This window comes from Plantactinospora sp. WMMB782 (assembly GCF_049179135.1).
Taxonomy (GTDB): domain Bacteria; phylum Actinomycetota; class Actinomycetes; order Mycobacteriales; family Micromonosporaceae; genus Plantactinospora.
Genome location: NZ_JBMHMC010000007.1, coordinates 797,397 through 909,527, shown reverse-complemented (window position 1 = coordinate 909,527; position 112,131 = coordinate 797,397). Strand labels below are relative to the sequence as shown.

The 112,131-nt window shown below is 71.5% G+C and carries 109 protein-coding genes, 1 tRNA gene, 2 pseudogenes and 1 riboswitch; of the genes and pseudogenes, 55 read left to right on the top strand and 57 right to left on the bottom strand.

All coding sequences use genetic code 11. From position 1 onward, the window contains the following. Positions 1-13: 13 nt before the first annotated feature. From ACN28A_RS06050 to ACN28A_RS06040, 3 genes are all read left to right on the top strand, one after another. Entirely contained in the window at positions 14-442 is a 429-nt protein-coding gene (locus ACN28A_RS06050; RefSeq protein WP_421404182.1) for an acyl-CoA thioesterase, read from the top strand. A gap of 11 nt (positions 443-453) precedes the next feature. Then, a complete protein-coding gene (locus ACN28A_RS06045) occupies positions 454-1,353 on the top strand; it encodes a hypothetical protein (RefSeq protein ID WP_421393202.1) in 900 nt (299 codons plus the stop codon). A 131-nt stretch (positions 1,354-1,484) separates the two neighbouring features. Next, entirely contained in the window at positions 1,485-2,108 is a 624-nt protein-coding gene (locus tag ACN28A_RS06040) for a YbjN domain-containing protein (RefSeq protein WP_421393200.1), read from the top strand. Between the two features lie 93 nt (positions 2,109-2,201). Here the strand turns inward: ACN28A_RS06040 and ACN28A_RS06035 are convergent, their stop codons facing one another. The 3 genes from ACN28A_RS06035 to ACN28A_RS06025 form a co-directional block, all read right to left on the bottom strand. Then, positions 2,202-2,633, bottom strand: a complete 432-nt coding sequence (locus ACN28A_RS06035; protein ID WP_421393199.1) for a globin — start codon at positions 2,631-2,633, stop codon at positions 2,202-2,204. Between the two features lie 114 nt (positions 2,634-2,747). After that, positions 2,748-4,124 carry an MFS transporter gene (locus tag ACN28A_RS06030; RefSeq protein WP_421393197.1) on the bottom strand — a complete coding sequence of 459 codons (1,377 nt, stop codon included), beginning with the start codon at positions 4,122-4,124 and terminating at the stop codon, positions 2,748-2,750. Positions 4,125-4,515: 391 nt separating this feature from the next. Continuing rightward, positions 4,516-5,550, bottom strand: a complete 1,035-nt coding sequence (locus ACN28A_RS06025) for a mechanosensitive ion channel family protein (RefSeq protein WP_421404180.1) — start codon at positions 5,548-5,550, stop codon at positions 4,516-4,518. Positions 5,551-5,924: 374 nt separating this feature from the next. Between ACN28A_RS06025 and ACN28A_RS06020 the strand changes: the two genes are divergently transcribed. Continuing rightward, positions 5,925-6,458: an HNH endonuclease gene (locus ACN28A_RS06020; RefSeq protein WP_278063766.1), complete on the top strand. Its 534-nt coding sequence runs from the start codon at positions 5,925-5,927 to the stop codon at positions 6,456-6,458. Between the two features lie 20 nt (positions 6,459-6,478). Here the strand turns inward: ACN28A_RS06020 and ACN28A_RS06015 are convergent, their stop codons facing one another. The 3 genes from ACN28A_RS06015 to ACN28A_RS06005 all read right to left on the bottom strand — a co-directional run bounded on the left by ACN28A_RS06015 (position 6,479) and on the right by ACN28A_RS06005 (position 8,448). Then, complete coding sequence (locus tag ACN28A_RS06015) at positions 6,479-7,312, bottom strand: class F sortase (protein ID WP_421393196.1); 834 nt, start codon at positions 7,310-7,312, stop codon at positions 6,479-6,481. Positions 7,313-7,326: 14 nt separating this feature from the next. Further along, complete coding sequence (locus ACN28A_RS06010; RefSeq protein WP_421393194.1) at positions 7,327-7,848, bottom strand: hypothetical protein; 522 nt, start codon at positions 7,846-7,848, stop codon at positions 7,327-7,329. 150 nt (positions 7,849-7,998) lie between these two features. After that, positions 7,999-8,448 carry an Lrp/AsnC family transcriptional regulator gene (locus tag ACN28A_RS06005; protein WP_421393193.1) on the bottom strand — a complete coding sequence of 150 codons (450 nt, stop codon included), beginning with the start codon at positions 8,446-8,448 and terminating at the stop codon, positions 7,999-8,001. Between the two features lie 209 nt (positions 8,449-8,657). Here ACN28A_RS06005 and ACN28A_RS06000 point away from each other — a divergent pair, with 209 nt between their 5' ends. From ACN28A_RS06000 to ACN28A_RS05985, 4 genes are all read left to right on the top strand, one after another. Then, positions 8,658-9,572 (top strand): tryptophan 2,3-dioxygenase, encoded by a 915-nt coding sequence (locus ACN28A_RS06000; RefSeq protein WP_421393191.1) that lies wholly within the window; start codon positions 8,658-8,660, stop codon positions 9,570-9,572. A 53-nt stretch (positions 9,573-9,625) separates the two neighbouring features. Further along, the gene (gene kynU / locus ACN28A_RS05995; RefSeq protein ID WP_421393190.1) at positions 9,626-10,909 is read left to right on the top strand and encodes a kynureninase; all 1,284 of its coding nucleotides are present in this window, start codon (positions 9,626-9,628) and stop codon (positions 10,907-10,909) included. A 188-nt stretch (positions 10,910-11,097) separates the two neighbouring features. Continuing rightward, complete coding sequence (locus ACN28A_RS05990) at positions 11,098-11,376, top strand: hypothetical protein (RefSeq protein ID WP_421404178.1); 279 nt, start codon at positions 11,098-11,100, stop codon at positions 11,374-11,376. Between the two features lie 64 nt (positions 11,377-11,440). Next, positions 11,441-11,806 carry a DUF5130 family protein gene (locus tag ACN28A_RS05985; protein WP_421404176.1) on the top strand — a complete coding sequence of 122 codons (366 nt, stop codon included), beginning with the start codon at positions 11,441-11,443 and terminating at the stop codon, positions 11,804-11,806. Between the two features lie 82 nt (positions 11,807-11,888). Here the strand turns inward: ACN28A_RS05985 and ACN28A_RS05980 are convergent, their stop codons facing one another. Next, positions 11,889-12,365: a Uma2 family endonuclease gene (locus ACN28A_RS05980; RefSeq protein ID WP_421404174.1), complete on the bottom strand. Its 477-nt coding sequence runs from the start codon at positions 12,363-12,365 to the stop codon at positions 11,889-11,891. Positions 12,366-12,468: 103 nt separating this feature from the next. Between ACN28A_RS05980 and ACN28A_RS05975 the strand changes: the two genes are divergently transcribed. The 5 genes from ACN28A_RS05975 to ACN28A_RS05955 all read left to right on the top strand — a co-directional run bounded on the left by ACN28A_RS05975 (position 12,469) and on the right by ACN28A_RS05955 (position 17,161). After that, the gene (locus ACN28A_RS05975) at positions 12,469-13,032 is read left to right on the top strand and encodes a dihydrofolate reductase family protein (protein WP_421393189.1); all 564 of its coding nucleotides are present in this window, start codon (positions 12,469-12,471) and stop codon (positions 13,030-13,032) included. 390 nt (positions 13,033-13,422) lie between these two features. Further along, the gene (locus ACN28A_RS05970; RefSeq protein WP_421404172.1) at positions 13,423-15,432 is read left to right on the top strand and encodes a hypothetical protein; all 2,010 of its coding nucleotides are present in this window, start codon (positions 13,423-13,425) and stop codon (positions 15,430-15,432) included. Between the two features lie 32 nt (positions 15,433-15,464). Next, positions 15,465-15,860 carry a hypothetical protein gene (locus tag ACN28A_RS05965; RefSeq protein ID WP_421393188.1) on the top strand — a complete coding sequence of 132 codons (396 nt, stop codon included), beginning with the start codon at positions 15,465-15,467 and terminating at the stop codon, positions 15,858-15,860. Positions 15,861-16,458: 598 nt separating this feature from the next. After that, complete coding sequence (locus ACN28A_RS05960; RefSeq protein WP_421393187.1) at positions 16,459-16,737, top strand: hypothetical protein; 279 nt, start codon at positions 16,459-16,461, stop codon at positions 16,735-16,737. A 79-nt stretch (positions 16,738-16,816) separates the two neighbouring features. Continuing rightward, positions 16,817-17,161 (top strand): 4Fe-4S cluster-binding domain-containing protein, encoded by a 345-nt coding sequence (locus ACN28A_RS05955; protein WP_421393186.1) that lies wholly within the window; start codon positions 16,817-16,819, stop codon positions 17,159-17,161. Between the two features lie 117 nt (positions 17,162-17,278). Here ACN28A_RS05955 and ACN28A_RS05950 read toward each other — a convergent pair whose 3' ends face one another. The 5 genes from ACN28A_RS05950 to ACN28A_RS05930 form a co-directional block, all read right to left on the bottom strand. Next, on the bottom strand, positions 17,279-19,210 hold the full coding sequence (locus ACN28A_RS05950) for a hypothetical protein (protein ID WP_421393184.1): 1,932 nt from the start codon (positions 19,208-19,210) through the stop codon (positions 17,279-17,281). Positions 19,211-19,933: 723 nt separating this feature from the next. Then, complete coding sequence (locus tag ACN28A_RS05945; RefSeq protein WP_421393182.1) at positions 19,934-22,990, bottom strand: trypsin-like peptidase domain-containing protein; 3,057 nt, start codon at positions 22,988-22,990, stop codon at positions 19,934-19,936. Further along, on the bottom strand, positions 22,966-23,304 hold the full coding sequence (locus ACN28A_RS05940) for a CU044_2847 family protein (protein ID WP_421393180.1): 339 nt from the start codon (positions 23,302-23,304) through the stop codon (positions 22,966-22,968). The genes ACN28A_RS05945 and ACN28A_RS05940 overlap by 25 nt, the downstream gene beginning before the upstream one ends. Before the next feature lie 213 nt (positions 23,305-23,517). Further along, positions 23,518-23,760 carry a hypothetical protein gene (locus ACN28A_RS05935; protein WP_421393179.1) on the bottom strand — a complete coding sequence of 81 codons (243 nt, stop codon included), beginning with the start codon at positions 23,758-23,760 and terminating at the stop codon, positions 23,518-23,520. A gap of 294 nt (positions 23,761-24,054) precedes the next feature. Continuing rightward, positions 24,055-24,426: an iron chaperone gene (locus tag ACN28A_RS05930; protein WP_421393177.1), complete on the bottom strand. Its 372-nt coding sequence runs from the start codon at positions 24,424-24,426 to the stop codon at positions 24,055-24,057. On the opposite strand from ACN28A_RS05930, the gene ACN28A_RS05925 reads away from it, so the two are divergent. Beyond that, complete coding sequence (locus tag ACN28A_RS05925; RefSeq protein WP_421393175.1) at positions 24,425-24,586, top strand: hypothetical protein; 162 nt, start codon at positions 24,425-24,427, stop codon at positions 24,584-24,586. The genes ACN28A_RS05930 and ACN28A_RS05925 overlap by 2 nt on opposite strands. Positions 24,587-24,699: 113 nt before the next feature. Here the strand turns inward: ACN28A_RS05925 and ACN28A_RS05920 are convergent, their stop codons facing one another. From ACN28A_RS05920 to ACN28A_RS05905, 4 genes are all read right to left on the bottom strand, one after another. Then, on the bottom strand, positions 24,700-25,164 hold the full coding sequence (locus tag ACN28A_RS05920) for an SRPBCC family protein (protein ID WP_421393174.1): 465 nt from the start codon (positions 25,162-25,164) through the stop codon (positions 24,700-24,702). A 142-nt stretch (positions 25,165-25,306) separates the two neighbouring features. Further along, positions 25,307-25,504, bottom strand: coding sequence for a hypothetical protein (locus ACN28A_RS05915; RefSeq protein ID WP_421393173.1), 198 nt, complete (start codon positions 25,502-25,504; stop codon positions 25,307-25,309). A 52-nt stretch (positions 25,505-25,556) separates the two neighbouring features. Continuing rightward, positions 25,557-25,748, bottom strand: coding sequence for a hypothetical protein (locus ACN28A_RS05910; RefSeq protein ID WP_421393171.1), 192 nt, complete (start codon positions 25,746-25,748; stop codon positions 25,557-25,559). Positions 25,749-25,824: 76 nt separating this feature from the next. Continuing rightward, positions 25,825-26,220, bottom strand: a complete 396-nt coding sequence (locus ACN28A_RS05905) for a VOC family protein (RefSeq protein WP_421393170.1) — start codon at positions 26,218-26,220, stop codon at positions 25,825-25,827. 232 nt (positions 26,221-26,452) lie between these two features. Here ACN28A_RS05905 and ACN28A_RS05900 point away from each other — a divergent pair, with 232 nt between their 5' ends. Continuing rightward, entirely contained in the window at positions 26,453-26,950 is a 498-nt protein-coding gene (locus ACN28A_RS05900) for a response regulator transcription factor (protein WP_421393169.1), read from the top strand. 70 nt (positions 26,951-27,020) lie between these two features. After that, entirely contained in the window at positions 27,021-27,716 is a 696-nt protein-coding gene (locus ACN28A_RS05895; protein WP_421393168.1) for a hypothetical protein, read from the top strand. Between the two features lie 93 nt (positions 27,717-27,809). Here ACN28A_RS05895 and ACN28A_RS05890 read toward each other — a convergent pair whose 3' ends face one another. Beyond that, positions 27,810-28,028, bottom strand: coding sequence for a hypothetical protein (locus ACN28A_RS05890; RefSeq protein ID WP_421393166.1), 219 nt, complete (start codon positions 28,026-28,028; stop codon positions 27,810-27,812). A gap of 107 nt (positions 28,029-28,135) precedes the next feature. Continuing rightward, entirely contained in the window at positions 28,136-28,432 is a 297-nt protein-coding gene (locus ACN28A_RS05885) for a hypothetical protein (protein WP_421393164.1), read from the bottom strand. Between the two features lie 372 nt (positions 28,433-28,804). Between ACN28A_RS05885 and ACN28A_RS05880 the strand changes: the two are divergent. Together ACN28A_RS05880 and ACN28A_RS05875 are read left to right on the top strand one after the other, a co-directional pair. Further along, positions 28,805-29,601: pseudogene (locus tag ACN28A_RS05880) on the top strand (helix-turn-helix domain-containing protein). Beyond that, the gene (locus tag ACN28A_RS05875; protein WP_421393162.1) at positions 29,592-29,780 is read left to right on the top strand and encodes a DUF397 domain-containing protein; all 189 of its coding nucleotides are present in this window, start codon (positions 29,592-29,594) and stop codon (positions 29,778-29,780) included. The pseudogene ACN28A_RS05880 and the gene ACN28A_RS05875 overlap by 10 nt, the downstream one beginning before the upstream one ends. A gap of 30 nt (positions 29,781-29,810) precedes the next feature. Here ACN28A_RS05875 and ACN28A_RS05870 read toward each other — a convergent pair whose 3' ends face one another. The 3 genes from ACN28A_RS05870 to pepN all read right to left on the bottom strand — a co-directional run bounded on the left by ACN28A_RS05870 (position 29,811) and on the right by pepN (position 34,987). Further along, positions 29,811-30,443 (bottom strand): potassium channel family protein, encoded by a 633-nt coding sequence (locus ACN28A_RS05870; protein ID WP_421393160.1) that lies wholly within the window; start codon positions 30,441-30,443, stop codon positions 29,811-29,813. A gap of 28 nt (positions 30,444-30,471) precedes the next feature. Next, entirely contained in the window at positions 30,472-31,842 is a 1,371-nt protein-coding gene (locus ACN28A_RS05865; protein WP_421404170.1) for a TrkH family potassium uptake protein, read from the bottom strand. 592 nt (positions 31,843-32,434) lie between these two features. Continuing rightward, complete coding sequence (gene pepN / locus ACN28A_RS05860; protein WP_421404168.1) at positions 32,435-34,987, bottom strand: aminopeptidase N; 2,553 nt, start codon at positions 34,985-34,987, stop codon at positions 32,435-32,437. A gap of 222 nt (positions 34,988-35,209) precedes the next feature. Between pepN and ACN28A_RS05855 the strand changes: the two genes are divergently transcribed. The 3 genes from ACN28A_RS05855 (at position 35,210) to ACN28A_RS05845 (ending at position 37,913) form a co-directional block, all read left to right on the top strand. Further along, positions 35,210-35,839 (top strand): DsbA family protein, encoded by a 630-nt coding sequence (locus ACN28A_RS05855; RefSeq protein ID WP_421393158.1) that lies wholly within the window; start codon positions 35,210-35,212, stop codon positions 35,837-35,839. A 103-nt stretch (positions 35,840-35,942) separates the two neighbouring features. Beyond that, the gene (locus ACN28A_RS05850; RefSeq protein ID WP_421393156.1) at positions 35,943-37,277 is read left to right on the top strand and encodes a DUF1015 family protein; all 1,335 of its coding nucleotides are present in this window, start codon (positions 35,943-35,945) and stop codon (positions 37,275-37,277) included. Between the two features lie 162 nt (positions 37,278-37,439). Further along, a complete protein-coding gene (locus ACN28A_RS05845) occupies positions 37,440-37,913 on the top strand; it encodes a ribose-5-phosphate isomerase (RefSeq protein WP_421393153.1) in 474 nt (157 codons plus the stop codon). Positions 37,914-37,980: 67 nt separating this feature from the next. Here ACN28A_RS05845 and ACN28A_RS05840 read toward each other — a convergent pair whose 3' ends face one another. Beyond that, positions 37,981-38,289, bottom strand: a complete 309-nt coding sequence (locus ACN28A_RS05840; RefSeq protein WP_421393152.1) for a hypothetical protein — start codon at positions 38,287-38,289, stop codon at positions 37,981-37,983. A 162-nt stretch (positions 38,290-38,451) separates the two neighbouring features. On the opposite strand from ACN28A_RS05840, the gene ACN28A_RS05835 reads away from it, so the two are divergent. Further along, on the top strand, positions 38,452-39,027 hold the full coding sequence (locus ACN28A_RS05835; RefSeq protein WP_421393149.1) for a hypothetical protein: 576 nt from the start codon (positions 38,452-38,454) through the stop codon (positions 39,025-39,027). Positions 39,028-39,154: 127 nt separating this feature from the next. Next, entirely contained in the window at positions 39,155-40,270 is a 1,116-nt protein-coding gene (locus tag ACN28A_RS05830; RefSeq protein ID WP_421404167.1) for a glycosyltransferase family 2 protein, read from the top strand. Between the two features lie 98 nt (positions 40,271-40,368). Here ACN28A_RS05830 and ACN28A_RS05825 read toward each other — a convergent pair whose 3' ends face one another. Then, positions 40,369-41,082 carry a polysaccharide deacetylase family protein gene (locus tag ACN28A_RS05825; RefSeq protein WP_421393147.1) on the bottom strand — a complete coding sequence of 238 codons (714 nt, stop codon included), beginning with the start codon at positions 41,080-41,082 and terminating at the stop codon, positions 40,369-40,371. Between the two features lie 683 nt (positions 41,083-41,765). Then, a riboswitch (cyclic di-AMP (ydaO/yuaA leader) is annotated at positions 41,766-41,899 on the top strand. Between the two features lie 3 nt (positions 41,900-41,902). Here ACN28A_RS05825 and ACN28A_RS05820 point away from each other — a divergent pair. The 4 genes from ACN28A_RS05820 to ACN28A_RS05805 all read left to right on the top strand — a co-directional run bounded on the left by ACN28A_RS05820 (position 41,903) and on the right by ACN28A_RS05805 (position 44,665). Next, the gene (locus tag ACN28A_RS05820) at positions 41,903-42,919 is read left to right on the top strand and encodes a coiled-coil domain-containing protein (protein WP_421393144.1); all 1,017 of its coding nucleotides are present in this window, start codon (positions 41,903-41,905) and stop codon (positions 42,917-42,919) included. A gap of 119 nt (positions 42,920-43,038) precedes the next feature. Then, on the top strand, positions 43,039-43,569 hold the full coding sequence (locus ACN28A_RS05815; RefSeq protein ID WP_421393141.1) for an O-acetyl-ADP-ribose deacetylase: 531 nt from the start codon (positions 43,039-43,041) through the stop codon (positions 43,567-43,569). 75 nt (positions 43,570-43,644) lie between these two features. Further along, the gene (locus ACN28A_RS05810; RefSeq protein ID WP_421393139.1) at positions 43,645-44,079 is read left to right on the top strand and encodes a MarR family winged helix-turn-helix transcriptional regulator; all 435 of its coding nucleotides are present in this window, start codon (positions 43,645-43,647) and stop codon (positions 44,077-44,079) included. Continuing rightward, positions 44,069-44,665 carry a hypothetical protein gene (locus ACN28A_RS05805; RefSeq protein WP_421393137.1) on the top strand — a complete coding sequence of 199 codons (597 nt, stop codon included), beginning with the start codon at positions 44,069-44,071 and terminating at the stop codon, positions 44,663-44,665. Before ACN28A_RS05810 ends, ACN28A_RS05805 begins: the two co-directional genes overlap by 11 nt. Before the next feature lie 279 nt (positions 44,666-44,944). Here the strand turns inward: ACN28A_RS05805 and ACN28A_RS05800 are convergent, their stop codons facing one another. Then, the gene (locus ACN28A_RS05800; protein WP_421393134.1) at positions 44,945-45,949 is read right to left on the bottom strand and encodes a M20/M25/M40 family metallo-hydrolase; all 1,005 of its coding nucleotides are present in this window, start codon (positions 45,947-45,949) and stop codon (positions 44,945-44,947) included. 328 nt (positions 45,950-46,277) lie between these two features. Between ACN28A_RS05800 and ACN28A_RS05795 the strand changes: the two genes are divergently transcribed. Then, positions 46,278-46,754 (top strand): GNAT family N-acetyltransferase, encoded by a 477-nt coding sequence (locus tag ACN28A_RS05795; protein WP_421393132.1) that lies wholly within the window; start codon positions 46,278-46,280, stop codon positions 46,752-46,754. 88 nt (positions 46,755-46,842) lie between these two features. Here ACN28A_RS05795 and ACN28A_RS05790 read toward each other — a convergent pair whose 3' ends face one another. After that, positions 46,843-48,354, bottom strand: coding sequence for an NCS1 family nucleobase:cation symporter-1 (locus ACN28A_RS05790; protein WP_421393129.1), 1,512 nt, complete (start codon positions 48,352-48,354; stop codon positions 46,843-46,845). Positions 48,355-48,578: 224 nt separating this feature from the next. Between ACN28A_RS05790 and ACN28A_RS05785 the strand changes: the two genes are divergently transcribed. Further along, positions 48,579-49,142 (top strand): dihydrofolate reductase family protein, encoded by a 564-nt coding sequence (locus tag ACN28A_RS05785; protein WP_421393127.1) that lies wholly within the window; start codon positions 48,579-48,581, stop codon positions 49,140-49,142. A 186-nt stretch (positions 49,143-49,328) separates the two neighbouring features. Here the strand turns inward: ACN28A_RS05785 and ACN28A_RS05780 are convergent, their stop codons facing one another. The 3 genes from ACN28A_RS05780 to ACN28A_RS05770 are packed head-to-tail and all read right to left on the bottom strand — an operon-like array spanning position 49,329 to position 52,539. After that, a complete protein-coding gene (locus tag ACN28A_RS05780; protein WP_421393124.1) occupies positions 49,329-49,997 on the bottom strand; it encodes a DUF998 domain-containing protein in 669 nt (222 codons plus the stop codon). Next, the gene (locus tag ACN28A_RS05775; RefSeq protein ID WP_421393121.1) at positions 49,979-51,793 is read right to left on the bottom strand and encodes a PH domain-containing protein; all 1,815 of its coding nucleotides are present in this window, start codon (positions 51,791-51,793) and stop codon (positions 49,979-49,981) included. Before ACN28A_RS05775 ends, ACN28A_RS05780 begins: the two co-directional genes overlap by 19 nt. Beyond that, positions 51,790-52,539 (bottom strand): PH domain-containing protein, encoded by a 750-nt coding sequence (locus ACN28A_RS05770; protein ID WP_421393118.1) that lies wholly within the window; start codon positions 52,537-52,539, stop codon positions 51,790-51,792. The genes ACN28A_RS05775 and ACN28A_RS05770 overlap by 4 nt, the downstream gene beginning before the upstream one ends. 128 nt (positions 52,540-52,667) lie before the next feature. Between ACN28A_RS05770 and ACN28A_RS05765 the strand changes: the two genes are divergently transcribed. The 4 genes from ACN28A_RS05765 to fusA all read left to right on the top strand — a co-directional run bounded on the left by ACN28A_RS05765 (position 52,668) and on the right by fusA (position 58,954). Further along, on the top strand, positions 52,668-54,173 hold the full coding sequence (locus tag ACN28A_RS05765) for a sensor histidine kinase (RefSeq protein WP_421393116.1): 1,506 nt from the start codon (positions 52,668-52,670) through the stop codon (positions 54,171-54,173). Between the two features lie 116 nt (positions 54,174-54,289). Beyond that, positions 54,290-55,024 carry a response regulator gene (locus ACN28A_RS05760; RefSeq protein ID WP_421393115.1) on the top strand — a complete coding sequence of 245 codons (735 nt, stop codon included), beginning with the start codon at positions 54,290-54,292 and terminating at the stop codon, positions 55,022-55,024. Positions 55,025-55,216: 192 nt separating this feature from the next. Beyond that, on the top strand, positions 55,217-56,167 hold the full coding sequence (locus ACN28A_RS05755) for an SMP-30/gluconolactonase/LRE family protein (RefSeq protein WP_421393114.1): 951 nt from the start codon (positions 55,217-55,219) through the stop codon (positions 56,165-56,167). A 687-nt stretch (positions 56,168-56,854) separates the two neighbouring features. Next, on the top strand, positions 56,855-58,954 hold the full coding sequence (gene fusA / locus ACN28A_RS05750) for an elongation factor G (RefSeq protein ID WP_421393113.1): 2,100 nt from the start codon (positions 56,855-56,857) through the stop codon (positions 58,952-58,954). A 471-nt stretch (positions 58,955-59,425) separates the two neighbouring features. On the opposite strand, the pseudogene ACN28A_RS05745 reads toward fusA, so the two are convergent. From ACN28A_RS05745 to ACN28A_RS05725, 5 genes and pseudogenes are all read right to left on the bottom strand, one after another. Further along, positions 59,426-59,842: pseudogene (locus ACN28A_RS05745) on the bottom strand (ATP-binding protein); the annotation flags it as partial. 140 nt (positions 59,843-59,982) lie between these two features. After that, the gene (locus ACN28A_RS05740) at positions 59,983-61,377 is read right to left on the bottom strand and encodes a hypothetical protein (protein ID WP_421393112.1); all 1,395 of its coding nucleotides are present in this window, start codon (positions 61,375-61,377) and stop codon (positions 59,983-59,985) included. Positions 61,378-61,403: 26 nt separating this feature from the next. Continuing rightward, a complete protein-coding gene (locus ACN28A_RS05735; protein WP_421393109.1) occupies positions 61,404-63,041 on the bottom strand; it encodes a S8 family peptidase in 1,638 nt (545 codons plus the stop codon). 233 nt (positions 63,042-63,274) lie between these two features. Continuing rightward, positions 63,275-64,018: a hypothetical protein gene (locus ACN28A_RS05730; protein WP_421393106.1), complete on the bottom strand. Its 744-nt coding sequence runs from the start codon at positions 64,016-64,018 to the stop codon at positions 63,275-63,277. Next, positions 64,011-64,988, bottom strand: coding sequence for an acetylxylan esterase (locus tag ACN28A_RS05725; protein WP_421393104.1), 978 nt, complete (start codon positions 64,986-64,988; stop codon positions 64,011-64,013). The genes ACN28A_RS05730 and ACN28A_RS05725 overlap by 8 nt, the downstream gene beginning before the upstream one ends. A 225-nt stretch (positions 64,989-65,213) precedes the next feature. Between ACN28A_RS05725 and ACN28A_RS05720 the strand changes: the two genes are divergently transcribed. Genes ACN28A_RS05720 through ACN28A_RS05700 form a run of 5 tightly spaced genes read left to right on the top strand, consistent with a single transcriptional unit; the run spans position 65,214 to position 67,478 of the window. Continuing rightward, entirely contained in the window at positions 65,214-65,630 is a 417-nt protein-coding gene (locus ACN28A_RS05720) for a YbaB/EbfC family nucleoid-associated protein (RefSeq protein WP_421393102.1), read from the top strand. Further along, positions 65,627-65,962 (top strand): WXG100 family type VII secretion target, encoded by a 336-nt coding sequence (locus ACN28A_RS05715; RefSeq protein ID WP_421393099.1) that lies wholly within the window; start codon positions 65,627-65,629, stop codon positions 65,960-65,962. Before ACN28A_RS05720 ends, ACN28A_RS05715 begins: the two co-directional genes overlap by 4 nt. A gap of 10 nt (positions 65,963-65,972) precedes the next feature. After that, positions 65,973-66,455 (top strand): hypothetical protein, encoded by a 483-nt coding sequence (locus tag ACN28A_RS05710; RefSeq protein WP_421393096.1) that lies wholly within the window; start codon positions 65,973-65,975, stop codon positions 66,453-66,455. Continuing rightward, positions 66,448-66,894, top strand: a complete 447-nt coding sequence (locus tag ACN28A_RS05705) for an HNH/ENDO VII family nuclease (RefSeq protein WP_421393095.1) — start codon at positions 66,448-66,450, stop codon at positions 66,892-66,894. Before ACN28A_RS05710 ends, ACN28A_RS05705 begins: the two co-directional genes overlap by 8 nt. Positions 66,895-66,905: 11 nt before the next feature. Then, positions 66,906-67,478, top strand: coding sequence for a suppressor of fused domain protein (locus ACN28A_RS05700; RefSeq protein ID WP_421393092.1), 573 nt, complete (start codon positions 66,906-66,908; stop codon positions 67,476-67,478). A 63-nt stretch (positions 67,479-67,541) separates the two neighbouring features. Here the strand turns inward: ACN28A_RS05700 and ACN28A_RS05695 are convergent, their stop codons facing one another. Continuing rightward, positions 67,542-68,249: a GTP cyclohydrolase II gene (locus tag ACN28A_RS05695; protein WP_421393090.1), complete on the bottom strand. Its 708-nt coding sequence runs from the start codon at positions 68,247-68,249 to the stop codon at positions 67,542-67,544. A 257-nt stretch (positions 68,250-68,506) separates the two neighbouring features. Here ACN28A_RS05695 and ACN28A_RS05690 point away from each other — a divergent pair, with 257 nt between their 5' ends. Beyond that, positions 68,507-69,199 carry a RibD family protein gene (locus tag ACN28A_RS05690; RefSeq protein ID WP_421393088.1) on the top strand — a complete coding sequence of 231 codons (693 nt, stop codon included), beginning with the start codon at positions 68,507-68,509 and terminating at the stop codon, positions 69,197-69,199. Positions 69,200-69,411: 212 nt separating this feature from the next. On the opposite strand, the gene ACN28A_RS05685 is transcribed toward ACN28A_RS05690, so the two are convergent. The 5 genes from ACN28A_RS05685 to ACN28A_RS05665 form a co-directional block, all read right to left on the bottom strand. Continuing rightward, positions 69,412-70,533 (bottom strand): lysylphosphatidylglycerol synthase transmembrane domain-containing protein, encoded by a 1,122-nt coding sequence (locus tag ACN28A_RS05685; protein ID WP_421393086.1) that lies wholly within the window; start codon positions 70,531-70,533, stop codon positions 69,412-69,414. Between the two features lie 142 nt (positions 70,534-70,675). Continuing rightward, complete coding sequence (locus ACN28A_RS05680; RefSeq protein ID WP_421393083.1) at positions 70,676-71,596, bottom strand: methyltransferase domain-containing protein; 921 nt, start codon at positions 71,594-71,596, stop codon at positions 70,676-70,678. Then, positions 71,593-72,744 (bottom strand): glycosyltransferase family 4 protein, encoded by a 1,152-nt coding sequence (locus tag ACN28A_RS05675; RefSeq protein ID WP_421393080.1) that lies wholly within the window; start codon positions 72,742-72,744, stop codon positions 71,593-71,595. Before ACN28A_RS05675 ends, ACN28A_RS05680 begins: the two co-directional genes overlap by 4 nt. Then, positions 72,741-73,139: a 6-pyruvoyl trahydropterin synthase family protein gene (locus ACN28A_RS05670; protein WP_421393078.1), complete on the bottom strand. Its 399-nt coding sequence runs from the start codon at positions 73,137-73,139 to the stop codon at positions 72,741-72,743. Before ACN28A_RS05670 ends, ACN28A_RS05675 begins: the two co-directional genes overlap by 4 nt. Positions 73,140-73,181: 42 nt before the next feature. Next, positions 73,182-74,174 (bottom strand): zinc-dependent alcohol dehydrogenase, encoded by a 993-nt coding sequence (locus ACN28A_RS05665; RefSeq protein WP_421393077.1) that lies wholly within the window; start codon positions 74,172-74,174, stop codon positions 73,182-73,184. Between the two features lie 113 nt (positions 74,175-74,287). Here ACN28A_RS05665 and ACN28A_RS05660 point away from each other — a divergent pair, with 113 nt between their 5' ends. Beyond that, positions 74,288-75,118 (top strand): CDP-alcohol phosphatidyltransferase family protein, encoded by an 831-nt coding sequence (locus ACN28A_RS05660; RefSeq protein ID WP_421393074.1) that lies wholly within the window; start codon positions 74,288-74,290, stop codon positions 75,116-75,118. 86 nt (positions 75,119-75,204) lie between these two features. Here ACN28A_RS05660 and ACN28A_RS05655 read toward each other — a convergent pair whose 3' ends face one another. After that, positions 75,205-77,463, bottom strand: coding sequence for an Hsp70 family protein (locus tag ACN28A_RS05655; RefSeq protein WP_421393071.1), 2,259 nt, complete (start codon positions 77,461-77,463; stop codon positions 75,205-75,207). A gap of 275 nt (positions 77,464-77,738) precedes the next feature. After that, the gene (locus tag ACN28A_RS05650) at positions 77,739-78,788 is read right to left on the bottom strand and encodes a cellulose-binding domain-containing protein (protein WP_421393069.1); all 1,050 of its coding nucleotides are present in this window, start codon (positions 78,786-78,788) and stop codon (positions 77,739-77,741) included. Positions 78,789-79,192: 404 nt separating this feature from the next. Between ACN28A_RS05650 and ACN28A_RS05645 the strand changes: the two genes are divergently transcribed. Then, positions 79,193-80,077, top strand: a complete 885-nt coding sequence (locus ACN28A_RS05645) for a PaaX family transcriptional regulator C-terminal domain-containing protein (protein ID WP_421393067.1) — start codon at positions 79,193-79,195, stop codon at positions 80,075-80,077. Positions 80,078-80,125: 48 nt separating this feature from the next. Here the strand turns inward: ACN28A_RS05645 and ACN28A_RS05640 are convergent, their stop codons facing one another. The 9 genes from ACN28A_RS05640 to ACN28A_RS05600 all read right to left on the bottom strand — a co-directional run bounded on the left by ACN28A_RS05640 (position 80,126) and on the right by ACN28A_RS05600 (position 89,779). Next, positions 80,126-81,700 (bottom strand): SpoIIE family protein phosphatase, encoded by a 1,575-nt coding sequence (locus ACN28A_RS05640; protein WP_421393064.1) that lies wholly within the window; start codon positions 81,698-81,700, stop codon positions 80,126-80,128. Beyond that, on the bottom strand, positions 81,697-83,082 hold the full coding sequence (locus ACN28A_RS05635) for an ATP-binding protein (RefSeq protein WP_421393061.1): 1,386 nt from the start codon (positions 83,080-83,082) through the stop codon (positions 81,697-81,699). Before ACN28A_RS05635 ends, ACN28A_RS05640 begins: the two co-directional genes overlap by 4 nt. 14 nt (positions 83,083-83,096) lie before the next feature. Next, complete coding sequence (locus ACN28A_RS05630) at positions 83,097-84,125, bottom strand: SpoIIE family protein phosphatase (protein WP_421393059.1); 1,029 nt, start codon at positions 84,123-84,125, stop codon at positions 83,097-83,099. Further along, positions 84,107-84,532, bottom strand: a complete 426-nt coding sequence (locus ACN28A_RS05625; RefSeq protein ID WP_421393056.1) for an anti-sigma regulatory factor — start codon at positions 84,530-84,532, stop codon at positions 84,107-84,109. The genes ACN28A_RS05630 and ACN28A_RS05625 overlap by 19 nt, the downstream gene beginning before the upstream one ends. Continuing rightward, the gene (locus ACN28A_RS05620) at positions 84,529-84,978 is read right to left on the bottom strand and encodes an STAS domain-containing protein (RefSeq protein WP_421393054.1); all 450 of its coding nucleotides are present in this window, start codon (positions 84,976-84,978) and stop codon (positions 84,529-84,531) included. The genes ACN28A_RS05625 and ACN28A_RS05620 overlap by 4 nt, the downstream gene beginning before the upstream one ends. Next, the gene (locus tag ACN28A_RS05615) at positions 84,978-85,856 is read right to left on the bottom strand and encodes an STAS domain-containing protein (RefSeq protein ID WP_421393052.1); all 879 of its coding nucleotides are present in this window, start codon (positions 85,854-85,856) and stop codon (positions 84,978-84,980) included. The genes ACN28A_RS05620 and ACN28A_RS05615 overlap by 1 nt, the downstream gene beginning before the upstream one ends. Before the next feature lie 153 nt (positions 85,857-86,009). Next, positions 86,010-86,687 (bottom strand): GNAT family N-acetyltransferase, encoded by a 678-nt coding sequence (locus ACN28A_RS05610; RefSeq protein ID WP_421393050.1) that lies wholly within the window; start codon positions 86,685-86,687, stop codon positions 86,010-86,012. A 75-nt stretch (positions 86,688-86,762) separates the two neighbouring features. Next, positions 86,763-89,039 carry an endo-1,4-beta-xylanase gene (locus tag ACN28A_RS05605; RefSeq protein WP_421393047.1) on the bottom strand — a complete coding sequence of 759 codons (2,277 nt, stop codon included), beginning with the start codon at positions 89,037-89,039 and terminating at the stop codon, positions 86,763-86,765. A gap of 140 nt (positions 89,040-89,179) precedes the next feature. Next, positions 89,180-89,779 (bottom strand): hypothetical protein, encoded by a 600-nt coding sequence (locus ACN28A_RS05600; RefSeq protein ID WP_421393045.1) that lies wholly within the window; start codon positions 89,777-89,779, stop codon positions 89,180-89,182. A 423-nt stretch (positions 89,780-90,202) separates the two neighbouring features. Here ACN28A_RS05600 and ACN28A_RS05595 point away from each other — a divergent pair, with 423 nt between their 5' ends. The 3 genes from ACN28A_RS05595 to ACN28A_RS05585 all read left to right on the top strand — a co-directional run bounded on the left by ACN28A_RS05595 (position 90,203) and on the right by ACN28A_RS05585 (position 92,916). Further along, positions 90,203-91,108 carry a hypothetical protein gene (locus ACN28A_RS05595; protein ID WP_421393042.1) on the top strand — a complete coding sequence of 302 codons (906 nt, stop codon included), beginning with the start codon at positions 90,203-90,205 and terminating at the stop codon, positions 91,106-91,108. Positions 91,109-91,422: 314 nt separating this feature from the next. Next, complete coding sequence (locus tag ACN28A_RS05590) at positions 91,423-92,199, top strand: class I SAM-dependent methyltransferase (protein WP_421393039.1); 777 nt, start codon at positions 91,423-91,425, stop codon at positions 92,197-92,199. Between the two features lie 108 nt (positions 92,200-92,307). Continuing rightward, positions 92,308-92,916: a dihydrofolate reductase family protein gene (locus ACN28A_RS05585; RefSeq protein ID WP_421393036.1), complete on the top strand. Its 609-nt coding sequence runs from the start codon at positions 92,308-92,310 to the stop codon at positions 92,914-92,916. 16 nt (positions 92,917-92,932) lie between these two features. Here the strand turns inward: ACN28A_RS05585 and ACN28A_RS05580 are convergent, their stop codons facing one another. Both ACN28A_RS05580 and ACN28A_RS05575 read right to left on the bottom strand, forming a co-directional pair. Continuing rightward, positions 92,933-95,974, bottom strand: coding sequence for an AfsR/SARP family transcriptional regulator (locus ACN28A_RS05580; protein WP_421393034.1), 3,042 nt, complete (start codon positions 95,972-95,974; stop codon positions 92,933-92,935). A 116-nt stretch (positions 95,975-96,090) separates the two neighbouring features. After that, positions 96,091-96,564 (bottom strand): Lrp/AsnC family transcriptional regulator, encoded by a 474-nt coding sequence (locus ACN28A_RS05575; RefSeq protein ID WP_421393031.1) that lies wholly within the window; start codon positions 96,562-96,564, stop codon positions 96,091-96,093. A gap of 112 nt (positions 96,565-96,676) precedes the next feature. On the opposite strand from ACN28A_RS05575, the gene ACN28A_RS05570 reads away from it, so the two are divergent. Both ACN28A_RS05570 and ACN28A_RS05565 read left to right on the top strand, forming a co-directional pair. Beyond that, complete coding sequence (locus tag ACN28A_RS05570; RefSeq protein ID WP_421393028.1) at positions 96,677-98,068, top strand: APC family permease; 1,392 nt, start codon at positions 96,677-96,679, stop codon at positions 98,066-98,068. Continuing rightward, positions 98,061-98,612, top strand: a complete 552-nt coding sequence (locus ACN28A_RS05565) for a GNAT family N-acetyltransferase (protein WP_421393027.1) — start codon at positions 98,061-98,063, stop codon at positions 98,610-98,612. Before ACN28A_RS05570 ends, ACN28A_RS05565 begins: the two co-directional genes overlap by 8 nt. A gap of 9 nt (positions 98,613-98,621) precedes the next feature. Here ACN28A_RS05565 and ACN28A_RS05560 read toward each other — a convergent pair whose 3' ends face one another. Beyond that, entirely contained in the window at positions 98,622-100,181 is a 1,560-nt protein-coding gene (locus tag ACN28A_RS05560; RefSeq protein WP_421393026.1) for a hypothetical protein, read from the bottom strand. A gap of 86 nt (positions 100,182-100,267) precedes the next feature. Here ACN28A_RS05560 and ACN28A_RS05555 point away from each other — a divergent pair, with 86 nt between their 5' ends. From ACN28A_RS05555 to ACN28A_RS05530, 6 genes are all read left to right on the top strand, one after another. Continuing rightward, entirely contained in the window at positions 100,268-101,443 is a 1,176-nt protein-coding gene (locus tag ACN28A_RS05555) for a sensor histidine kinase (RefSeq protein ID WP_421393023.1), read from the top strand. Then, positions 101,440-102,099, top strand: coding sequence for a response regulator transcription factor (locus tag ACN28A_RS05550; protein ID WP_421393021.1), 660 nt, complete (start codon positions 101,440-101,442; stop codon positions 102,097-102,099). The genes ACN28A_RS05555 and ACN28A_RS05550 overlap by 4 nt, the downstream gene beginning before the upstream one ends. 447 nt (positions 102,100-102,546) lie before the next feature. Continuing rightward, positions 102,547-103,359: a hypothetical protein gene (locus tag ACN28A_RS05545; protein ID WP_421393019.1), complete on the top strand. Its 813-nt coding sequence runs from the start codon at positions 102,547-102,549 to the stop codon at positions 103,357-103,359. 189 nt (positions 103,360-103,548) lie between these two features. Beyond that, the gene (locus tag ACN28A_RS05540; RefSeq protein WP_421393016.1) at positions 103,549-104,328 is read left to right on the top strand and encodes a hypothetical protein; all 780 of its coding nucleotides are present in this window, start codon (positions 103,549-103,551) and stop codon (positions 104,326-104,328) included. Between the two features lie 6 nt (positions 104,329-104,334). Further along, the gene (locus ACN28A_RS05535; protein ID WP_421393013.1) at positions 104,335-105,123 is read left to right on the top strand and encodes a hypothetical protein; all 789 of its coding nucleotides are present in this window, start codon (positions 104,335-104,337) and stop codon (positions 105,121-105,123) included. Between the two features lie 332 nt (positions 105,124-105,455). Continuing rightward, positions 105,456-106,514 (top strand): serine hydrolase domain-containing protein, encoded by a 1,059-nt coding sequence (locus tag ACN28A_RS05530; protein ID WP_421393011.1) that lies wholly within the window; start codon positions 105,456-105,458, stop codon positions 106,512-106,514. Positions 106,515-106,709: 195 nt separating this feature from the next. Here ACN28A_RS05530 and ACN28A_RS05525 read toward each other — a convergent pair whose 3' ends face one another. Both ACN28A_RS05525 and ACN28A_RS05520 read right to left on the bottom strand, forming a co-directional pair. Then, positions 106,710-107,231, bottom strand: coding sequence for a DUF1877 family protein (locus tag ACN28A_RS05525; protein ID WP_421393008.1), 522 nt, complete (start codon positions 107,229-107,231; stop codon positions 106,710-106,712). 239 nt (positions 107,232-107,470) lie between these two features. Beyond that, a complete protein-coding gene (locus tag ACN28A_RS05520) occupies positions 107,471-107,716 on the bottom strand; it encodes a hypothetical protein (RefSeq protein ID WP_421393005.1) in 246 nt (81 codons plus the stop codon). 458 nt (positions 107,717-108,174) lie between these two features. Between ACN28A_RS05520 and ACN28A_RS05515 the strand changes: the two genes are divergently transcribed. Then, entirely contained in the window at positions 108,175-108,381 is a 207-nt protein-coding gene (locus ACN28A_RS05515; protein ID WP_421393003.1) for a helix-turn-helix transcriptional regulator, read from the top strand. Positions 108,382-108,443: 62 nt separating this feature from the next. Here the strand turns inward: ACN28A_RS05515 and ACN28A_RS05510 are convergent. Then, positions 108,444-108,568: transfer RNA gene (locus ACN28A_RS05510), tRNA-OTHER, on the bottom strand. 81 nt (positions 108,569-108,649) lie between these two features. Next, complete coding sequence (locus ACN28A_RS05505; RefSeq protein ID WP_421393000.1) at positions 108,650-109,138, bottom strand: NUDIX domain-containing protein; 489 nt, start codon at positions 109,136-109,138, stop codon at positions 108,650-108,652. 310 nt (positions 109,139-109,448) lie between these two features. On the opposite strand from ACN28A_RS05505, the gene ACN28A_RS05500 reads away from it, so the two are divergent. Together ACN28A_RS05500 and ACN28A_RS05495 are read left to right on the top strand one after the other, a co-directional pair. After that, complete coding sequence (locus tag ACN28A_RS05500) at positions 109,449-110,249, top strand: DUF5131 family protein (RefSeq protein WP_421392998.1); 801 nt, start codon at positions 109,449-109,451, stop codon at positions 110,247-110,249. Between the two features lie 104 nt (positions 110,250-110,353). Continuing rightward, a complete protein-coding gene (locus ACN28A_RS05495; protein ID WP_421392995.1) occupies positions 110,354-111,448 on the top strand; it encodes a three-Cys-motif partner protein TcmP in 1,095 nt (364 codons plus the stop codon). The last annotated feature ends 683 nt before the right edge of the window (positions 111,449-112,131 follow it).

Below are 112,131 nucleotides of genomic sequence, written 5' to 3'. Positions count from 1 at the left end.
CTACGACTGCACGCTGCGCTGGTCCGACCTGGACGCGTACGGGCACGTCAACAACGCCCGCTTCCTCACCCTCTACGAGGAGGCCCGGGTGGCGATGATGTTCGCCGGGGCGAGCGCCCAGGGGATCAGCTCGTTCGCCGACGGCGTGGTGATCTACCGGCACGAGATCGACTACCTGCGCCCGGTCGGATACACCCTGGACGGGGCGACAAGCGAACGCGCGCCCACGGTACGCATCGAGATGTGGGTCGAGGACCTGCGGCAGTCCCGGTTCACCATCGCGTACGAACTGTTCGACCGTACGGTGCTGGCCGGCCGGGCCCGGTCGGTGCTGGTGCCGTTCGACCTGGCGCAGCAGCGCCCCCGCCGGCTGACCGAGCCGGAGCAGGAGTTCCTCGGGCACTATCTGATCGAGCCGGTGGCCCGGAGCCGGCCGGCGTAGGGAGCGAGTCGATGCCCGCTGCGGAGAAGCCGGTCCGGATCGCCGACCGAGGCGACACCACGGGCGACGCGACGCCGACGCCCGGACCCGGGCACGAGCACGGGCGTGGTCACGAGCACGGTGGTGGTCACGGGCACGAGCGTGGTCACGGGCACGAGAACGGGCACGGGCTCTCCGGGCTGCCGGACGCCGGTGCCTTCCTGGCCCGGTTGACCCGGTTCGACCCGGGCGCGGTGGTCCGGCTCCGCTCCGGGGCGCCCGGAGCGACCGCCGGGGCGCCGGCCAGGACGGTGCTGTGGGCACGGCTGCCCTGGGGCGTACTGGTGGGCCGGGTGGTCGCCGGGGCCGGTCCCGGTGACGCCACGGTTTCCGCCGCGGAGTTGCTTACCGAACTCGGCCGGGGCGGTGTGGAACTGCCTCGACGCCGGGACGGTGACTGGCGGTGGCCGGTGCCCGGCGGTCCCGGCAGCGTGGTGGAGTCGATCGCCGGTGCCGAGCTGCGCCGGATCGCGGCCGCGGCCGCGGACACCCTGCGCGACGCGGCGACCGGTGGCGTCGCCGGCCGGGCGGTGGGCCAGCGGGCGGTCCGGGACGCGCTGCTCGACCACGTGGCCGTGGTGGTGACCGGCCCACCGCCGGCCGTCGATCCGAAAGGGACCGACCCGGGCGCTGCGGCCCCGGCCGGTTTCGATCCGGTACACGGCGGCGGCCGGATCGAGATCTCTCAACGGCTGGTTCAGGCCATCGTCCGGATGGGTTTTCTCGGCTCCGCCGGCCCGGCCGGGCGGGACGCCGTGCAGGTGCGGATCATGGGCCGATGGGTCGGATTAGCCGCACCATTCGGAGTGGCATGGTCACAGAAAGTCAGTCAGCTTGCGATAAAACCAGCGCGTGATCACCCGAACGGATGAGGAGACATGGTCCATCCGTCCCGGGGCTGTAGTTGGGGGGGTGCTTCGAGCCGGCTGTACGGGTACCGTCGGGCCTCGGGTCCAACGCAACGTAGGCACGTGGATCCGCTGGGGAGTGAGGTGCGCAAGCGATGCCGTGGTGGTCATGGCGCCCCGGCCACGCCGGTGGCGGCGAGCCGGGAACTCGAAGCAGGATCTCGTCGGACGGCGCCGTCCGGGTCGGACCACCGGCGCCTCGGGAGCCGGAACACGACTGCCGGACCGAATCCGAAGCCAGGTCCGGTAGCCGGGACTTCCGGCCCGGGGACCGGGCCTCGATCCGGGACATCCCCCCGGTGATCGCCCCGGTGACGCTACGCCGGGTCGGGGACGCCCTGGACCTGCTCGACGTGCGTTATCTCGCCGACGGCGACGGCAGCCTGCTGGCCATGTGGGAGCGGCACGCCGTGCTGTTCGCCCTGGAGGGGCCGGACGACGAGATCCTCGTGATGCGGGCCCGTCCACACTCCACGGTCCCACCGGACTGGGCCGACCGGGCCTACCGGGTGGTCAACGAGTGGAACCACACCCGCCGGTTCTGCAAGGCGTACGTCGGCGACCCCACCGAGCGGGGCCAGTTGCCCATCTACGCCGAGTTGCAGGTGCCGTTGAGCGCCGGTGCACACGACGCCCTGCTGGTCGAGATGCTCGACTGCGGAGCGGCGGTGGCGACCACCTTCGTCGACTGGCTGCATGACGAGGGCGCCCTGCTCTAGCGACCGCCCGGGCTCCGGCGACCGGTCTGCTCTGGCGACTGGCCTTCTGGGGCCGGCCTGCTCCGGTGACCGCCCAGCGGCAGAATCGCTCGGTCAGTGCGCCGGACCGGGGGTTTCGTCCATGGTGTTGACCATGAAGTAGGCCGCCCGTTCGAGGTACTGCCACAGGGTCCCGTCCTGCTCCGGCGACAGCTCCAGCCGGTCCACGGCCCGGCGCATGTGCCGCAGCCAGGCGTCCCGCTCGACCGGCCCGACCCGGAACGGCGCGTGCCGCATCCGGAGCCGGGGATGCCCGCGCTGCGCGGAGTAGGTGTTCGGGCCGCCCCAGTACTGGATCAGGAAGAGGGTGAGCCGCTCCGCCGCCGGGCCGAGGTCCGTCTCCGGGTACATCGGCCGGAGCACCGGGTCGGTGGCGACGCCCGCGTAGAACTCGTCGACAAGCTTCCGGAACGTCGGTTCGCCGCCGATCTCGGCGTAGAAGGTCGGCGCCGGGCGGGCCTGCTCTCGCTCACCTGCGGGATTCACCGTTCCATCCTGCCATCCGGCCGGGCGCTCGACCCCAGCCGGAGCCGCAGTCGGGGTGCGGGCTGGCTCACACCACCCCGTGCCGCCGGCCGGACCAGGCGGGGCGGCGCCGGCTCAGACCGCGCCGATGCCGGCCTCCGAGGAGGGGGGCCGGGGATTGGGCGGGGAGGTGTCCGACGGCCGCTGGACCGGTCGGCCCGGTTCGGCCGCGGCCTGCCGTTCGGCGGAGCGGCGCTCTGCGTCCGCGATCGCCGCGTCGAACCGCTCGGACTGTGGCCAGCGCAGCGCCAGCAGCAGCATCAGCAGCACTCCGGCGGCGCTCCACACCCCGACCACCCGGGGGATGCCGAACCGGTCGGCCAGCAGGCCGGTGGTGAGGACCGCCACCCCCTGCATCACCTGGACGCCGGTGTTCATCACACCGTTCGCCCGGGCCCGGTAGCCGTGCGGCAGGGCCAGCACGAAGAGCCCGTTGGTCACCGGGATCAATCCGGCGACCGCGAAGCCGGCCACGGCGGCCAGCAGCGCGACCACCACCGGCGGCGGGTTGAACAGGGCGGGCACCAGGGCCAGCGGGGCGAGTACCGCGAACGGCCGGACCAGGCTGCGGCGCAGGTCCGGCCGGAGACCCCGGCCGACCACCAGGCCGCCGAGAATGAAGCCGACGGGTGCGGCGATCATGATCAGTGCCTGGATGGCGCTCCGGTCGGCGCCGGACCCGGCGAACCTGGTGGCCCAGGCCGCGGCCAGCCCCTCCGGCACGATCGCGAAGAGCATCGCGCAGAACACCAGGACCGCGATCGCCCGCAGCACCGGGGTGCCGAAGACCAGGGTGAAGCCGGCGGCGGTCTCCCGGAGGAGGTGCCGCCGGCCCTGCTCCGGCGGGACGGCGGGCCGGTGCCGGACGCCGAACCAGATGACCGTCGCGGAGAGCCCGAAGGTGGCGGCGTTGAGCAGCAGGGCCAGGGCCGGGCTGTAGAGCGCGATGCCGGCCCCGACGGCGTAGCCGAAGACCTGGGCCGCCTGTCCCGTGCTGCCGTGTAGGGAGAGCGCGACGACCAGCCGGTCTCCCCGGAGCAGCAGCGGCAGCATCGCGGACCGGGCCGCCTGACTGGGCGGATTCGCCAGGGTCGCCGCGAAGAGCAGGGCCAGGACCACCGGGGTGTCCAGGCCGTCGATGGCGATCAGGGCGTAGAGCGGCATCCGGACGAGGTCACAGATCACCATCACCGTCCGGTACGGGTACCGGTCGGCCAGGGTGGTCAGCAGCGGACCGCCGATCAGCCACGGTAGGTAACTGGTGGCGAAGGCGGCGGCGGAGAGGGCGACCGACTCGCTCTGCTGGTAGACCAGCAGCGTCACGGCGGCCTTGGCGAGATAGTCGCCGGTCCAGGTCAGTACGGTGGCCGTGAAGACCGCCCGGTATTCACGCTGGGCGAACACTTCCCGAAAGGTTGCCGGCCGCTGGGAAGTGTGTGTCTCTTCGGACACCGGTGGGCCTCCATCGTTCTCGACCGCTGACCAATTGTGATGGGGCTGCCGGGAACGTTAGACGTTCGGATCAGCGAGGTCTTCGTTACGCTCCGGGAGGGAGCTTGTTCTGGATTCTGCCCGATCGTATGACGACTGGCTAGGGCGAACGGATAGATCGTCGCATCCCCGACTGGTCGAACGGACGATACCCGACCGCCCACACGGTACGCGACCCCTGCCGGGCGGCCCTTGATCCAAACCGTCCGGCGTACCCGTGCCCCACCGTCCGGGGTGCTCGGGGCCGGCGGCATGCCGGCGCTGCCCAGCCCGGACGGCAGGCGGGGACCGGGCCGACGCCGACGATCCCGGTCTGACCGGCCATCCGGGGCAGCCGGGCAGGTCAGACAGGTCAGGTCGCTCCACCCTGGCCGGTACCCCCGTCGCCGGGCGGGGTCGACGGCCGGGGGAACATCCGGGTGGCCGCGATGTCGGCGGTGATCCCCGAGTTCTCCAGCGCCTCGGCCAGCCGTCGGCGCAGCTCCCGGGTCACCGGGAACTGCCCCTCGGCGGTGGTCTTGGCGACCGTGCGGATCACCGAACCGTCCACGGTGATCTGCTCGACCCCGATCACCTCGGGCGGCTCCACCAGCTCCGGGGCCAGCTCCGGGTCGACCGCGACCGAGGCGGCGGCGGTCCGGAGCACCGCCATGGCCTCCTCGGTGCGGGCGAAGCCGATCGGCATGTCGAGCACGACCATCGCCCAGCCCTGGCTCTTGTTCCCGACCCGGATGATCTCGCCGTTGCGGATGTACCAGACCACCCCGCGGGCGTCCCGCACGGTGGTGATCCGCAGGCCGACCGCCTCGACCACCCCGGTCGCCTCGCCGAGGTCCACCGTGTCGCCGACCCCGTACTGGTCCTCCAGCAGCATGAAGAGCCCGGCCAGCAGGTCCTTGACCAGCGTCTGGGCGCCGAACCCGAGGGCCAGGCCGGCGATGCCGGCACTGGCCAGCAGCGGGGCCAGGTCGAAGCTCAGCTCGCTGAGGATCTGTAGTACGGCGATCGCGAAGACCACCGCCGTGGTCATGCTGCGCAGTACCGAACCGATCGCCTCGGCCCGCTGCCTGCGCCGTTCGGGTACGACGGCGTTCGGGTCGGGTGCGGCGCTGGGCATGCGCTCGCGCAGCGGCCGGAGTACGGCGGGGATCCGGCTCTCCGAGGTGCTCCGGACCAGCCGGTTGATGGTGCGGTGCAGCAGGAAGCGGGCCAGCACCGCCAGCAGCAGGATCAGTGCGATGGTGGCCGGCTTGATCAGGAGGTAGTTGCTGCCCTCGGCGAACCACACCGAGCCGGTCACGTCCCAGACCAGTTTGCAGCCGGCCTCGTTCAGGCAGCTCGGCTCGGGCTTCGGGGTCTCGGGCTGCGGCGTCTGGGCTCGCGGCATCGCGAGCACGGCGGCGGTGATCAGCGTCGCGGGGGTCACGGATGTCTTCGTACCGTACGGACCCGGGCCGTCCGCCGCCGACCCGCCGGCTCGTGGCGGACGCCGCCCCCGGCGGCCCGGCGCCGGCCGGGGTCGAACGGACGGAACCGGTCATCTTGCCACGGGACGTGAGAGCTTTCTTCGGGACCCCCGATTAGTACGTGCAATCAGGCCGGCTATCGGGGACTATTGGCGCACGGACGCCGGTGATCTGCCGGCGTCGGCCGTGGTCGTGGCGGCCGGTCGGTGCGTGCTGCCCGACGGGGCGCCGGAGCGGGGCCGGCACCAGGCGGGGCGAGGGAGCGGACGGGGAAACAACCGAGAGGGTGAGCGCGATGCCTGACATACGACCCACGGTGGGCTCCGGAGCGTTGGTGCTCAATGCCACCTATGAGCCGCTGTGTGTCGTTTCAGTGCGTCGGGCCGCCATCCTGGTCCTCTCCGCCAAGGCCGTCTGCGTGGCCGACGGGGAGGGAATCCTGCACAGCGCCCGCAACTCCCTGCCGGTGCCGTCGGTGGTCCGGCTGACCAGGTTCGTCCGGGTGCCCTACCGCACCCACGTCGGGCTCTCCCGCCGGGCCATCTTCGCCCGGGACAGCTGGCGCTGCGTCTACTGCCGGGGGCCGGCCGAGACCATCGACCACGTCTTCCCGCGCAGCCGGGGCGGCCGGCACGCCTGGGAGAACGTCGTGGCGGCCTGCGCCAGGTGCAACCACACCAAGGGTGACAAGACCCCGGCCGAGCTGGGCTGGCGGCTGCACTCGCTGCCGACCGCGCCGAAGGGCATCGCCTGGCGGGTCCTCGGGCACCGCGCGCCGGACCCGCGCTGGGCGGACTGGCTCGACCTGCGCGAGGCCGAGGCGGCCTGAGAGCCGGCGACCGACTCGGCTCAGGTGTCCCGGGCCGAGACCAGGGACGCGAAGACGATCACGTTGTCGGCGTACCCGGTGGAACCGCCGACCCAGCGGCCACCGCAGGTGATCAGCCGTAGCGACGGCCGGCTGAAGTCGCCGTAGACCCGGTCCACCGGCAGCTCCGACTTGTTGAACCGCTTGACCGAGTTCACCTCGAAGACCGCCACCGAGTCGTCCTCCCGGTCGATCTCGATTTTGGAGCCGGGGCGCAGCCCGGCCAGGTCGTGGAAGACGGCCGGCCCGGTCCGGGTGTCGACGTGCCCGACGATCACCGCCGGCCCGTACTGGCCGGGGGTCGGGCTCCGGCTGTACCAGCCGGCCTCGTCGCGCCGGTCCGACGCCGGCACCTCGATGGTGCCGTCCGCGGCGACGCCGACCGGGTGCACCGGCGCGGTCAGGCCCAGCGACCGGATGCCGATCCCGACCGGCGGGCTCGACTCGAGCACCGGGAACTTCCGGGGCGGCGGCGGGGCGCCGAACGGCAGCCCGCTGGGCAGCAGGGTGATCCCGGTGACGCTCTGCACCCCGAAGAGCGTGACCAGCAGGCCGAGCAGCAGGGTGATCACCGGTACCGGCCCGGGGCGGCGGAGGAGGCCAGCCCGGCCCACCCGGCGGGGCGGCCGGGGTGGCGCCGGGTCCAGGGTGCCCGGCGGGGTGCCGTCGGCCGGATCCGGGCTGGTGATGCTCGCCGCGGTCGCCTGCCGGGCGAGCCGGGCCGCACGGCGCCGCCACCGTTCGGTACGCGCCCACCACCGACCGGTCCGGCCCCGCCACGTGCCCGCGCGCTCGCCCGTGGAGAAGCGGAACATGTCCGACCCGTGGCTCAGCCACCCGGCTCGGTACGCCGGCGCCGACCGGCCAGCCCGAACCCGACGGCGAGCACGACGATGCCGACACCACCGGCGATCATCAGCGTGCCGCCCGTGCTGCCGGCCGTACCGCCGCCACCGGTGGCCGGACCCTGGCTGCCCTGGCTCATGTTCACCACGGTCAGCGTGGTGGTGGCGTTGTTGCCCGCCTGCTGGCAGCTCAGGTTGACCGCGTACGCCCCGGGTGCCTTGCCGCCCGGGATCGTCACCTTGGCGGTGAGGAAGCCGTTGTCCGGGCGTACGATCACCCGGCCGAAGGCGTCCGAGTGCACCGTCGCCTGCTGGTTGTTCGCCCCGTCGCAGCTCGCCCGGATGTCGACCCGGGTACCCGCCTGGGCGGTGTTCGGGGTGACCTCCACGAAGGTGTTCGGTCCGGCGCGTACCGCGGTCACGTTCCCGAACAGCGGTCCGGGGACGAGTGCGGCGACGGTGACGCCGGCGGCGATCGTACGGCCGACGACCTTGGCAGACAGCATGACTTCCCTCCCCGGCGGTGCATCCGGCTCGGTCGGACACCCGTACGCCTCGGGCGCTGCGCGGGTGTCGCGACCGTCGTCGCCGGGTGTCTTCCCACCGACCCGCCGCACACACGCCCGGAAAGCCGCCTACAGCGGTGCAAGCCCTGGTCAGCCGCTTGACGGTGGGACGGGCAGCACCGGATGCCAGTGCAGCGGGCTGGAGAGCACCATCGTGCTCGACGGCTGCCCGTACGGGGCCAGACGGTCGATGACCTGCTCGAACGCCTCGATCGACTCGGCGGCGACCTTGAGCATGCTGCACGCGTCACCGGTGATCCGGTGTATCTCCAGGATCTCCGGCCACTTCGGCACCTCCGGGTCCCGGAGGATGCAGCGCGCCCCGTAACAGGACATCCGGATCATCGCGACCACGTTCCGGCCGGCCCGGGTCAGGTCGACGTGCGCGTGGTAGCCGGTCACCACGCCGGACTCCTCCAGCCGGCGGACCCGTTCGGCGACGGCCGGCGGGGAGAGGTGCACCCGGCGGGAGAGTTCGCTGAACGAGAGCCGGGCGTCGGCCTGGAGTTCGCGCAGCAGCGCCCAGTCCATGTCGTCCATCACTGTTCACTCTCCGTAACGTGGTTGTCGACCTCTGGATCGACCTTTCAAACGTTAAGCCATCCCGGCGGTGAACCCCACAACCGTCAGATCGGCGCGGGTACCGCCGTTGGTCCGGCATTCCGTCGGGCGGTCGACCGGCGAGATCATGTCGGTATCGACGTCACGGAGCGGAACGGAACGAAGACGTCACGGAACGGAGGCGGGCAGTGGAGAGCATCCAGCGGCAGCGGCGACCCGGCCGACCCCGGGTACGCCCGCTCACCGCCGCGCAGCGGGCCGCCCGGGCGGCGGCGAACGGTGGCGAACCGACCCTGGAGCCGGGCGGGCGGACGCCGTACGACGCGTACGTGCACGCCAGCACCCTGCACCGCCTCCAGCAGCCGTTGAGCCAGGATCCCGGCGAGATGTCGTTCCTGATGGTCAGCCAGATCATGGAGCTGTACTTCGGGCTCACCTGCTTCGAGTTGCGCGAGGCGCGGCGGTTGCTGCGTACCGACGATCTGTGGGGTGCGCTCGCACCGCTGCACCGGGCCGCGCTGCACCTGGAGGGGCTGAACGCGGCCTGGCGGGGCCTGCGCTGGATGACCCCGGCGGACTTCAACCGGTTCCGCAACCTGCTCGGCGAGGGCTCCGGCTTCCAGTCCGCGATGTACCGGCAGTTGGAGTTCCTGCTCGGGCTGAAGTCCGCGACCCTGGTCCGGCCGTTCCACCGGCAGCCGCAGGTGCACGCCGAGCTGGTCGAGGCGCTCGGGGCGCCGAGCCTCTGGGACGAGGTGACCGCGCTGCTGGCCCGCCGGGGCTACGCGCTGCCGGACACGCTGCTGCACCGCGACTTCTCCGCCGACTCCGACTCCGGCTCCGGGCCGAGCGAGGAGCTGGCCGCCGCCTGGGTGGCGATCTACGCCGACACCGGACCCGACAACCACCTGCGGCAACTGGGTGAGACCCTGGTCGAGATCGCCGAGCAGTTCGACGACTGGCGGCACCAGCACCTCAAGGCGGTACGCCGGACGATGGGCGCCAAGGTCGGCACCGGAGGGTCGGCCGGCGCGGCCTGGCTGCGCCGGAGCATGGCCCGGGAGGTCTTCCCCGAACTCTGGGCCGCCCGGACCGACATGTGAACCTTGACGCCCGACCCGAGCGACGTGTGACTTCTTCAGGGAGAGACGAGCGGATGACCACCCCCGACCAGGCGGAGGCGGCGGCCCGGCGCCGCGACGAGGCCGACCCCGGGCACCGGCACCTGTTCCACGTGCCCCCGGCCGAGGGCGGCCGGCACGCCGAGGCCGCCTATCTGGTCGGCAACTCCCTCGGGTTGCAGCCCCGGGCCGCCCGCGCCGACGTCGACGCCGAACTGGAGACCTGGGCCACCCGGGGCGTCTCCGGCCACTTCACCGGCGAGCGGCCCTGGGTGCCGTCGTACCGGTCGCTCACCGGGCCGAGCGCGGCGCTGGTCGGCGCGTCGCCGGCCGAGACCGTGGTGATGAACTCCCTCACCGTCAACCTGCACCTGCTGATGGTCTCGTTCTACCGGCCGACCGCCGGCCGGGACCGGATCCTGATCGAGGACAGCGCCTTCCCGTCCGACAGCTACGCGGTGCGCAGCCAGGCCCGGCACCACGGGCTGGACCCGGACGAGGTCGTCGTCCGGCTGCGCCCCCGCCCCGGCGAGGAGAACCTGCGCACCGAGGACGTGCTCGGGCACCTCGACCGGGAGGGGCACCGGGTGGCGCTGGTGCTGTTCGGCGGGGTCAACTACCTCACCGGCGAGCTGATGGACATCCCGGAGATCACCCGGGCGGCGCACCGGGCCGGCGCCCTGGTCGGCTGGGACCTCGCACACGCGGCCGGCAACGTGCCGCTGGCCCTGCACGACTGGGACGTGGACTTCGCCGCCTGGTGCACGTACAAGTACCTGAACTCGGGGCCGGGGTCGCTGGCCGGGGCGTTCGTGCACGAGCGGCACCTCGGCGACCCGGCGATCGACCGGTTCGAGGGCTGGTGGGGCACGGACGAGACGACCCGGTTCGAGATGGCCCCGGTCTCCCGGCCACCGGCCACCGTGGAGGCGTGGCTGGTCTCCAACCCGCCGGTGCTGGCGATGGCCCCGATGCGCAGCGCCCTGGCCATCTTCGAACAGGTCGGCATGCCGGCGCTGCGGGCCCGGAGCGTTCGGTTGACCGGGTACCTCGAAGAACTGCTCGACCGGATCATCCCGGGCCGCCCGCTGACCGTGCTCACCCCGCGCGACCCGGCCCGGCGCGGCTGCCAGCTCTCCGTCCGGATCGGCCGGGGCGGGGCCGCCGCACTCACCGAACGGCTGTCCCGGGAGTACGGGGTGGTCGTCGACGACCGCGAACCGGATGTGATCCGTCTCGCCCCGGTGCCGCTCTACTCGACGTACCACGACTGCTGGCGGGCCGCCGACGCGCTGGCCCGGCTCGTCGACCCGGCCTGACCCGGCCTGACCGGCCGTCCGCCGCCGGTGGCCCCGGCGGCGGGATCGGTACCCCGAGATCTGCTGGGCAGCGGTTTCCGATACCGTGAACGACGACCGGATCGGTCGGGTGGCTGGTCACCCGGCCCGGACCGGCCCGATGATCCCGTTTTCGCCTGGGGGCGTTGAGGTTGTCTGTTTCCGACACGTTGCTGGTCTTCGTTGCCATCCCGGCCGCCGCGGTGCTCGTGATCACCGTGCTGGCCCGGGCCGGCAAGAGCGGCCGTAACGCCCGGCGGTACCGCCCGGGGCGGCCCTTCGAGTTCACGCCGGTCTGGTTCCTCTCCTCGCCCGAGCACCTGACCGAGTCCACCCGGACCGCGCTGCCGGTCGGCACGGACACCCGGGCGTTGACCGGCGGCGGGACCGAGACCATCAGCGCGCCGAAGCGCGCCGGCGTGACAGGGGGCGCAAGTGACCGCTGGTAAGGACGTGGCGACGGTCGAACGGCCCGAGGCCGAGGTCGGGCCGAGCGCCGCCGACCGGCCGAACGTGTTGGACGGGCCGTTCACCACCCGCCAGCTGCTCCGGATCGACGAGGCGCTGCGGATCGCCGACGAGTCCACCGGACTGGTCTTCACCGTCTATGTCGGCCCGCTCACCGAACCGGTCCGCGAGCACGCCCAACGGCTGCTCACGGAGCTGGTCGATCCGGCCCGAGCGGTGCTGGTGGCGCTCTCGCCGAACCAGCGGGTGCTGGAGATCGTCACCGGTGCCGAGGCACGCAAGCGCATCCCGGACCGCGACGCCAAGCTCGCCGCGCTGTCCATGGTGGCCGCCTTCGGTGGCGGCGACCTGGCCGGCGGCATCGTCAGCGGCCTGGACCAGCTCGCCACCCGGGCCGGCCGTTCCGCCTGACCCGGTTGCACCCGTCCGACCCGCCGTCGTCGGATCGGAGAAGCTCTTCGGTGATCGGACCGGACGGTGGGAGGGTCGTCGGTCAGGGCAGCCAGGCGCCCGGGCTTACGCGTACCGGAAACGGCAGCTCGACCGGTTCCGAGCCGGTCGGCGGGACGGAGCTGAGCAGCTCGCAGTGGCCAGCGGGAGCCCGCAGGCAGAGGTGGGCGTCCGGTCCCCGCTCGGTCCGCTCGATCCGCCAGTACGACTCGATGCCGGCTTCGGCGTGGAGGCCCAGCTTGGTGAACCGGTCGGGTCGGCGGCTGCTCGGCGACTCCACCTCGACCACCAGCGCCACGTCCTCCGGCCCGTGCCACATCACCTGACGCGGTGCGCCCGCGCGCAGCACGGTGACGTCGGGGATCGCATTGCCGCCGGGCACGTGCAGCCCGATTTCCCGGATCACCCGCCATCCGGGTGATGCGGCGGGCCTGACGGCCGGGGACGCTCCGTGGACGCCCCGACGGGTGGCGGCCGAAAGACTGTTGACACTCTCGGCGTCCGGCTCAGTAAGCCTGATCTTCGCTGGATTGGGGGTGACTGGGGTTGTCGTATCCGGGCCGCGTTGTTCGTAGCTACGGTGAGGCGGTCCACGGAGGTCGCCGTCATCGAGAGGTAGAGGTATGGCAAAGCTGATCTACGTGACCAACGTGTCGCTTGACGGCTACATCGAGGACGAGCGCGGCGCGTTCGACTGGCTGCCGATGGACGACGAGGTATTCGCGTGTTACACCGACCTCGTACGGTCCGTGGGCACGTTCGTCTACGGGCGGCGCCTGTACGAATCGATGGCCCTCTGGGAAACCAACGCCGCTCTGGCCGCGCAGTCCGACCTCACGGCCAACTTCGCGCGCGCCTGGCAGGCGGCGAGCAAAGTCGTGTACTCCACGACCCTCGCCACGCTGTCGACTGTCGACACCCGACTCGAACGCCGATTCGACCCCGCCGCGGTACACGAACTGAAGGCCGCGGCCAGCAGCGATCTCACCATAGGAGGTGCCAACCTCGCGACGCAGGCTTTCCACGCCGGGCTTGTCGACGAGTGCCACCTGTTCGTCTGGCCGGTTGCCGTCGGCGGCGGCAAGCCGGGGCTGCCGACCGGCACGCGCGTCGACCTTGAGCTCCTCGACGAGCGTCGATTCCGAAACGGTGTCCTGCAACTCCGCTACCGTACTCTCGCGCGGTGAACGATCGGTTCCGGCGGGTCGGTGAGCGATGACGACGTGCGGGCGGCGGTCGCGGGGGCACGGATCGTGAGTACGGCTCGTCCGAGCGCGCTGCTGCCCGCAGGGCTTGTGCCGAAGCGTCGGCGACAGTGACCTCGTCCCTGGTGTTCGGGAAGATCGAGCACATCATTACCCGGAACGTGGACCGCAAAGGCGGCACACGCTGTGCAGGTCTGGCTGCTGGGGCAGGAGGCCTTCAAACCAGGTTCCCGGCCACCTCCGCCAGGGTGAAATGGGCTCCCTGGCCGCCGCGACCCCTCACGTGCCGATCCAGCTCCGTCGGCGCCGGAAATGCGTTTCTGCGATTGCGGGCACTCCTTAGGATCTTCGGTGATCAAGGAGGATGACACGGTGGGCGATTTCCAGCAGTTCGTGGCGGATGTGACCATACGTCTGTCCGCGATGTCCAAGGGCGAGTTGTACGTCGTCGGTGACGGTCTCGACCGGGACTCGCTCTGGCTCACCTTCCTCGACTCCTTTCCCGCCGGCACCAATGTCCGGTTCCGTGAGCGGGCCGAGTACGACTGCTCGACCTGCCGCGGGTTCATCAGGAACCTCGGTAACGTGGTCGAGATCCACAACGGACAGGTCCGCTCCCTCTGGTCCGGGGTGTCCGCATCCGACCCGGTCTTCTCCGTCGTCGCCGCCGCACTTGACGAGTTCGTCGGCACGCTGCCGTTGTCCACCATCTTCCGGTCCACCGAGGCGCAGTACGGGACGAGGACGACCCGGACGCTGCGCGACGGCCAGGTCGAGGTGTGGCACCACCTGCACGGCCGGGTGGAGAAGCGGCATCGCGTCGAAGACGTCGGCGCGGCACGGAGCGCCTTCGACGCCGCGGTGCAGGTGTTCCAGCGTGGCCTGGCCGAGCTGACCCAGCACGCTCTGGACACCGTCGTCGACCTCATCGACGACAACGCCCTCTACCGCGGCGCGGAGCATCGTCGGGCGGTGACCGAGTTCCGGTCACTGCAGAACCGGTGGACGGAGGCGGACGACGGCCGGGCCTTCGTCTTCGCCAACGCCATGAACCCGGCGGCCCGGTTCCGCAACACGGTGATCGGCACCCTCGTGCAGGATCTCTCCGCGGGCGTCGACCTGGAGCAGGCGGTCCGGTCGTTCGAGACGAAGGTGGCACCGCAGAATTACCAGCGCCCCACGGCGTTGATCACCCCGGCCATGGTCAGGGCTGCCATGAAGACCATCGACGAGTTGGGCATCGAGGAGTCGTTGCAGCGACGGTTCGCCCGGCTGTCCGACGTGTCGGTCACCAACGTGCTGTGGGTCGACAACGACACGCAGTCGCGGATGAAGGACGGCATCGAAGGGTTGCTCATGCAGGCGGCCACCACGGGGTCGGCAGGTGGGCGCCTTCGTGACGCGAAGCCGGAGGAGACTCCCGTGGTCACCTTCATGAAGGACATCCTGCCCGGCGCCGCGGCCATCGACCTGTGGGTCGCCAACAGCCACGAACCGCACTTCGTCAGTCTCACCACCGGCCGGCACCCGGCCGCCCCTCGGCTGTTCACCTGGGACAACGATTTCGGCTGGTCCTACAACGGCAACGTCGCCGACTCCATCAAGGAGAAGGTCAAGCGGGCCGGTGGCAACGTCACCGGCAAGCTGCGGGTGAGCCTGTCCTGGTTCAATCACGACGACCTCGACCTGCACGTGTTCGAACCCAACGGCGACCACATCTGGTACAAGGAAAAGCGCAATAAGCTGGACGTCGACATGAACGCGGGCGGGACGTTCTCGCGCGAGCCGGTGGAGAACGTCACCTGGACCGGTAAGGTCCCCGACGGCGAGTACCGGATCGAGGTGAACCAGTTCAACAAGCGGGAGAGCACCGGGGTCGGCTTCGTGGTCGAGACCGAGAGCAACGGAAAGATCGAGCACTACAGCCACGAGCGGGCGGTCGGCCACAAGGAGACCGTCGAGGTGGGCCGGATGACGGTCGCCAACGAGGTGATCACCGCTTTCCGGCCGGGTAAGGACATGCGGCCGGGCAGCGCAGGCAAGGTCCTGTGGGGGATCACCACCGAACAGTTCGTGCCGGTGTCCACCATCATGTACTCGCCGAACTACTTCGACGACAGCGAGGTCGGCAACCGCCACTACTTCTTCATCCTGAAAGGGTGCGTGAACGACCAGCCGACCCGGGGGATTTACAACGAGTTCCTCCGCGGCGACCTGCAACCGCACCGCAAGGTGTTCGAGGTTCTCGGCGATCGCACCAAGTGCGAGCCGTCCCCGGACCAGCTGTCCGGCCTCGGCTTCAGCTCCACGGTCCGCAGCTCCGTGGTCGCCAAGGTGACCATGGCCGGCGGCCGGCGCCACCTCATCAGCATCCAGTTCTGATTTCCTACCGAGAAAATCGGAGAGAGGCCATCGTGACCATCTTTGAAAAGGCCACGCGGGAGAAGTTCCGTTACCCTTCGGCCAAGGGACTGCTGACCACGGAACAGTTGTGGGAGCTTCCGCTGACCGCCAAGTCCGGCTTCAGCCTCGATGACGTGGCCAAGGCGGTCAACGCCGAGCTCAAGGCCATCGACACCGAGTCGTTCGTGGCCACCGAGACCAATCCGGCCAAGGCGGCCCTGGAGACCAAGTTGGAGGTCGTCAAGCACGTCATCGCCATCCGCATCGCGGAGGACCAGGCGGCGAAGGCGGCGGCAGCCAAGAAGCTGGAGAAGGAGAAGCTGGTGGCAGCCCTGGGCCGCAAGCAGGACGCGGCCCTGGAAAACCTGACCGAGGCAGAGCTGCTCGCCCGGATCAACAACCTGTAGCCCGTCGGCAATCAGCGTCTGCCAGCAGGCCCGCACATCGTCGAGAAGTACGGTCGCCGCCCGCCCGCGTCCCTCAGCGAGGGTGCGGGCGGGCCTTTAGCGGGCGTGAATCCTTGGCCACCGTTGCTACAGTCTCGCCGGGCAGCTGCCAGCCGAGCTGGGCTGCGGCATTGACTGAATGGGGAACAGCGGCGCCGACGTGTTTCCGGAATCATTTGGTGCAGCTGTTCAAGGCACGATTCCCAATCCTGTAGATCGGGTCGTACGAGGAGCACCGGGTCGTCGCGGAGATAACCGCCGTAGCCCGGGACGGTGCGCTGGTCCGCACGCCGCGGGCGGTCTGGACCTGGTCGGCGACCGAAGGGCTCGTCGGGCCGGACGGCACCGCGCGCACCGGCACCACCGAGCCGATGGACGCGCTGGGCGCCGCCCTTCGGCTCGACGAGTCGAGTGTGGTGATCCTGCGGGACCTGCACCCGCACCTCGGCTCGGCCGAGCGCCCGCGAAGGCCGCCGTCGGGCTGACACTGCACGAGGCGGAGAACGCCTTCGCCCGTGCGATCGTCAACGACGGCGTACTCGACGTACACGATCTTCCGGTGGTGCACGAGGAGAAGCGGCAGGCCGTACGCAAGGCGGGGTTGTTGGAGTTCGTCGACACCGACACCGACATCGACCTTGCCGACGTTGGTGGCCTGGAGACCCTCAAACGGTGGCTGGCCAAGCGGGACGGCGCCTGGCTGGCGGCCGCCGCCGAGTACGGGCTGCCGGCGCCGCGAGGCGTGCTGATCCACACCTGTGGAGCGTCCGGGGCGGCGAGCCGGTCGCGCCGGCCGAACTGGTCGCCCGCGTCCTCGACGCGGGGACGGACGGGTTGACGCTGCTCGGCGGTGAACCCTTCGACCAGGCGGCCGCGCTCTCCCGGGTGGCCACCGGGGTACGTGCGCCGGCCGCTCGATGATGACGTTCACCGGCTACCGCACGGACGAACTCCACCGAGCCGTCGATGCCGGCCGCGACGACGTCGCCGCCCTACTCGGGGAGACCGACCTGCTCGTGGCCGGCCCGTTCCGCGCCGACCGGATCGACCGGGTACGGCCCTGGGTCGGCTCGACCAACCAGGAGTTCGTCCTGCTCACCGATCGGATGGCCGATTCCCTTGCGGACCTGGCGTCGACGCCGGACCGGCTGGAGATCGTTGTCGGCGTGTCCGGCCGGGTCGCGGTGAACGGCTGGGCGGCGCCGGACGTACTGGACGAACTACTCGCCGACCTCGGCACCCGCCTGCCCACGGGATCGTGAGCGGGCGCCTGCTCTGGCCCCACTTGGAGGGCCGGGAGTCGGCGGAGCGGGACGCCGGCTGCGCGGCTCTGGAATCGTCACGTCGGCGCAGGCTCCTCGTCGCTTCACCGACTTTCTCTATCTCGTCCAGCGGGACTGCACGATGGCGATGTGCGAGTCGACATCGTCGGGGGCCAGCCGGCGGTAGCAGTCGTACCTCTTGCACCGGCAGATGTCATCGATGATGAAACTGGTAACCCAACCACCCGAGACGTCCAGTCGTTCCTCCTCGGCGAAGCCGGCGGGTGAGGCCGACAGGCGGACCACCTGCCGGGTCTCATCCATCGGCGAGTGCTCGCGGGGCACGATGGCGTAGTACCGGTAGATCTTCGGCGCGTCGGGTGCGAGGAGCCGCTGGGCGCGGGCGAAGTCGGCGACCGCGGCTGCCCGTACGGCGTCCCAGCGCAACCGCAGTGAACCGCCAGCCCCCATGACGGCAGGCCACAACGTCATTCCGGGGTCCTCGACAATGGTCTCGAAGACGAAATATCGGTCAGCGACCTCGGCGGCGGTGGGTTTGCTCGTCCTGATGCCGACGGAATACCGGTCGGCCACGTCGGTGTCGGTCTGGTCGAGTGCCAGCTTCAACAGGGACCAGAAGAGGGCCTTCCCGGCACTGTTGGCTTCGCTGAAATCGAGACGCATTGGTCCGCTGTATTGCGGTGACACCGGGAACGGATCGACCCGGACGTCATCGACCCCGGGGGTCAACGCGAGGAGCGGTCCGGCCGCCGCACCCGGCACCGGCCGATCCGCGGCCAGTACCGTGTCATCGGTCCAACTGGCCGCCACCGTCGCATCGCAGGGCCACTCCGCGCACACCCACGGGGTGGGATCCGGCCCGGCCGGGTCGGAGAGCACCAACACCAACCGGCCGGCCGGGTCCAGGTAGGCCGCACGCACCTCTCCCGGACGCGCATCCGGAAAATCAGGCCACTTTCCCTGCCCGCCGCGACGCGTGTACCGCAACAAATTGGCTGCGCGCCGCAACCGCAGTGCCGCCGGCAGGTCCACCACCGGGGTCAGAGTCCGCAGCCACGTCTCTGCCACTGGTCCGGCCCACGTGGCGGTCACCGTGATGAGCTTCGCCGGGTCCGGGTGCACGGTCGACGACCGCGGTCGGGGTTGGGGGAACTGCGCCATCTGGGCCTGCAAGGTCCACGACGCGAGCTTTTCCGCAGCGCTCCGGTAGAGCGTGCTTCGGGGATCGTCATCGGCGATGATCGCCGCGGCCGCCCGCAACGCCGCGACCTCGGCCAGCGCCCGTTCCCCCAGCTCGGTCGGCGCGACCGCTTCGACCAGCAATTGCCGCAGCGGCTCCGGCGGCTGCGGCAATTGCGGCCGGGCCACCAGGTACCACCCCTCGCCCCGGTCGGGTATCCGCGCGTGACCGGCGACGACCTCGTTGAACCGTGCGGCCCCGTCCGCCGCCAGCATCGCCCACCCAAGCGGATACAGCTCCGGGAACCGAGCCTGCAACGCCAATCGCAGCGAAGCCTCCTGGCCCGGCCACCCGGTGGTGTCGTCCACGGTCAGGGTTCTGCCCGGGTTCCGCAGCGCGGCATCCGCGATCGCCACAGTCTCGGTGCCACCGAGCCAGACCGGCAGGACGGCCCGCATCGTCCGGGCGATCTGCTCGACGAGATGGTCGTCGCCCCGCTTCAGACGGGGGCGCCCACTCAGGTCGGTGCGGAACCGGACCGGATGTACCCGCACCCGCGGGCTGCCGTCGGTGTCGACGTCGCCGGAGGTCAGAGCGATCGGGACCGGGTCGAGCAGCAACGCCCGCTTCCACTGCTCGCGGTCCAACACCCGGTCGCAGAGCCGCCACACCAGATCATCCCAATCCACTTCGGGCAGGCAATCCAGCGGCACGAAATACAGCACCGGCCCCTGCGGGGTATCCCACACGATGACATAGACCGACCTGACGACGTCGTCGACCGGGACATCCACCAGGCCACGCGCTTTCTCGTGGGGTGGAACAGCAGGCCGTGCCTGCTTGGTCAACCACAGGTTCCGCCGCTTACCCATCGAGACCCCCAGCCGACAGACCACAAGTTGACCTGCCTCGTGTAGGCCGGACACTAGTCGATTGAGAGGTGGCCGAGTGCCGGCCAAGGGGGACCGGTCCGGTGAAGACCGATGATGTCTCTGCCGTGTCGAAGGCCGTCGCGGAACTGATCGTGGACATTCCGGCGCCAGGCAGCGACAAGCGCGAGGACGAGACGCCGACCCGAGCACGCTGCTGCGCCCAGGGCTTGGCCGAGGGCTCGGCGACGGTGATCTCACCGTTGGGTTCCGGGAGATCGAGCGCATCATCACCCGGAACGTGGACCGCAAGGCGGCACACGCGGTGCAGGACCGGCTGCTGGGCAGGAGCAGGACTTACGGGTTCTGGTTCCGGAGCGACCGCGACCGTGCTGCGCAGGGCCCGTACGGTCCAGCTCGTGGTGTTCAGGAACGGGTCGGCTGCGCGAGCACACGCTCCACGAAGTCAAACCGTTCCCAGGCGAGCGATTCATACCCGTCGTCGCTCATTCGGCGGAGTTCCGCCAGGGCGTACGCGTCCCCGCGCAGGGCGAGGCCGGTCGTGCGCAGCTACGCTGTGGCACGCGGTCGCCGCTCGACCTGACTCTGTGTCCACAACGCACAGACGATCACGCGGTGGCCGTCTCGCGTCCACCCCGCCTGAGCAGCAAGATCCCGGACGGCGGCTGCGGTACTGGGGCCTCAGTCGATGGTGAGGTACCGCATGCTGACTAGATCTCGGTAGGCGTTTTCGCGGGCTCTGCTTGCTTTCCGCGCTTCTGGTGCATGCCGGGGTCCGGCAGCTTGCCAGGCGTCAACCGCATCGTGGTGGGCTGCCACGCTCGCGATGTAGTCCTTGCGGTCCTTGCGAGACGCTGCGAGTTCTTCGCAGCGACGCGCCCGGGCCACCCATTCCTCCTCGCTGACAGGATCGTTCTCGATGGACTCGCAGAACGCCCTTTCCAGAGTCAGTGCTGCCATCAAGCGTTTGTGTTCAGATCGGGCCACGAACCCGTCAACGGTATGAAGTCCACCGTATAGGACTATTCGGGTGGCGAACTCAGGGAGGTTCCGGCTTGCGGCGATGCTCGCGAAACCTGTTCGCGTGGACGTCTGCTCTTGGCGCTTGGTCACGAACAGCGCGAGCTGGGCGGCGACCGCGGCCGGTCCGCCGGTGCGCAGGGCAAGCCGCGCCGAGGTCAAGCGTTCGCTAACCTCCCGTCTTGTCTCAGATCCCGCCTCGGGCTCCAGTCCGTTTATATCCTGCTCCGCCTGACAGGCCGCCCAGTAGCCGAGCCACGGGTTATTTGCCTGTTCGGCGACCCGAGCCAGAGCGAGGCGTACCGTCACCGCCCAGACGGGGTCGTCGGACCGTACATGTGGCAAGCGGCGCTCGACCGTGTCCAGGGTTGTGAGGGCTGACGGTACGTCGCCGGCGAGCAACTGCAGTTGGCCGAGTTTGAGGCCGGTCTCGCTCCGCAGGGCGGACCATCCTCGAGCCGCCGTCGGGTCTTTCCGCTTCAACCGTCGGCTGAGCAGATTGACAAGGTCAAAGGCCTCTTGCTGGTATGTGGCGGCCTCGGCATACCGGCCCACCGCATGTAGCCAGTGCGCGAGCCGGCCGAGAATGGTCGCGCGTCGCTCGAGACGGGCCAGTCCTTCGCGGCTTCCCGCGTAGCGTTCGACCAGGTTGGCGCTGGGGTAGTGCGCCTGCGTCAGTTTGGCAACCTCGATCGCGAAGGCCGGCTGCTCGACCGCGATGCTGGGAACCCGGTCCATGACGGCGTCCAGCGTTCCGAGGTCAGCTTCCTGCAGGTGTTTTCGCAGGATCTCCAGGTAGCGCTCCGGCCAGAGGACCTGTCCGGCGATCTCGACACCTGCCGGGAGATAGGCGGCCGGGTTGGCGGTGAAGACGCGGGTCAGCTCGTCGTACAGTGCCTCATCCGCCGCGTCCACCATGGGCTGCCGGCGTCGGTGCAATTGCAGCGCACGGGCGAAGGTTTCCAGCAACGCGCTGGCGTAGCGGCCGTCAACGGCCGCGAGCGAGGCCACCGCACCATTCAGCGGCACAAGATCACGCAGGAGCGCCTCGCCGATGCGGTCCGGCCGCAACGGGGCCCAGTAGCTGTCGGGTGAGGGATAGCGCCGATTTAGCAGGTCCGCGAACCTGGCCACCGTTGCCCGGTCGTCCAAACGATGCAGTGCCGGCAGGAACGACAGCACACGGACCGCCTCGTCCTCGCTCTGTACCGGAAATAAGGTCGGGACGAGCAAGATCAGCTTGAGATCGGCGTCTGCGAGCCCTGGGTGGATCGATCTGGCGGCTGCGTACCAATACCGCAGTTCGTGCAGCAGCACGTGGTCGATGCCGTCGGCGGGAGCGACTCCGCTGACCTTGTGAACCGTGTCGAGCGCGGTGGCCAGCGCTGCGGCCTGGATGCCGAGCGGGTCGGTCACATGCTGGGTCTTTTCCAGCAGCGTCGTCGGGACTGCGCCGTCGCCCGTCCCGAGCGATCCGTTCAGCAGGTTGAGGAAGGTGCGGTACGCGGCGACGGCGAGATCGACCGAAGATTGCGAGGCGGCGAGATCGTCCAAACGACGTGCCGGACCGTCCAATACGTCGGCGGCGACGGCGGCGGCAGCTCGAACGTGCAGGCCCTCCCACAGCAGTTCCGGAACACGGGCGAGCAGCAGCAGTCGGCAGCGTGGCCCGAGATACGTCGTCATCTCTTGGACAACTAGCTTGACCCGGTCCGGATCATTCTCGGCGTAGTCGACGACCAGTAGCGTCGGCGCCGGGCTCGCAAGCGCCTGTTGCACCAGATCGGGTTCTGCCGCGTCGACAAGCCGTCCGGCTAGCCAGCCGTGCCGTTGCCGGAGGTATGCGGCGAGCTCGACCGCCAGACGTGTCTTGCCAGCACCACCCGGGGCGTAATACAGCCGCGCCAGCGACGGGCGCGGGTCGTCGACGCACCATTGTCGCAGCTCGTCGAAGACCGGCGGAGCGGTGTACGGCACGACCCGGTCGTCGGCGGTCAGCCAGCGGGACGGTGGTCGGTGCACGCCCGGATCCAGCGGTTTCATGGGGAGGCCGAACAGATTCAGGGCCAAATTCTGATACTGCTCCGACTGCTGCCACCAGTGCACTGAGTCAACCTCATTGCGTGCAGCCAGGTCGGGCAGCTGCTGGCGGATCGCCTCGATGGGGACGAACCAGCCACCCTCGCCGTGGGTGCGGGAAGTGGTTGCCTTCATGATGCCGCACAACGTGGCGGTGCTCAGATCAAGGACCGGTCCACCACTCATACCGCGCTCGATCACGTCGTCCAGCGTGCGGCCATACTGGCCGCTACGACCGGCTCCGGACAGCCGCAATGTCCACGGCTCCAGTCGACGGTGCAGCCCTATGCGGTAGCAGCCGCCGATGAGTGCCGTGTGTGTCCCAGGGAGAGACGAGCCGAACGGTACGGGTACCGTGTGCGCAGACGATCCGAGCGCCAGCAAGGCAAGATCCGGAAATGGCCAGTCCGGGTCTTCGCCACGACGGTCGGGCAGCAACAACACTGTCGCGGCCGCGTAGCGCTGACCGTCGATCCGCACCGTCAGAGCCGCCGCTTCCGCCACGACGTGTGCGCAGGTCAGCACCAGATCTCGGGCAACGAGGACGCCTGAACCAAGAAATTTCTCAGCGTCACCGATCTCCGCGGTAGCGCGCTCCAGCGCCACTTCGATCGTCAACGAGGTGTCGAGCCGGGCCATTCGATTCTCACTAGGATCGAGGATTCGCCCCCCACTTCACCGACGATCACTCCCATCGGTGATTTGGTGGTGAACTTCAGCCCGAATTCAACCTCGATCTTCGACGGCGGCGGGTCGGTGAGCGCTTCCTGGACCGAGCGGTGAACCGTCGTCGCCACCTGCCTGATCGTCGACTGCAAGACAATCGCCTTCATTCGGAGCCGGCGGGAAGCCGCGCCGACGTCGGCGGCATCGTCGCGAATCTCGACCTCGAACTGGCCGCCGTCTTCCGTCTCGACAGTCAGAACACCCCGGGGATCCTCGCCGCGCATCATCGAATCAGCATATCGAAGCACGACCACAGACCGCATCGCGCGGATAGCCGCCCGACCGGAACGTGCCAGCAGCCATCGGCCAAGTACCTGGACGAACGTACGCAGGTCGGCGCACTGTCCTCGGCGGTTTCGGACGTCCACCGCCACCGACGTCCACGCGTCGTAACGACTCCGGGTGGAGTGGCGCGCGGTCGGCGGTGTGAGAGCAACCTGTCAGCCGCGAGCAGAGTTCCTGCGGAGCCTGGACCACACGAGGGCGCCAACCATCAACGACAATCCGCCGGCTCCGAGCAGATACCACGGCCGCCACTCACCGTCGGCGCGGAACGCCTCAACGATGAGGTATCCGATGAACAACGCCTCGCCACCGACGAGCGCGATGAAAGCCCAGCGCCGACCGGCTGATGGTGTCGACGTATCAGGAGTTTGCGGCAGTTGCGAGCGGATACCGGTCATTCTGTCGCCTCCACGATGCCCCACGCCGCTACGGAAACCGTGGTGTCGGTACCCTGCACGAGACGGGCGTACTCACATCGGCTACGAGCGGACGTCCTCGGACGTGATGTTCTACCGCTGACGGTTGCTGAGAGTGACGGCCAGCCTGGCGCCCGCACGCACGATCGACGGCAGATGCGTGTGCCTTCCTGACCTTGGGGTTGATGTGCGGCCGGCGGCCAATCTGTGCGTCGTACGGCTCCTGGCACGTTCGGTTTCGACAGGTGGAAGCGATCTCACCAATACAGGACACGGTCACATCCACAGCACGCCATCGTCCTCGTGCTCGCGTACGCGAAACGCGATCATCCGGCGCAACAAATCGCCCGGCACAGGTTGGCCGTATGGGAGTTTGACCGTGCCCTTACCGGTGGCAAAGCCGGCGAGCTGGGCATCGAACCCCTCGCGAGTGCTGGGCGTGAACGCGACGCTTGCATGTTTAGCGTGACCACTGACCATAAAGAGGATCGTTCCGGAGGGGTGCACCCACGCCGGATAACCCCACTTGATCGCCTCGCTCGCCTCCGGAACCGCCTCGTGGGCCAGTGCCCGCAGCTGCTCCAGCAGCTCGCGACCCGGTCCAGTGAAGCCGTCGATGTACTCGTCGACCGTCTGAGGTCTGACCATGGCGCCAGTGTGGCACGCCCTGCTCGGCTCGGCGCCCGCAGTGAGCGAGGCGGGCCGGGATCACATGATGGTCAGCTCACCGGTCGACGGTCTCGACGGACATCCGGATCTCGGCACGAGCGTGCATCTGACAAGCTGGACGATGGCGTACGGAGAGTGACGGGACGTCAGGTCCAGCGCGCCCGCTCGCCGGCAGATCAGACCATGTTTCGAGAAGTGATCTCGGTTGTCGTTCGCGTGTTCGGCAGGGAGGCGCGTGGTCGGCAGGGAGGTCTATGTCGATGGATTGGCTTGGCAGATCGTTGCGAGGTGCTGGTTTCGGACGGTGATGAGGTTGGTCATGTACCGGTCGAGTAGCAGGGCTTCGGTGAGCCGGCCGAGTAGACCGTACGGTGCGGCGAAGTCGATGACGTCGCGCATGAGCGTTCCGTCGTTTGCCTGTGGCTCGAAGTAGTGGGCATGCTGCCACACGGCGAACGGTCCGGAGATCTGTTCATCGACGAAGTGCCTTGGCCGGGTGTAGGCGGTGATCCGTGAGGTCATTCTCCAAGACCGGCCCAGGTGACGTGCCTGCCAGGTCACCTCGTCGCCGAGCTTCAGCTGTCCGGTGATCACGCCGCCGATGGCCCGTTCACCACTGGCTGCCATGGAGGCGGTGTGGACATCGACGGCAAGCGAGGTATCGAACACGAGCTCGGCTGGCGCGGCAATCGCGGTGATGATTTCGAGGTGGCGCACCGGGTGAGGGTATGGCGGCGTGTCCTCCTGCACCAATGGGATCAGTAGCTCGTGCGCGCGACCACATGTTCACCTGCTCGGCGAGATCATGTGCCGTCGGGCCGGTGCCAACGCTGTTGGCAGGCGGCAGGCTCACCACGCGCTACGGCTGGTCCGGCGTCTTGCGAACCCAGAGCCACACGCCAACCAGGGCGCACGCCGCGCCCGCGATCGCAATCGCCGACTTCGCCACGCCGGAGAGATCGTCCAGGATCGGGAAGGTGCGCGACGCGGCCAGAGCCACGAACGCGATCAGCAGCAGGACGACGGCAAGAATTCGTCGTGGAGTCAGGAATGTCATCGGGCCAGACCGTATCGACCGAACGCCTACGACGCAAGCCATTGATCGGTCTTCACTGACGCTCTCTCGGCAACGTGTGGCGCAGCAGGTGGGGATTCCTCCTCGGCATCCGGATCCCCGCCGTGTCGGCCAGGTGCTTGAGCCGGCGGGTGGCGGCGTGCCGGTCCATCCGCACGGCGAGGTTGTTGCGCTGGATCGGCCCGCTGGTGCGCTCGTCGACGGCCCGGTCGATAGCTCGGGCCACGGCCGGTGGCAGCGGGACGAATACGACCGTGCCAGGGCCTGTGATCTTGGTGGTTTGGTTGGCAGGTGGGGTGACGTCAGATCGCGCCGAGGAGGTCCCACCGGTTGCCGGCGATGTCGAGGAAAACCGCGACCCGGCCGTAGGGTTCGGTCCGTGGTTCTCGGACGAAGGTGACGCCGGCCTCGGTCATCCGCCGGTAGGCGGCGTCGAAGTCGTCGACACGGAGGAAGAACCCGACCCGGCCGGCGACCTGGTCACCGACGGCGGCACGTTGGTGTTCTCCGTCGGCGCGAGCGAGCAAAATCCCGGTCTGGGCACCCGGGGGCCGGACGACGACCCACCGCTTGGGTCGCCCGTCGTTGCTCAGTGATGGGGAGTCCTCGACGAGGTCGAAGCCGAGTACGGCGGTGAAGAACGCGATCGCCGGGTCGTACTCCTCGACAATCAGGGCAACCAGGTCGATCCGCACCACGGCAGCGTACGGGGGGTCGTGGCCTGCTCGCCGTGCGCGCGCCGACAGCGGCTATGAGCGCATATCTGATCTTGACGCAGGACAAGGAGCCCATCGGGCCCGACCTTGAGGGTTCCGAGCTGTTGAAGATTGGTAGCTGTGACTGGCCACCGCGACCTGCAGATGGAGCACGTCGAGACGCAGAAGTTGCCAGGTTAGGCTCGGCACGATTCCTGATCCCGAGGAGATGTCGATGCGCATCACCGTCTGGCTCCGGTCACCGTCCAGTCACAGGCGCCTGCTCATCGCGGCCGTGCTGGTCGGCTGTTTCGTCTGGGCGATGGTCATAGTTGGGCTGTCGTTCGCGATGGTGGAGCGCGGCAGGGGACAGTGGTGGGTGATTCCGCTCTTCGGCGCGTTCGTGATGTCGATCGCGGTGCTCGCCGTCCGCTGGGTCCCCCCGGCTCCGTCTAGGGCCGACGTGGCACCGACAAATCTGCCCGTACCCGACGCTGCTCAGGGTCCGCCGCCGGTCGCGGTACAGCGCAAGCCCGCCGAGGCGCTCAGCTCGCGCGAGCTAGAGGTGCTGCACCACCTGGCGGCCGGCCGCACGAACGCGGAGATCGCCAAGGTGCTCTTCGTCGCGCCCGGCACGGTGAAGGCGCACCTCAACCACATCTTTCGAAAGCTCGAAGCGAAGAGCCGTCTGCAGGCCGTTACGCACGCCCGCGAGGCCGGTCTGCTCGACTAAACCCGGTTTAAACCGCCGGTAGGCCGTTCGGCAGATGCCGTAACCGGCGATCCTTCCTAGCGTCCGGGTCATGAAGCAGCGTATTGATCGGATCGCGCCGTTCGCCCTCGTCGCGGTATTCACGGTCGTGGTGCAAGGCTTGTCCCTGATGGAGTTCCTTCCACTGCCGATCGCACTGCTGATCGGGGCCGGATGGGCGGTCCTCATTGGGGTCGCCGCGCGCCGGGCCAGCCGTAGACCGACGCTGAGCGCCTGGGCGGAGGACGGTCTCGTCGCGCTGGGCTGTGTGACCATGGCACTGTTCGCGTTCGGCGGCGCCATCGGGCTGATGATGCTGGGCACCGCGCTGGATAGCTCCTCGATCACCGGGGAGACGATGGTGACGATGTTCCTGCCCAGCATTCCCATCGCGATCGCGGCGAACGTTCCCACCGAACTCGTCATCCTCCCGGGTCTGCTGGTCCTCGGATGGCGTTCCGGCACCCGCCGGATCCTCTTCGTCACCGCAGCCGCGCTGTACTTCGTCCACCGGATCTGGACCTACCTAGTGTTCGCCCCGGACCGCCTGGACTTCGCCGCGGCGGAGCGGTCCACAGCGGTGTTGACCGCAGCGGAGAAGGACCAGTTCGCCGCGGCGCTGCACGTCGACGACCCTCGGTGGATTCTCAACCTGTTGATTTTCGCGGTTTTCCTACTCGCCGCGTTCTTCTCCCGGCTACGGGAGGTCAACAGCCTCATCGTCGCCGCGCCCACCGCCCGCAACTGACTCGGGTGCGTAGGTCAAACACACTTTCATCGGCTGGAGCCGGATGTCGGCGCAAGCCCGCTGCGGCTACAGCGCATGGCGCGCTCCTGCCATTCAAGCCTGGCGGCCGAGGAAGTTGGTGGTTGTCCCGGCGGCGGTGGCAGTCCGACAGAGGATCTGTCCGACGATCATGGAGGGATGCCGGTCGGGCAGCGCTTCGAGAGCGTTGGCGAGGTGCGCGGCGAGATACATCATCAGCCCCACCCGGTCACCCTGAAAGCTGATCAGCAGGGCCAGCCGGGCGTCCCGGCAGGGCCAGTCGTGCTCGCACACCCGGCAGGCGTACCTGTCCCCGGGAACGTGTTGCCCGACAGCCCCGGCTGCTGCCGTCCGGCGTCGTGCCGCATGCCGCTCCCATCGCGCCCACGGCCCGATCACGGCTACACCCGCTCGGCGTGCCTGGCCCGGTCCTGCTGAGCCGTAGTCAGGTCGCCCGCCCGGCCGTTGGCCAGATGTGCCCAGGTCGGCCCGTTCCATCCGTCGCGCCGGGGCTCGCGGCGGGAGTCGGGCTGGTCGTTCCGCAGGCGCTGAGGCTGCGGGGTGGGGGTGGGGGTTGGTGGCGGCGGTTCCGGTCTGACCCAGTCCTGGACCTGGGCACGGGACTCGCGGGCGATCGCGATCCTGGTCGCCTCGTCCCTGACCGCCCGCCGGAAGTCGTGCCGGCTGACAGGGCGCACCTTCGGTTCGTACGGCATCGGTACCAGCTCGACCGAGTCCGGACAGACCCAACGGAAGCCGCATCGGCAGTAGCGCCAGAGGCGCCACCACGCCCGGCGATGGCGAAAATTGCGAGAGTGTTCCATGGCGAATGCCTCTCGTCCGGAAATTGGGGAACGGGGGCGGCACGCCGGAGGCATCTCTGTCCGCACCGGATACGCGCCGCCCCGTAGGCGCCCCGCCCGACGGGTAAGAAGCGGGCGGGCTTCCCGGACGGGGCGCTTGCGATCCACCCTGGACCGTGACGGCCTGATCACGGAAGATGTGCGAAAGCTGTGGCGGGGAAAGGCTAAGCCGGAGAGTTGACCACCTCGTCTGGAGAGACGTGGAGAATGTGGGAGGACATGGCCGGAAGCGAATACCTGATCAAGGAGCTGCGACGGGTCCGTGAAAACCTCGGCCTCACCCAGGAGGCATGGGGACAGCGGATCAAGTTTTCCGCGCAGCACATCAGTTCGATAGAGCGTGGAACACGAGCCGTGCACCCACGCTACCTGGAAGACGGAGACCGGGCGTTCGGTACGGCCTTCGTTGAGTTCTATCGTGAGTTCATCGTCGGCGAGGCCGCGCCAGTCTGGTTGCGGTCGTTCATCGAATACGAAGCGCGCGCCAGTCTCGTCCGCGCCTTCCAGACGATCGTCATTCCCGGCCTGCTCCAGACGGAGGCGTACGCACGAACGGTGTTACTCGGACACGGGTACCGTGGGGAAAGTCTGGGCGCCGCTCTGCTGACTCGACTTCGTCGCAGGAGATCTTGCATCGTGAGCCCGAGCCCTGTCAGTTCGCCGCCGTTCTTGACGAATCGGTGCTACGCCGTCGGATCGGGTCACCGGACATGATGCGTGACCAGTTGAAGGCGATCGTCGCAGCCTGCGACACCCCAACCGCTGGGGTACAAGTCATCCCGGCTGATGCCGGAGCTTACCCCGGGCTGGATGGGCCGTTCGCGTTCGCAACCGTCGATGGGCGCCCGATCGGCTACCTTGAGGGCCACCTCAAGGGGCGTGTGATCGAGAGCCCGGACGCGGCGGCGGATCTTGAGGGCGTCTGGGAAACTATCCGGGGGTACGCTCTGCCCGTACAGCAGAGCCTAGACCTGATCTTGAGGACGGCGGAAGAATGGACGTAGGCGGCATCCCTCGGTGGCGCAAGTCGACCCACAGTGACAGTTCCGGATGTGTCGAGGTCGCGGACAACCTTCCTGGCCGAGTACTCGTCCGGGACACCAAGGATCGGGACGGCGGGACGCTGACCTTCGGTCCGGAGGCGTGGCGCGGCTTCGTCGAGCTGGCGAAGTCGCACGGCTGAAGCGGGCTGCGCGGCCAGGCTCCGCTCTGGTCAACTCAGGTTGGCGAACGCTTCGACGTGGCGGGTCTTGCCCGCCACGATGAGGATGTCGCCGGTGTAGACGACGGTGTCGGCGGTGGCGTAGGTGAAGCCCTCGCCTGGCCGCTTGATCGACACCACAGTGATGCCGTGTTTCGAGCGTAGGGCGGCGTCGGCGAGGGTCTTGTCGAAGGTCTCCTCGGGTGCGCGGGTCTTGACGATGGCGTAGTCGTCCTCGAACTCGATGAAGTTGAGGATGTGCCCGGTGACGAGGTGGGCGACGCGTTCGCCCATCTCGTGTTCGGGCAGCACGACATGGTGGGCGCCGACGCGCTCCAGGATGCGCGCGTGCTGACGGTTGACGGCCTTGGCCCAGATGTTCGGTATGCCGAGGTCGGCCAGCAGGCCGGTGGTGAGGATGCCGACTTCGAGGTCGGTGCCGATGCCGACCACGGCGTGGGCCATCTCGTGCACGCCGAGCTGCCGCAGCGCGACCTCGTCGGTGGTGTTCGCGACGGCGGCGTGGGTGAGTTGGTCGGCGTAGGTCTGCACCACCGTGGGATCGGCGTCGACGCCGATGACCTCCCAACCCTGGCGGATGAGTTCGAGCGCCATGGAGCCGCCGAAGCGGCCGAGGCCGAGCACGGCGATGCGGTTACTGGTGGCGGGTTTCCTAGCCAACGATCGGTCGCTCCTCGGGTAGTTCGTAGCGGCGGGTGCGCTCACGTAGCGCCAGCGCGGTCGCCGTGGTGATCGGCCCCAGACGGCCGATGAACATCAGCAGGGTCAGGATGACATGTCCCGCGGTGCCGACCTGCGCGGTGATGCCGGTGGAGAGCCCGACGGTGGCGAACGCCGAGGTGACCTCGAACAGCACCTGATCGAGCCGGAACGGGGTCAGCGCCAGCAGGGCGACGGTGGATACGGCGACGGCGGCGACGCTGAGCAGCGCGACGGTCAACGCCTGCCGCTGCACACCGCTGGGCAGCCGCCGGCCGAGGGCGTGGACGCTGGGCTCGCCGCGGATCTCGGCGAGGATGACGAAGCCCAACAGCGCGAACGTGGTCACCTTGATACCGCCGGCGGTGCCGGCGCTGCCCCCACCGATGAACATCAGCACGTCCTGGACGAGCAGGGTGACGTCGTCGAACGCGGCGACGTCGAGACTGTTGAACCCGGCGGTGCGCGGCATCACCGCGGCGAAGAAGCCGGCGAGCAGCTTGCCACCCGGCCCGAGACCACCGAGCGTGCCGGGATTCGACCACTCCGCGACACTGATCGCCGCCCAGCCAGCGGCGAGCAGCACTACCGTCATCCCGATGGTGATCTTGGTGTGGATCGACCAACGCCGCGGCCTGCCCAGCGCCCGGCGCAGTTCGAACAGCACCGGAAAGCCCAGCCCGCCGAGGATCACCGCCGCAGCGATCGGCAGGCAGATCAGCGGGTCGTCGACGAACTGCATGAGACTGTCCGCGTAGAGGCCGAAGCCGGCGTTGTTGAACGCCGAGACCGCGTGGAACACCCCCAGGTACACCGCCCGGCCCGTGCTGTAGTCGTAGCCCTCGGCGAACCGCCAGGCCAACACCATCGCCACCACGGCCTCCACCAGCAGGCTCACCCGCGCCACGCCCAGCACGACCCGACGCACCTCGCCCACCCCCAGCGCCTTCGTCTCGGTCTGGGTGCCCAACTGCATCCGTATCCGGAGCCGGCGGGCCACCAGCAGACCGAGCAACGACGCAAGGGTCATGATCCCGAACCCGCCGATCTGGATCAGGACCATGATCACCACCTCGCCGAACCCGGACCAGAAGGTGCCGGTGTCCTCGATCACCAGACCGGTCACACACACCGCCGACGTCGCGGTGAACACCGCCGTCATCAGTGGCGCGCTTCGGCCGCTCTCGGTGGCGAACGGCAGCAGCAACAGCGCCGAACCAGCCAGCACCGCAGCCGCGAAACCCAGCACCACCAGCCGAGCCGGATGCCGCACCGCATCGGACAGCCATGCGGTCACCGCCGCCGGCACGCGAATCCGACGCATCCCGGTCAGCACGGGAGCTGCCAGTCGGCACACCGCGTCCCGCAGGCGCCGCCACGCCGGTCGCAACCGACCGTCGGTCCCCGGATCACGGCCGGTCACGGGAGTCCAGACCAACAACGCCGCGCCCAGCCCTACCGCGACGAAGACCGCCACGACCGCGAGCAGCCCGACCGTCAGCTGCGCCCAAGTCGAATCCATCAGGCCATGATCCAGGTCGGGCGCGGGTCGCTGCCGCAGGCAGCCCGATCATGCGGACGCCACTCGTCGGACCACCTGGATCCGGTCCGCGTCGCCCCTCAACGCGCACAGCACGTCCAACGGCGACGTCAGGTCCTGCTCAGCCGGCGACACCGGGGCGTGAGCCGGTCAACGAACCGCCTACCGCGCAACTGCACCGTGCAACTCCCGCTCGTCTCGGCTGCTCCTGGTGCTCTCAGTACTACCAGCACCTGGTACGGCGTGACTCGGGATCGTCCCGTCCGGGCAGCCGGGCACGTTGCCGCGGCGGCGGGTACCCGGAGGTTCCGACATGACGGCGCCGGGCGCCGGACAAGGGATCCGGCGCCCGGCGGCGGTCAGTTCGGTGGTGCGGTCAGGACGGTGCGGCGGCGTCCCTGGCGCGGGCCTTGAGCGCGCGTACGACTCCGTCCCGGCCCTCGGCGACCAGCCGGCGCAGTGGCGCCGGATGCCCCGGCTGGGCCAGCCAGGCGTCGGTGGCCCGGATGGTCTCCTCGGAGATCTGGTACGCCGGGTAGGCGAGCATCACGAACTCCTGCGCCGGTTCGCTGTCCCGGCTCGCCCAGACCTGGCCGACGACCTCGAAGAACCGCTCGGCGTACGGGGCGGTCAGCTCGGCCTGCGTCGGATGCTGGAAGCCCTGCAACAACGCCCGGTGCCGCCAGTTCGGCAGCGCCTCGCCCTCGGTCAGGGTGCGCCAGACCGTCTCCTTGTTCTCGGCGGTGGGGATCAACGCGGCGGCCAGCGCGGCCTCCCGCTCCCCGCCCGAGGTCCGGTCGGCGGCCAGTTCGGCGTCGATCTCGGCCTGGCCGGCGGCACCGCCGGCGACCAGGGCCCGCAGCAGGGTCCAGCGCAGCTCGGTGTCGACGGTCAGCCCGGCCGGCACCTCGACCCCGTCCAGCCAGCCGCGCAGCACGGCAAGCTCCTCCGCGCTGCGGGCCGCCGAGGCGTAGGTGCGGGCCCAGGCCAGTTGCAGCCCGCTGCCCGGCTCGGCGGCACGCACCGAGGTCGCGGCGGTACGGGCGAACTCCCGCCAACCGGTCGGCGCCCACTCCGGCGCGGCGTACGAGGTGAGCGTGGCGGCGACCTGGCGCAGCGTCGCGGTGACCAGGTTGATGTCGTTCTCGGCGGGCAGCCCGGCCAGGCCCAGTGCCACGTAGTCCCGGGCGGCCAGCTCGGCGTCCCGGGTCATGTCCCAGGCGGCGGCCCAGCACAGCCCCCGGGACAGCGACGACTCGAACGCGGCGATGTGCCGGACCACGGTGGCCATCGAGCGCTCGTCCAGCCGCAGCTTGGCGTAGGTCAGGTCGTCGTCGTTGAGCAGCAGCAGGTCCGGCGCGGCCACCCCGGCGAGCTGCGACAGCTCGGTGCGCTCGCCCGCCACGTCGACCTCGATCCGCTCCCGCCGGACCAGCCGGCCGTCGCGCAGGTCGTAGAGACCCACCCCGATCCGGTGGGTACGCAGCGTCGGGTGCTCGGTCGGCGCCTCCTGCCGGACCACCACCGACTCGTACCTGCCGTCGGCGTCGATCGACACCTCCGGGCGCAGCGTGTTGACCTGCGAGGTCTCCAGCCATTCTGCGGCGAACTTGCGCAACTCCCGGCCGGAGGCCGCCTCCAGTTCGGTGAGCAGGTCGTCGAAGGTGGCGTTGCTCCAGGCGTACTTGCCGAAGTAGCTGCGCAGACCCTCCAGGAACGGCGCCTCCCCGACGTACGCGACGAGCTGCTTGAGCACGCTGGCGCCCTTGGCGTACGTGATGCCGTCGAAGTTGACCTCGACGGCCTCCAGGTCCGGCATCTCGCAGTAGACCGGGTGGGTGGAGGAGAGCTGGTCCTGCCGGTAGCCCCAGTTCTTGCGGATGGAGAGGAAGGTCGTCCAGGCGTCGGTGAACCGGGTGGCGTTGGTGTTGGCCCAGTGGCTGGCCCACTCGGCGAACGACTCGTTCAGCCACAGGTCGTTCCACCAGCGCATGGTGACCAGGTCGCCGAACCACATGTGCGCCAGCTCGTGCAGGATCGTGTTGGCCCGCTGCTCGTACTCGAAGTCGGTCACCTGGGACCGGAACAGGTAGTGCGCCTCGGCGTGCGTGACGCAGCCGAAGTTCTCCATCGCGCCGGCGTTGAAGTCCGGCACCCAGACCTGGTCGTACTTCGGCAGCGGATAGCCGACGCCGAACTGCTGATGGAAGAAGTCGAAGCCCTGCACCGTGATCAGGTGCAGGTCGGCCGAGTCGAGGTGCTGCGCCATGCTGGCCCGGCAGAAGTAGCCGAGGTCGAGGCCGTGGTGGGTGTATCTCACCTCGTGGTAGGGACCGGCGCAGATCGCGGTGATGTAGGTGCTCATCCGGACCGACCCGCCGAAGTGGACGGTCTTGGTGTCGGCACCGGCCGGCTCCTCGGCGCTCACCGGCATGTTGGAGACGACCCGCCAGTGTGCCGGCACGGTCGCGTGCCAGGTGAAGACGCTCTTCAGGTCGGGCTGGTCGAAGCAGGCGAAGACCCGCTGCGCGTCGGCGGTCTCGAACTGGCTGTAGAGATAGGTTTCGCCGTCCACCGGGTCGACGCTGCGGTGCAGCCCCTGCCCGCTGGAGGAGTAGAGGAAGTCGGCGTCCACCACCAGGGTGTTCTCGGCGGCCAGGCCGGTCAGGGTGAGCCCGGCCTCGGCCGACCAGCCGGAGATGTCGACCGGGGCGCCGTTGAGCGTGGCGGCACGAACCGAGTCGGCGGCCACCTCGATGAAGGTGGTGGCGCCCGGCTCGGCGCACCGGAACCGGACCTCGGTCGTCGAGCGGAAGGTACGGCCGTCCGCGCCGAGTCCGGCGGACGACAGGTCCAGCCGGATGTCATAGCCGGTGACGTCGAGCAGACGCCCACGTTCCGTCGCCTCGACCTGGGTCAGGTTGCGCACTCCTGGCACGTGAATCTCCATCCGGTTCTTTCCGCCGGCTGTCCCCGTTGACAGCCCCGGGCCATCCCCACGGCCCGACGTCGAGTGTTTCATGCCCGGGGTTACCACACTGGTGCTCCAGGTCACGGTCTCATCCCGCTGTCGCTGACAGGGTCGTGGGGTGAAGATCTGTAACGGTGCCGGCCGAATTCGGCCTGTCCTGACGACGAAGGGAGCCGCGCCGTGTCCGAGCGCGCGTCCGTTGACATGTTCTTCGACCCGACCTGTCCGTGGGCCTGGATAACGTCCCGTTGGCTGCTGGAGGTGCAGCAGGTCCGCCCGGTCGACGTCCGGTTCCGGGTGATGAGCCTGGCGGTGCTCAACGAGGGCCGGGAGCACCTTCCGGCGAAGTACCGGGAGGGGCTGAAGAGCACCTGGGGCCCGGTGCGGATCTGCATCGCGGTCGAACAGCGGTACGGCTCCGAGACCGTTGCCAGGCTCTACACCGCGCTCGGCAACCGGATCCACCTCGACCGGCAGGAGCGGGGTCCGGAGCTCTACCGGGCGGCGCTGACCGACGTCGGGCTGGACCCGGCGCTGGCCGAGGTCGCCGACTCGACCGAGTACGACGAGGCGCTGCGGGCGAGCCACGACGCCGGGATGAAGCCGGTCGGCCAGGACGTCGGCACGCCGGTGATCCATGCTCCCGGCCCGGTGCCGGGGGAGACCATCGCGTTCTTCGGTCCGGTGGTCACGCCGGCACCGAGGGGCGAGGCGGCGGGGCGGCTCTGGGACGGGGTACTGCTGGTCGCCGGTACGCCCGGCTTCTACGAGCTGAAGCGGACCCGCGACGAGCGGCCCAGCTTCGACTGATCTCGGCCCTGGTGGGGCGGCTCCGGACCGGGGCCGCCCACGGGGTGGAAACGGCCGGGGTATCCGTACGCGGCCCCGGGTGCCGCCGGTAGCGTTCCGGCACATGACGGTCGTGCATCCGATCACCCGCGCCTGGGTCACCACTGGCGGCACCGGCGCCCAGAACTACGACGAGTTCGCCGACGACGCCGAGATCACGGCGATCATCCGGGACAACCCAGCCAGCGCACTCGCGATCGAGATGCCGCACCGGGCGCCGGAGAGCCTCGGCCGGTCCTTCACCGACGCGCTGCCCGACGCGGTCGCCCGGTTGGCGCAGGCTCGGGCCGACGGCAGCTACACCCCGGCCGAGCAGGTGGTGGTGCTCTACCGGATCAGCGCGCCGGGCGAGGAGCCGGGTTACGGGATGTTCGCCATGGTCGACACCGACCAGATCTCCACGAGTGCGGACGAGCCCGGACTGGTGATCCGCAACGAGGACGTCTTCATCGCCAAGGTGCGCGAGCGGGTGGCGCTGGCCGAGGCGACCGGCCACCTCCTCTCCCCGGTGCTGCTGCTCCAGACCGGCAACCGCGCCGACGCCGGGACTGCCGGTGCCGGTGGTGGCGCGACTGCCGGTGGTGGCGGGGCTGCCGGTGGTCCGGCCGGCGGTGGTCCGGCTGGCGGTGGTGCCGAGGACCCTGCGGGCGGCGGTGCGGGGGAGGCGCTGCACCGGGCGCTCGCCGAGGCGACCGACGCGGCCGGTGCGCCCGCCGCGACCGACGTGGACCAGGCGGGGCGTACCCACGCCATCTGGCTGCTCGGGGCGGGGCCGCGCCAGGCCGAGTTGCTGGCACTGGCCGGTGCCGGTGAACTGGTCGTCGCGGACGGCAACCACCGCAGCCTGGCCGCGCAGATCGGCGAGCTGCCCCGGTTCCTCGCGGTGATCACCACTCCGGGCTCGGTGGCGATCCAGCCGTACAACCGGCTGGTCAGCGAGCTGACCAGTACTGCCGACGAACTGCTCGACCGGCTGCGCGCGGCCGGCGCCCGGGTCGAGCCGCTGCCCGGCCCGGCGGCGGTGCCGGACTCCGGCGGCACGATCCAGCTCTACGCGGCCGGCCGTACCTACTCGGTCACGCTGCCCGCCGGCTCCGAGGGCGGGGTGGAGGCCCTGGACCACGCGCTCGTCGAGCGGGTACTGCTGCGCGACGCGCTCGGCCTCGACCCCGGTGACAAGCGGATCACGTACGTCGGTGGCGACTACCCGGCGCGCTGGCTGGTCGGCGAGGTCGACGCCGGTCGGGCGGAACTGGCGATCCTGATCGCCCCGGTCACGGTGCAGGACTTCGTCGCGGTCAACCTGGCCCGGCAGAAGATGCCCCGGAAGAGCACCTGGTTCACTCCGAAGGCGCGGGCCGGCCTGGTCCTGGCCGAACTGGGTCGGGACCAGGCGTAATCGTCCGCCGGCTGACCTCGGCCGCCGTGGGCGTGACCCGTCCGGACGGGGCCGGGGTCGCCGTGGCCGTGAGCCGTCCGGGCGGCGCCGGTCGTTGTGATCTGTCCGGCTGTCGCCGCGCCTGCGAGCGGGCCGGCGAAGCGGGCTGACAGACTGCGCGGTATGCGCGTCTATCTGGGATCCGACCACGCCGGCTACGAACTGAAGGTGCACCTGGCCAACCACCTGGCCAAGCAGGGCTACGAACTGGTGGACGTCGGGCCGCTCCTCTTCGACCCGGACGACGACTATCCGGCGTTCTGCCTGCACAGCGGCGCCAGGGTGGTGGCCGATCCGGGCAGCCTCGGCGTGGTGATCGGCGGCTCGGGCAACGGTGAGCAGATCGCCGCCAACAAGGTGGCCGGGGTGCGCGCGGCGCTCGCCTGGAACGTGGAGACCGCCCAGCTCGCCCGGGAGCACAACGACGCGAACGTGGTCGCGATCGGTGCCCGCCAGCACACCCTGGACGAGGCGACGGCGATCGTGGAGGCGTTCCTCAGCACGGCGTTCTCCGGAAACGAGCGGCACGCACGCCGGATCGGGCAGGTCGCCGAGTACGAGCGCACCCGCTCGCTGCCGCCGCTGCCGGCGTCGTAGCCGGCCGCACCGACCGCCCGCCGGACGGGTCAACAGGTGGGCGACGGGACGGCTGGCGCGCGTCGGGTCAGCGGCCGCCGCGTGGCAGGTCCTCCCGGGGTACCCAGTTGCGCCGGACCAGCACCAGCCGTTCGGCCGCCTCGGCGAGGTCGGTCTCGGTCGGTCGGGCCGCGTCCCGGGCCCGCATCGCCGCCCCGACACTCACCTGGGAGGCGCCCGAGCCGATCAGTCCGCGCAGGCCGCGTTCGGCGTCCCGGTCGTCTCCGGGCCCTGGCCCGGTGCCCGGGTCGCCACCGCGCCGGCCCTCCCCGGGCTGGCCGCCGCCGGTCGACGGCTCGTGCCGCAGTCGCCGCCGTCGCCGCTCCGGATCGGTCATGTGTCGACCATACCGGGCAGCGGCGGCCCGGTCGCGGGCTCGCGCGCCCGCCGGCACGTCCGCGGGGTGCGGTCGATGGGGGTTCGGCGGGTTTTTGCCCGGCTGGCTACCCTCGGAACTGGAACGGGTTCCGGGCCCGAGCCGTTGGGGAGGACAGCACTGATGGCAGACCACACGCAGCCGTGGGCCGAGCGGACCGTCGAGATGCCGCCGGAGGGGCACGGGCCGGGGATGCCGCCGGAGGGGTACGGACCCGGGATGCCGCCGGGGCCCGAGGGCTTCCGGCGGGGTGTGGCGCAGGTCGGGGTGCCGCGATCGCGTACCGGGCCGGAGACGGCGCCGCACGAGCCGACCGGGACCGGCTGGCCGATGGCGGAGCCGGAGCGGCAGCAGCTTCCTCCGGGTTACCACTGGCGGCAGCTGCGCATCGGCCGGCACTGGAGCATGCTGGGCGGCCTCTTCGCCTTCGTCTGCTGGGGGATCTGGGCGATCTCGGCCCGGGGTGACCTGACCAGTCCGGTGGTCACCTTCGTGCTGACCCTCCTCGTCGCGGTCGGCCTCTTCGCGCTGGCCCGGCTGGTCGGCCGGGTGATCTGGGAGCGCCAGCTCGGCCGGATCCGCCGTAGCGCCCGGGGCGCGCATCTGGTCACCGGGATCTTCCTCACCGGGGTCGGGGTGGCGTACCTGCGCCAGACCGAGTGGGTGGTCGACCTGTGGAACTGGGTGGCGGGGCTCTGAGCCGGCGGATTCCGCCAAAGCGACAAATCACAATTTGGTCACTCGGTAGTTACTGAACGCTCACCGGACGATTACCCCGCGCTACGATTCGGTCTCCGCCCTCCACTGGAGGTTGCCCACGGTGACCATGCTCAGCGTGATCGTCCCGGTCTACCAGGTGCGGGAGTACCTGGCCGAATGCCTGGACTCGATTCTCGACCCGTCCTTCCGGGACCTCGAGGTGGTGGCGGTGGACGACGGATCCACCGACGGCTCCGCCGCGATCCTGGCCCGGTACGCCGCCCGCGACCCCCGGCTGCTGGTGGTCACCCTCGACCACAACCAGGGTCTCGGGCCGGCCCGCAACGCCGGCCTGTCCCGGGCCACCGGCGAGTACGTCTGGTTCGTCGACGGCGACGACTGGCTGCCCGGGGGCAGTCTCGGCGCCGTCGCCGAGCGGTTGACCCGAACCCGGCCGGACCTGCTGGTCACCGCTTACACCAGGCATTACCCGAACGGCGGGACGCGGCACCTGGGACTCGCCCAGGTCGGTGCCGGCAGGCCGGTGCCGGAGGCGTTCACCCTGCGCGAGCGGCCGGCCCTGCTGTCGGTGCTGCACATCACCTGCAACAAGGTGATCCGCCGCCGGTTCCTGCTCGACCTGGGCCTGACCTTCGACCCCGGCTGGTACGAGGACGTCTCGTTCAGCTTCCCGCTGATGTTCGCCGCCGAGCGGATCACCCTGCTGGACAGGTGCTGTTACGCCTACCGGCAGCGCCCCGAAGGGGCGATCACCGCGACGCCCAGCGATCGGCACTTCGAGGTCTTCGTGCACTGGGACCGGGTGCTGGCCCGACTCGACGCCGAGCCGGCGATCTCGGCCGAACTGCGTCACCTGATCTTCCAGCGGATGATCTGGCACCTGTTGCAGGTGCTCGGTCACCCCCGGCGGGTGCCGCCGGAGCGCCGCCGGGAGTTCTTCGCCGAGATCGTCACCCGGTACCGGGCACACCTGCCGCCGGCCGGCTACCAACCACCCGGCGGGACGGCCGGGCTGAAGCACCGGCTGGTGGGTCGCGGGGCGTACGGGCTGTTCAGCGCGCTCCAGGCCGCCCGGCGGGCACACCTCGGCGTGGTGACCCGGGTCCGGCACCCCCGGTCCGGGACGCATCCGGTGACCGGCACTCCCACCCCGGCACCGCGGGCCGTACCCGGCGGGCGCGCCCAGGCGGTACCGGGCGAGTTGACCGACCGGGTTAGCTGAGCCGGCTGGGCTGAGCCGGGTGGGCCCAGCCGGCTGGGCCTGGCCCGGTGAGCATCCCGGGTCGGTGCATCCGGGTCGGTCGGGCCCTGACGATGTCGTCAGCCGTGTTCGCCGAGCGGACCGACCTGCCAGCCTCGACGCAGGCACTCCTCCAACAGGTACGGCAGGGCGGCCAGACTCGCCCGCCAGGCGCCCGGTGCGGAGGTGCAGTCCGAGTCGTGCAGCAGCACGGTGCCGCCGCCGGCCAGCCCGTCGCGAAGCGTGTCGAGTACCGAGGCGCGGGTGGCCGTCCGGGTCCAGTCCCGCCCCCAACAGGTCCAGAGCACCGGCGTCAGGTCCAGTCGCCGGGCGGCCACCAGCGCGGCGGCGCTGAGTACCCCGTACGGCGGTCGGAAGAACCGGGGCACCCGACCGGTCACCGCGCCGATCAACTCGCGGGTCCGGGCCAGGTCCCGGTAGGTGGCGTGCGGGCCGCGTAGCAGCAGGTTCTGGTGGGCCCAACCGTGCACCGCCACCTCGTGCCCGGCGGCGGCGAGGTCCAGGCCGAGTTCGGGTGCGCGGGCCAGCATCGACCCGAGCAGGAAGAACGTGGCGCGGGTCCGGTGTGCGGCGAGCGTCTCGACGAAGAGCGGGGTGGAAGCCGGATCGGGACCGTCGTCGAAGGTGAGCGCGACGTGCTCCGGAGAGCCGCGTCCGCTCAGCCGGGGGAAGAACCGCAGCCGTATCCCCGGCAGTACCGTCAGGGCCGGCACCACCTGGGCGGCCAGCGCGGCACCGACGGTCGTCGTCGCCGGTACCGCGCGTCCGCGCACTCGTTCCTCCACCCGCCGCACCATCGCGGAACCCGCCGCACCCTCACGACCGCGGTTACCCGCGCGGCCCGCCTTCATCCTCACCCGGACGGGTGGTCCGGCCCCGGGAGCGCGCGGTGGCGGCCGTGACCGAGCGCGGATCGCCCTGCCGGCGCGCGGCGGTGCCGGCCCGCGGGGTGCGGCCGAGGACGTCCGGGCGGCCGGCGGCGTGCCGTTGCCGGTCGAGACCGACCTGGCGGACCACAGCCAGCCCGGCGGCCGACGGTGACGGGGTGGACCTGAGCGCATCCGGGGAGGTCGACACGCCGTACCGGACCCGGAGTCCGCGGCTCCGGGCTGTCCCGGCACGGGGGCGTGGTGACGGCCGGTGTGCTCCCGGTCGGTACGGTCGCCGGTGTGCTCTTCGGCACAAGGCCGTGGCGCGGTCGGTGGTCGAAGAATCACCCACTGACCAACCTGGACATGTTTCCGCACGTCAGGACGTTGGCAGTGCGGATGGTGAATAGCCGACAGCAGTTGGTGGATAATGGCGGGCAAAGCATGCCCTTCGATGCGTACGACGGGCCGTGATTACTGATAGTCGTTGCCTGGCAACGCTTTTGGCCGCGAACGGGTATTGCCATTCCGGAAGTGAAACCGGGTATGCTGTCTGCCGTTCATAGCCGGATACCGTGTGGTGCCGGCGCTGATCGCCGCCTAATCGCCACACGGCGAGCCGGGGACCCACGTTCCCCTGGGGTGAATCCGCGAGAGCGGTAGGGACCACTTCCATCCCGAACCCGTCAGCTAACCCGGTCGGCGGCCGACGGAAGGGATACATGTGAGGGCACCCCTACGCCGAAGGCTGGCGACTGCCCTGGCACTGCTCACCGCCGCAGCTCTGGTCGCGGTTCCGTCCGAGGCGTCAGCCGCGCCGAAGCCGGCCCCACAGGAGGAAGCCGACTCGCCGCTGCTCGGGGACGTGCTCGCCAGCGCCGGCAAGCGGCTCGCGGAGGCGAAGGCCGAGCGCGTCAAGTCGCAGCGGCGACAGCAGGCGCTCGGCAACGAGCTGAAGCAGGCCGAGGCGAAGCTGGCGGCGCTCGCGCCGGAGGCGAGCGAGATCGCGGCCGAGTCCTACCGCAGCGGCAAGCTCAGTGCCATCTCGATGCTGCTGTCCAACAACTCGAGCGAGGGCTCCGACGGGGGCTTCATGCAGCGGATGTCGGCGCTCAACGAGCTGAACCTGTTCAACAACAGCAAGCTCCGGGCGCTCAACCAGGCGAAGGACGAGGTCGGCGCGGCCAAGAAGGCGATCGACGACGAGGTCGCCAAGCAGGCCGCCCAAGAGAAGATCATCAAGAAGGAGCAGTCGGACGCGAAGAAGGCGCTCGCCCTGGTGGGCGGCAACTCGCGGCCGGACAAGGGTCTGGTGTCGGCCACCTCGCCGGTAGCCCGGCCGGGGCCGGGGATGGCGGACGGTTTCCCGGGACTGCCCTGCAACAAGGACGACCCGACCACCGGTGGCTGCATCACGGCCCGGACGCTGCACATGTACAACGAGGTGCGCCGGGCGGGCTTCAAGCGGTTCGTCGGCTGTTTCCGGCCCGGTGGGCCGTTCGAGCACCCGAAGGGTCGGGCCTGCGACTGGTCGCTGCGCAACTCCGGGTTCAGCCGGGCCGCCAACGACGACCAGATGAAGTACGGCAACGACCTGGCCGCGTTCCTGATCCGCAACGCCGACCGGCTCGGCATCCTCTACGTGATCTGGTACAAGGAGATCTGGTTCCCGGGCGAGGGCTGGAGGTCCTACAGCGGTCCCAGCGACCACACCGACCACGTACACGTCTCGATGCTCTAGCCTCGGCCCGACAACCGACCGCCCCGCCCCTGCCCGACAGGTGGCGGGGCGGTCGCGTTGGGGCGGCGTGCCGGTCGCGTTTCGCGGCGGGCCGGCCGGCGGGCTGGCATCATCGGCCGATGGCAGTCATCGAGGTCGTCCGGGGCGACATCACCCGGCAGCACGTGGACGCGATCGTCACCGCAGCCAACGAGTCACTGCTCGGTGGTGGCGGTGTGGACGGTGCCATCCACCGGGCGGCCGGGCCCCGGCTGGCCGAGGCGGGTGCGGCGATCGCCCCCTGCCCGCCCGGCGAGGCGGTGGCGACGCCCGCGTTCGACCTCGACCCGCCCGTCCGGTACGTCATCCACACCGTCGGTCCGGTCTGGGAAGGCGGCGGGCACGACGAGGCCGAGGTGCTGGCCTCCTGCTACCGCCGCTGCCTCGCCGTCGCCGACGAGGTGGGCGCGCGCAGCGTCGCCTTCCCGGCCATCGCCACCGGGGTCTACGGGTTTCCCGCCGACCGGGCGGCCGAGACGGCGGTGCGGACGCTCCGCTGCACGCCGTCGGCGGTCGAGTCGATCCGGCTGGTCGCCTTCGACGAGGAGACCGCCATCCTGCTCCGGGCAGCCGTCGACCACAGTGGCGGGTCGTCCGCCTCGACGGGGTGACAGGGCACCGGTGACGGCGAACTGATGGTCTTCGACTGGTTGTATCTTGCACCGAATAGGTTGTAGCGTACAACCATGAGTGCCGACGAGGCGCGCGAGATGCGGGACGCCGTCAGCCAGTTCGTCCGGGCGTTCGGGCTGCACCGGCCCGAGCAGACCCCGTGCGGTCAGGCGATGTCCGTCTCCGAGGCGCACGCCCTCGCCGAGATCGACCGGGAGGGCGGACTGCGCCAGGTCGAGTTGGCCCGCCGGCTGCGGCTGGAGAAGAGCACGGTCAGCCGGCTGGTCGGCCAGCTCACCGGCCGTGGTTGGGTGGAACGAGCGGATGCGGCCGGCGACGGCCGGGGCGTCTGGCTCACCCTAACCGGGCAGGGCCGCCGTGCGGCCGAGCGGCTCGCCACAGCCCGGGAGGCCCGGTTCGCCGCGCTGCTCGACCGGATCCCACCCGACGAACGGCCGGCGATCCTGGCCGCCGTGCGACGACTGGCGGAGGCCGCCGATGACCACTGACAGCACGACGACTGCCAGCCCGACGCCCAGGGACGAGGTCCGGCCCGAGCCGTCGTACCGGCGGAGTCGCCGCCGACTCCTGCTCACCGCTGGACTCGGCACTGTCGCCGTGACCGCCGCCCTGCTCGTCGTCCTCGACGCGAGGCGGGACGAGGCCGGTCCCGCCGACACCCGACGGCAGGCGGAGGTCGCCGAACGCGGTCGCGAGGTCATGCCGTTCGACCTGGACCGCACCACCCACCGCTTCACGCCGACCGCCGACGGCGGCCACCAGACGGTCACGGCGGACGAGCCGGTGCAGCAGCGACAGGTGGATCTCGTCCGCGAACACCTACGGGCGGAAGCCGAGCGGTTCCGCCGAGGCGACTTCACCGACCCGGCCCGGATCCACGGTGCGCAGATGCCCGGACTGGCGGAGTTGCGGGCCGGCGCCGGCCAGATCCGGATCGACTATTCCGAACTGCCCGCCGGGGCACGGCTGGACTACCGGACGGCTGAGCCAGGGCTGCTGCGCGCCCTGCACGCCTGGTTCGACGCCCAGGTCGGCGACCACGGATCGCACGCCGAGCACGGACAACCGTCGTAGGGCGGGTCGTCCAGCGCCGCGCGGGTGCCGGACCCACCGCCGGGCGGCGGTTGCCGGCTTAGTGTTGCTCGTCGCGCACGTCACGTTCGTACCGTGGCCGCTCGACTCACCGGGCGGCACACCGTCCGGCCTGATCGCCTTCGCCGGGATCACCATGCTGGTGCTGTTGAGCGTGAGCCCGCGCCTGCCGCTCGTGCCGTCCGGACCTCGTGGTCGGGACCGTGCCGTCGGGAGCCGGGTTCAGCCCGAGCCACCGGCCCACGGCCCGGCCTGGCCCGGTCACCTGATTCCGAGGTGGGCCAGGCTCACGGCGGTGGCGGCGGCGATGTCGGCGATCCGGTGGTAGTCCAGGGTCTCCGGGGTGTCGCCGGGCTGGTGGTAGTGCGGGTTACGGAAGTCGGCGGTGTCGGTGACCTGGATCGCGGGCACGCCGACGTCCCAGAACGGCTGGTGGTCGCTGCGGGCGAAGTGCTCGGTGGCCGGCACGTACCGGCGCAGCAGCGGGCCGGCGAGGCGGAGGTCGAGTGCGTCCCGGGCCAGCAGCGCCGTACCGGGACCGGCCAGGTGGGTCAGGCACTCGCCGAAGAGCCGGGCCAGCCGCCCCGCCGACTGCCGGTACGCCACAAGCGTCCAGTCGCCACGCCAGCCACGCTGCCGGATCCGGCGGCGCTGCCCGGGATAGAGCAGCCCGGCACCGGACGGCAGCACCTGGGAGCCGGGCAGCGCCGAGTAGAACCCGATGCACTCGAAGACCACCACGGCGGCGGGGCGACCGAGCGTACCCAGCTCGCCGGCCAGGGCCCGGGAGCCGTGCAGTCCGGTCTCCTCCTGGTCGAAGACGGCCAGCCGGACGGGTCGGGCCAGCCCGAACTCCGGCAGTATCCGGGCGAGTTCCAGCAGGCAGGCCACCCCGGAGGCGTTGTCGTCGGCGCCCGGACTGCCCGGCACGGTGTCCAGGTGCGCGCCGACCAGTACCGTCGGCCGGCGCGGGTCGACGGGATCCTCGGCCGGCGGATCGGCGAGCAGGTTGACCCCGGAGGCCGAGCCGCCCGGCCCGGTGAACTCCTGCCGGCGGACCCGCCAGCCGGCCCGCTCAAGCTCTCCGGCCACGTACGACTCGGCCCGGCTCATCTCCGGCGCCGCGTGGTAGCGACCGCGTGGCGCGTCCAACCGCTCCACGTGCCGGCGCAGCCGTCCCTCCTGGACACCGGCCCGGACCGTGGCCAACCGGGCGGCCACGGCGGGCGTCAGGGGACGCAGCCTTGGCTGGGCGGTGAGCACCATCCATGCCTCCGTGGGCGTCGTCGCCGGTACCGTCTCCTGCGATCATGGTTGCCCGCCGCAACCCGCCGTCGACCTGGGCAGCCGCAACCTGCCGTCGACCTCGACCTCGACCTCGACCTCGACCTCGACCTCGACCTCGACCTCGACCTCGACCTCGACCTCGACCTCGACCTCGGCATCGGCTGTCGGTCTCGGCGGAGCAGTCTGTCGTTCCGGTCCCTCGGCTCGTGCTCGGCGGTCCTTCCGGGCCAGTGGTGCCGACCGGGAGACGGCCGGTGTCGGTGGGCGCTGTTAGGTTTCGCACCGACGACGACCGGAGGGGGCTGACATGGGGACAGTGGCGCTGCGGCCGGTGCGGGACGCCGATCTCGACGCGCTGTTCGCGCAGTCGCGTGACCCGGACTCGGTCCGGATGGCGGCCTTCACCGTCGGTGACCCTGACGACCGGGCCGGCTTCGCCGCCCGGCTTGCCCGGCTGCGCACCTCAGCGGACGTGACGATCCGGGCCGTCACCTGGAACGGTGCGCTGGTCGGCAGCATCGGCAGCTTCGTCGTCGACGGCCAAACCGAGATCACCTACTGGGTCGACCGGGCGATGTGGGGGCGCGGTGTCGCCAGCGCGGCGCTGTCGCTCTTCCTCGGTCTGGTCACCGTCCGGCCACTGCGCGCCCGGGCCGCCAGCGACAACGCCGGCTCGCTGCGGGTGCTCCGCAAGGCCGGGTTCGAGGTCGTCGGGTTCGAGACCTCGTACGCACCGGGGCGACGGGCCGAGGTGGCGGAGACGATCCTCCGGTTGGACGGGTAGCCCGCGCTTCCCGGACAACTGGCAGGCGGTCAGGCGATCGGGCGGTCAGGCGGTCCCGGCAGGCGGGGTGATCCGGGCCCGGGAGCGGCTACGGTTGACCGGCCGGCGCCTGGGACCGAGACGGGGTGGACGGGGCCGAGCGCATCAACGAGACGTAGAGCACTGCGCCGATGATCGCGCCGATCACCCAGGCGAAGCCGCTGAGTTCGACCAGCCAGGGCACCCAGACCGCGGCCACCGAGAAGACGGCGGCGACCAGGAACGCCCAGATCGCCCGCAGGTTCCAGCCCCGCACGTAGTGGTAGCGGCCGACGGGATCCATGCTGTAGAGGTCCGGGACGTGCAGCCTCCGGCGCTGCACCAGGTAGTAGTCGGCGACCAGGATGCCGTAGAGCGGGGCGAGGACGGCACCGAGCGTGTCGACGAACTTCGGCAGGCCGATCTGGTCGATCACCGCGACCCAGAGGGCGCCGATCACGAACCCGAACGCGGCCGTCAGATACCCTCCGCGCCGGAAGCTGATCCGCTGCGGCGACAGGTTCGACAGGTCGTACGCGGGCGGGATGAAGTTTGCCACCAGGTTGATGCCGATCGTCGCGACCAGGAACGTCAGGGCGGCGACCACGGTCAGTACCGTGTTGTCGACCTGGCCGACGATGGCGGCCGGGTTGGTCTGCGGCTCGCCCTCTCCGCCCTGGTAGACGACGTACGCGCCGGCCGTGATGAACAGCGACAGGAAGGTGAAGAAGGCGAGGCTGACCGGAAGCCCGGTGAAGTTGCCGATCCTCATCCCGCGCTGGGTCCGAGAGAACCGGGAGAAGTCGCCGAAGTTGATGACGACGGCCGAGAAGTACGCGACGGTCGTGCCGACGACGCCGAGGAATGCCGTGACGGCACTCCAACCCTGCACCTCGTCGTTGCTGAAGATGTTGCCGACGGCGGGCAGCAGGTCGTCACCGGCCTGCACCCAGATGGCCACCAGCAGCAGCACCATGACGACGTAGACGGCGGGTCCGGCGACGTTGAGGAACTTCTCGATCCACGAGATACCCCGGACGAAGAGCACGATCTGAATCGCCGCCACGATCAGGTACGAGATCCAGTCGATGCCGGTCATGCCGAGCACCTCCGGGCCGCCCGGGGTGCCGAGGACCGCGTTCAACGCCAGCGCCACGGCCGTGGAGGCGAAGTAGGTCTGCGCGCCGTACCAGAAGATCGCGACGATGCCCCGGACCAGCGCGGGGAACATGGCACCGCGTACGCCCATGCCGCTGCGGGCCATCACCGCGTACGGGATGCCGTACCTGACGCTGGGTTCTCCGGTCAGGTTGACCAGATAGTTCACGAAGAGGCCGGCAAGGACGATCGCCGCGAAGACCCACCAGCCGTTGATCCCGGCGGTGATGAACAGGCTGGCCGCCAGGGTGTAGCCGGCGAGGCTCTGCACGTCGTTGGTCCAGACGTTGAAGATCTCGAACCAGCCCCAGCGGCGCCGGGCCGCCGGCAGCGGAGCCAGGTCGTCGTTGTGCAGGTCCGGATGCGGGTCCGGGCCGACGGCCAACGGATCGTGCGGTGCGGTGGCGCGGGCTTCGGTGGACACGGCTCCTCCTGACGCGACGACCTGTCGGGCGACACAGACCCCTGCGGAGCAGGTGGAACGCTATCGTCCGACGGCTCGGGTAGGAGTTTTACGAATGTAAATGATTGGTTTCGAGCCGGACCGGTCCGGCGGAACTTCTCCAGCCGCCCGACGGTGACCGATGAGGTTTCGCGGTGGTTGCCGTCTACACGGTTACGAGAAGCGACCACCGCGAGGAGATCGGCATGAACGACTTCACACCACAGACCGCCGAGGGCAAGGTCCTGTGGCACTTCACCATGTCCCTGGACGGGTTCGTGGCCGGGCCCGACCACGACATGAGCTGGATGATGACCGGGATCTCGGCGCAGCCCGGCCTGGTCGACGAGTACGTCGGCACGACGGGCGCGATACTCGGCGGCCGGCGCGGCTGGGACGCGTTCCCGGGCGCCGACAACATCTACGGCGGCGCGTTCACCGGGCCGGTCTTCGTGCTGACCCACCACCCGGAGGACGCCGAGCCGGCCGACCGTGTCACGTTCATCGACTGCGACCTGGCCGAGGCGGTACGGATCGCGCTGGCGGCGGCCGAAGGTAAGAACGTGGAGGTGCTGTCGCCGGACATCGGCCGCCAACTGCTGCACCGGGGACTGCTCGACGAGATCGACCTGCACATCGCGCCGGTGCTGTTGGGCCAGGGCATCCGGCTCTACGAGCACCTCGGCGGCAGCCCGATCTACCTGCACCGGATCGGCGCGGACGACCCGACGGCCGAGGTCAGCGTGCGGTACCGGCCGGCGGTGAAGTAGCCGTATGCCGGTCCGGTGGCGGCCGTCCGCGTCGTCACCGGACCCGGCAACGCGCCGGGTCGGCTCGGCCTACCAGGCGCCGGGTCGGTCCGACTGCGTAGCGACGTCGAGGAGTGCATCCGGAAGACCGGCCCCAGCAGACTTGGACCGGAACGACGAGGACGAACAGGCGTGACGGCTCGCGGGTCACCGCAGCGTGCCGGTGCGACGATCGGTCTCGGCGAGCAGCCGGAGGGCGAGGACCGTGATCCAGGTCCAGTCGACGGCGATCAACGCTCGTTGGATCAGGCCGGCCGAGGGGTGGTCGGTCTCCCACGCCGTACCGAAGATGACGAACAGAGCCAGGCCGGCGAGCCCGGTCAGCAGGTCGTACCCGACCCAGGCACGACCGGTCGGACGGCCGGCGGAGCGGCGGGCCAGCACGAAGCAGGCGACCGGCAGCGACCCGAACACCACGATGCCGAAGTTGTCGTGCAGTACGCCCGGCAGACTGGTGGCGATGCCGTCCAGCGGTGCACCGGGCGGATAGCCGTGGGCCGGGTCCATCACGAAGACGCCGGAGAGCAGCAGCCCGAGCCCGAACACGCCAACCGCCAGTGGCGCCCAGAGGTCGGCCCGGCCCGGACGCAGGGCGCGGCGCAGCCCGACGGCGAAGCCGAGCACCAGCAGGCCGGCCAGTACGAAATTGGTGATCTGGATCCAGCCGCGCGGGCCGAGGCTCAGTGCGCTCACCGGGTGGTACGTCGGGTCGTAGCCGGCCCGGGTGGCACCGTCGACCAGGAACACCAGGACGAACAGCGGCGGTCCGACGACCCCACACCAGAGCAGTACTCGGGTCAGCCGAGGCGGTGACATGTCTCCTCCAGAGCTGATGCGTCCGAGCCGGGCAGCGGATCGGCGGGTGCGTCGGGCAGCGGATCGGCGGGTGCCTCGGGCAGCGGATCGGCGGGTGCGTCGGGCAGCGGATCGGCGGGTGCGTCGCCGACCAGCGGGGTGAGCAGGCCGGGTACCACCTGCTCGGCGAAGCCGACCACGGTCCGGGCGGACACGTCCACCGCCGCGTACCGGCCGTGCCCGGCTGCCGTGGTCGCGACCAGGGTGGCCAGGCCGAGGCGTCGTTGCGGCAGCGACTGGCGCAGCCGCCAGCCGATCACCGCCGGCCGGGACAGCGCCACCGTGCTCCGGCTGACCAACCCGGACCGGACCACCAGGTGGTCGCCGACGATCCCGTGCCCGAGCGCCCGCCACGCCACCACCGCCGCACCCAGCGCCACCGGCAGCAGTCCCGCGCCTACCAGCCACACCCAGGCCGGCAGCGCCTGTCCGGCCCCGCCCGACCAGCCAAGCAGCGCCTGTCCGGCCCCGCCCGACCAGACAGGTAGCGCCTGCGCGGTCCCGCCCAGCCAGGCCAGCAGCCCGGTGACGGCGAGCGTGACCAGTACCGCCCAGCCGAGCCGGCGGCGCAGCGCGGCCGGCGGATGCCGGCGCAGCGGCACGGCGAACGGGTTCACCCCGGCGTCGAGGTCCAGCACCCGGGCGGCCACCCTCCGGGCCACACCCACCGGGCCGCGCGGCAGGATCGTGGTGGCGGGCGTCATGCTCCAGATCGTCAGCCCGGTGGAGATGACGTTGGTGTCCGCCATGCCCATCCAGCGCCAGAGCAGCGGCTCGGTGATCTCCACCCCGCGCAGCCGACCGACGTCCCGGTTCACCTCCCTGGTCCGGAACAGGCCCTGCGACGTACGCAGCACGGCGCCGGTCGGGGTGTCGACGCGGACCAGCCGGAAGGCCCAGTTCTCGGCGACGAAGGCGACCGCCATGCCCAGCACCCCGAGTGCGCCGACGCCGACGAACGCGATCACGCCGGTACGCCACGGACCGAGGGCCTGCCAGTCGAGCAGCCCGGAGACGAACCCGGCCGCGTCGAACCCGAACGACCGCGTCAGCCAGTAGCCGCCCCAGAGCAGACCGGCCGCCGTTACCAGCGCCCAGACGCTGAACACGTTGTAGCAGAGCCACGACCAGCGGATTCGGGCGAAGAGCTGCTCACCGGGCGACTCGTCGCCGGCATCCGCCCCAGCACCGACCGGCACCGCGTTCGGCGAGCCGGCCAGCAGCTCCCGGCGGAGTCCCTCGGCCACGGTCCGGGTGACCGCGTCGAGCTGCAACGCCTCGTACCCGGCGGCGCCGGGTTGGCCGACCCCGACGGTGAGCACCCGCAGCCCGGCGAGCCGGTGCCGCAGCCGCGCGGTCGTACTGACGGTGCGGATCCGCTCCCGCCGCAGCGTCCGGTACCGGCGGACCAGCAGGCCGGTGCGAAGCTCCACCAGCTCCTCGGTGAGCCGGTAGCGGGTCTTGACCCAGCGCAGCGTATCCCGGGCCGCGCCGAGAACTCCACCCACGGCCACCGCGAGCACCGGGAACAGGGTTGCGGCCCGCGGCTCGTCGGCGACGAGCAGTGCCAGACCGGCGGGTACGAGCGACAGCAGCGCGTAGAGCCCGTCGACCCAGACGATCCGACCGTCCAGCCGCCGCCACGGAATCTCGGGTGCCGGGCCCGAGCCACGGGCCGTCTCGGGTGCCGCGTCCGAGCCGCGGGCCGTCTCGGTTCCCGGGGTCACGTGCCGGGCCGTGTCGGGTGCCGGGGTCACGTCGCGTCCCCGGCGGTCTGTCGGACGATCTCGGTGAGCCGGCCGGCGGTCCGGGCGGCGAGGTCCGCGTCGAGCCCCACGAGTACGACCGGGCCGCTCGCCGAGGCCGTCGTCACGGTCACCGTGGCCAGTCCGAAGAGTTGTTCCAGCGGTCCCCGGACCGTGTCGACGGTCTGGATCCGGGAGATCGGAGCGGCCCGCCACTCCCGGACGAACCACCCCGACACGGCGTACACGGCATCCGGGGTGACCTCCCAACCGTGTACGGCATACCGCCAGGATGGCACCACGACGAGGTACGCGAGCCAGGTCGGTACCGCCACCAGCAGGATCGGCCCGAGCCAGCTCCGGGTGGCGGGCAACATGACGTACCCGACGGACAGGGCCGCGACAAGCGGCGCGACGCCGACGATCACCCGGGCGCTCCACCAGCCGATCGCCCGGCGATCGACCCGGTGCCGGAGCGGGCGCAGTCCCAGCGACCCCGCCGATCCCCCCGGGCCTGGCCCGGCCAGCACCTGCGGGCCTGGCCCGGCCAGCACCTGCGGGTCTGACCCGGCCAGCACCTGCGGGCCTGATCCGGCGGCCTTCACCGGCCGCGACGGTGCGGCGGCCGGGCCGCCGGTCGCCGCCGTCGGAATGATCGGACGGTCGAGGGCGATCGGGCCGTCTGCGGGGCCTCGGTGCTCCGAGTCCGGTTCCGGGGCGGTCGGCGGTCGACCGGTGTACGGCTGCTGCGGTCCCATCCCTGGACGTTGCGGCACGGAGCCGGCCGGGCGCCGCTGCCGACCGGCCATCGGTTCTGGTCGGCTGGCCAGCGCTGTTGGCCGGTCGACCAGCCCGGCGACGGGCCAACCGTTTGTAGTCTCGGCGCATGGAGCTGGCCCGACGCGTCCGGTGGCCCGGCCGAGGCCGCACCGCCGCGCCACCGGAGACCGCCGCCGTCGACGATCCGGACGGTGCACCCCGGCCCCGACCTCGACCCCGACGCACGTCCCGGGACTGGGTCGTGGACTCCCTGCTGTTCGGCCTGGCGGTGTTCTTCTGGGCGTGGACCTGGCGCAGCGCGCCGCTGTACTACGTCGACTCGATCCCCGGCTGGATGGTCACGATCGACCCCTGGGTCGGTGCGGTCGGCTGCCTGGCCCTGTGGTGGCGGCGGCGCTTTCCGATCCTCCTCGGCGTCGCGATGGTGACGGTGCTGATGCTGGCGGCGACCGGGCTCGGCGCGGCCCTGGTAGTGGTCCTCAACGTCGCGGTGCACCGCAACTGGCTGCCGGCGACCCTGGTCACCGCGCTGCACGTGGTGCCCTCGCTGTTGTTCGGCTACCAGAATCCACCGCCCGGCGTGACCCGGTGGGCGTATCTCACGCTGATCCTGCTGATGTACCTGGTGCCGCTCGGCTGGGGGATCGCGGTCCGGGCCCGACGGCAGCTCATCGCCAACCTGCGTCGCGAGGTCGACCGGGCACGCGAAGAGCATCGGCAACGGCTGGCCGGAGCGCGCCGGGCGGAGCGGGAGCGGATCGCCCGGGAGATGCACGACGTACTGGCGCACCGGATCTCACTGATCTCGGTGCATGCGGGCGCGTTGGCGTACCGGACCGCGCAGGCCGACGCCGGTGCCGGGGCGCCGTTGGGTGCGGCGGAGGTCGGCGGGGCGATCAAGGTGATCCGGGACAACGCCCGACAGGCGCTCGTCGAGCTGGGCGACGTGCTCGCCGTACTCCGGCCGGAGCGGGGGGACCGGAACGGCGTCGGGAACGGCGTCGAGCAGCGGAAGCGGGGGGACCGGCACGGCTTCGAACAGCCGGACCCGGAAGTCGGCACGGCCGATCAGGAAGTTGCTACGGCCGATCAGTGGGTGTCGGACCGGTCGGCGCCGCAGCCGAGGCTGGCCGACATCTTCCGGCTGGTCCAGGAGGCACAGGTGGCCGGTCAGCGGGTGGCGTTCGAGATGGTCTGTGCACCCGGTGCGGCCGAGTCGCTGCGGCCCGCGATGCAGCGTACGGTCTACCGGACCGTCCAGGAGGGGCTGACGAACGCCCGGAAACACGCCGGCCAGACCGAGGTGACGGTACGGGTGGAGATCGAGCCCGGCACCGGCATCGTCGCGACGATCACCAATCCGCTGCCGTCACCGCCGCTGCCGTCACCGCCGCTGTCGTCACCGCCGCTGTCGGCGCCGTCGGCGCTGTCTGCGCCGGGTGCCGGCGGACGGCCGACGGAGTCCAGTGCGCAGGTGGCCGTCGACCTGCCCGGGGCGGGCGCCGGGCTGACCGGGCTCGCCGAGCGGCTGGCCCTGGACGGCGGCACCATCGAGCACGGCGTGGTCGGCGGGACGTTCCGACTACGCACCCGGCTACCCTGGCCGGCATGACTCCGGCCGACGCGAGACTTCGGGTGACGCATGAGTCCGGGTGGCAGGTGACCTTCGGACGACGCATGAGCCCGGGTGGCACATCACTTCGGATGGCACATGACTTCGGGTGACGCATGACGTCGGGCGAGGCGGCGGGCCGGCAGCCGGCCGCCACGGGTGCCGGGCCGGCCATCCGGGTACTCCTGGTCGACGACGACGCGCTGGTCCGGACCGGCCTGCGGCTGATGCTCGGCGGGGCACCCGACATCGAGGTCGTCGGCGAGGCGGCGGACGGTGCCGACGTCGCCGACGCGGTGACCCGGCTGCGTCCGGACGTGGTGCTGATGGACGTCCGGATGCCCTTGCTGGACGGGATCGCGGCGACCCGGGCGATCACCGCCCGCTCCGGGCAGCGTCCGGAGGTCATCGTGCTGACCACCTTCGACGCCGACGCGACGATCCTCGACGCGCTCCGCAACGGTGCGGCGGGGTTCCTGGTCAAGCACACCCCGCCGGAGCAGATCGTCGACGCCGTCCGCCGGGCGGCCGCCGGTGAGCCGGTGCTCTCCCCGACGGTCGCCCGTACCCTGATCGACCACGTCGCGGGCGTCGCGCCGGACCGCCGCCCCGGCCAGCGTGACCCGGACCAGCGCCGGCAACGGGCCCGGGATCGGTTCGGGTTGCTCTCCGAGCGGGAACGGGCGGTCGCCGTCGCGGTGGCGGAGGGCCTGTCGAACGGCGAGATCGCCGACCGGCTGTTCCTCTCGGTCGGCACCGTCAAGGCGTACGTCTCCAGCGCGCTGGCCAAGCTCGACCTGGACAACCGGATCCAGCTCGCGCTGCTCGCCCACGACGCACGCGACGAATAACCCCGCCCCGCGCCGTCGCGCGCCCCGCGTCGTCCCGCCCGCGCCGTCCCGCCCCTGGCGTCGTCCCGGCAGTCGGTCGATCCTGGTGACAGTTGAACCTGTCGATCCGTCCGTGCGTGTCTTCCGCCGGAGCAGTGCCGCCCGGCACTGGCACACTGTCCTGCGCACAGGAGTACGGATGGAGATCACCTCATGATCCGACGACGTAGTGTCCTGACCGGCGTCGCCGCGCTCGGCGTCGCCGCCGCGGTCGGCACCGCGGAGAGGGCGAGCGCGCACGCCCCCGGCGTACGTTCCCGGAAGTGGTTCCCGGACACCGTCGACCTGCCCGACGGCTGGATGCCGGAGGGGATCGCGATCGGCGCGCTGCCGTTCGCGTACTTCGGCTCCCGCTACGACGGGGCGATCTACCGGGTCGACCTGGTCACCGGCGAGGGCCGGGTGCTCGGCGGGAGACCGGGTCCCGACCTGCCGTCGATCGGGTTGAAGCTGGACGGCCGGGGTCGGCTGTTCGTCGCCGGCGGCGGGTCCGGCCTCGGCCGGATCGTCGACGCCCGGAACGGCCAGGTGCTGGCGAACCTGTACTTCACCGTCGACTCGACCTTCGTCAACGACGTGGTGCTGACCCGGCACTCGGCGTACTTCACCGACTCGTCGAACCCGGTGCTGTACGTCGTACCGACCGGACCGGGTGCCGGTGCCGACGACGTACGCGGGCTGCCGCTGACCGGGGACATCAGCTACGCCGCCGGCATCAACGCCAACGGCATCTGCCGGACGCCGGACGGCCGGGCGCTGCTGGTGGTGCAGTCCAACACCGGCCTGCTGTTCCGGGTGGACCCCCGGTCAGGGGTGACCCGGCAGGTGGACCTCGGCGGGGAGCTGCTCACCAACGGCGACGGGCTGCTGCTGGAGGGCCGGACGCTCTACGCGGTGCTCAACCGGCTCAACACGGTGGCCGTACTGCGACTCTCCCGGGACGGCCGCTCGGGCCGGATCGTCGAGCGGCTGACCGACCCCCGGTTCGACGTCCCGACCACTGTCGCCTCGTACGGCAACCGGCTCTACCTGCCGAACGCGCGGTTCAGCACCCCGCCGACGCCGGAGACCCCGTACACCGCCGTGGCGATCAGCAAGCCGTAGCGGCCGGCCGTACCGGAATGTCGGTGCGCTGCCGGCGTGCCTCCCGCCCGCCGGCAGCGTTCGGCCGCCGGCTCTCGGTCGGCGGCCCGGTACGGGCGAGGTCGGTTTCGAGTCGCGCCGGTCTCGTCGTCGGGCATCCCGTCTGGTCGTCGGGCATCCGGAAAATTGGACTGTGCGACGGGTGTCCGGCCGGTACACTCGGACCAGCCCAGCGCGATCTTGGCCCTTTCGGGGTCGGCGCGTCATCGGAACGAGTGAGGGGAGACGGCCGTGCGCTACCGCACCGCTGTGGTCATTCCCCAGTCGCTGCACCGGGTGATCCTGACGTCTTTCTGATCTCTGGTGCCGGCTCGCGCGGCCGCACCGGAGATCCGTGACGAATCCCTGAGCCATCTCCCCCGACCCCGGCGACGCTGCCAGGTCCTGCGCCCGGCCATGCCGACCCCGTCGGCCACACCGAGCTCGTTGCCGCCAGCTTCGTCGGCCGTGCCGGCCACGTCCGTCGTGTCGGCCACGTCCGTCGTGTCGGCCACGTCCGTCGGGTCGGCCACGTCCGTCGGGTCGGCCACGTCCGTCGGTTTGCGGCGTCGGGCTTCGGGAGTGCTCGCCTGCGCGCTTCCCGCGTGGGCTCGTCCGGAAATCGCGCCCGTCCTTTTCCGACAGGTCAGCACAGAGAGGCCATGGGCCGTGCGTGCTTTTCCCAACCCCCTGACCCGGCTGCGGAACCTGGGCATCCTCGCCCACGTCGACGCCGGCAAGACCACCACCACCGAACGGATCCTCTACGCCACCGGCGCCACCTACAAGCGCGGCGAGGTGCACGACGGGACCACCGTCACCGACTTCGACGCCCAGGAGCGCCGCCGTGGCATCACCATCTTCGCCGCCGCGGTGAGCTGCGAGTGGGCCGGTCACCGGATCAACCTGATCGACACCCCGGGACACGTCGACTTCGCCGACGAGGTGGAGCGGTCACTGCGGGTACTCGACGGCGCGGTCGCGGTCTTCGACGGCGTCGCCGGGGTCGAGCCGCAGAGCGAGTCGGTGTGGCGGCAGGCCGACCGGCACGGCGTACCGCGGATCGCCTTCGTCAACAAACTCGACCGGTCCGGCGCCGACCTGGACACGGCGGTCCGGTCGATCCGGGACAGGCTCCGGGTCACCCCGCTGGTGGTGCAGTTGCCGATCGGCCGTGAGGAGGGCTTCACCGGTGTCGTCGACCTGGTCGAGATGCGCTCGCTGACCTGGCCCGACGGTGCGCAGGCCCCGGTCCTCGGCCCGGTGCCGGAGGAGTTGCGCCGGGAGGCCGAACACCGCCGCCGGGTACTGGTCGAGGCGGTCGCCGAGCGGCATCCGGCCGCCCTGGAGGAGTACTGCGAGCGGTCGACGCTGGCCGCCGGGACACTCCGCGACGCGCTGCGGGAGCTGACCCGTACCGGGGACGGTGTGGTGGTGCTCTGCGGCTCGGCGTACCGGAACCGGGGGATCGAACCGCTCCTCGACGCGGTTGTCGACTACCTGCCGTCGCCACTGGACGTCCCGGCGGTGTGCGGCGACACCCCCGGCGGCGAGCGGCGGGAGCGGTCCGCCGACCCGGCTGCGCCGTTCACCGGCCTGGTTTTCAAGGTCAACTCGACCGGCACCGGTCGACTGAGCTACCTGCGGGTCTACGCGGGGACCATCGGGAAGGGAGGCGTGGTGCTGGACGCCGGAGCCGGACGTACCGAACGGATCAGCCGGATTCTCCGGGTGCAGGCCGACCGGCACACCGAGGTGGACCGGGCGGCAGCCGGCGACATCGTCGCGGTGGTCGGGCTGAAGTCGGCGCGGGTGGGTGCCACCCTCTGCGCCCCGGAGGCACCGCTGCTGCTCGAACCGCCGAGCGCCGCCGACCCGGTGGTCTCGGTCGCCGTCGAGGCGCGCCGGAGCACCGACACCGGACGGCTGGCCGCGGCCCTTGCCCGGCTGGTCGAGGAGGATCCCTCGCTGGCGCTGCGGACCGATCCGGAGACCGGACAGACCGTGCTCTCCGGCATGGGGGAGCTGCACCTGGAGGTGGCGGTGGAGAAGGTCCGCCAGGACGGCGGGTTGGAGGTCACCGTGGGCCGGCCTCGGGTGGCGTACCGGGAGACCGTGCTGCGTGGCGTCTCCGGCCTGGTGTACCGGCACGTCAAGCAGGACGGCGGCGCGGGTCAGTGGGCACACGTCGTCCTCGACGTGGCGCCGCTGGACGCTCCGCCGACCGGCGACGGCGAGGTACCGCACGGCGGCGCGCCCGACTTCGAGTTCGCCTCGACGGTCGTCGGCGGCCGGGTGCCGAAGGAGTACGTCCGGGCGGTCGAGGCCGGCTGCCGGGACGCGCTCGCCGACGGGCCGCTCGGCGGCCATCCGGTGATCGGGCTCCGGGTCGTCCTGACCGACGGTGCCACGCACGTGAAGGACTCCTCGGAGCTGGCCTTCCGCACGGCGGGTCGGCTCGGGCTGCGGGCCGCGCTGGCCGCCAGCGAGCTGGTCCTGCTGGAACCCGTGGTCGAGGTGACGGTGACCGTGCCGGACGACACCGTCGGGGCGGTGCTCGGCGACCTGGCGGCCCGGCGTGGCCGGGTCGTCGGCTCGACCACCCGGGCCGGCACCGTGGTGGTCACCGCGACCGTGCCGCTGGCCGAACTCTTCGGCTACGCGACCCGGCTGCGCAGCCGGAGCCAGGGCCGGGGGACGTTCAGCACCCGGGCCACCGGCTACCAGCCGGTGCCGGCCGCGGTCGCCGAAGCGGTGCCGCGACGCTGACCTGACTGCTTGTCGGCGGGGCGAGGCGGGGCGGGTGGGGAGAACCGGGCAACAGCTCCCCGCCCGTCACCGGGCGGTCCGGACTCCCGGGCGCGGTCACCCACCCGTCGCCGGCGGCAGGTCGGTCGGGCCGGCCAGTGGGGGCACGTCGGTCGGTCCGGCTGCCTGCGGTGCGTCGGTCAGTCCGGCTGCCGGTGGCAGGTCGGTCGGGCCGGCCAGTGGGGGCACGTTGGTCAGTCCGTTTGCCAGCGGCGCGTTGGTCAGTCCGGCTGCCAGCGGCGCGTTGGTCAGTCCGGCTGCCAGCGGCACGTCGGTCGGGCCGCTGAGTGGTGGCATGCTGGTCAGTCCGGTTGCCCGTGGCAGGTTGGTCTGACCGGGGAGCGGCGACACATGGTCGAACCCGGCGGCGGGTGGTGGTACGGCGGCAGGGGACACCACCGGCGGTACGGCGGTCTGGTCGGTGACGGCCATGGTCAGCCGTACCAGGACCCCGTCGGCACCGCTGCGCACCTCGATGGCGTCGGCGAGTTCCTGCGCCAGCCAGAGTCCCATTCCGCCGCTGGCGGACGGCCGGGGGCGGCTGCGCGGAATGTCGGGCAGCGAATCGGCAAAGCCGTTTCCGTGATCCCGGATCTCACAGATCAGGTGCTGCCGTCGCCAGAACCGCAGCTCGCCCCGTCCGCCGCCGTGCCGGACGGCGTTGGTCATCGCCTCGTTGACCGCGGTCACGAAGTCGTCCAGCCGTTCCCCGACCAGGCCGGCCGCCAGGAGGCACGCGGTCAACGCCCGGCGTACCTCGGCGACCTGCTCCGCGTCGAAATCAGCCTGGAGCAGCAGAGGACCATGCTGTGTCTCCGTCCGTTGATCGTGCAACGGACCGTCAGTCATGGCGCCTCCAAGGTCACCGGACCCGTCAGGTTACAGCGCGGACCGTACCCACCGGTGGCCAGGTCAATCAAAGTCGGCGAGGTCAGAGCTCGTCAACGGGCGCTCGGCCGTCGCCCGGGGCCAGTCCAGTTCCGCGACGGTCACTGAACGCTTATCGCACAGTACAGAGCGTAGGCAACCTGTCGACCGCTGACGTCACCGTGCGAACTGACGAACCGGTCCGCCCGCAGATTGTGCACCCGCCCCGGCTGGAACTGGTAACCGCCGCCCACCTCCAGCAGGTCGACGCCGGGCTGGACCGCCTCGGGAGTCTTCAGCGCCCCGTTGCGGCCGATTCCGCCGTACGGGTCGTTCGCGTCGCCGAGGCCGGCGCCGGCCTGCCGGGCGAGCCGGGACGCCGCCGCGTACGCCAGGCCGACCGCCCGGTCGTTGACGGTGTGCGTCACCAGCATCGGCCCGGCCAGTTGCCGACCGCTCAGCAGCGAGCGGAAGTGCCCGTTCTCGCCCCGGCCGTTGAAGTTCTCGGCGAACGCGTGGTGGCTGAACGCACCCTGTAGCAGCGTGTACGAGTGCAGTCGTGGGTGCCGTACCGCCGCCGCGGCCAGGGCCCGGGCACCGAACGAGTGTCCGGCCAGGTGCAGTCGTACGCCCGACGGCGATGCCCCGGCCAGTTGTGGCAGCAGCGTGGCGACACCGCCGGAGCCGACCGTCCCGGCCCGGTCCTTCATCGTGTAGTAGGTGGTGACGTTCAACACCCCGCGCGCCTTGGCCAGCATGCTGTCCAGGTCGAAGCCGAATCCGGCCGCCCCACCGGTCGCCGCGCCGACCGGTGGCCCGAGCACGCCGTCGGCCGCGCCGCCGGCCCGCTCCGGCAGCCCGAAGTCGACCTCGGGGCCGCCGACCGCCTGGAACACCGTCTCCGCGTCGCCGTGCAGCAGCGCCGACGGCGGGGCGTCCTCGTCCACCTCCCGAGCCTCCGCGGCCCGAGCCTCGGCAGCCGGCGTGCCGCCACCGTCCGGCGTGCCGATACCGTCCGGCGTGCCGATACCGGCTGCCGTGCCGGCACTCGCCGGGGTGCCGGGGAGCTGCTGGCGCAGGAGGTCGAGGAAGCGCTGCCGCGCCTCGGCCGAACCGGTCAGCTCCGGCACCAGCCCGGTGAGCAGCGCAGCCCGGCCCGGGTCCTCGACCTGGGCGGCGATCGCCCCGACCAGCGCCGTGGCCTCGTCGGCGACCGCGACCCCGCCGCCGGCCACCTCGTCCTCGTCCGACCAGCGGATCGACGGCCAGAGCACGCCGACCACGGCCAGCGTCCGGGACGCCGCCCCGGGCACCGCCGGGCGGACCGCCGCCATGTTGTCGGTGAGCCGTTGGTAGAGGCGGCGGGCGGCCGGGATGTCGTTGTTCCAGCCGTGACAGAGCACGAGTACGTCGGTGGCGCCCGAGGAGGCGACCAGCTCCACCGCCGCCCGGCGCTGTGCGTCGTCGTGGATCTCGCCGGTGGAGCGGATCTCCACCTCCGCGTACGGGAACCGCATCTGGCACCTTCTCCCGGGTCGACGGGTCAGACCGACTGGAGGGCCCGCATCGCGTCCACGAGCCCGCGGCCCTGGAACGACGGGTCCCGACCGAGGTCGGTGGCGGAGTCCAGCAGTGCCCGCTTGACCCGGTGCGGGCGGCCGATGAACTCCTGGTGCACCGACATGAACGCCGCCGCCACCCCGGAGACGTGTGGCGCCGCCATCGAGGTGCCGGAGTTCTCCACGTAGGTCGCGCCGGGCACGCTGGTCAGTGCCTGGTCCAGCAGCCGGCCGGTACCGGCGCTGATCACCCGCTCGCCGGGTGCCACCAGGTCCGGCTTGGCCCGGCCGTCCCCGGTCGGACCCTTGGAGGAGAAGTAGGAGACGCCGGAGGCGTGCGGCCGGCAGGAGGTGGCGCCGACCGTGATGGCGAGTTCGGCGTTGCCCGGATCGTTGATGGTCAGGTCGAACGCCGTCCGCATCCGCCGGCCACCGGCGTCGATGACGTAGCCGTAGCCGGTGTTGCCGGCCGCCGCGACCACCACCACGCCGGACTGCACCAGCCGGTTGACCTCCCGGCAGACCGGACTGAGCCCGGTGGCGAACCAGGTCGGGTCGAACGGATAGCCGACCGACAGGTTCACCCCGTGCACAAGGAGTTCGCGGCCGTAGTCGTTGAGTTCCTGGATGTACTCCAGCGCGGCGAGTACCGCCGCCATGTCGCCGGAGCCGTCGTCCCGGAGGATCTTGCAGGAGAGCAGCCGGCAGCGCGGCGCCATCCCGCTGATCGCCCGCAGCCGCAACCGCTCGGTACGCAGGTCGCCCGCCTCCGGCTGGTAGAACGTGGCGGCGGTCAGCGGGTTCTCGTCCTCGCCGACGATCTGCTCGCCGGCCAGGATCCCGGCGACGTGCGTACCGTGCCCGGCCCGGTCCTTCGTCGCGTCCGCGTCGCTGTCGCCGACGAAGCTGCGGTGCGCCAGTGGCGGGGTCAGGGCCAGGTTGCCGTGCCGCTGGAAGTGCGCGTGCTCCTCGTCGATCCCGGAGTCGAGCACCGCCCAGACGATGTCCTGGCCGTACGCGTTGAAGGCCCGATGCGCCGCCTGGCACTTGGTGGTCACCACCGAGCGGTGGATCAGCGGCTGTACCTCGAAGTTGGGCCAGATCCGGTGGATCGCCGAGCGTGGGGCCGGCCCGGCCGTGACGGTCGACGGCGACTCCTCGGCGGCCGGGGCGGAGCGGGGCGCCTGCTCGGCCAGTCCGGCCGCCAGTTCCGCCTGCTCGTGGGCGACCTCCTCGGCCTCCTCGGCGTCGGCGGCCACCAGGGCGCGGATCTGGGCGGCGGTGAGAGCGCTGCTGACGTACGAGCCGATCGGCCAGACCGGGGTGCCGGCGTCGGCGACCTGCCGGATCAGGTCGGTCACCCGGGACTGTGCCCGGCGCACCCCGCCCAGGTAGCGGGTTCGCAGCTCGATCACCACGCCGATCGGCTCGTCCCCGGAGGAGCGCATCCGTTCCTGTAGCGGCCGGGCGATCACCGAGTCGGTGACCAGGCTCGGCGAGGTAGGCACCGGGTCCAACCGGCTGGTCCGGTCGTCGCCGTCGTCGGTGGCCCGCTCGGCCGAGCCGAACTCGGCCGGCAGCGGCTCCGCCGGGCGGCCAGGGTCGGCGCTGTCGGAGTCCATCGGTTCCTCCCGTGACTTCCGGACCATCGTTTCGCTCCGGGCAGCCGGAGCAAAAGGGGCAGACGTGGATCTGACAGTCGTCGTCGACCGTGCCGCGGACGGGTCGGCTGCGACCGCTCGGGAAGCCGGGTAATCATACGGCCACGGTCGGCTCCGGCGCGGCCCCGAATCCGGCGGAGGTGCCGGCCCCGAATCCGGCGGAGGTACCGGCCCCGGTGGCGAGACGTTTCCGGCTATCGGGTGCCGGTCGCGAAGGGGGCACGGGCCAGCGGTACCCGGACCGGTTGGCGTCCGTCGAACCGGAAGCGCAGCAGCTCGGCCGCCGCCACGACGGTCTCGCCCAGCTCGACGTCGCGGCGGGCGGCGACCCAGTCGACCAGGGCGGCCGGGTCGTGCACCGGCCCGGTGAAGTGGACCAGGGTGGCGTACCAGATGTCCCGGGTGAAGGCCGCCTCGAACCAGGCGTCGTCACCGAGTTCGGCGGCGAGCCGCGCCGCGAAGCCGTCGGCCGCCGAGTCGACCGGGTGCCCGCAGGCCATCACGCCGGACGGGGTGAGCGTCAGGCCGCGCAGTGTGAGGCGCACCGGTGGGCCGGCGGCGGCCGCCCGGCGCAGCGCCGCCGCCGCCCGGACGACCAGCGGATCGCCCGCCGGCACGCTGCTCCGGTGCGCCTCGAGGGCCCGTACCGTGAGGTGCACCGCCGCCGGTGAGCCGGTCGGCCAGTGCCCGGGGCCGGCCACCGCGAGCGCCTCGGCGGTCACCGCCGCCAGCCGGACGGTGCTCTCCGGATCCGGCGGCAGCACGACCGACAGCCCCCACCGGCCGCCGTCGACCGGGGGCGAGTCCCGGTGGTGGGTACCGGCCAGCACCGCCGCGCTGCCCCGGGCGAAGAGCCGGTCGAAGGCGGCGCCGTAGCCGGTGGCCGCCCCGGCGGCGCCGCACCGCGGGTCAGCCGTCCGCGAACGGTGGTCAGCCATCCCCGAACAGCCGGCGGAGCAGTTCGGCCTGCCGGGGGAACTGGAAGCCGGCCCCGCCCTCGTGCCCGTTGTACGGCCACACGATGATGTCCTTGTCCGGCCCCGCGTAGTGGTTGAAGGCGGCGTAGACCGTCGACGGCGGGCAGACCGCGTCCATCAGGGCGACGGAGAAGAGTGCCGGTGCGCTCGCCCGGCTGGCGAAGTTGACCCCGTCGAAGTAGCCGAGGGTGCGGAACGCCCGCTCGACGTCGTTGCGGTGCGTCCGCAGGTACGTGACAAGCTCCTGGTACGGCGTTGCGTCGGTGATCTCGGTGGCCCGCCGGTAGTGGCAGAGGAACGGCACGTTCGGCAGTACCGCCGCGAGCCCGTCGACGAGGCCGGCCACGGCGATGCTGATCCCGCCGCCCTGGCTGGTGCCGGCCACCACCACCCGGTCCAGGTCGACCCGGGGGTGCTCCCGGGCGGTCTCCACCGCCCGCACGGCGTCGGCGAAGACCCGGCGGTAGTAGTAGGTGTCCGGCTCGGTGATGCCCCGGGTCATGAAGCCGGGGGTCTGCGGCAGGCCGGACGGGTCCGGGTCCGGTGTGTCGCCGACCAGGTAGCCGTTGCTGCCCTGGCCCCGGGTGTCCATCACCAGGTGGGCGTAGCCGGCGGCGCTCCAGGTCAGCCACTCGTGTGGCAGCCCGCGCCCGCCGCCGTACCCGATGTACTCCACGACGCAGGGGAGCCGGCCGGTGCTGTGCCGGGGGAGCAGGAACCATCCGCGTACGGGCTGTCCGGCGAAGCCGGAGAAGGTGACGTCGAAGACTTCCACGGTGGACAAGCCGGCGTCGTACGGCTCGAACTTTGCCGGGCTGGCCGCGTTCCGTGCCTGGTCGAGGGTGTCTGCCCAGAAGTTGTCGAAGTCGCCTGGTTCGTCCCGTTCGGGTCGGTAGTCGCGCAGCCGGTCCAGTGGCCAGTCGACAAGCATGGCCCGTCTCCCTTCGTCGTCGCGGGCCGTCGGTGCAGCCCGGCGGGGCCCGGCCGCGAGCCGGGGCGTCCCGAAGCCGGAGGGTAGCGTCCGGGCCGGCGCCGGTTCCCTGCGGAGTGCCGGGATCGATGATTGCCCCGGTATCGATGGGCCGTTAGGTTGAGGGTCCGGTGGGGACAGCGCGCGCCGTGGCTCCACCGTCTGCGCGGCGGCGGGAGGCGTGGCTTGTCCGATCTGTGGCACGTGTTGGGTGACATCGACCGGCTGATGGAGGCCGTCCAGCGTGAGGCGGACGCGGCCCGGGACCGGCAGCGGCCGGGCCGGGAAGCCTCCGGCAGTGCCCTCGACGGCCGGGTCCGGGTGCGGCTGGCCGCCGACGGGCAGGTGGCGGAGATCCGGCTGGACGACGAGGTGACCGGCCTCCGCCCGGCCGAGCTGGCCGAGGGGCTCACCAGGGCGTTCAACCAGGCATGGCGGGCGGCCCGCGACCACGACGACGCGCTGCTCGCGGCCGGCGCGGTGGATCCGGCGGTACTTGCCGAACAACTGCGCGAGGTGCGCGAGCAGAGCATGCGGAGCATGCGGGCGATCACCGATTCGCTCACCGACGCGATGGCCCGGATCGAACGGCGGGCCGGGTGAGCACCACCGAGGTCTCCCCGGACGGGCTGCGGAACTCCGCCGGGCGGCTCGTCGAGGTGGTCGAGCGGACCGACGCCCTGCTGGGGACCTTCCAACGGCGGCTGGACTCCGTCGGCGCACCGTGGGGGAACGACGAGCTGGGTGCGGCGATCGCCGACGTCTACCAGTCCGCGCACGCCATGGTGATGAACTGCTACAGCTCCAACCTCGACACGATCGACGACTACGCCGAGCGACTGGACGCCGCGGCGTTCCTCTTCGAGGAGGCCGACGCGGAGAGCAGGGCGCAGGCGAGCGCCCTGCTGGACAGCCAGGGGTGGACAGGACCGTAGGGGGCCCGTGGTGGGGATCGAGTTGCCGCCCAGCCTGGTGGAACTGCTGTCCACCATCGGCTTCCGGTGGCCGGAGAGCGACGAGACGAAGTTGCTGGAGCTGGGGCGGGCCTGGACCGGCCTGTCCGGCCAGCTCGACGCGCAGGTCGCCGCCGCCAACGGTGCGGCGGCCGAGGTCTGGACGGCGGGCCGGGGTGAGCTGGCCGACGTGTTCCGGACCAGCTGGACCCGGGACGCCGCCCCGGCGCAGCGGCTGGCCGGCGGGGCGTCCGGCGCGGACATCGTCGGCGCCGGCCTGCTGACCTGCGCCGCCATCGTGCTGGCACTGAAGATCAACATCATCGCCCAGGCCACCCTGACCGTGCTGGCGATAGCGGCGGCGATCGCCACCGGCGGACTGGCCGCCGCCGGCGCGGCGGCGCTGCGCGAGGCGTGCCGCCGCGCCCTGGACTGGCTGCTCAACGAGGCGATCATGAAAATCGTCAATGGCTAGACGCCCGGGGCGGCGCCGGCTGGCCGGTGCCGCCGCCAAGGGTGTCATGCGGTCGCTGCGGGCGGTCGTCAAGGACGGCGAACCGCTGCCACCGGTCAGTCGGAGCGTGCGGGCCAAGCTGCGCCGGGATCCCTACCGCCGGCCGAAGACCTTCCGCCGGGGCCTGCGGGACAGGGTGTGGCAGGCGAACAAGGGCCCGGACGGCAAGGTCCGGGACCCGCTCACCGGCAGGGTCATCCGCCGGTTCGGGCGGTGGGACATGGGGCACAAGCCGGGGTACGAGTTCCGCAAGCACCAGGCCAGTGCGCGTCGCCGGCGGATCAGCCGCAAGCAGTTCCTCGACGAGCACAACAACCCGGACCACTACCGGCCGGAGCTACCATCGTCGAACCGGGGGCACGCGGGCGAGGACCGTACCGACGACTACCTGGGGCCGTGAACATGCCGAACGTGAGCAACGAGAACAGGGTGATCGCGAAGACCGTCGCGGCGGTCTTCGGCGGCAGCCCCCGGGTCGTCGAATACCTCGACGGCGACGGGACCGGCAAGGTGGCGGTCCTGCACTCCACCGACCACCCCTGGCCGGACGTCACGGCGTACTGCACCATCGGGCTGTCGGAGCTGGTCGTGCCCCGGGAGGTCGACCCGCCGCTCGGCGTCGAACTGCTCGCCGTCGCGAACTCGGCGCTGCACCCCCGGTTCGCCGAGGCGCTGAGCACCGCCGCGTTCTTCTGGATCAACGACGGCTGGGAACCGGAGCCCGGCGCCTGCTTCCGGGAGGTGCTGCGGATGCACCTGCCGGACACCCGGTTCCCGCACTTCTTCCTCACCGACCCCTACCTCTGGGAGCGGGAGTTCAGCTCGACGGTGGTCGGCGGCAGGACGGTGGCCTGGCTGCTCGCCGTACCGGTGAGCGAGTCCGAGGCAGACTACGCCGAGGAGAACGGCCCGGACGCCCTCGAGGAGCTGTTCGAGCGGCACGAGATCGACATGACCGACCTCGACCGGGCCCCGGTGGTCTGAACCGCCGGTCCCGCACCCACCGGTCCCGCACAAACCGGTCCCGCTCCGGCGGGAGTCGGCGACTCAGTCGGCGAGGGGCAGCTCGATGGTGTGCGCGGTGTGGTTGGCCTTCGTCTTCAGGTAGCGGGCGTTGGCGGCGGAGAGGTGCACCCCGGTGGGGATCCGCTCGGCGACCCGTACGCCGAGACGTTCGAGTTGTTCCGCCTTGTCGGGATTGTTGCTCAGCAGCGCGATCCGGTCGGCGCCGAGGGTACGCAGCATCTGCGCCGCCACGGTGTAGTCCCGCTCGTCCTCGCCGTGCCCGAGCGCCACGTTGGCCTCGTAGGTGTCCAGCCCGACGTCCTGCAACGCGTACGCGTCGAGCTTCGCGTACAGCCCGATGCCCCGACCCTCCTGGCGCAGGTAGAGCAGGAATCCGCCATGCTCGCTGATCCGCTCGACCGCCTCCCGCAGCTGCGGGCCGCAGTCGCACCGCTGGCTGCCGAAGACGTCACCGGTCATGCACTCGCTGTGCGGGCGTACCAACGGCATCGGGGTGCCCTCGACGGTCCGGTCGATCCGGTCCCGCCAGTCTCCCAGGCCGAGAGCGAGGTGCTCGCGGCCGTCCACCAGGCCGTCGAAGGTGAACACGCTCGCGGTCGCGGTGTAGCCGTCGCCGAAGCGGAGCGGGACGGTCACCTGCCGGCGCACGGTGGCCGGGGGGACCGGCCCGAGCGCGGTGAGCGTTTCGGCAGCCTCGGCGGAGGTTACCTGGGGCGGTGTGTGCGGCATCAGTTCTCCCTCTTGGGGTCGGGGTGCGTGCGCCCTGACGATCTAGGGTGCCTCAGAGCCCTGACGATCTGGCGTGCCTCTCGGTCGGGGGTCCGCCCGCCGACGCATTCGAAGACCGTGCAGGCTGGTACCCGGTGCGCGGTCATCCGATGCGGGCCACCCGGCGGCTAGCGGGGCCGGGTCGGCGGGGACGGGCGCCGACGGTGCGGAAGACTGGGCCACCGCGCGGGCTGTTCATCGACGGAGAGGTGCAACCAGTGGGCGACCGGCCGTACGTACTGCTCAGTTGCGGCATGTCAATCGACGGTTACCTGGACAACGCCACGGGAAACCGGCTGCTGCTGTCCAACGACGCCGATTTCGATCGAGTGGATGCCGTACGGGCGGAATGCGACGCGATCCTGGTCGGCGCCGGTACGGTCCGGCAGGACAATCCGCGACTGCTGGTCCGGTCGCCGCAGCGCCGGGCGGCGCGGGTCGCCCGAGGGCTGCGACCGACACCGGTCAAGGTGACGGTGACCGGCCGGGCCGACCTGGACCCGACCGCGCACTTCTTCTGCACCGGCGACATCGACAAACTCGTCTACTGCGCGAGCACCCGCCTGGACGAGGCGCGGACGCGGCTCGGCGAGGTGGCGACAGTGGTCGACGGCGGCGACCCCGTCGACCTCGAACTGGTGCTCACCGACCTGCACGCCCGCGGGGTGGCCCGGCTGATGGTCGAGGGGGGCGGGACGATACATACCCAGTTCCTCACCGCCGGGCTCGCCGACGAGTTGCAGTTGGTGGTCGCGCCGTTCTTCGTCGGCGACTCCCGGGCGCCCCGGTTCGTCGGCGACGGTCGCTTCCCGTGGGGACCCGACCGCCGGGCGGAGCTGGCCGAGGTCTGCCAGATCGGCGACGTGGTGCTGCTGCGCTACGCGCTCTCCGAGCGCTTCGCCGGGACCTGACCAGGGCACACGGGCCCGTCCGATCCGACCGACTCGACCGGACCGACCGGCTCGAGCGGTTTGAGCGGCCGAACCCACCGGGCCGGCGGTGGACGAGCGGCGCGCTCCGGCGTACCGGGATGCACCGTTGCGACGGGCCGGACCGGCGTACCGCGGTGCACCGTCCCGACGGGCCGGACCGGTGGCGGACGGGCGGCAGGGTCGGCCGCCGGTCACGCGACCGCCCGGGACAGCCGGAGCCGGAGCAGCGCACGGTTGCCGACCGAGCCGAACCGGGTGGCCCAGCGGGCGAGCAGCACGGCGGCACCGGGCAGGCTGGCGACGAAGGCGAGCACCCCGTACACCACGGCGACGGTGAAACCGAGCGAGGCGCCCAGCCCGGCGGCGCCGAACGCCCAGGCGGTGACACCCTCCCGAGGCCCCCAGCCGCCGACGTTGAGTGGCAGCGCCATCGCGATCAGGGCCAGCAGCATCAGCGGTACCAGGTCGGTCAGCGGCGCCGACGAGCCGGCGGCCCGGGCCGCGACGACGAACGTGCCCAGATGTCCGGCCAGCACGACGACGGACGAGAGCACGATCCCCGGCCAACAGTTCCGGCCGAGCAGCCCGAGCCGTACGTCGGAGATGCTCCTCCGCCAGGCCCGGCCGAGGCGCGAGCCCGATGCCGGGACGAGGTGCGGGCCCGATGCCGGGACGAGGTGCGGGCCCGATGTCGGGACGAGGTGCGGGCCCGATGTCGGGACGAGGTGCGGGCCCGGCGGCGGGAGCGCCTCCGGGCGGGACGCTCGGCCGGGGCGGCGCGCGCGCAGCAGGAGCCAGCCGGCCAGGCCGAGCAACCCGGCCACCCCCACGGCCACGGCGACCAGCCGCCCGGTCGCACCGAGGCCGGACCCGGTCGCCAGCGGCACCGGACAGGAGACCGCCAGCACCAGCACGCCGACCGCGAACAGCACGATCTGCCCGGCGAAACGTTCCAGGACCACCGCCCGGACGCCCCGGCCCATGTCCTCGGTCTCCCGGCCGTGCCGGACCGCCCGGTCCACGTCCCCGAGTACGCCGCCCGGCAGGGCCGCGTTGAGGAAGAGCCCCCGGTAGTAGTCGGCGACCGCCCGGCGCAGCGGCAACCGGATGCCGAGCCCCCGGGCGACCAGGCACCAGCGCCAGGCGCTGAACACGGTGGTCAGCAGCCCGATCCCGAGCGCGGCGAGCAGGGTGCCGGCGTCGATGACCCGCAGCCCGTCCAGGAACGCCCCGGTGCCGAGCCGCCACAGCAGGAAACCGAGGATGGCGGCGCCGCCGAGCACCCTGGCCCAGGCCCAGAACGTACGCCTCACGACGCCACCCGGTCCGCCGGAACGTTCCGCAGTGCCGGCCTCGACCCGTACATCCGCGCCCCTCCTTCGATCGGTTCTCGCAGTGATACGAGGCAACCGGGGCTGCGGTTCATCCGGACGTGGTGTGCGGTCCGGAGCAGGTTCATCCGTACGTGGCCAGCAGGTCGGCGTGCCCGACGACGGCCCGCAGTTCACCGGCGGTCGCGGCGGCGAGCCGGCGCTCCAGGTAGCCGGCTGCCGGACCGGCCAGTTCTGGCCGCTGCTCGACGGCGGCGGCGACCCAGCCGCGCAGCCAGCGGGCGGTCAGCTCCGCCTCGGCCGGGCCGAGCCGCCACGGGCTGGGCCGGACCAGCACCGTGGCGCCGAGCCGGCGGAACGCCTCGGCGGTCGCCTGCACCGCGTCCGGGCCGAGCAGCGGCTGACCGCCGCTGCTGCGCCGCTGGTGCGCGTCGAAGGCGGTGCCGATCTCGGCGTCGAGCGGGTCGGCCGGGGAGAGTTCCACCTCACCCAGCACGGAGAGGGTCAGCAGGGCCGGGCAGCCGGCGTCCACGCAGGCCGTGACGAGCCGCTCCACCTCGGCCAGGCTGAGCAGGTCGAGCAGGGCCGACGCGGTGACCAGGGACGCCCCGGCGAGGTCGTCCGCGGTCAGCTTGGTCAGGTCGCACTCCCGGGTCGTGACGCTCACCGGCGAGCCGTCCGCGGCGGTGCGCGGCAGGTGGTCCCGGGCGTGGTCGAGCAGCCCGGCTTCGCGGTCGTAGAGCACCCAGTGCTGCGGGCCTGGCAGCCGGCCGGCGAGCCAGCGTCCCATCGAACCGCTGCCGCAGCCCAGGTCCCGGATCACCGCCGGGCCGCCCCCGGGCGGCAGCGCGGGCAGTGCCTCGACCAGCTCGGCCGACCGGGCCCGCGCGTCGGCCGGCTCCCGCAGTCCGAGCCAGGCCAGGCTGTACGGCGAGTCGTCCTCCCCGCCGACATCCTCGCGCCGTCCGGTCCGCTCGTCGTGCTGCCCAGTCATGCCGTCCCCTCGCCGTAGCGCCTCGTGCCGTTCCTCGGCCCTGCTGCTCACCCCTGCACCCCTCCCACCGCCTGGCCGCCGCCCCGCCGGGCCAGGCCCGCCAGCACCTCGGCCAGGCGGGCGGCGGTGACGTCCCAGCCGGGCAGGCCGGCCCGGCGGTCCCGGGCAGCCGCCCGGAGCCGGTGCCGCAGCTCCGGCTCGTCGAACCAGCGCCGCAGTGCCCCGGCCAGCGCCGCCGGGTCACCGGGCGGCACCAGCAGCCCGGGTACGACCCCGTCGGGCGTGCGGCCGATCGCCTCCGGCAACCCGTCGACCGCGCTGCCGAGCACCGGAACGCCCCGGGCCAGTGCCTCGGTGACGACCATCCCGTACGGCTCGGCCCGGGACGGCAGCACCAGCAGGTCGGCGGCGGCGTACTCGGCGGCCAGTTCGGTGCCGCCACGCGGGCCGGTGAACCGTATGCGGTCGGTCAGTCCGGCCGCTCCGACCGTCCGGTGCAGCCCGTCGAGGTACTCCGGATCGCGGTCCACCGGCCCGACGAAGCGGCAGCGCCACGACCGGTCGGGGATGGCCGCCAGCGCCTCGACGAGTACGTCCTGCCCCTTGCGGGGGATGACCGAGGCGACGCAGAGCAGGCCGGAGGCGCCGTCGGTACCCGGTGCGAGCGGCGCCGCCGCCACCCCGGGCGGTACGACGTGCACCCGCGCCGGCGGCAGGCCGTGCCTCCGGACCAGACCGCGGCCGGTCCCGGCGCTGGTCGCCACGACGGCCGGGGCGGCCAGCAGGGTCCGGCGTTCCCGTTCGTCGAGCCGGGCCGCCACCTCGGTCGGTCGCCCGGTCTCGTCGCCGAGCGGCAGGTGCACCAGCACCGCCGGCCGGAGCCGTTCGGCGGCCGGCCCGACGACCTCGGGTACCCCGCAGGCCACCAGCCCGTCCAGCAGCACCACCCCGCCGTCCGGTACACCGTCCAGCGCGGCGGCCAGCGCCGCCCGCTCGGCGTCGGACGGTTCCGGCCAGCTCCCCGGCACGGCGAGTTCACGCACCCGCCAGCCCAGCCGGCCGAGCCCGGCGACGACCTGGCGGTCGTAGTGGTTGCCACCGCTCGGCGCGCCCGGGTCGTCGATGTCCCCGGGCAGCACCACGTCCACCGTCCCGGCGTCGGGCGCCGGGGCCGGCGGGACCGGGGGCGGTACCGTCAAAGCGCCCGCTCGTAGCTGGCCCAGGCGATGTGCGACTCGTGCAGGGTGACGCTGATCCCGGTCAGCCCGCGCGCCCCCGCGCCGAGCGAACCGGCGTGCACCCGCTCGGCCAGCCGGTCCGCGACGATCTGCGCCAGCGCCTCGGTCGAGGTGTTGATCCCGGCCAGCGACGGCTCGTCGTCCAGGTTGCGGTAGTTGAGATCGCCCAGCACCTCGGCCAACTGGGCGGAGGCCAGTCCGATGTCCACCACGAGGTTGTCGGCGTCCAGCTCCGGGCGGCGGAACGTGGCGTCCACCACGAAGGTCGCCCCGTGCAGCTTCTGCGCCGGGCCGAAGACCTCGCCCCGGAAGCTGTGCGCGATCATGATGTGGTCACGGACGGTGACACTGAACAAGGGTTCTCCTCCTGGTGTTCCCACTCGGCCGGTCGGCCGCAGCTACTGGTCGGCGGTCGGGTTACCGTAGTCGACCACCTGGCACAGGGCGGGCAGCTCCCCGCTGACCAGCCGTGGAAGTACCTCCGGCAGCTCCTCGAAGTCGCACGGGCCGGTCAGCAGGGCGTCGAACGCCGGATCGGCGAGCAGTTCCAGGGCGAGTGCCAGCCGGTCGGCGAAGGTCCGCCGTCCGCGTACGTTCGGTGACACCGTGCCGACCTGGCTGCTGCGGAGGACCAGTCGGCGGGAGTGGAAGTTCTCGCCGAGCGGCACGGTGACCGGGCGGTCGCCGTACCAGCTGAGTTCGACGACCGTCCCCTCCGGGGCGAGCAGTTCCAGCGCCCGGGCCAGCCCGGCCGAGCTGGCGCTGGCGTGCACCACCAGGTCGCGCTCGCCGGCCGCGTCGGCCGGGAGCGCGAAGTCGACGCCGAACGCGGCGGCGATGCCCGCCCGACCGGGGTCGGCGTCGACCAGTTGCACCCGGGCGCCGGGGAACCGGGCGAGCACCCCGGCCACCGCGCTGCCGACCATCCCGGCGCCGACGACCGTCACCCGGTCACCGACCAGCGGCGCGGCGTCCCAGAGCGCGTTCACCGCCGTCTCCACGGTGCCGGCGAGCACCGCGCGGGCCGCCGGCACACCATCGGGTACGACGGTGACCGCGGACGCCGGCACGACATACCTGGTCTGGTGCGGATAGAGGCAGAAGACGGTACGGCCGACGAGTTCCGCCGGCCCCTCCTCGACCAGGCCGACGTTGAGGTAGCCGTACTTGACCGGGGCGGGAAAGTCGCCGTCCTGGTATGGGGCGCGCATCGTCGGGTACTGGTTCGATGGCACCTTGCCGGCGAAGACGAGCGTCTCGGTGCCCCGGCTCACCCCGGAGTGGAGGGTGCGGACCAGTACCTCGCCGGCACCGGGCGGCGCCAGCGGGACCGGGCGGATCTCGCCCCGGCCGGGTGCGGCAAGCCAGAAGGCCCTGGCACGCACTGCCATCAACTCCTTTGCCGCTGCGCTGAACCGAACGCCGGTGTTTTCCGTTTCCACGGGGGTGGGCAGCGGCAACGATACGCGGCGCGTGGATCGTGCCAAACCGTGACGGAGGAACGTTGACTGTCAGTGATCACCCGGTCGCAACATCCCTGGTCCGACTGCGCCCCGTGCGGCACCGGGCCGGATCCGCGCCGCTGCACGGCGGCGGAAGCGTACCCGTGCCGCAGGCCACGGCCGCGGTGCTGGACGGGCTGGCGGTAGGGCTGGCGGCCCAGTTCGTCCTGCTGGCGGCCCTGTCCGCGACGGTCGGGCTGGGGCTCGCCGGCTGGCTGGCCGGCTCGGCGTACGCGGTGGTCACCTGGCTGCTGCTCGGCTACGGCATGCGCCGCTCCGGCGTACCGACGCTCGGCGCGGCCAACCAGGTCACCCTGGCCCGGGCGATCCTGGTCGGCGGGGTGACCGCACTGGTGGCGGCCTCCTTCCGGTCGCCGGTCCCGGTCGGGCTGCTGGTCGCCGTGGCGGCCGTGGCACTGGCGCTGGACTGGGTCGACGGTCAGGTCGCCCGACGCACCGGCACCACCTCCGCGCTGGGCGCCCGGTTCGACATGGAGGTCGACGCCTTCCTCATCCTGGTGCTGAGCGGCTATCTGGCCCAGTCCCTCGGCGCCTGGGTGCTGGCCATCGGCGCCCTGCGGTACGTCTTCGTCGCCGCCGCCCGGGCACTGCCGTGGCTGCGGGCGGCCCTGCCGCACCGGTTCTCCCGGAAGACAGTCGCCGCGATGCAGGGGATCGTGCTGGCGGTGGCGAGTTCCGGAGTGCTCCCCGGCACCCTGGCGTACGCCTCGGTCGGGCTGGCGCTGGCGCTGCTCAGCTGGTCCTTCGGCCGGGACGTGGGCTGGCTGTGGCGGGCCCGCCACCGGTACCCGGCACCGGTCGGCTCTCGCTGATTCCCTGTCGGGGATCGGCTGTCAAGCCGCCGAGTCGCCGGTGATCCCGACGGGGGCCGTTCCTGCCGGTCGGACCAGCAGGAGGTTCAGCGGACCTCGGGGACGGTGGGCTCCTGCCCGTCGTAGCGGCCGAGGGTGCGCTGCCAGGCGGCCCGCCAGCGACCGTCGGCGATGATCCGCCGTAGCGTCTCGGCCAGCCAGGCCCGGAACGGCTCGTCGCCCCGGCGCAGGCCGATGCCGTACGGCTGCGGGTCGAAGGCCCGGCCCGCCAGCCGGAACCCGCCGTCACTGTCGGCGACGAGGCCCGCGAGGGCCGGTCCGTCCCCGGTGACCGCGTCGACCGTGCCGGCCGCGAGCGCCGCCGCGCACTCCCGGTAGCTGCCGTGCGACACCATTGCCAACGACCGGCCGCCGAGGAACTCGGCAAGTCGCCTGCCGTGCGGAGTTCCGCTGACGGTGCAGATCCGGGCCTCTCCGGCCGGCAGCGCCTCCGGGCCGGTGATTTCGGTCTCGTCGACGCGCACCAACAACCGCTGCCCCGGCAGGTGGTACGGCCCGGCGAAGGCGACCCGTCGGGCCCGGGCCTCGGTGATGGTGTAGGTCGCGATGACGAGGTCGACCCGACCCTGCTCGATGAGCTGCTCCCGGGCCGTGAAGGAAGCCTCCGTCCACTGCACCTGGGCGGGGTCGAGGCCCAACTCGCCGGCGACCAGCCGGCCGAGCTCCACGTCGAACCCGGTCATCGTCCCGTCGGGTTCGCGGTAACCGGTGCCGGGCAGGTCGAACCTGCTCCCGATCACGATCCGTCCCGCCGCCTGCAACCGTCGCATGGTGGTGCCGTCGGCGAAGGTCGGCGCAGCCTGCGCACTCGGCGTGGGACCGGCGTTGTCACCGCCGGACCGGTCCCACGGACGCAGCACCACGACGACGGCCAGTACGGCGAGTACGGCCAGCACGAGCGACCCGACGAGCAGGGCCAGCCCGCTTCCCCGGGACGGCGCCGCCGGAGGAGGGCCGGAAGCCGGCGTCACAGGACTCGGTCGCGGCGTCGGAGTGCCCGACGGTGGCGGTGTCGGAACGGCGGCCGGTGGTGGCGGGCCGGACGCTGGCCGCTCGCCTGGCGGTGGCGGCGGGCCGGACGGTGGCGGGGTCGGCGGGCCGGACGGTGGCGGGGTCGGCGGGCCGGACGGTGGCGGGGTCGGCGGGCCGGACGGTGGCGGGGTCGGCGGGGCAGGTGGTGACGGGGGCGGGCCGGCCGGAAGCATGTCGTCCGGTGACACCGCGAGGGCGCCCTCGGCCACCACGAGTTCCGGCTGCTCGGTGACGACCGGTGCTACCCCGAGGACCCGGTGCAGCAGGGTGGCGGCCAGCGGGATCCGACTGGCACCGCCGACCAGGACGACCGTGACCGGTCCCGCTCCGGAGCCCGCCGAGCGCAGCGCCGCCGCCGTCGCCTCGACCGTGCGGTCCAGCACCGTCCGGGCCAACCGTTCGAACTCCTCCCGGCCGACCGGCACCGACTCGTCGAAGAGCGGCACGAGCAGGTAACCGGTCGAGGTGCGGCTCAGGCTCTCCTTCGCCCGGCGGGCCTCGTCCCACAGGATCTGCGCGGCTCGGCGGTCGGCGTCGTCGTCCGGTGCGGTCAGCCGCCGCCAGCGGACCGGATCGCGCTGCGCCAGCAGCCGACCGACGTACCCGACGAGCGCCGCGTCGAGATCCAGCCCGCCGGTCTGCGGCAGCCCGCCGGTGGTCAGCACGGTGAAGCCGCCGGTCGGGGTGCGCCGGACCACTGTCGCGTCGAAGGTGCCCGCGCCGAGGTCGTAGACGGCGACGTGACCACCGGCCGGCACGGCCAGTCCACCGCCTCCCACCAGATAGCTCGCGGCGGCGACCGGCTCGGCGGCGAGCCGGGGCCGGGGAAGGGCGGCCTCGACGGCGGCGTCCACCAGCAGCGCCCGTCGGGTCGGCCCCCAGGTGGCGGGCACGGTGAGCAGTACTGATCCGAGCCCGCCCGACCCCGCGACCCGGACGACCTCGTCGGCGACCCGGGCGAGCGTGGCGGCCACCAGCGAGGTGACCGGAACCTCCCGGTCACCGAGCCAGACGGTGCCCTCGCCGAGGCGCCGCTTCGGGTACGGCTCGAAGCCCTGTGGCCGCCGCCGGCCGGCACTGCCGGCGTCCTGCCCGGACAGGATCGTGCCGTCGGCCTCGACGCAGGTGGCCGAGGAGAGCAGCGGCGAACCGTCGAACAGCAAGGGACGGGTACGCCCGTCCGGCCAACGCAGCACGGCCACGGTGTGCGAGGTGCCGTAGTCGACACTCAGCCGGAACCCGCCGCCCGCCACGCTGGCAGCCTAGTCGGCCGTCGAACAGCCAGGGCGTTCCGTCCCCGGCGGGCTGCGATCCGGAGTGGACGGCCGGGGAGGGTGTCCGGGAGGGCAACTGGCACCGTCCGCCATTTTATACGTATGACATCGCAATTTCGGAAGTCTATGTCGTCGTCGAACAACGTTTCGACGATGCGGACAGGCATGGTCGACTGAGGTGACCGGGGTGAGTCGCGCACCAGATCCGGTCGCCCCCGCGGGTGGGTTGGCGGGGGCGACCGACGGAACGGTTCCTAGCCCCAGTACCCGAGAGCCTGTCGACCGAGCGACTGCTGGCCCGCCGAGTTGGCGTGGCAGCCGTCCGAGACCTCGTTGCCGCGTAGCCGGAACGTGCCGGGATAGCTGACGTTCTGCGAGGAGTCGGCCGCGGCCTGCCGAGCCAGACTGTCGGTCAGCTGTGGACCGTTGGCACCGGCCAGGAAACAGGTCTGCCCGGCGTCGTAGAGCGGCTGACCGCTGATGATGATCGTCGCGCCCGGGGCGGCGTGCTGGCGGGCGTTGGCGATCAGTCGCTTTACCTCGTCATAGGTCGCCCCGTTCTGGGAGAAGATGCAGATCTGCACCCAGACGGCGGTCGGCCGGCCGTGCCTGGCGGCCTGCTGGTCGAACAGCCGCCAGGCACTGGAGTTGGTGTCGGTCCAGGACTGTACGACCATTCCTCCGGTGCCGTACGGGCCCCACATGCGCTGCCCGCCGATCGCGACGTAGCCCTGAGCGACGTTCTCCGCCATCGAGCAGCCGATGAAGCCCATCGAGCGGACCGGCTGCGGACCGCCGGTCGGACCGGTGGTGGGGCCGGTGGTCGGGCCGGTGGTGGGCGGGGTGGTCGGGCCGCTGGTCGGCGGTCCGCTCGGCGACGGCTGGGTACTGCCGTCGCAGGCCACTCCGTTCAAGGCGAAGCTGGACGGTGGGGGGTTGCTGCTGTTGTTCCACGAGCCGTTGAAGCCGAAGCTCGTGCTGCCGTTGGTGGCGAGGCTGCCGTTCCAGCCGGCGTTGCGGGCGGTCACCTGCGCGCCGCTCTGGCTGACGGTCGCGTTCCAGGCCTGGGTCACCTGCTGACCGGCGCTGAACGACCAGCTCAGGGTCCAGCCGGAGAGCGGGTCGCCCAGATTGGTGACCCGCACGTTGCCGGTGAACCCGCCGGTCCACTGGGCGCCGACCGAGTAGCTGACCTGGCAGCCGGCGGCGGCAACCGCCCCGGTCGCCGGCACCAGGCTGATGCCGGCAGCCGCGACGAGCGGCACCAGGGCCGCGACGAGCAATCGGAACCGAGGTAGGCGCATGGCCCCTCCCTGACTTGTAGGTCGGTGGTGGACGGATGGCGATGGTTCGAAGACGCCCGCGAGCGTCGTCGCCGTGCTGCCGGGGCGCTTGCTCTGTCCTCCCTCGGTGTTCTTTCTTGTTGGACATTCAGATGACGACGGACGATGTCTTTGTCCAACGAGCGGCGTCGCGGCAGCTATGTTCGATTCGGTCACGGAGATCACCATCAATTGACAGTGGCAAATGAGTATTGCCAGAATGGAGCCATCGCCGCAAGGGGTACGAGCGTTGCCGTCGCGAACGACCGTCGACGGGCCGGTGTCCGGCACCGAGGAGGAGGTGGTGGTGGGGAGCAGCCCCTAGAATGCACTGATGCGCCCCTGCCCGGTGGTTCGCGGATCGATCTCCGCCGAGCAGGACGGGCATGCCTGAACCGCCGGAGAGCAGAGCCTCTCCCGCTCGGTTCGGTAACGCCTCCGAGGAGCGGTTCGTCATCTCGCGCCGGTACGCCGCCGGCACCGGCGGGGTACGCGGACTGCTCATCACGGTCCTCGGCGACTACGTACGGCCGGCCCGGCAGCCGGCACCCACCTCGGCCTTCATCGACGTCCTGGGTCGCCTCGGTGTCGAGGAGGACGCCTGCCGGCAGGCCCTGAGCCGGGCGTCCCGGGACGGCTGGCTCGTCCCGCGTCGCGACGGTCGCTACACCTGGTGGCAACTCAGCCCGGCATTCGCCCAGTTCCTCAACCTCGGCGCCTCGCGCATCTTCGGGTTCACGGCCACCCAGCCGCACTGGGACCGCCGCTGGCTGGTCGTGGTCGCCCGGGTGCCGGAGTCCGACCGTGCGGCCCGGCATCTGCTGCACACCCGGCTGCGCTGGGCCGGCTTCGGGCGACCGGCGCCGGGAGTGTGGGTGAGCACCCACACCGGCCGGATCAAGGAGGCCGAGGGCATCCTGCGCGACGCCGGGGCGCACGAACAGTCCCGGATCTTCCTCTCCGAGTACGTGGCCGGTGGCGAGTTGCCGACCATGGTCCGCGAGGCGTGGGACCTCGACGAGATGGACCGGCAGTACGAGGGATTCATCGCCGAGTTCAGCCGGCAGCCCTCGGACGACCCGATCGTCCGGGTCACCCGACTCGTCCACGCCTGGCGCCTGCTCGCCCTGGTCGACCCCGCCCTACCCGAGGAACTGCTGCCGCAGGGCTGGAGCGGCATCCGCGCGGTGCGGCTCTTCCACCGACAGCATGCCAAGTGGGAGCCGGCCGCCCTCCGGGAGTGGGGGCGGATCAGCCGGGAAGCGAGATAGCCGGCGGGACGCCAGGCCGCCGGCCCGGCGCGTCGCCCCCGCCCCGGCTCAGTGCAGGCGCAGTGCCACCACGGCGATGTCGTCGCTGGCCTCCGCCGGGGTGAGTTCGGCCAGCAGTCGCCAGCAGAACTCGTCCAGGTCCTCGTCCACCACCGCCGCCACCCCGGCCAGGTCGTCGAGCCGCCGGTCGAGGTCGACGTCCCGGCGTTCGACAAGCCCGTCGGTGTAGAGCACCAGGGTGGCGCCGCGCGGCAGCACGAACTCCAGGTCGTCGGGGCGGTCGGCGCGGACCCCGAGCAGCGGCGCCCGGTGCTCGACGTACTCGGTGGAGTCCGCCGTGACGACGAGTGGCGGCAGGTGCCCGGCACTGGCCAGCCGGATCCGGCCGGTCTCGGGTTCCAGGGTGAGCAGGCAGATCGTCGCGAACTCGCCCGGCAACAGGCTGCGCAGGAGTTCGTCGACCCGTTCCAGGATGGCGCCGGGCGGATGCCGCTCCACCGCGTACGCCCGGATGGCGTGCCGGACCTCGGCCATCACCGTCGCCGCGTGCAGCGAGTGCCCCGCCACGTCGCCGATCGCGGCGACCAGCCGGCCGTCGATCATCGCCAGTTCGTAGAAGTCGCCGCCGACCTCGGTCTGCGCGCTCGCCGGCTCGTAGCAGACGGCGAGATCGAGACCGGGCACGGTGGGCAGCCGGCGGGGCAGCAGGCTGTGCTGGAGCGTCACCGCGATCCGGTGCTCCTCGTCGTACGAGCGCTGCGCCTCGACCGCCGTCGCCACCGCCTGCACCAGCTGGCCGAGTACGGCCGACTCGGTGGCCAGCGCCGATTCGGGCACCCCCACCTGCACCGCCGGGCGGTCGGGCCGGAGCCGCGCGGTGGCCACCCGGACCGGGACCGCCGGATCGAACGGCACCGGCCAACCGGTCGGCACCGGCCAGTCGGCCGGCGGCTCGGTCCGCATCGCGAGGCCGACCGGCACCGCCCGCAGGTCGGGGGGCCACTCCTCGACCGCCACCCGGCCGCCGGGTTCGTCGACCGCCGCCGCCCAGCCCCGGCCGTCGGCGTCCTGCCCGGCGACCAGCGCCCCGGTGCCGAAGATCCGGGCCGCCCCGCCGGCCGCCGCGGTCAACAGTGCCGCGAACGAGGGTGCGGCGTTCACCGCCAGGGTGGTCTCGGCGAGTCGGGCCAGCCGGGTGGCCAGCAGTTCGGCCCGGCTGCGCGCCCGGTAGTAGCGCAGTGCGGCCAGGGTGGTGGCGATCAGCTCGTCCGGTTCGATCGGCTCGACGAGGTACGCGTCAGCGCCCCGGGTGAGCCCCTGTGCCCGGTCGGCCACGCTCACCGCGTGCGCCGAGACGTGGATCACCGGTCGGGAGGCGTACCGGGGATCGGACTTTATCCGCTCGCTCACCTCGAAGCCGCTCATGTCGCCGAGCCGGACGTCCAGCACGACCAGGTCGATGTCGTCGCGCTCCATCCGGTCGAGCGCGGCACCGCCGCTGTCGGCCTGCACGACGGTGAAGCCGGCCCGACTGAGCCAGCTGACCAGCAGGTAGCGCTTGGCGGCGCTGTCGTCGACCACCAGGATTGTCGCGTCGGTGCCGCCCGGCTCCGGGCCGTTCACGGTGCCGGACTCACCGGCAGGCGGACGGTGAAGACGCTGCCGCCGCCGGGCTCGCTCGTCACCCGCAGGTCACCGCCGAGCAGCCGGGACAGCCGCCGGGCGTACGGCAGCCCCAGGCCGGTGCCCCGGGCACCGGTCGGCGAGCCGCGGCCCGGCACCTGGTAGAACTCCTCGAAGACCCGCTCCTGGAGTTCGGAGGGAATGCCGATCCCGGTGTCCCGGACCCGGATGGTCCACTCGTCGCCGTCGACCTCGGCGGTCATCCGGACCTCGCCGTGCTCGGTGAACTTGAGCCCGTTGTGCAGCAGGTTGCGCAGCACCTGGGTCAGCAGCACCTCGTCGGTGCGGATCAGCGCCGGCGGGTCGGGGTCGACCACCACCAGGGCGACCTCGGGCCGGGTGGCCATCGCGCGTACCGTGCCGCGGAGCTGGCCGAAGACGGCCCGCAGCTCGACGTCGGACCAGTTCGGCTCGATCGCGCCGGCCTCCGCCTTGCCCAGGTCGAGCAGCTCGTTCACCAGCGACAGCAGGTCGGCGGCGGAGCTGCGGATCAGCTCGGCCTGCTCCCGCTGCTCGGCGGTGAGCGGGTCGGAGGCCGGGTCCAGCAGCAGTCGGGTCAGTCCGATCACCGCGGTCACCGGCGCCCGCAGCTCGTGGCTGACGTTCGCCAGGAACCGGCTCTTCGCCTCGCTGGCCGCCCGCAGCTGCACGGACCGGTCCTCCAGCTCGGCGTGCAGCGCCACGACACCCCGGTTGGTCTCGTCGAGTTCCTCGGAGAGCTGCGTGTAGAGCGCCAGCACGCCCCGGTTGGTCTCGGCGAGTTCCTCGTTGAGCCGGGCGAGTTCGTCGCGCTGCGCCCGGGTCTCCTCCAGGGCCGCGAGGAGCTGCTCGTTCTGCTCGGCCATCTCCTCCAGCGGAGTACTGGCGGCCGACGCGTTCAGGTTGTCGCGTATCACGGCAAGGCGGTCCGGGGTGAGCGGGTTGGCGGTGGAGGGAATCCGGCGGGTCATCCGGATGACTGTCGTCTCGCCGTCCGGGGTGATGCTGAGGCTGTCGACGAGCCGTCCGAGGACGAGGGCCCCGGCGACGGTTCGTTCCGAGGTGCCGGCCGGCAGTACCGCGCTGACCTCGGTGACCAGGGTCGGCGGTGTGCTGTCGAGGGCCGCCGAGAAGGCCACCTCGGCGCGGGCCGGTTCGGGCAGGGTTACCACCAGGTACCGGCCGATCTCGCTGAGCGCGGTGGCGAGGCGTACCTGGTCCTGGTGTTCCAGGCCGACGGCGGCGGCGACCTCCCGGCCGCGCTGCCGGACGAGGAACACGTCCGGCTCGGCACGCAGGGTCAGCCGGAGCAGCGCCGGAGCGGCCGGAGTCGGGTCGGTCATCTCCCGCTCCTCCGTCACGGCGTGGCCCGGGCGACCAGGACGCAGGCGTCGTCGCGGCGTACGGCGGCGTCCCGCAGGATGGTGCCGGCGATCACCTGTGGTGAGCGGAAGCGCAGTCCGGGGTAGTCGGCGAGCCGCCAGCGGTCGGTCACCCCGTCGCTCTGCATGACCAGGCAGGCGTCGGCCGGAAAGGGGTAGTCGAACTCGCGTACGGTCCGCCGCTGGTGACCGACGATGCCGGGCATCGAGACCAGGCCGCGCCGGTCGTCGTCGTGCAGCACGGTGCCGGAGATGTTGCCGAGCCCGGCGTACCGGAGCAGCCCGGCGGTCGGGTCGAGCTCCGCGACGGCGGCGGCGGCGCCCCGGGTGTGGCTGATCGCCCGGTGCAGGTGCTCCAGCACCGCCGCCGGCGGCGCCGCCGGGGCCAGGTGGAACGCGTGTACGGCGGCCCGGGCCGCCACCGCGGCGAGCGGCCCGTGCCCGAGCCCGTCGCAGACCAGCACCTGCCGCCGGCCCTCGGCCGTCCGCACGGCGAACCCGTCACCGCAGGACTGCTCGCCGCTCATCGGCCGGGTGAGTCCGGCGACGTCGGCCGGTTCCGGCGCCTCGGCCGGCCAGATCTGGGCGGCGGTGACCGTGCCCCGGCCGGGCAGCGAGTAAACGTCGAGCCAGCTCGACTGCCGGCCGATCGCGCCGAGCCCGATGCCCAGGGAACCGGCGGTCGAGTGGCCGTCCCGGGTCGACGAGACGACGTCGGTCATCCCCGGGCCGGAGTCGACGGCGATCAGCTCCACCCCGGCCACCCGGTCGGCCCGGGCCGGCCGGATCAGCAGCAGTCCGTTGTCGGCGTGCTTGACGAGGTTGCTGGCGAGTTCGGCCGCCACGATGGCCAGGGCACCGCCGCGGACGTCGTCGAGCCCCATCCGGCGGGCCAGCGACTCGGCGGCCCGGCGGACGGTGCCGACCGTACCGGCGTCGTCGAGCTGGAACCAGACGCCCTCGTCGACGAGCCGGTCGTCGTCGTTCACATCGACCGCGCCCATTTCGTCACGGTCACCCGGGTGCCCCGGCCGGCAGCGGTCTCCACCTCGAACTCGTCGACCAGCCGGCGGGCACCGCCGAGGCCCAGGCCCAGCCCGCCGCCGGAGGTGTAGCCGTCGGTGAGCGCCAGCTCCAGGTTGGCGATCCCGGGGCCGTCGTCGGAGAAGACGATCCGGATGCCCCTGCGGCGGCCGCTGTCCACGACGCTCACCTCGGCGCCACCGCCACCGCCGTAGACCAGGGTGTTCCGGGCCAGCTCGCTGGCGGCGGTCACCAGCTTGGTCTGGTCGACCAGGGAGAGCTTCACCGCGACGGCGGCGGTCCGGACGAGTTGCCGGACCCGCACCACGTCCGCGTCCGCGTTGATCGTCACGAGCTGCGGTGTGCCCAGCTCCGGGCCGGCGGTCAAGGCGTGGTCGCTGTCGAGTGGTCGGAGTCGGGGCCGAGGGCGAGCATCCAGGCGGTGTCCGAGTCCTCGTCCGTGCCGTCGCCCGGCCGGTCCTGCCGGGACCGGGCCAGCAGCTCCATCCCGCGCTCGACGTTGAGGGCGGTCCGGATGCCGTTCAGCGACAGGCCCAGCTCGACGAGGGTGATCGCGACCGCCGGGCGCATCCCGACCACCACGGTCTCGGCGTCGAGCACCCGGGCTATCGCGGCGATCGTGGAGAGCATCCGGCCGACGAAGGAGTCGACGATGTCCATCGCGGTGATGTCGATGATCACCCCGTGGCAGCCGCTCTCCACGATCCGGTCGGAGAGGTCCTGTTGCAGGGCCAGCGCGGTCTGGTCCTCCATGTCGACCTGGATCGAGACCAGCAGCAGGTCACCGATCTTGAGGACCGGCACCCGGTCCATCAGGCACCCCGGGCGGTGCCGGCCACGCCGGTGCCGTTGCTCCGCCGGGATTTCTCGATCATGCGCAGGGCGTGCCGGAGCGCGTCGGCGAGGGTCGCCTTGGTGGCGATGTCCCCGAACTCGATGCCGAGCGCCACGATCGTCTGGGCGATCTGCGGGCGGATGCCGGAGACGATGCACTCGGCACCCATCAACCGGGCGGCCACCACGGTCTTCAGGATGTGCTGCGCCACCTGGGTGTCCACCGCCGGCACACCGGTGATGTCGATGATCGCGTACGGCGAGCCGGTCTCGACCAGGGTCTGCAACAGCCGCTCCATCACGACCTGGGCCCGGGCCGAGTCCAGCGTGCCGACCAGCGGGATGGCGACCACACCCTCCCAGAGCTTCACCACCGGGGTGGAGAGCTCCAGCAACTGCTCGGCCTGGTCGGCGATCAGCTCCTCCCGGGACCGGGCGTACCGCTCGAAGGTGAACAGCCCCAGCTCGTCGACGACCCGGGACGCGGCGACGTAGTCCGCCAGCGCCTCCTTGTCGCCGGAGGCGATGTCCAGCACGTCGACAAGCGCCTCCTTGAGCGAGAAGACGCTCACCGCCGTCTCGGTGGCGGTGAAGCCCTGCTGTGCCCGCCGGCGGGACATCTCCGCGAGGGTGGCCCGCAGTCCCCCCGCCGCCTCGGCCGCCAGGTCGAACTGTCCGTTTCCGAGCGCGGCGCCCAGCGCCCGGTGGAGTTCCCGCACCTGCTGGCGCAGCTCCGCCTCGGTCATCCGGCCCCGGAGCGAGGCCGCCACGACCTCGGTCCAGCGCTCGACCAACCGCTCCGCCTGGCTGTCGAGCAGTGCCGCGAACCGGCTGCTCTCCTCGGCCGAGATGCCCATCGTTCCCCTCCCCGGTGCCGGTCGCGGCCACGCCTAGCCGGGCCGGCCGGTGGACTGTATCACCGGCCCCCGTGGGAGCGATCCATAGCCCCTGTAACCAGCCGATATTCGCGTTGCCGGATGTGCTGGGCGGTTCCCGGCGCGGCCGGGCGGTCAGCGCGGCGGCGAGAGCAGCACGCCGACGTCCGGCCAGACGCAGCGCAGCCCGACCGGCCGCCCGTCGAGCCGACCCGGCACCCCACCCGGCGGCGGGACGTACGACCGCTGCGCGAATCGGCCGCCGAGCGCCGAATAGAAGGCTCGGGCGGCGGTGTTCCGCTCCAGCACCCACAGGTACATCGCGTCCGTGGCGCCACGGTCCCGTACCGCCCGGGCCGCCCGGCGCATCAGCTCGGCGCCGATGCCGTGCCGGTGGTGGGTCCGGGCCACGTGCAGGTTGTCCACCAGGGCACCCCACCCGGGGTCGTGGTCGAGGACCAGGTGCACGAAACCGGCGAGTTCCCGGCCCGGTCCGGCTGTTCCTCCGGAGATCCCGGCTCCTGCTCCGGGGACCTCGGCCTCTCCGGGGAGTGCGGCACTCCCAGGGACCTCGGCTTTCCCGGGAGGTGCGGCTTGCCCGGGGACCTCGGCGAGCACGGTGACGTCCTGCGGTGCCGGGTCGGCCAGCCGGGCCGACCAGACGGCCCGCCGGTCGGCGAAGACGTCCCCGTCGAGGAAGGCGTCCGCGTAGGCGCCCCGGTAGTGCCGGCGCCAACTCTCCGCGTGCAGCGCCGCGACCCGGTCGGCATCCCCGGCCGCCGCCGCCCGGAACGTCACCACCACCGTGCTCATCGACACCCCCACAGCGCTGGTCGACCATCCCGCCGACGGTCGTCGGCGTCGGGCCGACGTGCGCCGCGCCAGCCGTCACAGGGCCAGTACGGCATGGTACGCGGGCTTCTTCCCACCGGCCGCGTCGAAGAGCACCGGGGTGTCGCCGGGACGCCAGGAGTCGATGTCGCGTACGCCCCAGACCGTGATCCCGGTGCAGGCGGGCACGCCGAGGCAGGCGGCGACCACCCGGCGGTAGTCGTGCGCCTGTGCCGCTCCGGAGCCGGCGATGTCCAGCTCGGCGATCCGCACCCGCACGCCGAGCGCGGCGAACCGGGCGAGGGTGTGCCCGTAGTCGCTCGGGATCGGGTTGTTCGGGGTGAAGTGGCTGTTCAGCGCGACGCAGTCGATCGGTACGCCCCGGGCCCTGAAGTCGCGGACCATCGCGTACACGGCCTGGGTCTTGGGTTGGGTGAAGTCGTCGATGTTGTGGTCGCTGTAGCAGAGTTCGGCGGTGGGGTCGGCGGCGCGGGCGGTCCGGAACGCCTCCTCGACGAAACCGGCACCGAGGTACGCCAGGAAGCGGGACTGCCGCAGCGTCCCGTTGTCCGCGTACGCCTCGGTGACCACTCCCCAGGACCGCACCTGCCCCCGGAAGTGCGTCAGTACGGCGGTGATGTGCCGGTTCATCGCCGGCCGCAGCGTCGCCGCGCTGGTCAGGTTGCCGACCCAGGCCGAGTGGATGCCGTTCGGCGCCAGCAGGCTCCGGCCGTGTACCCGCATGTCGTTGGCCTGGGCGTGCGCGACGAGCTGGTCGGCGCGGGTGAAGACGAACTGTCCCGGGGCCGGCTCGACCGAGTCCCACTCCAGCTCGTTCTCGGGGGTGAGCGAGTTGAACTCCCGGTCGAGGATCCCGGCGTAGACCGGGTCGGTGAGCTTGCGGGCGTCGACGGCCACGCCGATCTGCCGGCCCCGGCCGTCGAACTTCGCCCGGAGGGTCTGCCCCGAGCCGGTGGCCGTCACCCGGCCGGCGGGAGCGGCCAGCATCCCGTCGGTCGTGCCGGGCACTCTGTCGATCATGCTGGGCACTCCGCCGGTCGTGCCGGGCGCTCCGCCCGGCGGGGCCGGCGTGGAAAGCACGTCGTCGACGACGGTCCGTCCGTCGGTGGTCACCGGCACCGGGTCGGCGGTCGCCGCCGATCGTTTCCCGGTCGCCCACTGCACCCGGTCGGCCGTCTCGAACCGCACCGCGTAACTGCCCGGCCAGACGATCCTGAACCAGCTGCCGTCGTCGGCGGTGGTGGCCAGGAACTGCCGCCCCCGGCTCGGGTCGTAGACCACCACGGCGGCGCGGGCCACCGGCGCACCGGTGGCGTCGGTGAGCCGGCCGCCGACCAGGCCGGTCGGCAACTGCTGCTCGTCCAGGACGACCTCGGTGTCGGCGTCGACCAGCACCGGCCGGGTCGCACCCTCCGACTCGGCGCCGCCGAGCCACTGGTCGAGCCCGGTCCCGGCCGGCACCACGAACCGCAGCTTGTAGGAACCCGGGTACGGTCGCAGCCGGAAGGTGCCGTCGGCGGCGGTCCAGTTGGAGACCGATTCCGCGGTGCTGCGCTGTGCGGTGGCGTAGACGACGACGTTCGGCACCGGGACGCCGTTCCGGGTGAACCGGCCGGTGACGACCCCGGACGGGAGAAGTCGTTCGTCGACGGTGCTGTGCTGCCCGGGAGTGACGGTGACCGGGTCCGCCCCGGTGTAGCTGCGGCGGCGGTGCGCCCACTGGTTGGTGGCCCCACGTTCGGCGGCGGCGACGGCGACCCGTACCTGGCCGGTCGGCGGGTACCTGACCAGATAGCTGCCGTCGGCGTCGGTCAGTACGGTGTGCAGCGGTGCGCCGCCGGTGAGCCGGTGCAGCTCGACCCGGGCGCCCGGCGCCGGCGCACCCGTGTCGGTGGTGATCCGACCGCCGAGCGTGCCGTGCGGGAGTACCGCCTCCTGGATCGCCGTCACCACTCCGGCCCGCACGTCGAGCTGGGTCGCCGAGGCGAGGTCGGGGGCGGCCGGATGGAACTGGACCAGCCCGCCGGGCAGCCGGAACCGCAGCGCGTACCCGGCCGGCCGCACCTCGGTGAGCCGGAACGCCCCGGAGGCGTCGGTGCGGCCCTGCCTGACCACCACCCCGTACGGCGACACCAGCAGTTCGACGGTCGCGTCCGCGACCGGGGTGGCTGCGTCGACGAGGGTGCCCGCCACACTGCCGGTGGTGGGACCCGGATCGGCCCGGGCGGTACCGACCGGGCCGAGGACGAGGACGATGCTGAGGATGACCGCGGCGGGGAGGACGTTGGCGAGGCGGCGCGGCTGGTTCCACATCTGGGCCTCCGGCAGGGCGACGACCCTCTAAGGATAGATTGCAGTCAATGTAAATGGATGGGATGCGACGGGTCGGGTCCCCGACTCGGCGCCGGTGCCAGCCCACTCGGCGGCGGGTTCGCCCGGTGAACCCAGGGGAATCAGCCGAGGAAGGCCAGGACGACTGCGCCGAGCCCGAGCGGGATGTCCAGCAGCATGCAGAACTCCGCCAGTGACCGGGACACCACCCGGTCGCGCCGGTAGTGCACGAGGTCCCAGATTCCGTGGCTGGCCAGCAGCAGTCCGACGAGTACCAGCCCGGTGCGGGACGGCAGCCATCCGGTAGCCACGGCCAGTCCGCCGTACCCGACCAGGGCCGCGACCTGGGCGGTGAACGCCGGTCCCGGTACCCGGCGGAGCAGGCCGACCGCGACCAGCGCGACCGCCGCGACGCCGAAGACGCCCCACCAGGCCAGTCCCGCGATCTTGCTCACCGTCACCAGCACGCTGGCGCCCCCGATGGCGGCCCAGGCGACCCACGGTCGGTCCAGGGCGGCGGCGGAGAGATAGCACAGGGTGGCCACACAGACCACGATCGCCACCGCTTCGTGTCCCGCGCCGAACAGCAGTCTCGGAACGGCGACCGCCAGGCCGAGCAGGCTCGCGGCCACCGCCACACCGAGCAGGCTCGGCCAGCGGTGCAGGGTCGCCTGCCGGTGCGACGGCTCGGTCCGCGCGCCGCCGGCCGATGGGAGATCCATGCCCGTCGCCTCCTCGCCGCCACCAACATCCACCGCAGTGCTCACGCCAGGTCCGCCGAGTCTGCCGGGCGCCGGCTTCAGATCGGTTTCACAGCCGCCGGCATCGGCATCACCCGGCGGGCCCGGACGACCGGTCCCGACCCGCCGGATCAGGCCCGCCGGATCAGGCCCGTCAAATCAGGCCCGTCGGATCAGGCCCGTCGGATCAGGCCCGTCGGATCAGGCCCGTCGGCAGGGTCGCCGGATCAGGTTCGCCGGCAGGCTCGCCGGATCGGGCCGGTCGGCAGGTTCGCCGGATCGGTCCGTGATGCCTCTGAGCTGGGATTTCATCGTCGCCGAAGAGTTGCCGAAACCTCACCGGCCACCGTTGTCGGCAGTTGTCCGGGCCGACCGTCGACCCGGGACGAGAAGGGAACGAGGCAGATGACTCGCACGAACCGTTGGATCACCCTGGCCGGTACCGCCACCATGATGGTCGTCGCCCAGGTCGGGATCCAGTTCGCCGGTGCCGGCCCGGCCGCGGCGGTGACCGGCATCGAGAAGGTGACGTCGCCGCTGTCGGCGGTCGACTCGCAGCAGACCCACACCGCTCGGGCGCAGTGCCCGGTCGGCAAGTGGGTGATCGGAGGTGGTGGATGGGCCTTCGCGGTCGCCGCTGCCGACAGCGCCAAGGTGACCCTGGTGCAACTATTTCCGGAACACCGCACCGACGGAACCCCGGACAGTTACGTGGTGACCGGTTCGGAGACCACTGCCGCGATGACCGGCGACTGGTGGGTGCAGGCGTACGCCATCTGCGCCAGCCGGTCCGGGCTCTCCGGATACCAGGTCGTCGGCACCGGGAACTCGGCGACCTCGTCCCCGGCCGAGCTGGAGGCGCAGGCTTCCTGCGGAACAAGGCGGGCCATCGGCGGCGGCGCCCGGATCGTCAACCCGGGACGGGACGTGGCACTCCAGATCTCCCGGGCCTCGGTCAGTGGTGACATCTTCCGGGCCGGTGCGCACGAGGACGCGGACGGCTACGCCGGCAACTGGACCGTGGACGCGTACGCGGTCTGCGTGAACCAGCCGGCCGGGTACCAGGTGGTCACCACCGCCTCGGCGCAGAGCGACTCGGAGGCGGAGAAGATCGCGTTCGCCCACTGCCCGAGCGGCACCCGGGTGCACGGCGCCGGTGCGGCGATCTCCAACACCGCGCCGGGCGGGGTCTCCCTCCAGGTGGTCTACCCGGCCAACGCCCTGGACAGCGTCCAGGCGTTCGCGGTGGAGAACACTCCGGTCAGCCAGGACTGGGACTTCATCGTCAGCCAGGCGATCTGCGCCTCCTGACCCAGGTTCCCGGCCCGAGGACGGTCGGTCGGCAGCCCACCGGCGCCGGCCGGCCGCCGTCGGTCTGGCGGGCCGGACCGGTCAGGCACGTCCGATGGCCCAGTATGTCGGCCCGGTCGATCTGGCGCGACAAGGACGCCCGGTTTGTTCAAGAGCGCGCGGCGGCTTCGGCCGTACGGTTCGGCCATGTTCGAATTCACGGGTACCTGCGCGACAGGGCTTCCGGCACCCGACCGCCGGTCGCGCCCCGCTCGGTCACCGCGACCTCAGGCACCGCAGGAACGAGGCCGGGGTCCGGCCCGCAGGAGTTCCCGGTGAGGGCGACCGTCCAGGGCGAACTGTGGAGCAGCGACCCGCAAGGCTGGGCCGAGGTTGCGGAGGGCCGCATCCGGCCGCTGTACGAACGGGTGCTCGAGCGCCTTCACCTTCGCCCCGGTACGCGACTCCTCGACGCCGGCTGCGGATCGGGCCTCTTCGCCGAGTTCGCCGCTCGGGGCGGCGCGCACGTCATCGGGCTGGACGTGGCCCCGGGGCTCGTCGAGTACGCGCGCCGCCGGCGCTCGGCGGCCGGCTACGTGGTCGACGACATCGAACACATGCCCTTCGGCGACGGCGTCTTCGACGTCGTCACCGCGTTCAACTCCGTGCTCTACGCCGGCGACCCACGCCGCGCACTCGCCGAGATCGCCCGGGTGACAGCTCCCGGAGGCAGGGCCGTGGTGACGGTGGGCGCCGGTCCCGAGCAGGCCGAGAGCGCGGCGCTGATCAATCCGATGGCGCGCCACGACGAGGTGCCCGACCGCAGCACCCTCGATCTCGCCGACGCGGACGCGGCTCGCGGCGCCCTGCTCGATGCCGGCTTCGGATCCGTGGCGGTCGGCGACATCGCCTTCGACGTCGACTTCACCAGCGAGGACGACGCGGTCGCCGCCCAGTTGCCGGCCGGCCCTGTCGCCGCGGCGGTCCGGCACTCCGGCCGCGCGGCCGTGGAGGCGGCGTTGCGGTCCTTCTTCACAGCGCGATCACGGATCGACGGGACCGTACGCATGGGTCTCGTCTTCCGCTGCTACTTCGCACAGCGGACGCGATGACCGACGAATTCGGCGCGGACGTCCGGTCCTACCGGGTGACGACTCCTACCAAATGACGACCCCGACCCCTACGAGGGTCGAGCAACCGACGAGAAGGGAACCACGATCATGAGATTGACGACCACCACGCAGGTTTCCGTCGATGGAGTGATGCAGGCGAACGGCGGGCGGCATCCGATCCTCGACCCTGGGATGGAGCGCGGCGGATGGGCCCGGCCGCTGTTCGACAACGAGGCCATGACGTTCGTCGACCAGACCTACCAGCGCGCCGACGCGTTCCTGCTCGGTCGGCGGACCTACGAGCTGTTCGCCGGCTACTGGGGTGTGCGGGAAGATCTGGAGAATCCCATAGTCGGAGCCCTGAACACCAAGCCCAAGTACGTCGCGTCGACCACGCTCACCGAACCACGCTGGGCGGACACCACCGTCCTCTCCGGTGACCTCGCGGCGGCCATCCGTGAGCTGAAAGCCGAGCCGGCGGGTGAGCTCCAGGTGCACGGCAGCGCCATCCTGACCCGGTGGCTGCTCGAGAACGACCTCGTCGACGAGATGAACCTGCTCGTCGTCCCGGTGGTCGTCGGCCAGGGCATGCGGCTGTTCCCCGAGACCGGCCCGGACCTCGCACTCGACCTGGTCGACTCGCGCGCCTTCCCGAAGGGCATAACGCTCCAGGTCTACCGGCCCACCGGGCGCCCCCCGGAGTACGCCACCACCTGAAGCACCTGAGCGGTCGTCAGACGGGGGTACGGACGGGCGGGCCGCCGGAGAGCAGGCTGCCGGCCCGACCGACCGTCCGCAGCTCGCCAAGCTGCCGGCGGATCCGGTCGGCGTCCGGGTGCCCCATCTCGTCGTACAGCTCCAGGGCGCGTTGCCAGGCGTCGGCGGCGGCGCGGATCTCGCCACCGGCCCGGTGCGCCTCGCCGAGGCAGCCCAGCGTCTCGGCCGTGCCGGACCGGTCGCCGACCTCGGCGAAGAGGTCGAGCGCACGCCGGCAGCCGGCCACCGCCGCCGGATACGCGCCGGCGGCGCAGTCGAGAAAGCCGAGACTCTGCCAGTTCGTCGCCGCCCCGTGCCGGTTGCCGATCTCCTCGTTGAGCCGCAGCGCCTGCCGGCACAGCTCGCGGGCCTCGTCGTGGTCGCCGAGCCGGGTCAACATGCAGGCGATGTTGTTCAACGCCCGAGCCTGCCCGGTCAGGTGCCCCAACTCGCGGTAGAGGTCGAGCGAGCACCGGTCGTGGTGCAGCGCCGCCAGGTCCCGGCCCTGCTGCTCCAGGATCCGGGCGATGTTCACCTGCGTCTGTGCCTGGTTGGCCCGGTCGCCGACGGCGACGAAGAGCCGGGCCGCCTCGGCGAGGTGGGTCCGGGCCTGGTCGAGCCGGCCGAGCTGGGTCTGCGCCCGTCCCAGATTCCGGTGTACGTGCGCCTGCGCCGCCTCGTCCCCGACCCGGGTCGCCGCCGCCAGCGCGGTACGTTGCACGGCCACCTGGTCGTGCCAGTACCCGCTGAGGTTGAAGAAGCTGGTCAGGCTCCAGGCCAGCTCCCAGCAGTGCCTGTCGAACCCGGTACGCCCGGCCCAGTCCACCAGGGTGTGCAGGGTCCGGTGCTCGGCGTGCAGCCAGGCTCGCGCCGCCGCCTGGTCGGTGAAGGACTCGGGCCGGGCACCCGGCAGCGGCTCGGCCAGCACGATCGGGTCCCGGTGCGGATAGAGCAGTCGGTCGGCCGCGTACGCGCTGTGCAGGTAGTGGTCGAGGAGCCGGTGCGCCGCCGTACGTCGCTGGTCGGTGGACTCCTCGACCTCGACCCGCTCGGCCGCGTACGCCCGCAGCAGGTCGTGCCGGGCGTACCGCCCCGGCGACCGCTCGTCGAGCAGGTGTGCCCGGGCCAGCTCGCCGAGGGTGCGGCGGGCCGCCGGCACCGGCAGGTCGGCGAGGCTGGCCACGGCCGGCACCGTAACCTCGGCTCCGGGATGCAGGCCGACCAGCCGGAACAGCCGTGCGGCGGCCGGACCGAGTGCCTGGTACGACCAGGAGAGGACGGCCCGCAGGTCGGCCGCCGGCTCGCCGCCGTCGAACGGGTCGAGACTGTCGCCGGCCGCCCGCAGCTCGGCCGCCAGGTCGGCGAGCCGGAGACGCCGGTACGCGGCGGCGCGGGCGGCCACCACCGCCAGCGCCAGCGGCAGCCGCGCGCACCGGACCGCGATCTCGGCCACCTCGGCCGGTTCGTCGGCGACCCGGTCGGCGCCGAGGCGCCGGGCCAGGAAGCTGCCGGCCTCGGCCGGGCTGAACAGGTCGAGCACGACCGGCCGGGCGCCGTCGATCGCGACCAGGCCGGCCAGCCGGTTCCGGCTGGTGACCACTGTGACGCAGCCGGCCGCGCCGGGCAGCAGTGGCCGGACCTGCGCGGCGTCCCGGGCGTTGTCCAGGACGACGAGCATCCGCCGGCCGGCGACGATGCTGCGGTAGAGCGCGGTCTGCCCGGCCAGCCCGACCGGTATCCGCCGGGCGGCGACCCCGAACGCGTCGAGGAACCCGCGTACCGCCTCCGCCGGTTCGACGAGCACGCCGTCGGGGTCGAAGCCGCGCAGGTTGACGTAGAGCTGGCCGTCGGGGAAGTTCTCCGCGTTGCGGTGTGCCCAGTGCAGCGCCAGCGCGCTCTTGCCCACCCCGGCGGAGCCGGAGACTATCGCGCTGGCACCGGCACCCGGCAGCTGCTCGACCAGCGCGTCCAGCTCGGCGAGTTCGTACTCCCGGCCGGTGAACGCGGCCGGCGGCGCCGGCAGTTGCCGTGGCACAGCCGGCCCCAGGCTCCCGTCCGGGCCTGCGGTCCCGTCCGGGCCCGTGCTTCCTGTGGGGACCGTGAATCCGGCCACTGGCGTCGCGGACTCCGCGATGCCCACCGACTGCCGGTCCCGGGCCGGGGTCGGGGTCGGGGCCGGGGCGGCGGCGGGGCGTGCGTTCGGGGTGGGCGGGGCGTCCAGGGAAGGGTCGTTGCCGAGGATCTGGCGGTGCAGCCGTTGCAGCGCGGGCGCCGGGTCCATGCCCAGCTCCTCGGCCAGCCGGGAGCGCAGATCCTGGTAGTGCCGGAGCGCGTCGGCCTGCCGGCCGCAGCGGTACAGCGCCGTCATCAGCTGGCCGGCGAGCCGCTCGTCGAGCGGGTACGTCGCGGCGCGGGTGGCCAGCTCGGCGAGGAGTTCGGCGTGCCGGCCGGCGGCCAGGGACAGATCGGTCAGGTCGAGTTCGGCGGCCAACCGTTCCGCCGCGAGGGCGGCACGGACTCCGGTCAGCCAGGGCGTGTCGAGGCTGCCGAAGGGCTCGCCCCGGCACAACGACAGCGCCGCTTCGAGCAGTTCCGCGCGGCTCTCGCCGCCACCGGGGCCCGGGTTCCCGCCGTTGTCGTCGACCCGGACGGACCGCCGGGACGGCCCGAGCCGACGCGCGGATCGGGCCTGGGCGAGCAGTCGGCGGAACCGGTGCAGGTCGACCGCGTCCGGGTCGACGGTCAACAGGTACCCGTCGGACCGGTGGCCGATGGTGAGTTCGCCGCTGCCGCCGAGCAGGGTACGCAGTCGGGACAGGTAACCGGAGAGGGCGTTGCGGGCATGTCTGGGCGGCTGCTCGGCCCAGACCCGGTCGAGCAGCCGCCCGGCCGGGACGATCTGGTTGGCGTCGACAAGCAACGCAGCCAGTACGCACCGTTGCCGCGCGTGCCCGAGGTCGACCGGCTCCCCGTCGACGACGGCCCGTACGTCGCCGAAGAGCAGCAACTGCACCGCCATCGCCGGCCGCACCTCCTGACCGGGCCACGTTCCGTGACACCGTCACAGCAGGATGCCCCACCGCTCCGGGGGTCGGCAGCCAATTTCACGACTGCCGACCCCTGTGCCTGGCCACCTCACCCCAATTGCGAGACCGGCAGCGGACCACGGGTCTTCACGGTGCGGATGGCGAAGGTGCTGCGGGCGTCCACGATCGCCGGGATGGTCAGGATCCGGTCGATGAGCAACCGCTCGTACGCGGCCAGGTTGGTCACCGCCACCTCCACCAGGAAATCGGCCGAACCGGAGATCACATGCGCGGCGACGACCTCGGGGATCTCGGAGAGCACCGACTCGATCCGGGCGGCGGTCTCCCGGGAGTGCTGGCCGACCTTCAGCTCGATGAAGACCGTCAGGTCCAGCCCGAGCCGGGCCCGGTCGAGTTCTGCCCGGTAACCGGCGATCAGCCCGTCCTGTTCGAGGGCGCGTACCCGGCGCAGGCAGGCCGACGGCGACAGCGCCACCGCCTCGGCGAGGTCGACGTTGGCGATCCGCCCGTCGACCTGGAGGCGGTCGAGGATCGCCCGGTCGGTGGCATCGTAGGCAGCCATCGGCACATGCTGCCGCAGAATGCGGGTTTGGCGCAATGAGATTGCGTGCAGGATGCCGTTGGCGCGCACATTTGCCATCGTGTGCTGCGGCTGCGCTGCCAGACTCGACCGCATGACCAGCTTGACCGGCCAGCGTGCTCCCGTCGTACCCGATCTCGGTGTTCCGCGCGGTGCCGCGCTCTATGTCGGGGCGCTGCTCGGGCCGGGGCTGCTGCTCCTGCCCGGCCTGGCGGTGACCCGGGCCGGGCCGGCGTCGATCCTGGCCTGGGCCGGCCTGCTCGTCGCGTCCGGCCTCTTCGCGGTCGTCTTCGCCGCCCTCGGTGTCCGGCACCCGTCGGCCGGCGGGGTCCGGGCCTACGCCGAGGCGGGTCTCGGACCCCGGGCCGGCCGGGCGGTCGCCTGGTGCTTCCTGGCCGGAGTGGTGACCGGCGCACCCATCGTCTCCGTCACCTGCGGCAACTACATCGCCGACCTGGTCGGCGGCGGCGTCCGGCTCGCCTGTGCCGTCGCGGCCCTGCTGCTGCTCGGCACCCTCGCGGTGGTCCTGCGCGGCGTCCGCACCTCGGCGACCGTGCAGTTCGGCCTGGTCGTGCTGCTGGTGGCGATCATCGTCGGTGCGGTCGCCGGAGCCGCGCCGGCCAGCAGCACCGCCAACTGGACGCCGTTCGCGCCGCACGGCTGGGCGGCGATCGGTCCGGCGGCCTCGACCCTGATGCTGGCCTTCGTCGGCTGGGAGGCGATCGCCCCGCTGACCAACCGGTTCGCCCGGCCGCACCGGCAGCTCCCGGTCGTGATCGGCATCGCCTTCGGCACCACCACCGTGATCTACCTGGCGCTCGGCGCCGTCACCGTGGCCGCGCTCGGCCCGGCGGCCGGCACCTCGGTCCCGCTGGCCGCGCTGCTCACCCTCGCGGTCGGCCCGGCCGGGCAGGGCATCGCCGCCGTGGGCGCGGTGGTGCTCACCGTCGGCGCCATGCTCGCCTACATCTCCGGCGCCGGCAGCCTGGCCCGCTCCCTGACACCCGCGCCCGCCTCCGGTCCGGCTCCCGGTCCCGGTCCTGCTTCCGTTCCCGGTCCGGTTCCCGCTTCCGGTCCCGGTCCCGGTGCCGGTGCCGGGGGTGTCTCGCGGCGCCCGGCGGCGGCCCGGGAGGCCATGCCGGGGTGGCTGTTCGCCGCACTGCTCGGCTCGGCGGCGCTGTTGATCGGGCTGCTCGGTGCCGGTGTCGTCGACCTGGCCACCCTGGTCAACGTGCCGACCACGTTCTTCCTGGTGGTCTACCTCGGCTGCACGGCGGCGGCCTGTCGGGTGCTGCCCGGGCCGCTGCGTGCGGTCGCCGCCGTCGCGTTCGTCGCGGTCGTCGTGGTGCTGGCCTTCAGCGGGTACGCCCTGATCCCGGCCGCCTGTGTCACCATCCTCGCCCTGCTCGCCGGGCCCCGCCGCCCGGCCGCCCGCCCGCACCCGGTGGAGCGGAGATCGGAAAGCCGATACTGGGAGCATGTCTGATCTTGTGTTGCCGGTCCGTACCGAGCGACTGCTGCTGCGGCGGTACCGTGCCGACGACGTGGACGCGCTGCACTCGTACTACCGCGATCCGGTGGTCGCCCGGTACATCCCGTGGGAGCCCTGGACGCGGGAGTTCGCGGCCGAGATGGTCGGCAGGCGGATCCACTACACAGGCATCACCGGAACGGACTCCCGGCTGGCGGTGGTGGTGGAGCACCAGGGTGAGGTGATCGGCGACCTGATCCTGTGGCCGGCCGACGAGACGCTGTCCCGGGGCGAGATGGGTTGGGCCTTCCACCCGTCGGTGGCCGGCCGGGGCTTCGCCACCGAGGCGGTACGCGCCTTCCTCCGGGTCGCCTTCGAGCACTGCGGGATGCACCGGGTGATCGCCCAGCTCAACGCGCGCAACGAGGCGTCGGCGCGGCTCTGCGAACGGGTCGGCATGGTCCGGGAGGCGCACCTGCGCCGGGACTACTGGACGAAGGGCGCCTGGGCGGACAACGTGATCTACGGACTGCTCGCCGAGGAGTGGCCTGGCCGGTAGGCCGGGCTCTCATCGCCACTCCGGGGCGGTGCCCGACCGACGGCCGACCGCCGTCCACAGCACCAGCAGGGTGTACCCGCAGAGCACGGCGAGCCCGGCCCACCAGGGCAGCGGGAAGTAGCCGGCCGACGGTGCGTAGTGCGCGACGACCTGTGGAAACTCCTCGGCTGTCTGCTTGACGGCGAAGCCGGCGGCCGGGGTGAGCCGCAGCAGCCACTCGGCGACCGGGTCGGGCAGGAGCGGGAGCGCCGTGCCGGCGTGGGGGAGGGCGATCAGCGACAGCCCGAGGAGGATCGCCGCCCAGCCGCGACGCAGCAGCACGCCGAGCCCGTAGGTGAGGACGGCACAGAGTGCGAGTACCGCCGCGACGCCGACGATCACCCGGGCAGTGGTCAGTGCCGGCACCGGCTGCACCGCGATGCCGTTGCCCCGCAGCATCGCCGTACCCACCGGGAGGACGACGCCGACGGCGACGAGCCCGGTGCCGAAGGTGGCTGCCGCGAGGACCGCGGTGCGGGCGGCGATCACCGACCGGGCGAGCGGCCGGACAGCTGGCCGGGCGCCGTAGCGGGCCGCGACGACGAGCAGGACGACCAGCCCGACCACGAGGCCGGGCAGGGTCTTCTCGACGGTACGCGCGCCCTCGTCGCCGAGCGGCCCGATGTCGCCGGTACCGCTGACCCTGACGACGCCGTCCCGCACGACGGCTCCGGACGCGTTGTGGTATCTCTCCCAGTCGGTGTGGTTCATTTCGCCGACCGGCTCGCTGCGCCACGCGCCGGTGCTGCGGTCCTCGACGGCGGCACCGTCCTCGTCATTGACGCCGTCCGCGATGCTGACGCCGTCCTCGTCGTTGACGCCGTCCTCGACGGTGACGTTGTCGAAGACGCCGACGGCCTGGGTGAACCGGACCTCCTCGATCGCGCCACCGAGGCCGACCCGCCGGAGCGTCAGGTCACCGGGGGAGGTGGCGAAGAGGCCGACCTGGACGACGTCCGGCAGCCCGTCGAGCCGGGCCGCCCCGACGGTGTGCCAGCGCCGGCCGTCGGCGGATTCGGATCCGGTGACGGTGTCGCCCGAGCGGGTCAGGCGCAGCCAGCGCGGGGACTGTGCCGAGACGTCGCCACCGCTGCCGGCGACGTCGTGCCGGTAGTCGTGCTGGAAACGTACGCCGTGGCTGCCGGTCATCATGAGCGCCGCGTACCGGGACCCCTGCCGTACGCCGTCCTTGACGATGATCCCGGCCTTCGCCCACGGCACCAGCCCAGGCACAATCTCGTCGTGGTCCGGCGGTGGATAGGTGATCGTCCCGGTCATCGCGGTCATCCGCACCGTGATGCTGCCCTCCCGGCCGAGATCACGGTGCAGGAACCAGAACGTGTCGCTGACCGTGCTGCCGTCATCGGCCACCGGCGCGGCCGGGCACTCTCCCGGGCAGGAGGAACGGTTGTTGGCGGCGTACAGCAGCCCCAGCGCGATGACGACGAGGGCGGCGGCGGCCAGCGCGGCCAACCGGGCCGGACGCCGGAACGCGGCCCATTCCCGCCGGAGGAGTTCGGTGGTCGACATGCCGTCGGTTCTACGGGCCGGCGGGTAACGCGGCCCGAACCGGCCCTGTCACGCTGTCGTTAGGTCGCTCCGGTCATGCTGGGAGAATGATCAGGCTGCCCAGCGGGACGGTACGGGTAAGGTTCACGTTCCTCTACGCCGTGGTGTTCCTCGGGTCCGGCATCGGGCTGCTGATCCTGACCTTCCTGCTCTCCGGCGGCAGCATCAGCAGTGTCGCCCCGGCCGGAAGCCCTCCTGCGCAGAGCGGGCCTGGCGGGACCCAGCAGCGGATCCGGCAGTTGGAGGAACAGCTGGCGGCCGTGCACACCCAGCAGTCCCGGCAACTGCTCGTCGGCGCGCTGGCGGCACTGCTCGTGATGGCGGTCGTCTCGCTCCTGCTCGGTCGGCTGCTGGCCAGGCGGGTGCTGCGGCCGCTGCGGACGATCACCAGCGCGACGCGGCGCATCTCCGCCGACAGCCTGGATCGACGGCTGTCGGTGCACGGCCCGGCCGACGAGGTGAAGGACCTCGCGGACACCATCGACGAGCTGCTCGAACGGCTCGAGGCGTCGTTCGTCGCGCAGCGCCGTTTCGTCGCCAACGCCTCCCACGAACTCCGTACGCCGCTGGCGACGATGCGGGCGTCGCTGGACGTCGCCGCGGCCAAGCCCCACCCGGCCCCCTCGACTCTGACGCTCGCCGACCGGGTGCGTACCCAGCTCGACCGGGTCGACCACCTGCTCGACGGCCTCCTCCTGCTGGCGCGGGCACAGCACGGCGCACCGGCTGACACCGCCCCGGTCGACCTGGTCGAGCTGGTCGACGGTGCCCTGTCCGACCGGTCCGCCGAGGTGCGGGCGAAGGGGCTCCAGGTGACTGTCGACATGCCGCCGGGAGCGGTGGTCGAGGGCAGTCCGGCACTGCTGGCGCGGCTGGTGGCCAACGTCGTCGACAACGCGGTCACGCACAACCAGGACGGCGGATGGATCCGGGTCACCGGGGACACGGGCGGGCAGGAGACCGTACTCGTCGTCGAGACCGGCGGGCGCCTCCTCGACCAGCGGGAGGTCGACCGGCTCACGCGGCCCTTCGAGCGGCTCGGCGCCGAGCGGACCGGGTCCTCGGGGCTCGGACTGTCCATCGTGGCCGCCGTCGCTGCCGCGCACCGTGGCCGGCTCGCCCTGCTGGCCCGCCCGGAGGGTGGCCTGCGGGTGACGGTCACGCTGCCGGCCGCGCGAACTGCGGGGCCGGCGGGGACCGCGCGAACGGCGGGGGCGGCGTGAGGGTCCTCGTCGTCGAGGACGACCGCGCCCTGGCCGAGGTCGTCGCGGAAGGGTTGCGCGACCAGGGGATGGCCGTCGACCTCGCCCACGACGGGCTGGCCGCCGCCGCCAAGCTCGAGCTCGCCGCGCACGACGTGGTGGTCCTGGACCGGGACCTGCCCGGACTGCACGGCGACACGCTGTGCCAGATCATCACCGAACGGGCGGACCGGCCGATGGTGCTGATGCTGACGGCGGCCAGCGCGCCCGGTGACCGGGTCAGCGGGCTGACCCTGGGAGCGGACGACTATCTCGGCAAGCCCTTCCACTTTCCGGAACTGATCCTGCGCATCCGGGCGTTGGCCCGGCGCAGGCCGGACGCGCGCCCCCGGACGCTGCGGGCGGCCGGGATCGAGCTGGATCCGGTACGCCGCACCGTCGTTCGCGACGGGCGCCAGCTCAACCTCTCGGTGAAGGAGTTCGCCGTGCTGGAGGCGCTGCTGCGGGCGAGCCCCGGCTTCCTGAGCGCCGAGACCCTGCTCGAGCAGGTCTGGGACGAGAACGCCGACCCGTTCACCAACACCGTCACCGTGACGGTGGGTCGGCTCCGGCGCAAACTCGGCGACCCGCCGGTCATCACGACGACGCCCGGAATCGGCTACCGCATCGACCGCTAGGCCGGCTGCCGGATCGACCACCAGATCGGCTGGCCGATCGACTACCGGATCGACCGCTAGGTGGGCTGGCGGATCGACCGCCGGATCGGCTACCGGGACCGACCGCTGCTAGATCGGCGGCCGGATCGACCGCTGCTGGATCGGCGGCCGGATCGACCGCTGCTGGATCGGCGGCCGGATCGACCGCTGCTGGATCGGCGGCCGGATCGACCGCTGCTGGATCGGCGGCCGGATCGACCGCTGCTGGATCGGCGGCCGGATCGACCGCTGCTGGATCGGCGGCCGCGAGCCGCGCGTCGCCGTGATTGTCAGGTGTGACAGTCGCGGCGGGATCGGGACGGGTGGGACTTGTCACGGATGACGAAGACAGCTCCGCCGGTGCCTGACAACCTTTTTGCGCGGCGGGCGACCTCCGCCCACCGCGCATCGGAGAGGAGGTGTCGCCACATGCGTGGAAAGTTGGTGCGGGCGGTCGTGGCGGGCGCCGTGGCAGTCGCCGTCGGGGTCGGCGGGGCGGCCCGGCCGGCGGTCGCGGAGGCCCCGCGGACGGCCGGCGGCGACGTGAGCATCATGGCCTTCGACTGGGTCGGCGCGGTCATCGCGGTGGCCGGGGCGGCGTTGAACAGCGGGGGCGGTTCCGGCGACCTGGACGCGGCGGTCCGGCAGATCATCGCCGCGGTCGAGGCGTCCGAGCAGGAGATCCTCAACCACATCGACGGGCTCGCCAGCGCCGAGGTCAAGGCGTGCGCCCGGCAACACACGATCGAGTTCAGCGACATCGACAACATGGGCACCACCGTGCGGCAGCTGTGGGCGCAGAACGCCACCGGCTGCGCCGCCCTGGCCACCGCATACCTGGAGGCGGTGCAGAGCCGGCCGGCCACCGACGCGATCGGCCTGGCGATCGGCGAGATCTACGCGATCGCCATCGCCGCCCGGGCCCGGGCCAATCTGATCAACGGCATCGACCTACTGGTACGCGACCAGATCCGCAGCTACGAGACGCTTGTCGTCAAGCTGCTGCCATCGTGTTCGCACCGCTGGGAGTTCGACGACAACCCACGGCACATCTACCCGGTCTACATCACCTGCGAGGCGTACCCGGGCAAGGTCGGCACCGACATGCGGCTGATCGGCTACCTGCCCGGCCGGCCCGAGCCGCGGGTCCCCTACGAGCGGGCGATCGCCAACACCGACGCCCAGACCAGCCGTGGCGTGGCCATCGGGGCCCTGCCACGGCTGCGTACCCTGCCGGTCTGACCACCGCCGCTGCACGCTCGTGCCAGGTGCGCTCCTCGGGAGGCACCTGGCACGAGCAGCAGCGCGGCACGAGCAGCATCACCCGCGCCACGCCGGCGGTGGACCACTGCGCGGACTGACAAACGTCACCACGTGATTGCGTACGGCTCACGAAGACGCGCACCCTCCGGCGTCGAGAGACTGCCGGCCATGCGCAGAACACTCAGACGGGGCATCGTGGCGTTCGCCGTCACGCTCGCGATGCTGCTATCCGGGACGGCACTACCGGCTCACGCCAACGCCGACGGCGCGAGCAAGAACGTCACCGACCTGGCGCTGCTCGCCTACCAGGTCTACCGGGCCCGCGGCTTCACGGCCGAACAGGTCGCGCAGTTCGTCCAGCTGGTGCTCGGCGCGGTAAGCGCGACAGACAACGCGATCCGGGACCACATCGACGGCATCGAGGCGTCCGACGTACTGGGACACCTCCGCAGGGTCTCGTACGAGATGTCGGAATACCAGGTGATGCGGGAGAACGAGATCTGGCGGGAGACGTACCCGTGGACGGTCGCCGGTTATGCGACCAACGCCTTCGAGAAGTACCACGCGGTCCAGTCGCGGGTGGCCAAGGACCAGATCGGCCTGGCCGGGCAGAGCCTCTACTCGACCCTGCTGTCGGTGGCCACGGACGCCGGGCTGAACAACCTGGTGGCCCGGGCCGATGCCGACTACGTGACGCTGATGCGGAACGTCGTCAGGGATCTGGAACCGACGTGCACCCACGTGCCCTCGCCGGACAACACCCCTCGGGACAGGACGGTCATCCACACCTGCACGGCGGCGAACGGCAACGCGGTCGTGAAGTACGAGATCGTCCGCGGCGGGATCGTGGTCAGCGGACCGCCCGACGAGGCAGCTCACAAGAATGAGGCCGCCAAGGACTCCGCCTGGCTGGCCGCCAAGGAGACCCTTGCCAGGAAAGGACAGTAGGAGACCGTGAGAAGAAAACTACGCAACTGCGTGATCGCCGCTGGTGTGGCGGTGGCGGTCGCGGTGGCACCGGTCGCCGCACCGGCGCAGGCCGCACCGCGTACCGGTGACGCGCAGGTGATGTTCTTCGACTGGACCAGCCTCGTGGTGGCGGTCGCCGGGCACCTGCTCTCCGGCGGCAGTTCCGAGGCGCCGTCGCTACAGGCGGCCGTCGACCAGATCATCGCCGCCGTGGAGCAGACGGAGCGCGACATCATCGCGCACACCGACCTGATCGCCGCGGCCGACGTGCAGGCCTGCGCCCGTCAGCACACCATCGAGTTCAGCGACATCGACAACATGAGCAACACCGTGCGGCAGCTGTGGGCGCAGAACGCCACCGGCTGCGCCGCCCTGGCGACCTCGTACGTCAGCACGGTCACCACCCCGGCGGCGGTGGACAACATCGGCCACGTGCTGCCGTCGCTGTTCGCGATCGTGGTCGCCGCCCGCGCCAGGGCCGGGCTGACCAACGGCATCAACCTCGTCATCCAGGACCAGATCCGCAGCTACGAGGCGGTCGTCGCCAAGCTCACCCCGACCGACTGTGTGAAGAAGCGGGCTCGCGAGCCCGGCTACCCGGTCGAGAAGTGGTGGGAATGCACCGCCTACAACGGTCACGTGGGCAGCTCCGACTGGGTGACCGGTGACCTGCGCGAACCCAACCGCACCCAGGCCGAGGACCGGGCCACAAACGGAACCAGCCGCCCTGTCGCCAAGTCCGCCCTACCTCAACTCCGCGCCCTGGGAGTCTGACCCGCCACCACTACCGCTACCAGGGCCGCACGGTCGCCCCCGTTGCCGTGCGGCCCTGGTCCGTACGACGCCGGCCGGCTTTCCGGGGCGGGCGCCCGGCGAGCCCTGGTTGGCTGCCTGGCTGCCTGGTTGGCTCGCTGGCGGCGCTGTCCGACGTACGGCTGTCCGCGCTGCGGGTTCGCCCCGGCGCTCGGGACGTCACCGACCTGGTCGTGTCGCTGTGGTCGATGTCTCTGCCAGCGGAAGCGCAGGATGGATTTGGCCAGCCCTAAGGTCGGTGAATGAGTGTCAACGGGGACTCCTCTCGCCACCTCTCGCAGCCTGAGTCCGAAGTGGCGACCGACAGCGACGGGGCGAACATCGACCTGACCTCGGTCCGGGATGCTGTCCGCCGGCAGGCCCAACGGGCAACCTCCGGCATCGACGACATGGCGGGCTACCTGTCCGAGCAGGTGGCGGATGAGTCGCACCGGGAGGTGACCGGTCCCCTGCTGGCCGGTACCGGCGCCAGCGGTGTCGTACGCCACCAGGGTCGGGTGGTCGCCGAATGGGGCGACGCAGCGATTCCGGAGATGCTGTTCAGCGGCACCAAGAGCGTCGTCGCCACGGTGGCGGGAGTCGCCTTCGACAGGGGACTGCTCGACCCGGACGCGCAGGTGTCGCGGGCGGTCGACCATCCCCTGTTGACCCGCCTCGGGATCGAGGGCATCACGTGGCACCACCTGTTGCAGCAGACCAGCGCATGGCACGGGGAACTCTGGGGCAAGCCGACGGAGGTGGACACGCAGAGCCGCCGTGAGGGTTTCGAGCGGGACGGCGCTCCCGGCAGCGGATGGGCCTACAACGACGTACGGGTGAACCTGCTCTGCCTGGCCCTGACGGTGCTGTTCCGCCGACCGCTGCCCGAGGTGCTTCGTGCGGAAGTGCTCGAACCACTCGGCGCCTCGTCGTCCTGGTCCTGGCACGGTTATGCCGACTCTGTCGTCGACATCGACGGGACGGCTACGCCGGTGGTCAGCGGTGGGGCGCACTGGGGCGGCGGTCTGTGGATCTCCGCCAGGGATCTCGCCCTGCTCGGTGAGCTGTACCGCTGCCGGGGTGAGTGGCGGGGTCGGCGGCTGCTCAGCGCGGAGTGGATCGACCGATCCTGGAGTCCCTGCGACCTGAATGCCGACTACGGCTACCTCTGGTGGCGCAACGACTCCCAGCGGGTACAGCCCGACGCTCCGACCAGCGGTCGGTGCGCCCGCGGTAACGGCGGCCGCCACCTGCTCTGGATCGACCCCGCCCGGGATCTGGTCATCGCCTCGCACTGGGGCGACGAGGTGCGCGACCTCATCGCCGAGATCTCGGCTGCCGTCCCACCGACCTCCGCCGCAACCCCGTCCTGACCGCGGTTGCCGCTCATCCGATCCAGAGAAGCTGAGGCAACCGTGGCGCGAATGGTGTCAACCGTCTCGGGGCTGCGCTGCGAGGACGGGTGGGAGGCGCTTGTCCTGTAATCGATGACTGACGCGGTCAGCCGCGCGGGCCGATGCCGTCCGGGGACCGCCAGCAGGCCCAGCGCGGACAGGCCGCTGCGCGAGCTAGGCGAACCAGCAGATGACGGCGTTGCCGTCCTCCGCTGCGGCGTTGAAGAACTCCTGCGTGTAGGGCAGGTAGCTGACGACCCACACCAGATGATTGGGGTGGGTCCAGGGGCTTGGATAGATCCGCGCTCGGGTGAGTTCCGCTGGGTCGACGCCCTGGATGAGGTCGTCCTCGGTGAGGTTCACCAGCTCGGCCGCCGCTGTGGCCACCTGCTCTGGGGTGAGGTAGCGAGGCGGGTCGTAGCCCCAGACCTCGCCTGGGCCGTCACGATTGTCCTCGTCGTCGGGGTCGCCCTCTGGGCCGTCCACGAACGACTCAGCGCCGTACACGATGGGAACGCTGAAGCCTCGCCGTTTCAACAGGAAGTTGAGGCCATCCCACGCCTTGTCTGTGCCGGACAGCCGCCACCGCTGGTCGGTCCGGGCGGACCTGGCGAGGTTGAGCGCCCAGTTGAGGTCATCCTTTGCCCCGGTCAACTCGGCGGGCGTCACACGTAGCCAGTTCCCGTTGATGCTCACGGGCGGCAGCCTAGGACGAGCGGGTGACAGCAGCGTTGTCCCGTGAATGGTCCGGGCGAGCGGCCGGCCGGCGTCGTACGGCTTCCCGCCCCGGATTTTGGGCCGGAGTGGTTGCCCTGGCGCCGGGTTACCGCGCGCCTGGACCACGCACTCCCGCGGCAAGCCGCGAAGCGGCGCGCAAGTCGATCGCCCCGGCGTAGACGGCGCGTGGCCTGGTCGAAATGGCTCGCGCAGACGCACTACCGGTCCTTGACGCGCTCCTTGCCGACGAGGGCCAACCCCGCCACCCGGACGAAGAGCTCCCGCTTCTCGACGGCCTCGCCCGCTCGATCGAGTACGTATCCCACGACCCAGCACCAACCGTAGTAGGTCGGGCGAGAGTCGATAGTGATCACACGGAGTACCAGCTTTCGGTTGCCGCCGAACTGGGTGCTGGCTGCCGCGCCGACCCCGATCACCTCGCCGGGCATTGGGAGCCGATTCATTGAGACTCGGCCGTGTCGCGTCCCCAGTCCGAGGCCAGTCGTTCGTAGGCCACTCTGCCCGCGAAGCAGTACCCCGTTCGATCCGGAGGGTTACGGCACGATCGGCAGACGTTGTTGACCACCTGGTGCCGCAGCAGGACGGAGCGCATCTCAGCGCGTTCGACCTCGTCCGGGATCGGAACGGAACCGGGGTTGCGTAGCGGGATGAAGTCGGAGACTGGTTCGTGATCGCCAGAGAACATGTACACCCCTCAGTCGTGGGGTCCTGCCCGACCGGCGTCCCGGAGGACGGGGTGATCCGGCCGGGCAGGGTGGATTGCACACACCGCCCGCGCGCCCCGCGCTACGAGCGATACGGCCGCCCCACCACTCTTACGTGACTCATAGTTAGTAGTCAACCATACTATGCAAATACCTAGTAGTACGATTGCCCATGTCGATCGTGGGAATGTTCCGCCGTGCCGAGACGTCGACCGCTGCGGATCATGGGTGCGGCAGAGATCGCCGACTACCTCGGTGTGTCCCGCCAGTGGGTTGAGGTACTCAGCAAACGCCGCGACTTCCCGGAGCCTGCGGTGGTCCTCAAGGCGGGGCGTATCTGGCGCACCGAGGACATCGAGGAGTGGGCAGCCAGCCGCCGCCCGGACGGCGCGGAGGAGAGCTAGCGAGCAGCCTCGGCGAGCCGAACCCAATCGGTCCGGTGTACGGGGCGTTGGAACGACTGGTGCGGACCGGAGGGGATTCGAACCCTGGTGGGGCATGGCACGCCAGTGGCCCCACGCGTCTTCCAGTCACGATGCGTGCATCAGACCGACTCGGGACGCTGCGATAACCCGGCTCTGCCACCGGTCCGGGAACCATCTTGCTCCATGCGGTCGGAGCGGTTGACCGCCATGCAGGTGGCTGTCCGGGTTGGCCTGGAACCAGATCGCATCATCCTCCGGGAAAGCCGGACTCTCGTGGGTCGGCAAGCCCATGTTCGGCATATGCCGGCCACATCCGGACCCTTGCGACGAGCGCAGTTCGGATGCGTCGGGTGAGGCGGCCTGGGCCGTAGGCGTCGAGGTCGTCAGCCGCGACGAAGCGCCAATCGGTGAGTTCGCCGTCGGGGAAGGTGATCTGCACGTGTTCTTCGAGGCGGCCTGCGTCGAAGATGAAGAGGATCTTGTCGCCTTCGTTCGGAGCGGGTGCCCAATCGACGACGAGCATCGGCCCGACCTCCACGGTCAGGCCGAGTTCTTCGCGAACCTCACGAACGCAGGCGGCGCGCGGTGATTCCCCGGGTTCGACGTACCCGCCGGGGATGTCCCAATGGTTCCGGTAGTGCGGCTTGACGAGGAGCACGCGGCCTTCGTCATCGAAGAAGAGGGCGCCTGCGGCGACGCGTGGGGTTGCGATGGGCGACGACTCAGGTCCCGTCACATGAGGCAGCGTAGCCAGGGCCGATCAGTCGAGCACGTTCACTCGGCGGCGAGTCCGACCAGCTTGGTAAAGGGCTTGCGCGCTGACGGCGGCCCTTTCAGCTCGGCGGTTGACGTACGGCGCTCACCCTGACAATCTGCCGCACGGGCTCGATGACTGGCTGTGTCCGGCAGGGGTGTCATGTCTCGTGCTCAGTTTATCCGCCCCTGCCAGCGTCCCTGGACGTCAGAGGCCGTTGTACGCGGTGAGGCGACACCACGGGCGAACGGCCAAGCAGCGAGGTCCAAAGATCCCCTTCCGCATCGTACGAATGTTCGACAGGATAGTCTGGCGGGGAGGTGATGTGGTGGCGGACCACAGTTCCATCGAGTGGACAGAGGCGACGTGGAATCCCACCACCGGGTGTGATCGCATCTCCCGGGGCTGCGACAACTGCTACGCGCTCGCGCTGTCGAAGCGGCTGAAAGCCATGGGCTCGGCCAAGTATCAGACCGACGGCGACCCGCGCACCTCCGGCCCCGGCTTCGGGGTCGCTGTTCACGAAGCCGCGCTGAACATCCCCCGACACTGGCATAGCCCCCGCGTCGTATTCGTGAACTCGATGTCTGACCTCTTCCATGCTCGGGTGCCGTTGCCGTTCGTGCAGCGGGTGTTTGAGGTGATGCGGGAGACGCCGCAGCACACCTACCAGCTGCTGACCAAGCGAGCTGGCAGGTTGGCGAAGGTGGCGCCGCAGTTGGAGTGGACCCCAAATGTGTGGATCGGGGTCAGTGTGGAGGACGCAACGGAGTTGGCGCGCGTTGACGACCTGCGGAAGGTTCCAGGTGCCGTTCGGTTCGTCTCGGCGGAGCCGCTACTCGGACCGCTAACTGACTTGAACCTAGCCGGGATCGACTGGCTTATCGCCGGCGGCGAGTCCGGGCCGAACCATCGCCCCGTCGACCCGCAGTGGGTCCGAGACCTTCGGGACCGGTGCAGCGCTGCGGGAACAGCGTTCTTCTTCAAGCAGTGGGGAGGTCGCACTCCGAAGGCGGGTGGCCGCGAGTTGGACGGACGGGAGTACTCCGAGATGCCTGCTCGCTTCGCCCTTGCCGCCGTTCCTGCAAAGTGACGGCTGGGACCGGCCCGTCCATCGAGCTCAGCCAAGTTGACGGGTTCCCTCAGGGGAACGACGATGCGAAACTGGCTGCTAACACTCGGTAGGCAGGGGGTGCGATGCCGGTCAAGGGTGAAGTGCCGTGGGACTGTGCTCCACACACGGGCGCCAAACACGACATCTACCAGCGCTACCTGGAGCGATGGTTCCCGATCCTCCTTGCCGGCTCGAACGCCTACCCCTCGGTTACCTACGCCGAGGGCTTCTCCGGTCCCGGAATCTACAAGGGCGGCGAGCCTGGCTCTCCGGTCATTGCGATGAAAGTGCTCGTCACCAAGGTGCCCAAGACCAAGGGCGTCGCCCGCTTTGCTTTCATCGACGACGACGAGCGGTGCGTCGACATGCTCTGGACCACCCTCACGACGGCGTTCCCTGAACGGCCGCGCAGCGACGCTGCCATGCCCGTGAAGATAGTTAAGGGCACCTGCGCCACGCATCTGGAGACCACCCTCGACGAGATGCGCGCCTGGGGGCAGCCGATCTTCGCGAACCTCGACTCCTGGGGTAACGCTCCCGTGCCGTACCGCCTACTGCGGCGTCTGGCCGGCAACGTCTCCAGTGAGGTCATCGTCACCCTGTTTCCGCAGCACTTCGTCCGTTTCGTCAGCGACCTCGGTGAAGCTGGCGACGCGGTGTTCGGCGGTGACCCCGCCTGGCGAACCGTGGCAGACCTGGCACCAGAAGCGAAGAGCCGGCACATCCTCACTTGCTACCGGCAAGCACTCCGCGCGGCAGGTTTTCCCTACCTTCTGGACTTCGAGTTGATCCCCAGGAGGGGACAACCGCTCTACCTGATCTTCGGTACCGGGCATCGCCTCGGCGTGCAGAAGATGAAGGACAGCCTCTGGGAGGTGGACCGCGCCCAAGGCGTCGGCTTCCGCGATCCCCGGGACGAGCAGGCCGAGACGCTGTTCGACGTCGATGAGCCACAACTCGGACCGCTCACTCGACTACTCACTCAACGGCTAAGGACCAGCGGGCCGGTCCGCGTCGAGGACCTGCGTCAGTTCGCTCTGTTAGAAACCGTGTACCGACCGGAGCATGTGATCAGGGCGCTGAAGCCACTCGCGGACCGAGGCGCCCTGAGTGTTGAAGGCGGCGGAGCACTTCGGCGTACCTCCGTCGTCTCGCTGTTCAGGACATCTGCCATTTAACGTCTTGTGATCTTTCGGCCTTGTCCTGGAGTCGGCTGGTGTGGCGATGCGTCGACCTTGGGGCGCGAGTGGTGCGGGTCCTTCGAGGCAGTACCTTGGCCGTCAGTTTTTCGCGCTGATGGCGGTTCCATTCCGGCCGTCATGATGTCGGCTATGCCATATCTCTACGTGCCTCCATCAGTCCCCGACTGGAAGGCTCCGGAGGCGGTCCCCGCCAAGATCCCTATTGAAGGATCGTCCTAATCGGACAGCGGCAAGATCAAGAGATGCTTAAGCAGGGAAATGTGGAGCGGGCGACGGGAATCGAGCCCGCACCTTCAGTTTGGAAGATCGTTGCCGGCTGTCCCGGTCTGTCCGGAGCGCCTGGTCAGCGGTGGGGTAGCGGTGCCCGGTCCTGCCCGCTGGTGACCGTCTACGGCACCGGCTTATGGCCCGTGAATGGCCCAGCGGGGTGGGTCGGCTGGTCGCGGACCGGAGGGGATTTGAACCCCCGGTGGGGCATGGCACGCCAGCGGCCCCACGCGCCTCCCAGCCACAGCGCGTGCACCAGACCGACTCGGGACGCTGCGATAACCCGGCTCTGCCACCGGTCTAGCGCACATCTTGCACGCTAGCGCTGGAACGGGATACCGACTTTGGCCGTGCTTGGCGCGCGGCCAACCGGCGTCGTACGGCTTTCCGCC

Coding starts and splice junctions, on each gene's coding strand:
- ACN28A_RS06045 (WP_421393202.1), top strand. CDS start 454: ATGCCCGCTGCGGAGAAGCCGGTCCGGATCGCCGACCGAGGCGACACC.
- ACN28A_RS06040 (WP_421393200.1), top strand. CDS start 1,485: ATGCCGTGGTGGTCATGGCGCCCCGGCCACGCCGGTGGCGGCGAGCCG.
- ACN28A_RS06025 (WP_421404180.1), bottom strand. CDS start 5,550: ATGCCGCGAGCCCAGACGCCGCAGCCCGAGACCCCGAAGCCCGAGCCG.
- ACN28A_RS06020 (WP_278063766.1), top strand. CDS start 5,925: ATGCCTGACATACGACCCACGGTGGGCTCCGGAGCGTTGGTGCTCAAT.
- ACN28A_RS06015 (WP_421393196.1), bottom strand. CDS start 7,312: ATGTTCCGCTTCTCCACGGGCGAGCGCGCGGGCACGTGGCGGGGCCGG.
- ACN28A_RS06010 (WP_421393194.1), bottom strand. CDS start 7,848: ATGCTGTCTGCCAAGGTCGTCGGCCGTACGATCGCCGCCGGCGTCACC.
- ACN28A_RS06005 (WP_421393193.1), bottom strand. CDS start 8,448: ATGGACGACATGGACTGGGCGCTGCTGCGCGAACTCCAGGCCGACGCC.
- kynU (WP_421393190.1), top strand. CDS start 9,626: ATGACCACCCCCGACCAGGCGGAGGCGGCGGCCCGGCGCCGCGACGAG.
- ACN28A_RS05975 (WP_421393189.1), top strand. CDS start 12,469: ATGGCAAAGCTGATCTACGTGACCAACGTGTCGCTTGACGGCTACATC.
- ACN28A_RS05955 (WP_421393186.1), top strand. CDS start 16,817: ATGATGACGTTCACCGGCTACCGCACGGACGAACTCCACCGAGCCGTC.
- ACN28A_RS05945 (WP_421393182.1), bottom strand. CDS start 22,990: ATGGCCCGGCTCGACACCTCGTTGACGATCGAAGTGGCGCTGGAGCGC.
- ACN28A_RS05940 (WP_421393180.1), bottom strand. CDS start 23,304: ATGATGCGCGGCGAGGATCCCCGGGGTGTTCTGACTGTCGAGACGGAA.
- ACN28A_RS05935 (WP_421393179.1), bottom strand. CDS start 23,760: ATGACCGGTATCCGCTCGCAACTGCCGCAAACTCCTGATACGTCGACA.
- ACN28A_RS05925 (WP_421393175.1), top strand. CDS start 24,425: ATGGCGCCAGTGTGGCACGCCCTGCTCGGCTCGGCGCCCGCAGTGAGC.
- ACN28A_RS05930 (WP_421393177.1), bottom strand. CDS start 24,426: ATGGTCAGACCTCAGACGGTCGACGAGTACATCGACGGCTTCACTGGA.
- ACN28A_RS05915 (WP_421393173.1), bottom strand. CDS start 25,504: ATGACATTCCTGACTCCACGACGAATTCTTGCCGTCGTCCTGCTGCTG.
- ACN28A_RS05900 (WP_421393169.1), top strand. CDS start 26,453: ATGCGCATCACCGTCTGGCTCCGGTCACCGTCCAGTCACAGGCGCCTG.
- ACN28A_RS05895 (WP_421393168.1), top strand. CDS start 27,021: ATGAAGCAGCGTATTGATCGGATCGCGCCGTTCGCCCTCGTCGCGGTA.
- ACN28A_RS05875 (WP_421393162.1), top strand. CDS start 29,592: ATGGACGTAGGCGGCATCCCTCGGTGGCGCAAGTCGACCCACAGTGAC.
- ACN28A_RS05865 (WP_421404170.1), bottom strand. CDS start 31,842: ATGCGTCGGATTCGCGTGCCGGCGGCGGTGACCGCATGGCTGTCCGAT.
- ACN28A_RS05850 (WP_421393156.1), top strand. CDS start 35,943: ATGACGGTCGTGCATCCGATCACCCGCGCCTGGGTCACCACTGGCGGC.
- ACN28A_RS05845 (WP_421393153.1), top strand. CDS start 37,440: ATGCGCGTCTATCTGGGATCCGACCACGCCGGCTACGAACTGAAGGTG.
- ACN28A_RS05840 (WP_421393152.1), bottom strand. CDS start 38,289: ATGACCGATCCGGAGCGGCGACGGCGGCGACTGCGGCACGAGCCGTCG.
- ACN28A_RS05835 (WP_421393149.1), top strand. CDS start 38,452: ATGGCAGACCACACGCAGCCGTGGGCCGAGCGGACCGTCGAGATGCCG.
- ACN28A_RS05830 (WP_421404167.1), top strand. CDS start 39,155: ATGCTCAGCGTGATCGTCCCGGTCTACCAGGTGCGGGAGTACCTGGCC.
- ACN28A_RS05815 (WP_421393141.1), top strand. CDS start 43,039: ATGGCAGTCATCGAGGTCGTCCGGGGCGACATCACCCGGCAGCACGTG.
- ACN28A_RS05810 (WP_421393139.1), top strand. CDS start 43,645: ATGAGTGCCGACGAGGCGCGCGAGATGCGGGACGCCGTCAGCCAGTTC.
- ACN28A_RS05805 (WP_421393137.1), top strand. CDS start 44,069: ATGACCACTGACAGCACGACGACTGCCAGCCCGACGCCCAGGGACGAG.
- ACN28A_RS05800 (WP_421393134.1), bottom strand. CDS start 45,949: ATGGTGCTCACCGCCCAGCCAAGGCTGCGTCCCCTGACGCCCGCCGTG.
- ACN28A_RS05795 (WP_421393132.1), top strand. CDS start 46,278: ATGGGGACAGTGGCGCTGCGGCCGGTGCGGGACGCCGATCTCGACGCG.
- ACN28A_RS05785 (WP_421393127.1), top strand. CDS start 48,579: ATGAACGACTTCACACCACAGACCGCCGAGGGCAAGGTCCTGTGGCAC.
- ACN28A_RS05780 (WP_421393124.1), bottom strand. CDS start 49,997: ATGTCACCGCCTCGGCTGACCCGAGTACTGCTCTGGTGTGGGGTCGTC.
- ACN28A_RS05770 (WP_421393118.1), bottom strand. CDS start 52,539: ATGGGACCGCAGCAGCCGTACACCGGTCGACCGCCGACCGCCCCGGAA.
- ACN28A_RS05765 (WP_421393116.1), top strand. CDS start 52,668: ATGGAGCTGGCCCGACGCGTCCGGTGGCCCGGCCGAGGCCGCACCGCC.
- ACN28A_RS05760 (WP_421393115.1), top strand. CDS start 54,290: ATGACGTCGGGCGAGGCGGCGGGCCGGCAGCCGGCCGCCACGGGTGCC.
- ACN28A_RS05755 (WP_421393114.1), top strand. CDS start 55,217: ATGATCCGACGACGTAGTGTCCTGACCGGCGTCGCCGCGCTCGGCGTC.
- ACN28A_RS05740 (WP_421393112.1), bottom strand. CDS start 61,377: ATGCGGTTCCCGTACGCGGAGGTGGAGATCCGCTCCACCGGCGAGATC.
- ACN28A_RS05735 (WP_421393109.1), bottom strand. CDS start 63,041: ATGGACTCCGACAGCGCCGACCCTGGCCGCCCGGCGGAGCCGCTGCCG.
- ACN28A_RS05730 (WP_421393106.1), bottom strand. CDS start 64,018: ATGGCTGACCACCGTTCGCGGACGGCTGACCCGCGGTGCGGCGCCGCC.
- ACN28A_RS05725 (WP_421393104.1), bottom strand. CDS start 64,988: ATGCTTGTCGACTGGCCACTGGACCGGCTGCGCGACTACCGACCCGAA.
- ACN28A_RS05705 (WP_421393095.1), top strand. CDS start 66,448: ATGGCTAGACGCCCGGGGCGGCGCCGGCTGGCCGGTGCCGCCGCCAAG.
- ACN28A_RS05695 (WP_421393090.1), bottom strand. CDS start 68,249: ATGCCGCACACACCGCCCCAGGTAACCTCCGCCGAGGCTGCCGAAACG.
- ACN28A_RS05665 (WP_421393077.1), bottom strand. CDS start 74,174: ATGGCAGTGCGTGCCAGGGCCTTCTGGCTTGCCGCACCCGGCCGGGGC.
- ACN28A_RS05650 (WP_421393069.1), bottom strand. CDS start 78,788: ATGCGCCTACCTCGGTTCCGATTGCTCGTCGCGGCCCTGGTGCCGCTC.
- ACN28A_RS05645 (WP_421393067.1), top strand. CDS start 79,193: ATGCCTGAACCGCCGGAGAGCAGAGCCTCTCCCGCTCGGTTCGGTAAC.
- ACN28A_RS05635 (WP_421393061.1), bottom strand. CDS start 83,082: ATGACCGACCCGACTCCGGCCGCTCCGGCGCTGCTCCGGCTGACCCTG.
- ACN28A_RS05630 (WP_421393059.1), bottom strand. CDS start 84,125: ATGGGCGCGGTCGATGTGAACGACGACGACCGGCTCGTCGACGAGGGC.
- ACN28A_RS05620 (WP_421393054.1), bottom strand. CDS start 84,978: ATGGACCGGGTGCCGGTCCTCAAGATCGGTGACCTGCTGCTGGTCTCG.
- ACN28A_RS05615 (WP_421393052.1), bottom strand. CDS start 85,856: ATGGGCATCTCGGCCGAGGAGAGCAGCCGGTTCGCGGCACTGCTCGAC.
- ACN28A_RS05610 (WP_421393050.1), bottom strand. CDS start 86,687: ATGAGCACGGTGGTGGTGACGTTCCGGGCGGCGGCGGCCGGGGATGCC.
- ACN28A_RS05605 (WP_421393047.1), bottom strand. CDS start 89,039: ATGTGGAACCAGCCGCGCCGCCTCGCCAACGTCCTCCCCGCCGCGGTC.
- ACN28A_RS05600 (WP_421393045.1), bottom strand. CDS start 89,779: ATGGATCTCCCATCGGCCGGCGGCGCGCGGACCGAGCCGTCGCACCGG.
- ACN28A_RS05595 (WP_421393042.1), top strand. CDS start 90,203: ATGACTCGCACGAACCGTTGGATCACCCTGGCCGGTACCGCCACCATG.
- ACN28A_RS05585 (WP_421393036.1), top strand. CDS start 92,308: ATGAGATTGACGACCACCACGCAGGTTTCCGTCGATGGAGTGATGCAG.
- ACN28A_RS05580 (WP_421393034.1), bottom strand. CDS start 95,974: ATGGCGGTGCAGTTGCTGCTCTTCGGCGACGTACGGGCCGTCGTCGAC.
- ACN28A_RS05575 (WP_421393031.1), bottom strand. CDS start 96,564: ATGGCTGCCTACGATGCCACCGACCGGGCGATCCTCGACCGCCTCCAG.
- ACN28A_RS05570 (WP_421393028.1), top strand. CDS start 96,677: ATGACCAGCTTGACCGGCCAGCGTGCTCCCGTCGTACCCGATCTCGGT.
- ACN28A_RS05565 (WP_421393027.1), top strand. CDS start 98,061: ATGTCTGATCTTGTGTTGCCGGTCCGTACCGAGCGACTGCTGCTGCGG.
- ACN28A_RS05560 (WP_421393026.1), bottom strand. CDS start 100,181: ATGTCGACCACCGAACTCCTCCGGCGGGAATGGGCCGCGTTCCGGCGT.
- ACN28A_RS05555 (WP_421393023.1), top strand. CDS start 100,268: ATGATCAGGCTGCCCAGCGGGACGGTACGGGTAAGGTTCACGTTCCTC.
- ACN28A_RS05545 (WP_421393019.1), top strand. CDS start 102,547: ATGCGTGGAAAGTTGGTGCGGGCGGTCGTGGCGGGCGCCGTGGCAGTC.
- ACN28A_RS05540 (WP_421393016.1), top strand. CDS start 103,549: ATGCGCAGAACACTCAGACGGGGCATCGTGGCGTTCGCCGTCACGCTC.
- ACN28A_RS05520 (WP_421393005.1), bottom strand. CDS start 107,716: ATGAATCGGCTCCCAATGCCCGGCGAGGTGATCGGGGTCGGCGCGGCA.
- ACN28A_RS05500 (WP_421392998.1), top strand. CDS start 109,449: ATGTTCGACAGGATAGTCTGGCGGGGAGGTGATGTGGTGGCGGACCAC.
- ACN28A_RS05495 (WP_421392995.1), top strand. CDS start 110,354: ATGCCGGTCAAGGGTGAAGTGCCGTGGGACTGTGCTCCACACACGGGC.